Below are 114,100 nucleotides of genomic sequence, written 5' to 3' on the forward strand. Positions count from 1 at the left end.
ATTCGGCGGCAAGTTCTCCATCAACGCGACCGCGGTATTCGACTACCCGACCATCGGAGAGCTCGCCGAGTACCTGGCCGGTCAGCTGCCCGATTCGGAATCGGCCGTCGCCCCGGAGCCGAGTTGATGCGCCCGCCTACACCCCGAGTGCGCCGGCTGCGACCAGTACCGCTCCGACCACCGCCAGCAGCGCAGCGACTTCGTGGCGCCGGCGGGCGCGAATCCAGTTGTTCAGCAACGCCATTCCCTCGCGGGTACGTTGCGGCGCAATCAGGTAGGCGAGCAGCGGCACTTCCACCAAGGAGAACGCCACCACGTTGAATGTCACCAGGGCGCCCATCCGGACGTCGGCCTCGACGCGTGCGGCGGCGATCACGGCCAGCGCGGCCAGGTAGTCGACCGACGGCAGCGCGATGCCGAGGCCCGCGACGCCCGCAACCCACAGCGACCGGCCGGTGAGTAGCCGGGTCAGCCAGTCCGGTACCTGGCGGTCACGCCGCTTCGTGACGGCCAGGAGCGCCGCCGCCACCAACGCCAGCACCCCGATGACGACCTGCACCGTCGGCAGGTTGAAATGCGCCGACGCCCAAGGGGGAAGCCTGGATTCGAGGACGAACAGCACCACCGCACCGACGGACAGGCCCATCAGGAAACCGCCGCACAGGAACGCGGCCAACTGCAGCTGCGGGCGCGGCCGGTTCAGCATGACGACGGACATGCCGATGCGGAACGGCTCCAGGCTGACCGCGACCGCCATCACCAGCAGGGTGATCCACATGCGGCGCGGTTACGCGTCCAACCGGACGAACTGCCCTTGCCGGTACTGCTCGGCACAGGCCGACCGGCGCATCTTGCCGCTCGTGGTGGTTGGGATGGACCCCGCTTCCACCAGGACGACGTCGGCAACCTGCAATCCGTGAGCGCGCGAAATCGCAGCGACCACATCGTTTTTCATCCTATCGAGCTCGTCGGCGGCGGCCCGTGCCTTGAGCTCGATGATGGTCACCAGTTGGTCGGTGTGTTCGTCGGTGACGGCGATGGCTGCCACCCGGCCGCGGCTGATCTTCTGCACCGTCGCTTCGATGTCATCGGAGTAGTGGTTGCGGCCGCGCACGATCAGCATGTCCTTGATGCGGCCGACGATGAACAGGTCGCCTTCGGAGATGAAGCCCTGATCCCCGGTGCGCAGCCAGCCCGTCTCGGGTGTGCCCTCGGGGGCGTCCACCAGCGTTGCGCCGAATGCGGAGCCGGTCTGCTCGGGTTTGCGCCAGTACCCCGCGGAAACGTTGTCGCCGCGGATCCAGATTTCGCCGACGATGCCATCCGGGCAGGGTTGGCAGGTATCGCCGTCGACGATTTCCAGTAGCGGCGACGGCGCCCGCCCGTACCGCATGAGCGGCGTCCCACCGGCTTTACGCAATGCGATGCCCTGGGTCAGCTCGTCGGCGGCGAACTCGACGACCTCCGGCGGTCGGCCGTGCGCGCCGCTCGCGACGTAGAGCGTCGCCTCGGCCAGGCCGTAGGACGGCACCATCATCTCGGGCCGGAAGCCGACGGCCGCGAAGCGCTCGTCGAACTTGACCAAGGTGGGTGGGTGAATGCGTTCGGCGCCGTTGTTGATGCCGATGATGCCGCTGAGATCGAGCTCGGCCATCTCCTCGTCGGTGACGCGGCGGGTGGCGAGGTCGAACGCGAAGTTGGGTGCGGCCGACCATGCGTGCTTGTGTCGGGACAGCGCCTGCAGCCACCGGACCGGACGAGTGAGGAACGCGATAGGGCTCATCAGGTCCCCGGTATGTCCGGACAAGATCGGCACCGCGATCCCGAGCACCAGGCCCATGTCGTGGTAGAAGGGCAGCCACGAGACCAGCGTCGACCCGGGCGGCAACTGGCCGCCATGCTGCGACAGCAGATCGGCGAGCAACTGCTCGATGTTCACCCGCAGGTTCCGGTGCGAGATCATCACGCCGGCCGGCAGCCGCGTCGAGCCGGAGGTGTACTGCAGGTACGCGATGTCCGGACCCGGGGGCACCTCTTCGTCGAAGTCCCGGTCGGCGTCCAGATCGAGGGTATCGACGGCGATCACGGCGACCATCGAGGCACCGTCGTCCACGTTCTGCGCGGCGATGTCGAAGGCCGCGGCGGTGGTCAGGACGACGGTCGGCGACGTATCGGTGATGACGGCACTGACGCGCTCGTCGTGCGAACCGGGCAGTGGCACCGACAGCGGGACGGCGATGAATCCGGCTTGCATGGCGCCCAGGAAACCGACGATGTAGGCCAGGCCCTGCGGCGCGATGATCAGCGCCCGGTCGCCGGGAGCACCGTGCATGCGGAGCTCGTGCGCCACGTTGAGGGTGCGCCGGTACAGCTGGGCCCAGGTCAGGCTCTCGGTGACGCCGTCCCAGTCGTGGTCGTAGTCGGTGAATGTGTACGCCACGTCGTCGGGAGTCAGGGCCGCGCGCTCGCGCAGCACGGACAGGATCGACGCATCGGACATGGCGCCAGGTTACTCAACTCCCATAAGCGCGGTGGTGGCTGGTTTGCCGGTGAGGTGCGGTATGGGATCGGCGGTGCTGGGGCGAATGTGCAGGTTTGGTTGGCAAGAGCGCGAAATCTGCACCGGAACATGCACATTCGCCCAAGCACCTCGGCAATGTGAGTTGTGGAGACAGGCCGGCGAGAAGGTCAGTAGCGCCTCGGCTGTGGATAACCGCCGGCAGAGGTCCTCGATCTGTCGGTAGCCGCAGCGATGGTCGACGTATGGACCAACCGTTCCTCGGAAGCGCAGCGATCGAGGCAGGACTGCTTACCAAGCAAGAACTCCGTGCTGGCTACCGAGCCGTCTACCGGGGTGTCTACCTCGCCAACGAGGTGGCATTGACACCGATGTTGCGCGCGCAGGCCGCGTCGTTGTTCGCCGGGCCCGACGCGGTGTTGTGCGGCCTGTCGGCGGCGGCCGTGCACGGCGTGACGTGGCTCGATGCGGGGGCGCCGGCCGAGGTCGTGCGGACCAACCGGCACGCGCCGGCCGAACTCCAGGTGCGCTCGTATGCCCTCGCTCCAGAAGAGGTGTGCGAGGTCGGCGGTATGCGGGTGACCTCTGTGACGCGGACGGCGTTCGACTTGGGCCGGCTATTGCCCGAAACCGAGGCGGTGCCGGTCCTGGACGCGTTGCTGAACGCGACCGGTCTCGACCCTGCGCACGTGTGGGCGCTGGCAGCGGTGAATCGCGGAATTCGAGGTGTCGATCGGTTGCGTATTTCGCTGGCGCAGACTGACGGTGGGTCGGAATCTCCTCTGCAGACCCAGACTCGCCGACTGCTGCGCCGCACCGGGGTCCCGGGGCTCGAAACGCAAATTCCCTTCTACGACGAGTGGGGACTGGTTTGCACTCGGGCGGCAATGGGCTGGCCGCGATGGAAGGTGGCCATCGAGTGCGACGAGGAAGCGGATGCTCCGGATTATCGCGAGTGGGTGCACAGCCACACGGCTGAGCTCGAATCCCGCGGGTGGAGCGTCATGTGGGTGACGAACGCGACGGCGAAAGGCCAGGGAAGCCCCGGGATTGTGGTTCTGCGGGCGTGGGAGAAGCTGTCGGCCGCTCAGCGGAGGCGACGAAGCTGAGACAGGCGTTTGTCCGCCGATCGGGGGACGCCGATTTCATCCGGTGGAGGGCCCGATCAGCGGACTGACCAGGGGCGTCGACTCCGCGAAGGTTGTTTCACACCGCAGCACAGCCCAAACCTTCAGGAGACGAAATGACCGACGCGACCGCGACCACCCGCTCCCGCTCCACTCGCCGTATCGCGGCCGCCGCCGCCCTGGCGGTAGCGCCGGCGCTGGCCTTCGGTCTGTCGCCCGCCGCCCACGCCGAGACGGGCACGCAGCACTTCCAGGGCTGCAGCAACGGCAAAGACGATCCCATCTGGGACGGCGTCAAGCCGCCCGCGCACGGTGTGGGGGAGCACTCGCCCAAGCGCCCGGGACGGAACTTCGACATCCAGTGGCCGGGCCACGATTCGACACGCGGTTGGGCAGTGCACCCAGGCGTCGACATGAAGACCACTCAGGACCTCCTGGTGGTGCCGACCGTCCGCGAGACCGGGATCGAATGCGACAACCTGCTGCAGAACGACACCCCGAACTACTTCAAGCACGCCTACGACTCGATCCACGTCATGACGGGTGGCCCGGACTGGGCGCTCGGAATCAACTCGTCGGACGCCCGTCGGCTCAACCAGCTCCACATCCACCTGACCCGGCTGTACGCCCCCGCCCGCGACGACATCGCCCAGGCGGTCAAGACCGGCAAGGTCGGCACTGACGAGCACAAGTGGGTCGACCAGGTCGTCGAGGTCACCGGCCACAACGACAAATGGCAGGACAGCAAGCACCAGTACCGGGCCTGGCTCACGGACAGCGTCGACGCCAACTTCTTCAAGAAGCTGAACGACGACATCGTCACGCCGCTGCACAAGCAGGGCAAGTCCGCGGCGATGGCGCACGAAACCTTGCTGGTCACCCGCAACCCCGCGGGTAAGGGGTTCGTGGTCCTGGAGAGCAACACCACGTCCGGCATCCACGGTGTCGCCAACATCGAGGGAATCCTCGACAAGCGTTAGACCAGTCGGTGATGCGCGGCCATCCGAGATCGTCTCGGGTGGCCGCTCTTTCGCGTTCCGGCCGTTACGATCCGACCATGTCGCTACCCGATGGATCGGTATTCGCCGGCTTCACCGTGGTCAGATCGCTGGGTGCCGGCGGCATGGGTGAGGTCTACCTGGCTGCGCACCCGCGGCTGCCGCGCACTGACGCGCTGAAGGTACTGCCGGCGTCGCTGTCCGCCGACGCCGAATATCGGCGGCGCTTCGAGCGCGAGGCCGACGCCGCGGCGACGCTGTGGCATCCGCACATCGTGGGCGTGCACGACCGCGGCGAATGCGACGGGCGACTGTGGATCTCGATGGACTACGTCGAAGGTTCCGATGCCGGAAATGTGCTGCGGACGCAGTGCCCCGGTGGCATGCCGCGGGACCAGGTATTCGCGATCGTCACCGCGATTGCCGACGCACTGGACTATGCGCACAGCCGCGGCCTACTCCATCGCGACGTCAAGCCCGCCAACATCCTGTTGGGCGCACAGGGCCCTGGCCGCGGCCGGGTGATGCTGGCCGACTTCGGGATCGCCCGGCGCGTGGACGATTTCGACGGACTGACGTCGACGAACATGACCCTCGGCACACCCGGCTACGCGGCGCCGGAACAACTGCTCGGTGAGGCGCTGGATGGGCGGGCAGACCAGTATGCCTTGGCCGCCACGGCTTTTCAGCTGCTCACCGGCCAACCTCCGGGTGGTGATTCGACGCCCGTGGTGCTCATCAGTCAACGGGTGAATGGTGTGGTGCCGAAGCTGGCCGAGGTCCGCCGTGATCTCGCGGATCTGGACCCCGTGATGGCGATCGCGATGGCCCGCCGGCCTGCCGACCGCTTCCCGTCCTGCGCGGATTTCGCCGCGGCGCTGGCGCGTGGCGCGGCGCCGACGCTGTCGCCGGCCGCCGCGGTACCCGGGGCGCCGACAGGTCGACCCGATCCGCCCGCCGCACCCGCCGGTCTTGTGCGTCAACCCGATCCGCCGGCCGCAGCGCGATCCGGACTGAGTCCGACGGCCTGGGCGCTCGGCGGAATCGGAGCCCTGCTGGTGCTGGCCCTGGTGTTCGTCGGCCTGGTCCTGATGCGTGGGCGTGACGAGCGCAGTGGCACAACGACTTCGGCGGAGGCCACCACCGCGGTGGGCACATCGGACGTCACGGTGACCTCGGCCGAATCCACCGCGCCGGAGCCGTCCGCCACCCTGGCGCCCACGACAGCGCGAATGGTGCTGCCCGACGCCGATTCCCGTGGCTTCACCACGTACAACGGCGCTGCGCGGTGCGCCGGTGCCGACGAGGCCGCGATGATCCTGCGCACCGCCCAGTCGGCGGTGGTCATCTGCCGCAGCAGCGTCGGCGTGCTGTACTACTTGGGCTATCGGCTGTCCGACGGCGCGAAGATCCGATTGGGGACCGTGCATGAGTCCGGTGACGGCTACATCGCGATCAACGATCCCGACTCGGCCGAGTATCACGTCTCGTCGTCAGGCCTGGAGATCGTGCAGAACGGCAAAGTGCTGGCGTCTGAGCCTGCGGTCGAGTCTGCTCGCTGAGCACCTGGCGCGGTGTGCGTATGTCAGGATGGCCGGGTGAAAGGGATCATCCTGGCGGGAGGCGCGGGGACGCGGCTGCACCCCGTCACGGCCGGGGTGTCCAAGCAGCTGATCCCGGTCTACGACAAGCCGATGATCTATTACCCGTTGTCCACGTTGATGCTGGCAGGGATCACGGACATCCTGGTCATCACGACGCCGCTCGACGCGCCGAGTTTCGAGCGGCTGCTCGGTGACGGGTCGCGATACGGGGTGTCCATCAGCTATGCCCAGCAGCCGTCGCCTGACGGGCTGGCCCAGGCCTTCACCATCGGCGCGGATTTCCTCGGCGGTGACAGCGTTGCGCTGGTCCTGGGCGACAACCTGCTGTACGGCCCGGGCCTGGGCACGCAATTGCAGCGGTTCAACAACGTCGATGGCGGGGCGATCTTCGGCTATTGGGTCGCCGAGCCTTCGGCGTACGGCGTCATCGAATTCGATGATGCCGGCCGGGCGGTCTCCCTCGAGGAAAAGCCTGCGGCACCGAAGAGCAACTATGCCGTGCCGGGTCTGTACTTCTACAGCAATGACGTGGTGTCCATCGCGCGTGAGCTGAAACCCAGTGCCCGCGGCGAGTACGAGATCACCGACATCAACCGAACCTACTTGGCGCAGAACCGGTTACAGGTGCAGGTGCTGCCCCGCGGGACGGCGTGGCTGGACACCGGGACGTTCGACCAGATGACGGATGCCGCCGAATTCGTGCGGACCATCGAGCGTCGCACCGGATTGAAGATCGGGGTGCCCGAGGAAATCGCTTGGCGGCGTGGCTATCTCAGCGGCGACGAACTGCGGGAGCGTGCCGAGCCGTTGGTGAAGTCCGGCTATGGCACCTACTTGCTGGACCTGCTGAGCAGGGGGCACTGATGGCACGGTTGCTGGTCACCGGGGGTGCCGGGTTCATCGGTGCCAACTTCGTCCGATACCTCCTGGACCACACCGATCATCACGTGACGGTGCTGGACAAGCTGACCTACGCGGGCAATCGCGAATCCCTTGCGGGCCTGCCGGATCAACGGATGACGTTCGTCCTGGGTGATATTGCCGACGCGGCCCTGGTCGACGAATTGATGGCGACGACCGACGTCGTGGTCCATTTCGCCGCGGAATCCCACAACGACAACTCGCTGCGTGATCCCGAACCGTTCTTGCACACCAATCTGGTCGGGACATTCACGCTGCTGGAGGCCGTGCGCAAGCACGGCGCCCGGCTGCACCACATCTCGACCGACGAGGTGTACGGCGACCTCGAACTCGACGATCCCGCCAAGTTCACCGAACGCACGGCGTACAACCCGTCGTCGCCGTATTCGTCCACCAAGGCCGGCAGTGATCTGCTGGTGCGTGCCTGGGTGCGGTCCTTCGGCGTCCGAGCCACTATTTCCAACTGCTCCAACAACTATGGGTCCTACCAGCACGTCGAGAAGTTCATCCCGCGGCAGATCACCAACGTGCTGTGCGGAATCCGGCCGAAGCTCTATGGCGCGGGGCGCAATGTGCGGGACTGGATCCATGTGGATGATCACTCGTCCGCCGTGCTGGCGATCATCGAGCAGGGGCGCCTCGGCGAGACGTATCTGATCGGCGCCAACGGCGAGAAGGACAACAAGACCGTCATCGAGATGATCCTGACGCAGATGGGCCAACCGGCCGACGCCTACGACCACGTGACCGATCGGGCCGGGCACGACCTCCGTTACGCCATCGATTCGACCAAGCTCCGTACCGAGCTCGGTTGGCAGCCAAAGTATCTCGACTTCGCCGACGGGTTGAGCGCCACCATCGCCTGGTACCGCGACAACGAGGCGTGGTGGCGCCCGGTCAAGGACGCCACCGAAGCGCGCTACGCCGGCCAGGGCCAGTGAGCGGCGGGCAGCCAGTGACCGAGTATGGGAAACCGTTGTCCGCCAACGCCACACCGATCCCTGGGCTGACCATCTGGGAACTGCCGGTGCACGGCGACAACCGCGGCTGGTTCAAGGAGAACTGGCAGCGCGAGAAGATGACGGCGCTCGGGCTGCCGGATTTCGGTCCTGTGCAGAACAACATCTCGTTCAACGACACGGCCGGCACCACCCGAGGCATCCATGCCGAACCGTGGGACAAGTTCGTGTCGGTTGCCACGGGCCGCATCTTCGGTGTCTGGGTCGATCTACGGGACGGCCCGATGTTCGGGACGGTGTTCACCGCGGAGCTGGACCCGTCGCGCGCGGTGTTCGTCCCGCGCGGGGTCGGTAATGCGTTCCAGACCCTGGAATCCGGCACCGCCTACGTCTATCTGGTCAATGACCACTATTCGTTTGACGCCCAATATGTTTCGGTAAATCTGGCCGACGAGTCGCTGGCCATCGAATGGCCGATTCCGCTCGAGCGCGCCGAGCTGTCGGCCAAGGACCGGGCACATCCCCGGCTGGCCGACATCACACCCGTCGCGCCCCGAAAGACGTTGGTACTCGGCGCGAATGGCCAACTGGGCCGGGCCCTGCGCGCTGAATACGGCGACGACCCGATCGTCGAGTTCGTCACGCGGGACAACGTGGACCTGACCGGCGACCTCGAGACGGCCCTCCGCTGGCAGGACTACGACACCGTCATCAACGCTGCCGCGTACACCGCGGTGGACGACGCCGAGACCCCGGGCGGTCGGGTCGACGCCTGGGCCGTCAACGTCACCGGCGTTGCGGCACTGGCACGTATCGCGACCGCGCGCGGCCTCACGCTGGTGCACCTCTCCAGTGACTACGTCTTCGACGGCACATCCGAATCCCCGTACCGGGAGGACGACCAGATCGCCCCGCTCGGGGTCTACGGCCAGACCAAGGCGGCCGGCGACCAGCTCGTCGCGACGGTGCCTCGGCACTACATCCTGCGGACGTCCTGGGTGATCGGCGACGGTCGCAACTTCGTCCGCACCATGCTGTCGTTGGCAGAGCGCGGCGTCGACCCGTCGGTGGTCGACGACCAGTTCGGGCGGCTGACGTTCACCTCGGAGCTGGCCCGGGCGATCCGGCACCTCATCACCACGAGCGCCCCGTACGGGACGTACAACGTCACCGGCGGCGGACCGGCGATGTCGTGGGCGGACATCGCCCGGCGGGTGTTCGAGCTGTCGGGCCACGATCCGGAGCGGGTCACGGGTGTCAGCACCGAGGACTACTTCGCCTCGGCGACCAGAGCGGTGGCACCGCGGCCGCGGAACAGCGTGCTCGACAACCAGAAGCTGGAGTCAACGGGATTCAAACCCGAGGCAGTCGACGATTCGTTGTCGCGCTACCTGAGTCGGTAGCAGCGCATTCCCGCCAAGCGGACGCTTGCTCGGGTGCGTTGAGGAGCGCCGTGTGAAGATGGACGGACTATGAGCTCTACAGATCTCAGCCCGGTGTCCCTGCGTGCGGCGTTCGGTCAGTTCCCGACCGGCGTCGTCGCCATCGCAGCCCACGTCAACGGCGAAAAGGTGGGCCTGGCCGCGAGCACGTTCGTGCCGGTGTCGCTGGAACCGCCGCTGGTCTCGTTCTGTGTGCAGAACACCTCAACCACCTGGCCGAAGCTCAAGGATCTGCCGGCGCTGGGGATCAGCGTGCTCGGACAGCAGCACGACGCGGCAGCGCGCACCCTGGCGGCCAAAACCGGTGACCGCTTCGCGGGGATGGAAACCGAGTTACGCGACAATGGCGCGCTGTTCATCCACGGCACCAGCGTGTGGCTGGAGACGTCGATCGATCAGCTGGTTCCCGCCGGCGACCACACCATCGTGGTCTTGGCGATCACCGACATCGTCATCAATCCCGACGTGGAGCCGATGGTGTTCCACCGCAGCGCATTCCGTCGCCTGGAAGCCTGAGCCGACACGCCGTCGGCTCTGCGAACTGCGCCACGTCGCCTAGGGCCGGGAGCCGAGTTCCTGCCGGTATTCTGCGACTCGCTTTTCGAGCTCGGCGGCGTCGTCCGGCCGCCCTTCCTTACGGGCCAATTCGGCGCGCAAGGAGAGTTCGCGGATCGCGGTCCGAATGTCGTTGACGCTGTGCGTTTCTGTACGACCCATCTGGCTGCCTTTCGTATACGGATTGGCTGCCCTTCCGAGCCTACGCCCGCGATCCAGGCCCTACCGGCTCATCGCCGGAACAGTTTGTTGCCCAGCCAGACGATCGGGTCGTACTTACGGTCGGCGACGCGCTCCTTCATGGGGATCAGCGCGTTGTCGGTGATCTTGATGTGCTCGGGGCAGACCTCGGTGCAGCACTTGGTGATGTTGCAGTAGCCCAGGCCGAACTCGTCCTGCGCCATGTCCTTGCGGTCCAGGGTGTCGAGCGGGTGCATGTCCAGCTCCGCCACGCGCATCAGGAAGCGCGGCCCGGCGAACGCCTGCTTGTTCTCCTCGTGGTCGCGCACCACGTGGCAGGTGTTCTGGCACAGGAAGCACTCGATGCACTTGCGGAACTCCTGCGAGCGCTCGACATCTTCCTGCTGCATCCGGTACTCGCCGGGCTTGAGGTCCTTGGGCGGCGCGAAAGACGGGATCTGGCGCGCCTTTTCATAGTTGAACGACACGTCGGTCACCAGGTCGCGCATGATCGGGAACGCCCGCAGCGGGGTGACCGTCACGGTCTCGGCCGGGTCGAACGTCGACATCCGGGTCATGCACATCAGCCGGGGCCGGCCGTTGACCTCCGCCGAGCACGATCCGCACTTGCCGGCCTTGCAGTTCCACCGGACGGCCAGATCCGGGGCCTGCGTGGCCTGGATGCGGTGGATGATGTCGAGCACCACCTCACCTTCGTTGACCTCGACCTTGAAGTCGTCGAGGCCGCCGCCGGTGTCGTCACCGCGCCAGACCCGCAGATTGGCTTGGTAGCTCTCGCTCATGGCTAGCTCCGTTCCGGGTGGGCGGCCAGTTCGGCGTCGGTGTAGTACTTCTCCAGCTCAGACAGCTCGAAGCAGCCGAGCAACTCGGCGGGCATCGGCACCTGCTGTTCCGGGGTGACGGTCACGTCGGGGACGATCGGATCGCCACCACCGGCGCTGCACACCAGCAGGATGTTGCGCCAGTCGGCGCTCATCTCCGGGTAGTCGTCGCGGGTGTGGCCGCCGCGGCTCTCGGTGCGCGCCAGCGCAGCCTTGGCCACACATTCGCTGACCAGCAGCATGTTCCGCATGTCGACGGCCAGATGCCAACCGGGGTTGAACTGGCGGTGGCCCTCGACGGTGATGTTGTGCATCCGGCGCTTGAGGTCGTCGAGCTTGCCCAGCGCCGCTTCGATCTCGTCCTTCGTGCGGATGATGCCGACCAGGTCGTTCATCGACTGCTGCAACTCGGTGTGCAGGGTGTACGGGTTCTCCGCGCCGACGTGCTCGTCGAACGGTGCCAGGGCTTCCCGGGCCGCCGTGGCCAGAGAAGCATCGGACACCACGGGACGCGCGGGCAGCGCTTTCACGTACTGCGCCGCCCCGAGACCGGCCCGGCGTCCGAACACCAGCAGGTCGCTCAATGAGTTACCGCCGAGGCGGTTCGAGCCGTGCATACCGCCCGAGCACTCGCCGGCGGCGAACAGACCCGGCGTCCGGGCCGCGCCGGTGTCCGGATCGACCTCGATGCCGCCCATGACGTAGTGGCAGGTCGGGCCGACCTCCATCTCGTCCTTGGTGATATCGACCTCGGCCAGCTCCATGAACTGGTGGTACATCGACGGCAGGCGCTTCTTGATCTCCTCGGTCGGGATACGCGAGGCGATGTCGAGGTAGACGCCGCCGTGCGGCGTGCCGCGGCCCGCCTTGACCTCGGAGTTGATGGCGCGCGCCACCTCGTCGCGGGGCAACAGGTCAGGGGTCCGCCGTGCGGAGTCGTTGTCCTTGAGCCACTGGTCGGCTTCTTCTTCGGTCTCGGCGTACTGCCCCTTGAACACCGAGGGGATGTAGTCGAACATGAACCGCTTGCCCTCGGAGTTCTTGAGCACTCCGCCGTCGCCGCGCACGCCCTCGGTGACCAGGATGCCCTTCACCGAGGGTGGCCAGACCATGCCCGTCGGGTGGAACTGGATGAACTCCATGTTGATCAGCGTCGCGCCGGCCCGCAGCGCCAGCGCGTGCCCGTCGCCGGTGTACTCCCAGGAGTTCGACGACACCTTGAACGACTTGCCGATACCGCCGGTGGCCAGCACCACCGCGGGTGCCTCGAACAGGACGAAGCGGCCCGACTCTCGCCAGTAGCCGAACGCGCCGGCGATGCGATCACCGTCTTTGACCAGCTCGGTGATGGTGCACTCGTGAAATACCTTGATCCGGGCCTCGTAGTCGCCGGTCTCGGCGAAATCCTCCTGCTGCAGCGAGACGATCTTCTGCTGCATGGTGCGGATGATCTCGAGGCCGGTGCGGTCACCGACGTGCGCCAGGCGCGGGTAGGTGTGGCCACCGAAGTTGCGCTGGCTGATCCGGCCGTCCTTGGTGCGGTCGAACAGGGCGCCGTAGGTCTCCAGCTCCCAGACGCGGTCGGGTGCTTCGCGGGCGTGCAGCTCGGCCATGCGCCAGTTGTTCAGGAACTTGCCGCCGCGCATGGTGTCACCGAAGTGCACCTGCCAGCTGTCCTTGGAGTTCGCGTTCCGCATGGACGCGGCGCAGCCGCCCTCGGCCATGACGGTGTGGGCCTTGCCGAACAACGACTTGCACACCACCGCGACGCGCAGGCCCTGCTCCCGGGCCTCGATGACCGCACGCAACCCCGCCCCGCCGGCTCCGATTACGACGACGTCGTACTCGTGCCGTTCGAGTTCAGCCATGAAATAACTCCAAATTGTTGTGAATAATGGTGAAAATCAGAAGATTTCGTCGACGCCGAAACTCATCCGACAAACCTGAGGTCGTTGAACCACCCGGCAGACACGGCCATCACATAGAAGTCCGTGAACATCAAGGTGCCCAGCGTGATCCACGCGAACAGCTTGTGCCGGGTGTTGAGCTTGCTCACCTGGGTCCAGATCCAATACCGCACAGGGTGTTTGGAGAAGTGCTTGAGCCGGCCGCCGGTGACGTGCCGGCACGAGTGGCAGGACACCGTGTAGACCCACAGCATGATGACGTTGCCCAGCAGGATGAGGTTGCCCAGACCGAACCCGAAACCGCTCGGCGAGTGGAACGCCACGATCGCGTCGTAGGTATTGATGAGCGAGATGATCACGGCCGCATAGAAGAAGTACCGGTGCGTGTTCTGGATGATCAGCGGGAGCCGCGTCTCACCGGTGTACTTGGCGTGCGGTTCGGCGACGGCGCACGCGGTCGGGGACTGCCACACGGTGCGGTAGTAGGCGCCGCGGTAGTAGTAGCAGGTCAGCCGGAACAGCAGCAGGAACGGCAGGGACAGCGCCGCGAAGGGGATCAGCGAGAAGGGTCCGTCAGCAGGCAGAATCTGCGGCCAGAAGTCGCTGGCCGCACCGCAGTTGACGCTCAGACAGGGCGAGTAGAACGGCGTCAGGTAGTGGTAGTCGGCGACGTAGAAGTGGTCCCGCTGGAAAGCCCGCGCGGTCGCATAGATGATGAACGCGGCGAAACCCAGATCGATGAGAATCGGGGATTTGAGCCAGTTATCGGTCCGCAGGGTGCGCTGCGGTATCTGCGCACGCGTGGGGGAGAAGACGCCGGTCCCGGGACGGTTGGCGGCGGGTGCGCTCACGAAGAAAGCCTCGATTCCGGTTGGGGACAGGGTCTGTCTATGAAGTTGGGACGGAGACGGATAGTGGGCGCACCATTCCTTGCCGGGAAGCCGCGCCCACCTCGAAATCAGCCGCCGACGCCGCCGTCGTCGTTCACATCACGCCAGAAGTCACTGGAGTAGTCGTGATCGGGGATCACGATCTTCTCCTTGGTGTGCTGGTGCTTGATACCGCGGCTGAATTCCAGCTCTTCGACGTCGATATCGAGCCGTTCGATGTCGTTGATCATGCGTTCGGCATCGTTCGCGATACGGCGGGTGGCGGGGGAGTCCCCGTACTTGGCGGCCAACGAGGAGACGCAGCGACGGAGGCCGCCGATCAACTCGTGTAGTTCGGCGAGCTCAGTGGTAGTGGACATCGGGCGACCTCCTTGGGCTGAAGGGTGTCATGGATCACATTACGACACCGGATGGTAGTCAGATCCGGAGATGAAAGTGAGACAGGTCACGTTTGTGGCCGCGGTGTCGGCGTGCCCGACGGATGCCTGTCGGTACGGTATGAGCATGTCCGACGCGGTTCTGGCGCAGCGCGCCGAAGCACTATTGGCCCTGCACCAGCCCGGAAATCCGGTCGTCCTCCCGACCGTGTGGGACGCCTGGTCGGCGACGCTCGCGGTGTCCGCCGGATTCTCGGCGCTGACTGTCGGCAGCCATCCGGTAGCCGACTCGGTGGGCAAGCCCGACGGAGAGGGCATGTCGTTCGACGACCTCACCACGCGCGTCGCCCAGATCACCTCGGCAGTCGAGGTGCCGGTGTCCGTCGACATCGAATCCGGCTACGGCGAAACCCCCGGTCGCCTCATCTCAGGCCTGCTGGCCGCGGGTGCGGTGGGCCTGAACATCGAAGACACCGTGCACAAGGACGGTGGGCGCATCCGGGACGCGCAGGAACACGCCGACCTCGTCGGTGAATTGCGCAGGGCGGCAGACGCTTCTGGTGTCCACGTCGTGATCAATGCCCGGACCGACCTGTTCCTGCGCCAGATCGGCGATGAGGCGGACCGGTACGAACGCGCCGTGCAGCGGCTCAAGCTGTGTGCCGCGGCCGGGGCCGACTCCCTGTACCCGGTGGGCCGCCACGACGACGACACCCTGCGCCGGCTGGCCGCCGATCTGCCATTGCCGATCAATGCCATTGCGATCCCGGAGTCCGACGATCCCGCCTCCTTCGGACCGCTGGGTGTCGGGCGCATCAGCTTCGGACCGTTCCTCCAGCGGGCACTGGCTGTGCAGGCCGCCGATATTCTGGCGCGATGGCAGTGAGCGACAGCGACCACGAGCGCGGCGCCGACGAAAATTACGGGTTGTGGTGGGCCGCCGGCATTGCCGCCGCGGTGTTGTTGATCGTCCTGATCTACCAGGTAATTCAGACCTCCGGGGAGTCCGAACAGCCGTCCGGGCCGGCAGGTGAACCGACGGTGTTGACGACGCATCCGACGACCACCAAGCGGACGACGACTCGCACCACCACGACGACCACGACAACCACGACAACGACGACGGAAACCACGTCGGACACGTCGACCACGGACGAGACCAGCACGACGTCGTCGACCAGCACCACCACCAGCGGGACCTACACGCCGTCGAGCACCGCCGGGTACGGGACCTACCCCACAACGACCACCACGATCTACAACCCGTACAGCACGGCAACCACGGTCCCGCCCGCCGGCGTGGGGTAGATCGCCGCAGGTCTGTGACCGGAGCCACTCACTTCACGGGCCATTTCCGGGCCATGTGAGAAGAGCGTGACGGTCGATTCACACGCGGCAACACAATCCGCAATATCGGCTCCCTACCTTGTGGAGCATGGACGCGAAGAACCTTGTGGTCGTAGGCCACGGAATGGTCGGCCACCGCCTCGTCGAGGCGCTGCGCTCGCGGGATGCCGCGGGCCAATGGCGCATCACAGTGCTGTCCGAAGAAGCAGACGCCGCTTATGACCGGGTGGGGCTCACGGGTTACACCGAGCACTGGGACCGGTCGAAGCTGGCGTTGCCCGGCAACGGATATGACGGCGACGGGTTGGTCGACCTGGTGCTGGCCGACAAGGTCGGCGGTATCGACCGCGCTACCAAGACTGTGGTGACCGAGGCGGGCCGCGGCATCGCGTACGACAAGCTGGTGTTGGCCACGGGCTCTTACGCTTTCGTGCCGCCGGTGCCCGGCCACCAGCTCCCCGGCTGCTTCGTCTACCGCACCCTGGACGACCTGGACGGCATCCGCGCCGCCATGACCCGTTCGGCGGAACGCGGCAACAACACCGGTGTGGTCATCGGTGGTGGTCTGCTCGGCCTGGAAGCGGCGAACGCGTTGCGCCAGTTCGGAATGCAAGCCCACATCGTCGAGCGGGCACCGCGTCCGATGAACCAGCAGCTCGACGAAGCCGGCGGTGCGCTGCTGGCCCGCATGATCGGCAAGCTGGGCATCTCGGTGCACCTGGATGTCGGCACCGACGCCATCGAGCCGCTCGATGAGGGCGTGCGTGTGCTGCTGAGCGACGGCACCCTGATCGACGCCGGCCTGGTCATCTTCGCCGCCGGCGTGCGTCCGCGGGACGAACTGGCCCGCGACGCCGGTTTGGAGCTGGCCGAACGCGGTGGCGTCCTGACCGACCTGTCCTGTGTGACAAGCGATCCCGACATCTACGCGATCGGTGAGGTAGCCGCCGTCGAGGGCCGGTGCTACGGCCTGGTCGGTCCCGGCTACACCACCGCCGAGGTGGTCGCCGACCGCCTGCTCGGTGGCGCTGCGGAATTCCCCGAGGCCGACATGTCGACCAAGCTGAAGCTGCTCGGCGTCGACGTCGCGAGTTTCGGTGACGCCCAAGGTGTTACGCCCGACTGCCTGCAGGTCGTGGTCAACGACCCGGTAAAGCAGACCTATGCCAAGCTGGTGCTGTCCGACGACGCCCAGACCCTCTTGGGTGGCATCCTGGTCGGTGACGCGTCATCGTACGGCGTGCTGCGCCCGATGGTCGGCGAGGCGCTGCCCGGCGATCCGCTGGCACTGATCGCTCCGGCCGGATCCGGAGAGGGGGCGAGCGCACTCGGCGTGGGCGCCCTGCCGGACACCGCGCAGATCTGCTCCTGCAACAACGTCACCAAGGGCGACCTGTGCGGCGCGATCGAAGGCGGTTGCTCGGACGTCGCCGGACTGAAGGCCTGCACCAAGGCCGGAACCTCGTGTGGCTCTTGCGTTCCGCTGCTCAAGCAGCTCCTGGAGGCCCAAGGCGTCGAGCAGTCCAAGGCGCTGTGCGAGCACTTCCCGCAGTCGCGGGCCGAGCTCTTCGAGATCATCTCGGCCACCGAGATCCGGAAGTTCTCCGGCCTGATCGAGAAGTTCGGCACCGGAAAGGGTTGTGACATCTGCAAACCCGCCGTCGCCTCGATCCTGGCATCGACCAGCAGCGGTCACATCCTCGACGGCGAGCAGGCCGCACTGCAGGACTCCAACGACCACTTCCTGGCCAACATCCAGAAGAACGGCAGTTACTCGGTGGTCCCGCGCGTTCCGGGCGGCGACATCAGCCCGGAGCAGCTGATCCTGATCGGTGAGATCGCCAGGGATTTCGGGCTTTACACCAAGATCACCGGTGGTCAGCGGATCGACATGTTCGGTGCGCGGGTGGACCAGCTGCCGGAAATCTGGCGGCGCCTGGTCGACGGCGGCATGGAATCCGGGCAGGCGTACGGCAAGTCGCTGCGCACCGTCAAGAGCTGCGTCGGCACCGACTGGTGCCGATACGGACAGCAGGATTCGGTGCAGATGGCCATCGATCTGGAGCTGCGCTACCGCGGCCTGCGCTCGCCGCACAAGATCAAGATGGGCGTCTCGGGCTGCGCCCGGGAGTGCGCGGAAGCCCGTGGCAAGGACGTCGGCGTCATCGCCACCGAGACCGGCTGGAACCTGTACGTCGGCGGCAACGGCGGGATGACGCCCGCCCACGCGCAGCTGCTGGCCGGCGACCTCGACGACGAGACCCTGGTCCGCTACATCGACCGGTTCCTGATGTTCTACATCCGCACCGCCGATCGGCTGCAGCGCACTGCCCCGTGGGTCGATCAGATGGGCCTCGACCACGTCCGCGACGTCGTGTGCAACGACTCACTGGGTCTGGCAAGCGAATTCGAAGCCGCCATGGAACGGCACGTCGACGGCTATTCGTGCGAGTGGAAGGGCGTGCTGGACGACAAGGCCAAGCTGACCCAGTTCGTCTCGTTCGTCAACGCGCCCGACGTCGCCGACCCGACCATCGCGTTCACTGAACGCAACGGCCGCAAGGTGCCGATCGGCATGCCCACCGTCCCGCCCGCCAAGAGCTGATCAGGAGACCCCGATGACTCTCAACGACCTTGCCGAAGTTACTCAGTACCAAGACCGTTCGGAGTGGACCGCCGTCTGCTCGTACCACCGGCTGGTGCCCGGACGTGGCGCCGGGGTGCTGCTGCCCGACGGCAGTCAGGCGGCGTTGTTCCGACTGCACGACGGGTCGCTGTATGCGGTGGGCAACATCGACCCGTTCTCCGGCGCGGCAGTGATGTCGCGGGGTCTCGTCGGCGACCGGGGCGGCCGCGTGTGCGTGCAGAGCCCCATCAAGAAACAGGCCTTCGCCCTGGATGACGGTGTCTGCCTTGATGATCCCTCGGTGAGCCTGCCGGTCTACCCGATCCGGGTGTGGGCCGGGCTGGTCGAGATCGGACCGCTGGGAGTCGACGTAGCTGCTTGAGTGACGGTGGTCCGTCAGCGCGTGCAGCTGTTGTCCTCGATGGTCTGCACCACCCAGTACGCCGTGAACTCGACGATCAGCGCAATCTCGGCGATCAACACGGCGTGGTTGAAGCCATCGAGGGTGAGGTGCAGCGCCACGGTGGTGAGCAGGGTGCCGGCCATCAGCAGTGAGATCGTCTGGTAGGCACCGCGGTATCGACTTCCGCATGACGGGGCGCTGCCGAAGGCCGAGCTGAACACCGTCAGCACGGTGGCGCCGAACATCCCGGCCGCGGCGACGCCATGGGCATTGACCTGGAACCAGTCCGGAGCGACGAGCAGAACCACGACACCCGTCCCGAGCACCGCGCGCTGCAGCCACCTCGCGGCGGAACCCAGCACGGTGTCGGGCTGGCCGGGCCGGAACAACAACCACGATGCGACGCGCGAACCGGCGAGCACCACCGTGACCGTCCAGGCGTTGAACAGCACGGCCGCCCCGGTCTTCACGGCCACGGGATCGGTTGTGCCGCACTGTAGTACGGGTCGCGTCGTGGGGACGACGGCGATCACGAAGGCCAGCACCCCGGCCAGGTTGAGCAAGGTGTTCTCGGTGTCGCTGGCACCCTGGTAGACGATGAGCATGGCGCCGATGGCGAACAGCACCCCGATGAAGACGGCATGCGCGGTGGTGAAGTAGTAGGCGCTGATCGAGGTCTGCCAGCACGTGGCGTGCGCGCGCTCGACGGCCAGCGCCGCACCCAGCAGGACGGCCATGACCACCATGCCGCCGCGAAGGAACCGGTAGGTGTCCAGCGCTACGTCGTTGCCCGTCCGCTTGGCCATGTCTCCAGTATGGGCCGCACCGGCTCGTCCGATGAGACCCGTCGGAGGGCTATTGCATGGTCGGTTTTTGCAGGGCGCGGGCGACGGCTTGGGCCCGGGTGCTCACGCCGAGTTTGGCCAGCACGGCCTGGATATGGTTGTCGGCGGTCTTGGTGCTGATGTGCAGGGTGGCGGCGATGTCGGCGGTGTTGTGCCCGGCGGTGAGTAGTTCGAGCACCTCTCGTTGGCGGCGGGTCAACCCGTCGGGGTCAGCCAGGGTCTGACCGTATGGGCCGCGGCGGGTACGCCCGCGCAGCGCGGCCAGGCGCTGTTGGGCGCGACGGGCAGCGGCCCGCGCCCCGAGTCGGCGGAAGGTGTCGTGCGCTGATTGCACCGCGACGATATCGCCACCGAGCTGCGCGATGGCCGCCTCGTACCGGCAGCCCCGACGGGTCCATTCCGCAGCCGCGGCCCGCCAGTCTCCGGTGATCTCCAGGTGAAAAGGGGTGATCGGGTTTTCGACGGCGACAGGCGTTGCGGCGCCGGATAATTGCGCCCAGCGATGCAGCGGGCCGATCAGCCACGGATCGGCCTTGTCCTGGAGGGTGGCCAGGGCGGTCTGCGCCTCGGTGCGGGCGTCGTCGTCGTCGCCGGCCAACCAGGCGATCTCGGCCCGGGCAGCCCACACCGGAAAGAGCCGGAGATGGTCGGACAGGGGTACGACGGCGGTGTCATCGAGTAGGGACACGACGGGTTGCTCGCCGCGGCGGGCGTCGATGAGGGCAACGGTCAACCGCGGCAACGCCCGATTCACCGCGGCCAACCCTGGTCTGGTCAGCACATCCTCCGCCGCCGAGCGCGCGCTGTCCCAGTTACCGCGATGCAAATCGAGCAGCGCTGCGACGCCAAGATTCAACGCCTCGAAGGTGAACAGATCACGTTCCCGGGAATGCCTGAAGGCCTCCGTGAGGTGATTCTCGGCCCGCTCCAGGTCATGGTGCATCGCGGCGAACCCGCACACACAGGTCCCGAGCACCCCCGCGTGTTCGCCACGAACGTCGGCGGCCATCACATCGCGCCACGCCGCTTCCAAGTGATCCCATCCGGTGTCGGTACGCAATACGCGGGCCAGGGCGGCGTAGCCGCCGGCTTGGGCGACGGTCACGTCGTCACCGAGCTGGGCGCCCACGCTCAGCGCTTGGGTGAGGTAGTCATCAGCGGCCGGGTCGAAACCCCACACACTCACCTGGGCCATGTTCACCAGAGCTGAGGCCAGCTGCGGGCTGGGGCCGGCATCGCGGGCGAGCTCCAGCGAAGCCAGTGCCGCCTGAGCGGCCTCACCCGTGCGGCCCATCCCCCACAGTTCGTGGGAGAGCCAGCGCAGATCCTCGGCCTCGGCGAGTCGGTGGCCGAGACGGTGCCGCAACGTCGCCGCTTCTCGCCAGGACGCCACCGCCGCCTCTGCGAGCCCGCAGGCATAGGTGGCAAACGCGTGGTGTTCGAGCCAGACGGCGCGCTCCTCGTCGGGGATGGTGCCGGCGAAGCGCAGCGCAAGCTCGTACAGCTCGGCGGCTTCACGGTTCGCCCCCAGCGCCAACGCCCGCTCGGCGGCCGGTGGCGCGTACCGGATGACTGCGTCGGCATCACCGGCCCGCTGAGCGTGAAATGCCAACGCCGCCAGGGTATCCGGATCGATCGGCGGTTCAGTCAGGACCGCCAGCGTCCGCTTGTGCAGAACTCGGCGCTCATAGTCAGGTATCTGGTCGGCGGTGGCACGGCGAGCCAGCTCGTGGCGGAACCCGATCGTGTCTCCGTCGGCCACCAGCACCCCCGCGTCGAGGCATTCAGCCAGTCCGGTGCCCGCCGCTGGGCAGATCTTCTCCAGCAAGGCGACGGCAGTGCGCGGGCCGCAGATCGCCACCGCATCAGCGGTCTCGCGGGCGGCCGGCGAAAGCCGGCCCTGCCGGCCGCGTACCGCCTCGGTGATGCTGCGCGGCAAGTCGTGCCGACTCAGCGCGACCGGGCCGGCGGCCAGCACCTCGGCGACGAAAAATGGGTTTCCGCCGGTGAGTTGGTGCAGCTGTTCGGCATTGACGCCGCGGCCGGTGGCAAGCTGGGCCACGGCCCGAGGACTCAGCGGTTTCAGCCGGATCCGGCTGACCGCCGCACACGTGGCGATATCGCCCAGGGCAACCGCCAGCGGGTGTTGGCGGTCCAGCTCATCGTCGCGGTAGGACACCGCCAACAGCAGCGGCAGCGATTCGATGCGTCGGGCCACAAACCGCAGAAGGTCCAGGGTGGCACCGTCGGCCCAGTGGGCGTCTTCGATCACCCATACCCACCGGTTCCCGTCGCGCAGCAACCCCAGCAACCGCCGGTAGAGCGTCCCGCTGTCACCGGATCGGATCGCCGCATCCAGCGCATTCGCCGCGTCCGGGCCCACCCCGGTCAAGGCGTCGATCAGCGGACCCAACGGCCGCGGTGTGGTCAGCGGGTCGCACCAACCCCGCAACACCCGCATCGAGGAATCAATCGCGGCCGAAAAGTGGCTCAGGACAGCGGTCTTGCCGATGCCGGCCTCGCCGCTCACCAGCACCAGCCGACCATCGCCGCCGCGCGAAACCTGTTGCGCGACCGCGTCCAGCTCGGTCAGCACCTCCCGACGCTCCAGTAACCGCTGCACCCCACCGGCTCCCGCGTTCAGCCGCTGTTGACGGCGTCGAAAAATAGGGGAAACGCCTCATGAACCGAGGCCGTCGGCCGACGCACACTAGCTAGCGGGCGCCCCGGAGGGCGCACGGCGATCAGCACCGCACATAGGGACATGATGCGACTTCACTGTAATCGCCGCGCCCCTTGGTCGCGCCCCGACCGGTGCACGGCACTGGGGCATGTGTGGTCAACGGACGGAGGTCGAGACAGATGAGTCGTCACCGAATCGCCAACCGCGCGAAGGCCTCAAGGCTGGCGCAACGCCGTACCACCACAGGTCATCGCGACGCGCGCGAGCTTCGGCACCACGGCGAAATCGCCGCCTGGCTGGGTGCCGGCGTGCTCACCCTCGGTGTCGGCACGGCCGTTGCCGCGCCGGCAGTCGCCTACGCCGACACCACCCACCACAGTGGCTCCACACCGACGGGCAGTGATCCGTCGGGCCCGAAGTCAGGGTCCACCACCGGCACGCGGCCCCTGACGATGGCGAGGGGCCTCGGACGGTTGCCCCGTGTTGCAGCGACCACCAAGAACGTGCCGGCCGCCGACACGTCGACAACGACGCAGCCCACCCCGGCGAGCGAGAAGCGGTTGACGCCGGCCGCTGCCGGCGGCCACCCCGGTACCAGCGGGCCGAGCAACGGACCGTCGACGAGGACCGCGACAACACCGCCCCCGACCGGCTCGACGCCCCGGCTCCATCCCACCGTGCTGTCCGCGGCCGTACCTACAACGTCGCCACTCGCTGCGGTCAGCACACCGCCGGTCACCGCCCCGGTCGCCTCGGTTTCGCCGTGGCAGCCGCTGATCAACCTCATCGCCAATACGCTGGTGACGTTCACCGGGATGAATCCCACCACCCCGACCCCGGCTGCGGGCAACATCCTGCAGCTGGTGGCGTACTCGGCGGCGCGCTGGCTGGAAGACACCTTCAATCCGGCCGGTATCCCCCAAGCGGGTACGCCCACCGTCGGTGCCCCCGACACGGTGACCGGCACGGTGACCGGGCATGTGGTGTTCACCGACGCCGCGGGCGCCCCGCTGACCTACCGCGCCAGCACCGACCCCTCGCAGGGCACGGTCACCATCAACTCCGACGGCGTTTACACCTACACCCCCACCGACGCGGCACGGCTCGGGGCACTGGGCGGCGGCGCCGGGGAAATCAGGATCATTGCCTACAACGATGTGCAGAGCAGCGCCATAGCCGTCGCCGTGCCGGTCTCCCCGCCGACCTTGGCCAACGTCACCATCCCGGTCAGCGGAGGACCGCAACTTCTGGCGCTGAATTCCAGCGGCGGCGAACTGGTGGTCAGCGACACCACCGGCAACACCGTGTCGGTCATCAACACCCATACCCGCGCAGTTGTCGCCACCATTCCCGTCAGCCAGCTTCCCGCCGGAGTCGCGGTCAGTCCCGACGGTACCGTCGCCTACGTCGCCAGCCATGACACCGTCTCGGTCGTGGCACTGGCGAACAACACCGTCGTCGCCACCATCCCCTTCAACTCCTTGAGCCCACAATTTGTGACGTTCACACCCGACGGCAAGACGGTTTGGGTCGACGTCCTGCCCAATTCGAATGCGTTCAATGTGGCTTCGATCAACACGTCCACCGACACCATCACCTCGTTCAACACCGTCGGTGACGGCACCGGAATGTTCGGCATGATCGCGCTCGACCCCAAGGGATGCGGAGGGCAAGGCTGCCTGTACGTCCCCGATGTGCTGCACGCTGCGGTCGACGTGATGAGCCTCGGCAACAAAACCACCATCGCCTCGATCGGCGTCGGCCAGCATCCCGGCGGCGCAGCCCTCAGCCCCGACGACGGCCGGCTCTATGTCACGAACATCTCCGACAACACGGTCTCGGTCATCAACACCGCCACCAACACCGTGATCGCCACAGTGCCGGTCGGCAAAAACCCGACAGGCGTGGCAGTGAGTCCCGACGGCAGTGTCGTCTATGTGGCTGACGCTCTGAGCAATACCGTCACGGCGATCAACACCGCAACCAACGCGGTCATCACCACCATCCCAGCCGGTAACGACCCGGTTGGTTTGACCATCAGCCCCGACGGCACCCAGCTTTACGTCGCAGACATGGCGGGCAACACCGTATCGGTGATCAGCGTCTAGACAGGCCGCAACTCAACACCCCTGAATCGTCATCCGACGTCGGCGAAGGGACGCGATGCAATGGCACACCACACTGTCAAGGGAATACTCGCCGCAGCTCTGCTGTCGGGCGCCGTCGCGGCCGCTGTCATTCCCGGCGCCGGCACCGCTCACGCCCGGGGCTGGCCCGGCTGCCCCGGTGACCCCAAGGGGCCATGCCGCTGGTGTCCCGGCGACCCTCCCGTACGGACCGGCAACATGGTCAACGACCCGGTCATCTGGGACACCAGCGTCTGCCACACCTACTTTTACGTGAATATGGGAGACGGCAACGTCGCCAAGGAAATCTGGGATGGCGACAATCCGCCGGCGCCGCCGCCTCCACCGCCCCCGATGCCGGGCAGCATCACCACCCGTGAGCAATGCGAGCAGATTCTAGGGATGTTCTGTCCGCACGCCTGACCCCAATCCGTCGGCCGACAGTATTGTCTAGGCGGCGAGCGACAACCGGGCGGTCCGGAACCGGTGGGCCACCAGCTTGGCGACGCCGGGGTGCCGGCCCAGCGGATCGGTCACCACGTCGGCCCCACACGTGTACAGCCGGTCCTGAAAAAGCCCGTCGGCCAACAGGTATGACGCCACGGCAACCCGATCGGCGCCGCGCTTGCGCAGCCGGGCCACCACGTCACCGACCCAGTACGTTCCATTGATCGCGAACGCGAGCTCGACGCGGCTGCCCAGCGTCGCCGACAGCATCGCGCAGGTGCGGCGCAGGTCACTGGCGGCGCGCGGATCAGAGGTTCCGGCTGCGGCCAGCACGACGGAATCCGTGGGGCGCCAACCTGATTCGATCAGCCGGTCGGCGAGTACCCGGACCATCGCGGTCGACGGGCCCAGCGCCGGCGTCACCGTGACATCGCGATGGCCGCTCTCGGCGATGCCCTCCGGGATGTCCTTGTGAACGTGGTACCCGGAGGACAAGAAGGCAGGGACGACGACGGCCGGGCCGTGCGGCAGCCCCGACAGCACCTCGGCCGGGTTGGGGCCGAGGACGTCGACGAACGCGGTGTGCACCCGGCGGTCGAGAAGGCCGCTGACCTGCTCGGCCAGCTCACCGATCATTGCCACACCCGAGCCCTTGCGGGTGCCGTGGGCCACCAGGACGGGGTTCACTGCGCACCTGCCGAGTAGTCGTCGACCGCCAGCCGGTAACCACGCTTGACGACGGTCGCGACGATTTCCTTGTCGCCCAAGGTGGTTCGCAGCCGCAGCACGGCGGTCTCGACGGCGTGGGTGTCCGTCCCGCTGCCCGGCAGCGCGGCCAGCAGTTCCTGCCGGGACACCACCGCACCGGGCCGCAGGGCCAGTGCACGGACGATGGCCATCCCGGCGGGGGACAGGTCCCGGACCACACCGTCGACGACGACGCACGTACCGCGGATCTCCAGGTCGTGCCCGGCGGCCCGCAGCTTGCGGGCCTGCAACACCGGCAGTTCGTCGGCGATGTGGCGGGCCAGCGCACCCAGGCGCATCCGCTCGGGTGCGAAGGTCGGGACGCCGAGCCGGGCCAGCGGCCGCGCCGTCACCGGTCCGACGCACATGGCGCGCACCTGGGTCCGAAACGCTTCCAGCACTTGCGCATTGATGCCGAGTTCGGTCGCGCGCATCAGGGTCGCCGCAACCGCAGGTGCCGAGGTGAAGCTCACGGCATCGAGCCGGCGTTCGGCGATGTCGGTGACCAGTGAGTCGAACGCACCGCCGGGCGGTACCGGCTGCCACCGGTAGACCCGGATCGGCACGACGTCGGCGCCGGCGCGGCGCAGTTCGTCGAGAAACTCGGGGAAGGGGTCCCACTCGTCGGTGGCGCCGTGCAGCTGAACGGCGATCCGCAGACCCGAGATGCCACCCTGCAACAGGTAGCCCAGCACTTCGCGGGACGACTCGGATTCGGGCGACCATTCCTCGGGCAGCCCGGCGGCGCGCAGCGCGCCCGTGGCTTTGGGGCCGCGGGAGACGATCCGGGCGCGGCTGAGGGCGTCGGTCAGCTCGCCGGACAGGCCCCAGTCGTCGGCGGCGGACATCCAGCCGCGGAAGCCGATGCCGGTGGTCGCGATCAATACGTCAGGCGGCACCTCGAGCAGTGCCTGCGTGTTGGTGCGCAGTTCCTCGTCATCGGGCAACGGCACCATGGCAATGGCAGGGGCCGCGATCACCGTCGCGCCGCGGCGGCGCAGCAGGGTGCACAGCTCATCGGCACGTCGTGCGGCGGTCACCGCCACCCGAAATCCGGTGAGCGGGGCCCGATCGGGATCACTCATGTGTCTAGTGAAGGGAACATGTGTTTCCGGCCGGTTACCCGGCCGTTGCCCAGCGGTGTCACCAGTGAGCAAGCGATGAAGTTTCCCTCACACTCGGTGCTGAGCTGGGCTTTTGCCGGTCAAAACCTCACAGCGCTACCAGACGTCGCCGTCGCGCCAGTCGCAGGTGATGTCCGCGGTGGTGTCGACCTCGACCGTTACCGGCAGCACGAACAACGAGCGATCGTCCTCGGGCGTGCGGTTGACCCCGGCCGGCGCCAACACCGACGTCGTGCCGCGCCACGGCAGCCAGCCGCGCGCGGTATAGATCGGGCGCGCGGTGTCCGAAGAACTCAGCGCGCCGATCTCGTAGGCGCCGCGGATCACCTGCTCGACGGCGTCGAGAACCGCGGTGGCCAGCCCCTGGCCACGCCAGTCCTCGCGGACGGCGACGGCTTCGACGTAGCCGCAGCGCAGTGCGGTGTTGTGGTAGATGAGCCGACGCTGGACGACGGCGCCGTGCGCGATGATCGCGCCGTGGTGGCAGATGAGGGCGTGCATGCCGCCGAGCGAGTGCTCCCAGTCGGCTTCTGAAAAGGAACTGCTGGAGTCTCCGCTTTCCCGATAGGCGTCGATGACCATCTGCCGAGCGCCTTCGCGGGTCTCGGCATCGAGGTCAGCGGTGTGGACCAGCCGCGCCGTGTGAACATTGTGTACGCGGGAGAGATCCGTCGGGTGCACCCCCTCGTTCTACCAGGATTGCGCAGCCTGCGCTGGTGCCTGCGCGGGTTCAGGCACCGAACGGCTGACGCGGCCTGGACCAGTGCATGCGCACGTGCTGGCCGGGGCGAATCTGGCCAACCTTGTCGATGTCATGGTCGGCAACCACGCCGATCACCGGGTACCCGCCGGTGACCGGGTGGTCGGGGCCGAGGATCACCGGTAAACCGTTGGGCGGTACCTGAATTGCCCCACGCGTCGTGCCTTCGCTGGACAGCTGCCGGTCCGGCCAGCGGTGCTGCAGAGGCCGGCCGTTCAGCCGCATCCCGACCCGGTCGCTGTGGTCGGTGACCACCCATTCCGTATGCACCAGGGCATCGGGGTCGACGAACCAGTCGTCGCGCGGGCCGGGGACCACCAGCAGTTCCAGCAGGTCCTCGGCGATGGCGGCCACGGGTGCCTGATCCACCTCCGGGAACTCGGCGGTGTGCTCGCCGACGGTCAGCATGTCGCCGACCTGCAATGGCCGCGGACCGATCGCCGACATCACGTCGTAGCTGCGGGAGCCGAGCACCGGGTCGACCACGAAGCCGCCGCGGACCGCCACATAGCTGCGCAGACCGGTGTGCGGTGCGCCCAGGGAGATCACCTCGCCGTCATGGGCATAGTGAATGCTGTTGGTGCCGAACGGGATTCCGTTCGCCGACGGATCGGCATCGGCGCCTGTGACGGCCACCGCGACGCCTTCCCTCCCGCCGCCGTGGACCCGGGCGGAGAAGCCGCCGAACGTCACCTCGATGGTGGCGCGGTCGTTCGGGTTGGCGACCAGCCGGTTGGCCAGCGTGTGCGAGCGGCGATCGGCGGCCCCCGAGCGACTCACGCCCATGTGGGCCAGGCCGGGACGGCCTAGATCCTCGACCAGCGCCAGCGGGCCGGTCTTGAGAATTTCGAGTGTTGCGGTCATCGGCTTGTCCTTTCGTCCCGACCGGCTAACCGATTGCCCGGAATTGCACGCACATACCCGGAACCAGCAATGCCGGCTGGTCCCGCTCGATGTCCCACAGGCTGGCGTCGGTACGGCCGATCAACTGCCAGCCACCGGGGGTCTCTCGCGGATAGACCCCGCCGAACTCTCCAGCGAGGGCCACCGAGCCGGCAGGCACGCGGGTGCGCGGCTCGCTGCGTCGCGGCACCTGCAGTCGCTCGTCGCCGCCTACCAGGTAGGCGAAGCCCGGCGTGAAGCCGCCGAACGCGACGCGCCACAGCGATCCGGTGTGGGCGGCGATCACCTCGCTCGGGGCCAGCCCGGTCAGCTCGGACACCTCGTCGAGGTCCATGCCGTCGTACACGACGTCGATGACCACATCAGGCTGCTGTGGAGCGCCGTTTTCGGCGGTAGGTGGTTCCGTGAGATGAAGCTTGGACAGCCGCTGTCCGGTGGGAATCCGATATCTCGGTGCGGCGAGCTTGATCAGAATGGTCCGCGAGGCCGGGACGATGTCGAGCACGCCGGGCAAACCCGCCGCGCGGAGCGTGTCGGTCCACGCCAAAACCTCGGTGGTGCTGTTGAATTCCAGCAGCAAGGCTTGGTCGCCGTAGTCACGGACGGTGCCGAGCGTCATGGTCGTTGGTGCGCTCACAGCTTCTTGTGTGACGGTCATCACTCGAAGCTACCCGCGGGTAGCCGTCATTTCTGCTTTCTTTAGCGCCTCGCCAGAAGAGCCTTAGCAATCACTCAGAGGGCCACGTCGTACGTCGGTTCGTTGCGCTTGATGTAACTGATCACCCGATACGTCACCGGCAGGAAAACCACCTCGACGGCGGTCTTGTACAGCCAGCCCTGGCCCGTGTAGACGGCGAAGTCGTGAAACGTGCTGATGCCGATGGCGTTGGCGGCGATGGCACAGAACACCAGGGTGTCGCCGAGCTGCCCGGCGAAGGTCGAGCCGACCAGCCGCGCCCACAGATGCTTCTCCTTGGTGCGTTCCTTGATCGCCACGACAACCCATGCGTTGATGGTCTGTCCGACGATGAAACCGGCCAGCCCCGCGATGATCAGCTGGGTGTAGGAGTGCACGACGTTCTCGAAGTGCGCCTGGTTCGGGTAGAAGTCGGCGGCCGGTAGGTAGATCGTCACCCAGAACGTCAGCGCGGCAAGGATGTTCATGGCGAAGCCCAGATAGATCGCCCGCCGGGCAGCCTTGAAGCCGTACACCTCCGACAGCACGTCGCCGATGATGTAGGTGAGCGGGAAGACGATGAACCCGCCATCGGTGATGATCGGACCGAATGCCACGCCCTTGGTGGCCGTCACGTTGGAGATGATCACGAGCGCCGTGAACACCGCGATCAGGATCGGATAGTAGGCCGATCCGACCTGCGCGAAGCGGGCGTGCTGTTCGGGGCGCTCGGCTACGGTCACGCCGATCATCTTGGCAGCCACGGCGACGGGTGCAACCGGGAGCCGGGTTGAGGCCCCGATCTGGTCAGGCCAGCGCCGCGGTCAGCAGCGGCGGCAGCTGGTCGGCCACCGCCGGATAGGACAGCACTGAGGCGAAGGTGATGGCCGCGGACAAATCCTTGTTGGGGAAGACGATCCGGTTGGCTTTTGCCTGACTCAGTTGCGCGACCGTCGGGTCGGCCAGCACCGCAGGCCGCTGCTCGTCGGCGTCGAGGGTCCAGATCAGCACGTCGGCGCCGCGGAACGCGGTGGCCATCTGGTCGCGAGGCACGAAGGCGTGTTGTCCCTTGGTGAAGGAGTCCAGCCCGTCCGGTATGGCGATGCCCATCTCGCCGAGGAACTCGGTGCGCCACCCGGCCGGCGTGATCTCTACCCCGTCGGCGGTGGGAAGACCGTTGACGATCAACATCTTTCGGCCGCCGAGCCGCGGGTTTGCCTTGCCGGCGCCGACGAACTTGGCGTCGACGCCGTCGATGAGTTTTTTCATGTCGTCGGCCTTGAACACGGCCTGCCCGATGACGGTGGCCTGGTCTTTCCATGGTTCGAAGAAGGCGTCCTGGCCGGACTGGGCGACGGTCGGCGCAATGGCCGACAACTTCTTGTAGGTGTCGGCATCCAACCCGGCGTTGGTGGCGATGATGAGGTCGGGCTTCAGCGCGGAGATCTTGTCCACCTGGATGCCGTCGTTGAGATTGAGGACGGCCGGCTGCGCCGACCCGAGCGCGGGCTGCGCCCACGGCCACACCGCGAAGGGCTGATTTCCGAACCACTCGGTCACGGCTATCGGCACGACGCCGACGGCCAGCAGTTCGTCCTGCCCGGTGAGGCCGGCGCACACCACGCTCTTGGGCGGTGCGGGAATCCGGGTGGAGCCGAATGCATGGTTGATCGTGACCGACCCGTCGCCGGCGACGGTGCCCGAGGCCGGTGGCTTGGTGCACGCGGCGACTACCGCGGCACCGGCGGCACCGGCGGCCAATGCCAGAAAGCTGCGGCGCGAGCGGATTTGGTGCACGTCGTGAGTCTTTCATCTGCCCTGCCGAATGGCGCCGCTAACACGCGAACAGGGTCGGTGCCGGTCGGGTGCACCGGGCTGCGGCACCGGCTCCGTCGGGCTCGCGGATGCGGTTTGCCGATTTCGCAAGAGTCGACGGCGGGGCGGTGTGGGTGTGGCGGGAAGTACCTTGGGTACGAACTTGATTTGAGTATTAGCTATACACCAGAAGTTTGGCGAGCGGCCGGCGTCTGCCGGCCAGGCGTTTGTGTGCGAAACGATACGGAAAATCGCAGGTGAGTCGCGATAATGCAACATACGTGTCTAGTGGGTCGCATGGTCCTCGCGTTGCTTGTGATTCGATTGAGGTTGTTAGCGAGAATGGTGAGATTTCAATCGTTTGAAGTATCGTCGGCCACCCTCCGTCCGTGCTCTAATGGGGGTCAACGTCAAACTTTGGCGGACGGCAAAAATTTGCTGGAGGTGGCCATGGAGACGGACTCGGCTGGACTGCGGGTCCCGCGGCGACGTAGTCGGACCGAGCCCTCCGTAAGTCAAGGGCTCGGCTCGATGCTGCAGGAGCGAGTCGCGGCGGGGCACCTGCCCGAACTGCTCATTGGTCTGCGGTGGTTCTTCGATACGGTCCAGCCGGACGGCGCGATGGTGAGTGCGGGCGGTCAGGTCATCCGGTCCGGCCGGCGGACTTTGCGGTTCCGTCCCGTTGACTGGCAGGGCCACGCCGTGATCGAAATCGTCGGCTCCGCCGGCGCCGGGGACCCGTCGCCGCGAGCCGAACTGGAGGCGTATGCCCAGGCCCTTGATGACATGGGCGAAGACGTGGTCGCCAGCTGGATCGGGCGCAGAGGCCAGGTACGCAGCATCGCGTTGGCCCGTCCCGTGCATCCGACGCTTCGCGCTGCGGTCGAACGTTATGTCGCCGGCTGCTCCGAGCACCCGGGCCATCAATGCGCGTGCGGTCGCCGGGCCCGCGACAGCAGTGTGTCACTGCGGGCGGTCAAGCGGGCTGTTGGCTGTCATCAAGCGGAGTTCGACGCGCTGGCGGGACCGTGGCCCGATGCGCTGGACCCGTCGGGAGAACTGGGTCTGATGGCTGCCTGGCTGGTACCTCAACTGACGGCGCAGCGGGTGGCCGGCAGCGCAGTCTGACTCTTCCGCCGCTATCACGGCGATAAGTCGGGAAAGGTTCATTTCCCGTTCGGTTATCGCTTTGCCCGAACAAACTTTATTATTCCGTTACGGACACCGCGGGGGCGGTGCCGGAATTAATTGACGGAAGCGTCTTATGTGGCGGGCGGGAGGTGTCGTGGCGATGACTGTGCGTGTGATTACCGGCCAGCTGCTGGCGGCTCTGGCGGTGGCTGGTCTCGGCGTTTCTGTCCCCGCACTGGCCGATGTCGGGACGGGCCAGATGGCGTCGTGCGCCGAACGGGGTAACCCGCTGGACTGTGTGCCGACCAAGTCCGCGGCCAACGCGGCAGAGGTCGCCTATCTCACCGAGCTTCATAGCAGGCTGAATGGCACCAGCGACGCCGACCTACTCAAGACGGGCCGCCTGACCTGCAACATGTTCGTGTATGCCGGCGAGCCGACCGGCGACGCCGTGAACGACATCTCCAATTCGTTGAAGGTGAACAAGGCCTCCGCGACTTTCGTGATGGATATGGCGATGGTGCATCTGTGCCCCGGTTTGAGCATCGGTGCCGATGGCGTGCCGCGCCCCCGTTTTTAGGCCCCGGCGGTATTCACGCCGAACCCGCGTGAAATCGGTGTAGGTAAGCGGACCAGTCCCAGGTATTCAGGAATTCCATCGCGGCGGAGTAGCCGTTGTCATAAAGCCGCTTCCGATCCGCCTGGGAAATGTCGAAATTCAGGTATCCGATACCGGCGGCATCGACCACTATCGTGCGCGCCGCGACGGATGGCTGCCGAAGATAAGTCTGGTCATGACCGAGCAATGCGGTATTGATGAGGTTCTCCAAGAGGCGTGGTGCACCGGGTAGATCGACCACCGGTGCCAGCCCCGGGCTCGGGTCGCCATCGCCCTGGGCGGGACGCTGGGCCGTCACGGTGATGCCGAAGCTGGGCCAGCGCGGGACCTTGCGGTCGGTGCGATCAAGCGAGTACATCGGGAAGTTCGACAGGAGTCCGCCGTCGGTCAGTGTGGATGTCGCCCCGGAGGCGCTGGTGATGGTCACCGGGCGGAAGAAGAACGGGATGGCCATCGATGCGCTGACCGCATTCGCGACCGACTGTTCGTCGGAGTCCAAGCCGTACATCCGGCGGTAGTCCCAGGGCAGCCGCACCAGCGTGCCTCGGGTGACGTCGGCGACCGTCACGACCAGTCGATAGCGCTGCTCGGGCGGCAGCTCACGGTCGTCGAGAGCCAGATCGCCGAAGGTCTGTACGCCCAGATTGCGCAACTCGCCGGCGACCCAGTCGTGGATGGCGTCGCCCCGGTACATCCCCTGCCCGTGGAAGGCGGTCCAGTACTTGCCCAGCACCGGAATTCGGCTGGTGCCAACGGAATCCAGGAACTTGCGGTAGGGCAGCGACATCGCCAGCTCGCGAAGTTCGTCGCCGCTGAGCAGGCAGTCGGCCGGCTGCCGCCGATTCGCGGCGGCGATGACCGCGCCCACCAGGGAGCCGGCTGACGTTCCGGAGACCCGGCCGACGCGGTAGCCGGCGTCGCCCAGCGCCACGACGGAGCCGACCAATCCGATCGCCTTGACGCCGCCGCCCGACAGCACCAGATCGGCGGTCTTGACCGGGGCCGCGGGGGAGTCGTCAGGTCTGTGAACCATCGGGCTCGATGCTAGGTGAACGACCGCGGTTTGCCTTGGACCGCAACGGATTGTGACGTCGGAAGTGGCTCTCGACGCGCTGTGGCGGGCGTTACGGAGGCACTCAGCCGATTCTTAGGCGCAGACTAAGCCGCCCTCAGTACCCGTCCCTAATGTTGCTGGCACGGCCAAGGTTTCACCGGAAGGGGGTGACGGATGGAGCATCGGTACTGTGACCGCATGTTGGCGGTACGCGCGTTTGTGATGGCAATGTCCACGGTCCTTCTCGTCCCCACTGCGGTGGCATCGGCAGACGACGATGCGCCACCTCCGGGGCCGCCGCCGGTCTCGTTCACCATGACCTCGGGAGCGCCGATTCGAGACGGCGCCACCTACGGCATCGGCACGGTCATCGTCGCGCACTTCGCTGGTCCGGTGGATGAGGCCGCCGCCGCGCGGGACTTGGTTGTGACGGCGAACCCGCCGGTCGCCGGGTCGTGGCACTGGGTCAACAACACCACCGCGCACTGGCGCCCGCCGCAGTACTGGGCACCGGGCACGGTGGTGTCGGTGGCCGGGGGTCCGACGTTCACCATCGGCGCCTCGCACGTGTCGATCGCCGACGACGCGACCAAGAAGGTCACCGTGTATGACGGTGGAGCGCTGGTGCGGACCATGCCGACGTCGATGGGGCGCGGCGGCACCGAAACCATCAACGGCAAGACGCTGAGCTTCTGGACCCAGCCCGGGGTGTACACCGTGCTCGACAAGAGCAATCCGGTGGTCATGGACTCGTCGACCTACGGGCTCCCGATCAACAGCCACCTCGGGTACAAGGAGAGCATCCCGTACGCGGTGCGGGTCAGCACCGACGGTGTGTACCTGCATGAGCTCGATGCGACGGTCTGGGCCCAGGGCAACACCAACACCAGTCACGGTTGTCTGAACTTGAATCACGACAACGCGCAGTGGTTCTACAACTTCTCCGTGCCGGGCGACGTGGTCGAGGTTCGGAACACCGGCGGCAAGCCCTTGCAGCTGTGGCAGAACGGCGACTGGAGTGTGCCGTGGGACCAGTGGTGATAACGGTGAGATCAAGTTTGCATGTCGATGCGAGTCGCTGTGACGTACGCCACAATACCTTTGGTATGCTGGGGAAAGTCACGGCAAAAGTCCTCGTCACGACCGGTACTTAGCCGATAAAATTAGATAACTGAATTAATCAGTTTTGAGGTCAGGAGTGGTCGTGGGAGCAGTTGCGCATTTGCCGAACCAGTTCGAGTCGGCGTCGCCGGCGGCGGACGCATCGTTGATGGATGTGTTGTCGACGTGTTCGGGCATCATCGAGTCGACGTTCGCCGACCGCATCCGTGAGCTCGGTGGTACGGAAGCCGAGATTCACAAGCTGTCGTCTTCGGCGGCCTACGCGGTGTTCGCGTGGTCCGCTGGCCGTGGCTTCGGCGCCTGATCGATAGCCCGGTCGCGCCGGTGCCGAGGTTCGGCGCTCGCTGCCGCCGGTAGCCGGCCGGACGCCCCGCCATTCCATCCGGACACCGCCGGTGCCCGCCTCTGTGTGACAACTCGCCGCACGGGGGCGGGCATTTTGTGTATGCGGGTCTGGCCTGCTCGGGGCGGGCTGCAAGAAGAGGCTGCCCGTGCCGTACGCCACGTCAGCAGTCGGCACAACCACAACGCCGCGCTGAGACGGCAGTCTCAGCGCGGCGCTTCGGGTATGACTGGTCAGACGCTCACGTCGACCTTCTGGGGGGCCGGCCAGGGCGACGGCACCGGACGTTGGCGGACGATCTGCGGCCACCAGAACCACTTGCCCATGAGGGCCGCGATCGACGGCATCATGAACGACCGGACGACCAGGGTGTCGAACAGCAGACCCAGGCCGATCGTGGTGCCCACCTGGCCGATGATGCGCAGCTCGCTGATGATCATCGACGACATGGTGAAGGCGAAGACCAGGCCGGCGTTGGTGACCACCGAGCCGGTGCTGCCCATGGCGCGGATGATGCCGGTGTTGAGTCCGGCGTGGATCTCTTCCTTGAACCGGGCGACCAGCAGCAGGTTGTAGTCCGCGCCCACGGCCAGCAGGATGATCACCGACATCGGGATCACCATCCAGTGCAGCGGCAGGCCGATCAGGTACTGCCAGATGAGGATCGACATACCCAGCGACGCTCCCAGGGAGATCGCGACCGTCGCCACGATCACCGAGGCGGCCACGACTGCACGCGTGATGATCAGCATGATCACGAAAATCAGTGCGAGAGCCGAGATTCCGGCGATCATCAGGTCGTAGTCAGAGCCCTCGGCCATGTCGCGGAAGGTTGCCGCGCTACCGGCCAGGTAAATCTTCGAGCCCTCCAGCGGGGTGCCCTTGATCGCTTCCTTGGCGGCCTGCTTGATGGCATCGATGTTCGAGATGCCTTCGGGGGTAAGCGGATTGCCCTCATGCTGCACGATGAACCGCACCGACTTGCCGTCCGGCGAGATGAAGTTCTTCATACCGCGCTTGAAATCGGCGCTCTCGAAGGCCTCCGGCGGCAGGTAGAACGAGTCGTCGTTCTTGGACTTGTCGAAGGCCTCACCCATGGCGCTGGAGTTCTTCTGGCCCTCGGCCTGCTGATCCAGCTGTCCCTTCTGGGTGGCGTACATCATCTGCATGTACTTCTTCATGTTCTTCATGGTCTCGATCTGCGGGGGCATGACCGTGACCATCTGCTTCGTCAGCGCGGACATCTTGTCCATGTCCGGCACCACCGTCTGGAAGTCGTCGGTCATGGTGTCGATGCCGTCGAGCGTGTCGAACACCGAGCGGATGGACCAGCAGACCGGGATGTCGTAGCAGTGCGGTTCCCAGTACAGGTAGTTGCGGATCGGCCGGAAGAAGTCGTCGAAATCGGAGATGTGGTTGCGCAGATCCTCGATGTCGCTCAACATGCCGTGCATCTTGCCGACCATGCTGTCCATGACAGTCGACATCTGAACCGTGATGGCCTGCATCTTGGTCATGGTGTCGATGCTCACCTGGATGTCGCCGATCTGCTTCTGCATATCGCTCATCATGTCCTGCTGGTACTTCTGGTTCATCACCTGCGTGGTGCTCTGCATACCCAGCTGGAACGGGATGGTCGAGTGCTGGATGGGCGTGCCCTCGGGCCGCGTGATGGCCTGTACCTGAGCGATACCGGGAACGGCCACAACGGCTTTCGCGATCTTGTTGATCACGAGGAAGTCGGACGGGTTGCGCAGGTCGTGGTCACTCTGGACGAGCAGCAGGTCGGGATTCATGCGCGCCGGGGAGAAGTGCCGGGTGGCGGCCGCGTAACCCTCGTTGGACGTGAGGTCGGCGGGCATGTACTGACGATCGTCGTAGCTCGTCTTGTAGCCCGGGATGGCGATCAGACCGACCAGTGCCACGGCGATCGTGGCGACCAGGATCGGGCCCGGCCAGCGGGTGATCGCGGCGCCGATCTTGCGCCAGCCACGCACCCGCATCTCGCGCTTGGGTTCCAGCGTCTTGCCGAACTTGGTGACCACGGTGATGAGGGCCGGGCCGAGCGACAGGGCGGCGAACACGACGGTGACCATGCCGATGGCCAGCGGGATGCCCAGCGTCTGGAAGTACGGCAGTCGGGTGAAGTGCAGGCAGTACGTCGCACCGGCGATCGTCAGACCCGAGCCCAGGATGACGTGCGCGGTGCCGTGATACATGTCGTAGTAGGCGTCCTCTTTGGACATCCCGGCAGTGCGCGCCTCCTGGTACCGACCGATCAGGAAGATGGCGTAGTCGGTGGCCGCCGCGATGGCCAGCATGGGCAAGAGGTTCGTGGCGAAGGTCGACAGCCCGATGACGTTGTAGAAGCCCAGCACGGCCACCAGGCCGCGAGCGGCGCCCACCAGCACCATGACGATCAACAGCTCGATCAGCACCGTGATGATCGAGCGGTAGACCAGCAGCAGCATCACGATGATGACCGCGAACGAAACGGCCTCCATGACCTTCAGGCTGCGATCGCCGGCCACGTTCATATCCGAGGCCTGGGCGGCCGCGCCGGTGACATAGCTCTTCACGCCCGGCGGCGCGGGCACGCTCTTGAGGATCTTGTCGACGGTGTCGACGGATTCGTTGGCCAGCGACTCGCCCTGGTTACCGCGCAGGTAGACCTGGACGTAGGCCGACTTGCCATCCGCACTCTGCGAGCCGGACGCCGTCAGCGGGTCGCTCCAGAAATCCTGGACGTGCTCGACGTGCGCGGTGTCGGCCCGCAGCTTGGCGACGATCTGGTCGTAGTACGCGTGGGCGGCGGCGTCCAGCGGCTGCTGCCCCTCCAGTACCACCATGGCCGAGCTGTCGGAGTCGAATTCCTTGAAGTCCGAGCCGACCTGCTTCATCGCGATCATCGACGGCGCGTCGTGCGGCGACATCGAGACCGAACGCATCTTGCCGACCTCATCGAGGGACGGGACGATCGTGCTGACCAGGACGACGATGCCGATCCAGGCGAGGATCACCGGGATCGCGAGGGTGCGGATGAGCCGGGGAATCAGGGGCCGATGAGGTGTCTCGGCCTTCGGAAACGAGTCGGTCGGGGTATCGAGGCTGTGGTTGCTCATGCAGATTTCACCAGGCAGAAGGTCTGGGCGTGCACGCCCGTGGAGGTGCGGGTGTCTTTGAGTTCGTCGTCGACGTGGACGGTGCAGGTGATGGAGTCACCGTCGCCCTGGGCGACGATGTTGGGCGATGCTGCCGGTGCGGTCGTGGACAGGACGAGTTTCCAGGGGAGCATGGCGTGGTCGACGCGCTGCGGCTTGGCGTCCAGGTCGAGGTAGTTGATGTCGGCGTAGGCGCCGGGTTCGCCGGTGATTTCGTAGGTGACGACCTTGGGCTTGAACGGTTTGGCGTCGTCGGCGAAGTTGCGTGGGGTGACGATGACGGGGTTCTGGCCGAAGTAGCCGCGCACGCGATGCACAGTGAAGCCGGCGACGAGGGCGACGACGACGATGAGCAGCGGGATCCACGCCTTCTTGAGCGCATTGCCGATCATCCGGCGATCTCCTTGGTCATGCTGACCTCCCCGTTCCTCGATTGCTCGACATTCCTCGGCGGATTCCGTGACCTGGTGCGTGGGGCAGCGCTTGTATGGCGCCGGCACCTGTGTCACATTTCAATCTGCCGATCGGCAGACTCAGCGTATCCACCAAGGTAAACTTAGACAAGTTAAGCGATTCGATTGATGCAGGTCGGTGCGCACATCGGGGCATCCGTGTGACGCACGTGACGTCGCCGCGAGAGCGGTGACCGGGATAACCCGGCGACCGACCCGGGTCGGCGGTGAACAGGGAGCGGGGATTGGCCAAATCGGTGGGGCCGCGCGGATCAGCGCGTGCTCGGGTGATCGAAGCCGCCCTCGCGTTGTTCGCGGAGCACGGCGTGAACGGCACATCGCTGCAGATGATCGCCGATCACCTCGGGGTCAGCAAGGCCTCCGTGTACTACCAGTTCCACTCGAAAGATGACATCGTCCTGGCGGTCATCCGGCCGGTGTTCGCCGACCTCGACCAGTTGGCTACGGAGATCGAGGCCAAAGAGGAAGGGCCGGCCCGTAAGGCGGCCGCGATTGCCGGGTTCGTCGAACTCGCGGTGCGGCATCGGCGGGTGACGGCTGTCTTCTATCGCGACCCGGCCATCGACACCTTGGTCAACTCCAACGAGGAATGCAGCGCCATCAACCGGCGACTGCGAACAGTGCTGGGCATGGACGGCGCAGACACCGAGACCCGGGTGACCATGTCACTGGTCACCTCGGGCATCTACGGCAGCGCGATGGACCCCGAACTGCAGGACATCCCTGACGACGAGCTCCACCGCATCTTGTTGCAGGCTGCGCGCCGGCTGCTGCCCGTGGAAGAGCAGGCTGCTATTCGGCGATGAAGACCGGGATCAGTCGGTCGGTCTTGGTCTGATATTCGGCATAAGGCGGGTAGGCCTCGACGGCCCGGTCCCACCACTCCTGCCGTTCGTCGCCCTCGAGCTCACGCGTGGTCAGCTCCACGACCTTGTCGCCGTCCTGCGCCGTGATCTGGGGGTTGACCTTGACGTTGTGGTACCACGAAGGGTGTTCGGGAGCGCCACCTTTGGACGCCACCAACGCGTAGCGGCCGTCGTGCTCGACCCGCATCAATGGCACCAGACGCTTTTTACCGGATTTGGCTCCCGTGGTGGTGAACAAGACCACCGGCCGGTCGAGGATCGTAACGCCATCGGTGGTGCCCTGCGCCAGAATCTGTTCGGTCTGCTGGCGGACCCAGTCGGTCGGGCTCAGTTCATGTTCGGTCACGTCGCTCCCAACGAGATCGGCGGTCGGCTTATTCCGGGTCAGTGCACGAAGCGGGCAGCGCGGGCGGGCGCCGATGAGGTGGCGCGGGCCTGTCGGTATCCGACCAACCCGCCGGCGGCGGTCAGGGTGATGATGCCGGCGAAACCGGGGACCGCGACCGCGGCGACCTCTCTGAGGCCGGCGGCCCGCAGGTAATCCGGATAGCCCGGCCGAAAATCCGTCGCGGCGACAACATGGTTCTCGGCCGCGAAGGTGTCCCGGGGCTGGATCGGCGGGATGGGCTTGACGGGATTGCCCGGAGCGCCCGGCGATACGTCACGCGGCACCGAATCCGTAGCTGCCGCAAAGGTTTTCGGGACCAGAGGCGCGACGCGGGGGATGCCCCGGTTGTCGAGTGGCACCTGAGTGATGGGCATGCCCGGGGTGTACTGCAGGAACGGCAGAGCCGAGGCGGCCGACGCCAATCCGCGGACGGTGCTCTCGATCGGGTTGATCAGGGCATCGGCGAACGCCGGCAGCGCCGCGAGGCCTGGAATCGGCACCGCGTCGACGACGGTGGGGATGGTGGTCTTGACCAGGTCGAGCGCCGTCAGCGGAATCTGGGCGGCGGCCAGCGGGAGTTGCGCCAGCGGGGCCTGGGGAGTGGCCGCGACGTTGCTGTTCGTGGTGGTGCTCTGCGAGCTCGGGGACTGGCCGGCCGGGGGCTGTGCCGACACGCTCACCTGGGCTGGAGTCGAAGAACCCGTGGTCGACGAGGTGCCGGGCCCGATCGCCGGTGCGTTCTTGGGAGCACTGGGCTTGGTGCCGGGCGCGACGCCGCCGACCACCGGCAAGTTGTTCAGCACGTCAGTTGGGTGCTGGATGATTCGCGTGAACTGGCCGACCATGCCGCCCAACAGGTTTGGTGCGCTCCACGACGAGGCGCCGCCCGTGGGGGAGCCTGTGGTCGACGTCGGGCCGGTGGGCGTTGAACCAGTGGTCGACGACCCCGTGGATGTGCTGCCGCCGGTGTTGGGGGTTCCGGTGCCAGTCGTGGTGCTGCCGCCGGATGCGCCCGTGCTGCCTGTTGTCGAGCTGCCTGAGGCACCACCCGTGGAGCCGCCACTGTCGGGGTCGGCCAATGCCACGACGGCTTCGGGACCCAACGCCAGCAAGCCGGCTGTGAGGAGGCTGGAGGCGGCGAGCAGCCGAGCGTGGGGCATCACGCGGAGATCACCTCCCCTTTTCTGACCACAGTGCAGTATGTCACACCGGTCTGACCATTAGCTATGGACAAATAACGCGCTACGCGAACGTCAATTGACGCACGGTACCCCGTCGCCGCTCAGCGGCTTTCCCTGGTCGGGCGCGGCTTCGTCGGACGATTTGGTCACCGCCGCATTCGTGGCCGAGACGTCGGAAATCGCACTCGGCGGGTCGTAGTCGTTGCCCAGAATGACCCTGATTCGGCCGGGGGCCTCCTGGTCGCTCGATCGCGGCGCCGCGGTGATGGCCAACTGGCTGGCCAGTTGTTTGGCGTCGGCCTCTGCACCCGGTCCGTAGTCGATCTGGGTGGCGGTGGGTTCTCCGGCCTGCGCGCTGCGGACGTCGCCGGTGGAGAAGCCGTGCGCGGACAGTGCCGCCGCAACCATGGCCGCCAGGCCCGTCATGTCGCCGCCGTTGATCACGTCGACGGTGCTGGTCGGCGCCGCGGGCGTGGTCGAGGCGGCCTTGTCGTCCGAGAAGGCGGCAGACACGGTGGACCGGATCGCGGCGGAATCGACGATGTTCACGGACTGGCCGTTGACGTTGTCGTAGCGCAGCACCGGCAGGGTCTGGAACTCGATGTTGGAACCAGAGATCGAGCCGAGGCGCCGGAACACGTCGTTGGTCCAGCCGCTGGACAGCACGATGTCCTTGCGGGCCACCGACATCAGGTTCGAGAACTTGCCGATGTCGCCGAACACGCCACCGCTCTGCAGCTTGTGCATGACCGACGCGAGGAAGGCCTGCTGGCGGTGGGTCCGGTCGAGGTCGCCGTTGTCGAGGTTGTGCCGCTGGCGGACGAACGCCAGCGCCTGGGACGGATTCAGGGTCTGCTTGCCGGCGGGAAAGTCGGCGCCCGAGTACTCGTCGTCCTGGACGGCGTTGTTCAGGCAGACGTCGACGCCGCCCAGTGCCGAGGTCAGGTCGTAGAAGCCGGAGAGGCTGACCTCCGCGAAATAGTTGACTTTCACGCCGGTGAGGTCGCGCACGGCGGCAATAGTGGCGCTGCGACCGGCCTCGCGGCCTTGGGATTCGAGCTCGTGCTGGTCGGTGATGCCCTCGTCGTTCAGTTTCTGGGCGAACTCGGCCTTCTTCAGGCCGTACGCCTCTTTGATCTTGATGTGGCTGTAGCCGGAGATGTCGTCGACGGGCACGTAATCGTCGCGGGGGATCGAGAAGGCGACCACGTGGTTGTCGGGGGTGACGTGCACGAGGATCAGGGTGTTGGTGTTGTAACCGCCGCTGTCGGAGTCGCCGGCGTGCAGCTGGTCCAGCAGCTCCTGCGGCAGCTCGTTGCCGTCTTGATCGCGGCGGGAATCCAGTCCGATCAGCAGGATGTTCATGGAGCCGTTGACGTTTCCGGTCCCTGGCAGGTCGATGCCGAGAGCGTGCGAGATGGTGAAGCCGCTGATGACGCCGTGCGCGATCCACCAGCCGACGCCGGTCAGGGCCAGCGCGAACGTCGATACCAGAGCGACTAGAAACCGCATGCGGGGCGCGGTCCTCCCGTGGCGGCACGCCTGTCGTGCATCGGGTCTCCCTGGGTGGTGCTGCGCCGGATCAGCCGATTGCGCAGGCGAAATGGTGGCGTAAGCGTACAAGTCGAAACTGGCGTGAGGCTGTAGGCGAACCGGCGATCCGGCAACCTCTACGCGGACGGTATTGACGCCTATTTCAATTTGTGCCCAAAGGTGCTAATGGGGCAATTGTGACTAATGGTGTTATTGAGTTGAAGCCCCAGTAAGAAAAGGAGACAGAATTTCAGTCCGGTCTCAGAGATCAACGTAGCGAAACGCATAGGGTTCGAACGGTTATCGGTCCGTGTTGTATTTGTGACATTTGTAGCTCACCGTTACCGAAGTGAAATCAGTGCCCAGTGTGGCGCCGAGCACTCAATAACAGGAGCGTGCTGATGACCGCAACGACTGAAGTGACGTACCGCAGACGACCGGTGGCTGCCCGGCAGGGCCGGCCGAAGACCGGAAGGACACAGGTCGGCTCCGTGGATGTCATCGCGACATCCGCCGCGGTGCTGCGACCCGTCGTGGTGGCGGGGGCAATCGTCGCCGCCGCCCTCATGTGGGGACCGCGCGCCCATGCGGACGTCGTCCACGACGCGCTCAACGATGTCGGCATCGGCAACAACGGGCCTGTCAGCAACGCTATCGCCCAGGTGGGTACCTCGATCTGCCCGCTACTGGTGCAGCCGGGCAGCCAGATGGCCAGCACGGCAACCCAGATGAGCGGCAACGGCGGCATCGCGCCGCCGCTCGCGGGGTTCGCCACGCAGGTCGCGATCCAGACTCAGTGCCCCGCTTTCATGACGGCGCTCGCCAATGGAAACATCCCGGCGTTGATGAATGGCGGTCTGCCGGTGACACCGCCGGGGCTGCCGTCCGTCGGGCTGCCGAACCTTTCGGGCGTCACCGGCGCGGTGCCGGGCACGCTGGGCGCGGCTACCACTCCCGTTTCGAGCGTGGTGGGCGCAGCGACAGCGCCGCTGCCCGGAGCCTTGGGCGCGGCCACGGCTCCGCTACCTGGGACGCTGGGGGCCGTGACGGCACCCCTGCCCGGCACGCTGGGCGCCGCGACGGCGCCGGTTCCCGGGGCACTCGGTGCGGCGACCGCACCGGGTCTGCTCGCCCCAGCGGCGCAGGCGCCGTTGCAGCTGGCTTCGTCTCCGGTCGTGCCGGCAATTCCTGGTTACTGAGGTCTGGCTCCGCCCACTGAACGTGGGCGGGAATGCATTGAGGGCTGTGGCTTTCCGAAGCCACAGCCCTCAATGTTGTTGCGCTACTTATCAGCCCTCGTGGCTGCCGCCGCTGCCGCTGCTGCTGCTCGATGCGTGCGAGCTGCTGCCGCCCTCGGGGGCGCGGTGCTTGCCGCCGGTCGAGGAGGCGGAAACGCTGGGCGCGGTGCCCTCGGGGGCGCTGTGCTTGCCGCCCTGCGAATCGGTCTTCGTGGACTTGACCGAGTCGGTCTTCGTGCTGCTGTCGGTGCCCGACTTGGTGTCGGACTTGGTGCCGGACTTGTCCGTGCCGGTGGTCTTGCTGTCGGTGCCGGTGGACTTGTCGGTGGACTTGGTGTCGGTGCCGGTGGTCTTGTCGGTGGACTTGGTGTCGGTGCCGGTGCTCGTGCCGTCGGTGCCGGTGGACTTGTCGGTGGACTTGCCGGTGGACTTGGTGTCGGTGCCGGTGGTCTTGTCCGGCGTGCTCGATGCCGGCGACGTCGTATCCGTCGTCGTACCTGCGCCACTCGGGGTGCCCGGGGTGCTCGTCTCGGCAGCGGCAACCGGCTTCGCCGTCAGCGACTGGGTCTGGACGGAAGGCGTAGCCGGCGTGGTGGGCGCCGTCGCCGACAGGGCCTTCGGAGCTGCTGTCACGGCGGCCAACGGGGTCACGGCGGCCAACGGGGTGGCGGCGGCCGGGACTGCGGCGAGCGAGCCCAAGGCCTTGACGATCGTCGTGACGATGGCCGCCGGTGCCGCGATCAGCTGCTGGATTGCAGTCGTGACAATGGTGACGATCGCCTGCGGTACGGCGGTGAGGGACGTGGCGCCCGTCCAGATGCCCTTGATGATCGTGTTGAGGCCGTTGATGAGCGTCGCGGGTCCGGCGGCGGCGGCGCTCCACAGGGCCGCGACGGGGGCGAGCGCCCCGGTTATCGCGGTGTTGGCCGCAGTGATCAAGGCAGCGGGCAGCGCAGCGGCCTGGGTCCACAAGGCGGCGATCGGTGCGAGCGCCCCGGTGATGGCGGCGTTGGCGGGTGCGATCACGCTGTTGACAAGCGCGGCGGCCTGTGTGTACAGGGCGTAGAACTCTTGGAACGGCAGCGTCAGCAGGTCGAGCGGGCTGGCCGTCAGGTAGTACTTCTCGGCGTACTTCGAGATGGCGGTTGCCGTGTGGGCCGCAGCCGGGTGGGCTGTCGGTGCCACGTAAGGAGTGACGGCGCCGGACGCCGTTGCGACGACCACCGCAGACATTCCGGCTACGAGCGACGACTGAAGAACTGGCAAAACTCTTGGGCGAGCGACAGTTTGCATGATGGTCCCCGGTGTTCGTGGTACAGATCGGACTTTGGCGGTCTGAAGGTAGCCGATACCGGTACTCCCCTCTAGCTGGGCAAAATTCCGGTCCGGCAGTCTGACCTGCTCATATGTGCATAATTTGCTTGGTGAGGTAAATAAATCAAGCTGAAGTTTTCCAAGAATTCACCATCCAGTCGGCGGCCGAGGGCACTTGCCCGGCTGCCGGCGCTCACTGAGGTCGGGTGTTGAAGTACCTACAATTTGCCAAAAATGCGGTGTGTGCGCTCGCCGAACCGGTCGTGGTGTGATCTGGTAGTGACGATGCCCGTCTTCACCATCCGTGCTGCGGGGCTGGCGGCTGCCACCCTGGCGGGTGCGGCGCTGGCGCTGACGGGGCTTCCGGCGGCGTCGGCCGATCCCGCCACCGACAGCCAGGGCTTCGTCGACTCGACAGCGCGGTGTCCGACCGGCGACACGGCAGTGGCGTTCGGCAGTACCGCCTCCTCGCGGGTCGCCATCTGCAAGAGCGCCGGCGGTCAGCTGCAGTACCGCGGGGTCCGTATCAGTGACGGCGCGAAGCTGATCGTCGCCGCCACGGCCGACGGCCAAGGTGGCTACAGCGCAACGAGCGACGGCATCACCTACGTCGTGAACGCCAAATCGCTCGATATCAGTGCGGGCTCGCAGCCCGTCAGATCCGAGCCCATGACCTTCTTTCGCGGCGGCGGCCCGTTGACCGGAACAGCGGCTGCCACACCTGCGCCGGCTGCCGCACCGGCCGGCACGCCACCCACGCCCGTGACCGGTGCCGCCACGCCCGCGCCGACGACACCGCTACCGCCGCCGTTGCCCGCGGAGGTCGGTGGCTCCCGCTCGAGCGGGCACTGAACCCGCCCGCTCCGGCTTATTCGCCGCGGGGTCCTTCGAGGATCTCGTAACGGGGGTCGGCCATATAGATGGGCCGATTTCCGCTCTGTTTCGGCTTGCCGGCGACGCGGATCAACTGGCCCGGCGTGATGTCGCGGCCGTGCCCCGCGCCGAACACCACTTTCAGCGTTCCGCTGTCGTCGCCGACCAGGACCGCGAGACTGGGCGTCCCGTTGTCGTTGACCTCGTCGACCTCGCAGACCCGGCCTTCGACGACGGAGCGGTGACCGGCGATGAGGCCGTCGACGGGAACCGTTGCCTGCGTTGGTGACGGATGCTCGTACTCCTCGATCCGCTCTTCGTCGCCCTTGGTGATGCGGCTGCGCATCCGCTCGGCGCTGCGCGTGATGCGCTCTTCGAACATGTCGGGGAAAGCACCCCGAATCCGTGACTGGACGTCGTACGGGACGATGGTCGCTGCGGCGTCGGGTATCCGGCTGACGGCCCGGGAGATCTTGTCGGCGGTGCGGTCATGAAGCAGCCGTCCCAGCAGCGGTGCGTAACTGCGGCGGGGCAGCAACACGGTGACGTTGGTGTTCGAGTATTCGGCCAGCGTGGTGGTGACGAGTTCCTGTGCGGCACGGTCGAATCGGCGGTCCGGGCAGTCCACGACCCGCAGCGGGGTATCCATCTCGTAGTACTCCCATTTCTTCTGGAGCTGTTTGGCGACCTGCGGGTCGACCATGAAATGCACGGCTGTGAGGGTGTCGGCGCGCAACCCGCGGCCGTACCGCAGCGCCTCCAGGACGGCGAGGTCGACGCCGTTGACCATGACCAGGACCCGGTGCCGCGCGAACCGTACCGTGTCCGGCCGGTTGGTCCGGAAATGCTCGAGAATTGCTGCCTCGGCGCGGTATTCGCGGTTGAGCCGCATCAGCAGACCGACCAGGAGCGGGAACACGATGACAACGAGCCAGGCGCCCTCGGTGAACTTGGCCACGGCGAAGATGCCGACGACGACGGTCGAGAGAACGGCGGCCGAGAGGTTGACCGCAACCCGGCCGCGCCACCCCGGCTCCCGGTGTGTGAGTTGGTGTTTCGACATGCCGTAGCCGGCCATCGCGAACCCGGTGAACACGCCGATGGCGTAGAAGGGCACGAGGGCGTTGACCGATCCGCCGGTGAACACCAGCAAGGCGACCGAGAGAACCGTCAGCACGATGATGCCGTTCGAGAACACCAGTCGGTGCCCCCGCTTGGTCAGCTGCCGGGGCAGGAAGCGGTCTTCCGCAACGAAACTCGCGAGTGTCGGGAAGCCGTTGAAGCTGGTGTTCGCGCCCGTGTAGAGGATGAGCGCGGTGGAAATCTGTACCAGGTTGTACAGCACGTGCCCGATCCACCCGCTGCCGAACACCGCGCGGGCGATCTCGGACAGCACGGACGGATAGCCGGCTTCGTATGGCGCAGCGTGGGTTTCGTAGGCCAGGTACGACACCCCGGCGACCAGGAAACCGAGGATGCTGGCCATGACAGTCAGGACCAGCCGGGCGTTGGGACCCTGCGGCTTTCTGAACACGCTGACGGTGTTGGAGATGGCCTCGACGCCGGTGAGTGATGATCCACCGTTGGCGAAGGCCCGCAAGATCACGAGGATGCTGGCGCCCATGACGAGGCCGTCGGCGTGTTCGATCGGCACCAGGCCGGACATGTGGGAAACGTCGTAAACGGGTAGATCGCCGACGAGTTCGCGGACGACGCCGACCACGATCATGAGGCTGAGCATGACGACGAAGAAGTAGGTCGGTACGGCGAACGGTCGACCGGCTTCGCGGAGGCCGCGCAGGTTGGCGTAGGCGATCAACAGCACGATGCCGACGGTGATCTCCAGGCTGAACGGCCCCAGTACGGGGATTGCGGAGGCCACCGCGACGGTGCCGGCCGCGGCCTGGACTGCGACGGTGACCACGTAGTCGATCAGCAGTGCGGCGGCGGCGATCTGGGCGATGCGTGGTCCGAAGTTCTCGCGTGCCACCACGTATGAGCCGCCGGCGCGGGTGTACGCCATCACGACCTGCCGGTACGAGGCGGCGACCAGGATCAGGATGAGCAGGATGACGCCGGTGACCGGTAGCAGCAGCGTGAACGCGGCCAGACCGGCGTACGGCAGCAGGCCGATCAGGATTTCCTCGGTGCCGTACGCGCTCGACGAGATGGCGTCCGGCGAGAGCACACCGAGTGCTACCGGGTTGGACAGCTTTTCCTCGTGGAGTTGCTCGTTGACGAGCGGCTTTCCCAGGAAGAGTCGCTTGAAGGTGTAGCCCACCGACTCGGGTACGGGTGGTGGTTTGGGCGGCGTCGTCACTACGGAAGCGTAGGGCTCAGCGGGTCTCGACTCATGGACTCACAGCGAACTGTCAGCCGATGCGCAGGGTTTCGATGATCTGGCCCCGGTGCGCGGTTAGCTGAGATCAGGCGGGCCGGGTGTGTCCCACGGCTTGACGGGGTGAATGCCGCAGTTGCAGGCGTCGATCGACGGACAGGTGCACTTGACGCCCCACTCGACGATCGCGCGGGCCAGGTGCAGTTCGGCGATCTTGGCGTCGATCTCGGCGAGTTTGGTCTCGGCCAGCGCGCGACTTGCGGGGCGGCCGGGAGCCTCGTCGGCGAACAGCAACTGAATCTCATCCAGGGAGAACCCGGCGGTCTTGCACAGCCGGATGACGTGGAGCCGGTCGATGACGGCATCGTCGTAGCGGCGCTGGCCGCCGACCCGTGCCGGTGCCGGGATGAGGCCGATCTGTTCGTAGTAGCGCAGCGTCGTCGCGGCGACCTCGGTGCGCACGGATACTTCGCCGATGGTGAACGTGGCCATGACTCTCCCGGGTCGTCTTGACTTGGAGCCAACTCTAAGTCGTTGACTGTGCGCATGGCTACCAACACACAGCGAGCAGGAATCAGTGAATTGGGCAGGACCCGCTACGCCCTGCTCCGGAGCTACCGGCGGGACGGCGAGCCGGTCGATACCCCCATCTGGTTCGCGGCCCAGCCGAACTCAATCGTGTTCCGCACCAAACGCGGGCCGAAAACCGCTCGACTCCGGGCGCATCCACGAGTCGAACTGACCGCGTGTGATTACCGCGGCCGAAAATTGAGCGGGGCCAGCGTATTCACGGGCACGGCGACGGTGCTCGACGATGCGGCCGCAGCTGATGCGAACCGGGTACTGCACCGGCGCTACGGCTGGCAGTGGAATGTGGTGCCGCTGATCAGGATTCCGGGCGTGACGCAGGTGCACGCCGGTCTGCCGCTGCGGGAGAAGTGGCGTCGGGCGCGCAACCGCAATGTCTGGGACGACAGCGTGATCGTGCGCATCGACTTCGGCTGAGCGGCGGCGAGACCGTCAGACAAAAGCACGGTGCCGACACCAGATTGGTGTCGGCACCGTGTTGGAGGTCGAAAGGTGTCAGAAAGCGGGCGTAGCGAGGTGCGTCTTGCGACGGTGGTGAAGCAGGGCGCTCAGCCAGCGGAGATCGATCAACATATTCAGTTCCTGTCTTACGCGGACTTCTTGGTGAGGAACGGCAGCAACCGACGACGCTCGTACATGCTGTCCGAAAAGTGGTGCAGCGCTTCGGAGACGGAGGTTGCGGTCGGGAAGGCGGACTCTGCGCCGCAGACCAGCAGGGCGGTCGAAACCGGCTGGGATGCGATAAGGGACCACTCATTACCTGCAGCGATGCAGCTGTCGTTGACCTTGTCGAGCAGTTCGACGCAGGACACCGCGAACGAGGTGACCCCGCTCAGGTCCAGGATGAACGGCTTTTCCGGGAGGACGCAGCGCCGTGCCTGCGCTGCAACCAGGTCCACATCGGTTTCGTCGATGACTCCGGTGACGGTGAGTACCGTCGCCAGTTGGCGGCACTGGGCGCGCACCTCGGCGTCGCCGCAGGCGACGGCCGGATTGCCATAGCGGAAAGCGGCTGTCGATGCCGAGTCGCTGTTGACCATAGCCATGTGATGCCTCCCTTCGATGTTGCCGAACGCCCGACAGCTGTGTCGTTTCTTCGGCTCAAGATCGAAGCTATGTGGCCAAGTTAAGGTACCGGGGAGTAAGTCCTAAATCATCGCTAAGAACTGTGATAGCTGCAGCTGGCAAACATGGTCTCAGCGGGGTAACGCTCACGGACGGCGCCACTGGTTGCCCTGATAACCCACCCACGGCGAGTAATCCGCGATCAGCGGCTCCTGCGGTGGCCGCAAATCCTCCGGGACGTGCTGGAGATTGATCCTGATGCGGTACCAGATGGAGCTGGGTCCACGCATGCCGTCGACCAGAACATCGATGGCTTCCAGGGCAGATGCCGCTTCCGGGTACTTCGACCGCCATTCGTCGAGCGCCGCCATCGCCTCATCGCGCGTCTTGGTGCGGGCAACCTCGATGAGCGGCATCTGTGACGCCCGCCGCCCGTCGGCCGAGGCGCCGGCCCCGGGTTTCTCCGCCTTGGGCATCGGACCGAGTTCTTCGGCCAGCGCCAGCAATCCCTCCAGGCCGCCGGCGGCGTCGTCCATCCCGCCCCACGGGTCGCCGAATTGCGCGTACCTGGCGGGCACCGTCGCGACGGTGAATTCCTCGGGACGGCAGCTGGGGACCTCATCCCAGAAAAGGGGAGTCGACACCCGGGCGTCGGGCCGGGACCGCACCGAGTACGCCGACGCGACCGTGCGGTCCTTGGCGTTCTGGTTGAAGTCGACGAACACGCCCTGGCGTTCCTCTTTCCACCACCGGCTGGTCGCCAGCTCGGGCGCCCGTCGCTCCACCTCGCGGGCCACGGTCTGGGCGGCCAACCGCACCTGCTTGTACGGCCAGTTCCGCTCGATCCGGGCGTAGATGTGGAAACCCCGCGAGCCCGACGTCTTGGGCCATGCCGTGAGCCCGTAGTCGGTGAGCACGTCGCGCACCACGATGGCGACGTCGAGAATCTGCGGCCACTCGACGCCCGGCATGGGGTCCAGGTCGACACGCAGTTCGTCCGGGTGCTCCAAGTCGTCGGCCCGGACCGGATGCGGGTTGAAGTCGATGCAGCCCAGGCTCACCGCCCACACCAGCCCGGCGGCCTCGTCGATGACGGCTTCTTTGGCGGAGGTGCCGGAGGCGTACTTCAGCTCCGCGACGTCGATCCAGTCCGGCCGCTTCTCCGGTGCCCGCTTCTGAAAGACCGCTTCCTGCGCAATGCCTTTCACGAACCGCTTGAGGATCATGGGCCGCCGTGCCACGCCGCGCAGCGCGCCGTCGGCGACCGACAGGTAGTAGTTGACCAGGTCGAGCTTGGTCACGCCGGGTTCAGGGAAGATCACCTTGTCGGGGTTGCTCACGACAACCTCGCGCCCGCCCACGTCGAGGGACCGCGAGTCACCCATGGGTATAGCGTAATTGGCTCGATAATTGGAGCGGGAGTTGCAGCCGCGTTACGCGCGGGTCACATATTGTTGGCTCATGGCGAAGCTGACCGACCTCCCGTCGCAGATAGCAAGCAAGGTCCAGGAGTCTTTCGAGAAATTGGGCGGTAAGTCGGTCACCCAATTGGCCGACCGCGGCGCCGCCGAACTGCACTACGCCAGGAAGATGTTCGAAGCGGGCGCACTCAAACTCGAGTCGCCGCAGCACATGGCGGCGATGCTCGCCGACATCGTGCGCTGGGGTGAGATCGGCATGGTCCCGGCGCTCAATGCGCGCCGTACCCCGCACCGCGTCGCCGTCATCGACGACGACGGCGATATCACCTTCCAGGAGTTCGACGACGCCGTGAACGCGACCGCCAACGCGTTGCGTGCCAAGGGTGTTCAGGCCGGCGAAGGCGTGGCCATCCTGGCCCGCAACCACCGGTGGTTCCTGATTTCGGTGTACGGCGCGGCCCGCGTCGGTGCGCGAATCATCCTGCTCAACACCGAGTTCTCGGGGCCGCAGATCAAAGAGGTGTCCGAGCGTGAGGGCGCCCAGCTGATCATCTACGACGACGAATACGCCGACGCCGTCGCCCTCGCCGAGCCGCCGCTGGGCAAGCTGCGGGCCCTGGGGCACAACCCCGACAAACCGGAACCGTCGGGCAGCACCGACGAATCCTTGGCCGAGGTCATTGCCCGGACCAGTAGCCTCGCGCCGCCGAAGGTCGCCAAGGCGGCCTCGATCATCATCTTGACCAGCGGCACCACGGGAACTCCCAAGGGCGCCAACCGAAGTGCCCCGCCGTCGCTGGCTCCGGTGGGTGGCGTGCTGTCGTCGGTACCGTTCAAGTCCGGCGAGGTCACCAGCCTGCCCGCGCCCATGTTCCACGCGCTGGGGTACCTGCATTCGACCATCGCCATGCTGCTCGGCAGCACGCTCGTGCTGCGCCGCCGGTTCAAGCCGGCCACGGTGCTCGCCGACATCGAACGGCACCGGGTGACCGCCATGGTGGTGGTGCCGGTGATGCTGTCGCGCATTCTCGATGAACTGGACAAGACGTCGCCGAAGCCGAACCTGTCGAGTCTGCGCATCGTCTTCGTGTCGGGTTCGCAGCTGGGGTCCGAGCTGGCAACGCGGGCGCTCAAGGATCTGGGCCCGGTGATCTACAACCTGTACGGCTCGACCGAGATCTCGTTTGCCACCATCGCGCGGCCGCAGGACCTGTCGATCAATCCCGCGACGGTGGGCCCGGTGGTCAAGGGCGTACGCGTGAAGATCTTCGACGACAACGGCAAGGAGCTGCCACAGGGCAGCGTCGGCCGCATCTTCGTCGGCACCACCTTCCCGTTCGAGGGGTACACCGGTGGTGGTGGCAAGGAGATCATCGACGGGATGCTCTCATCGGGCGACGTCGGCTACTTCGACGAGCGCGGACTGCTGTACGTCAGCGGCCGCGACGACGAGATGATCGTCTCCGGCGGCGAGAACGTATTTCCCGCCGAGGTCGAGGATTTGATCAACGGGCACCCCGACGTGGTGGAGGCGACTGCCATCGGCGTCGACGACAAGGACTTCGGCGCGCGGCTGCGGGCGTTCGTCGTCAAGACCGAGGGTGCGACGGTCAGTGAGGACGACATCAAGACCTACGTCCGAGATCATTTGGCGCGCTACAAGGTTCCGCGTGAGGTCGTCTTCCTCGACGAGTTGCCGCGTAACCCGACGGGCAAGATCCTCAAGCGCGCGCTGCGTGACATGGACATCTAGGCTCACCGTTCGAGGCTGAGGACCGGCGGGCCGAACGACGGCACCAGCGCAGGATCGTTGAATGCGGTGATGCGGGAGATGCGGCCCGCGCGCAGCGTCAGCACCTGCACGCCGTAGCCGTGCAGGGTGCCGTCGTCGTGCCGCGCATAGAAAACCAGAGCCGGCTGTCCGTTCGCGCGCGTGGGTACCGCGTGCCATTGCCCGGGGCGGCGCAGCACGCGGTTGCCCAAGAAGCCGATCACGGCAGCTGAACCGCTGAACCAGGTTGAGATGGGCGGCATTTCGAATTCGACGTCGGAGCGAACCAGATCGACCAGAGCGTGGGGGTCGGCCCGGGTGAACGCGTCGAGGTAATGCTGGAGTAGGTCCCGGGTGTGGTCGTCCTCCGGTTCGGTGACCTCGTCCGCTGCGACGCCCGCGGTATCGAGGGTGCGACGGGCCCGGCGGAGCAGCGCGTCGACCGCATCCACTGTGGTGTCGAGGATTTCGGCCACCTCGGTTGCCGGGAAAGCCAGGATGTCTCGCAGCGTCAGCGCGGCCCGCTGCCGGGCAGACAAGTGTTGTAGCGCGGCGATCAGGGCAAGTCGCAGACCGGCCCGTCTGGCGACGATGGCCGACGGGTCTTGTTGGTCGACAAGGGAGTCCGGAATGGGCTGCAGCCACCTCACTTCAGGGGTCCGGTCGCCCACGGGAATTCGGTGGTCTTCGGCCGGCGGCCCGATTCCGGACGGGAGTGGCCGGCGGCCACGGTTCTCTATGGCGCTCAGGCAGGTTCGCGTGGCGATGGTGTACAGCCAGCGCCGCACCGACGAGCGCCCTTCGAAGCCGCCGAATCCGCGCCAGGCCCGTAGATAGGTTTCCTGAACCTGATCCTCCGCATCGTGGATCGAGCCGAGAATCCGATAGCAGTGAGCCAGCAACTCGGGCCTGAATTGTGCTGTCAGCGCGGTGAATTCGGCGGTCGTCGTCATCAGACCGGACTCGCGCCAGCGCCGGTGAGCACGTAGCCGGCAGCGGGGGACGAATCGGCGGCCAACTCGACGACCGTCTTGGCGACGATGTCCGCGGTCAGCACCGGTTGCAACCGGGCGATGAAAGTCTCGGGATCGATGCCCTGCGCAGCGGCGTAGGCCGTCACGCCGACCGCGCCGACCCCGGTGGGGCTGAGCATGGGGTACAGCGTCACGAAGCGGATGCCCAGGTTCGCTTGCCCCGCTTCCTCGGTCGCGTAGTCCGAGATGAACCGGACCGTGGCGTTGGCGCCGGCGAAACCGCCGCTCAACGGAGACCCACGGAGGGCCGCACCACTGGACATTGCGATGACCGTGCTTCCTGACTGCAGCGGCGCGTTGAGCGCTGCCTTGGTCCAGCCGAACACATGACGGGTGTCGGTGTGCCAGTTTTCGCTGAAGGTTTCCCAGGTCTGGCGAGATAGCGGTGCGGTGGGCGGGGTGGCTCCGGCATTGAGCACCAGCAGCTGGGGCCGGTGGTGAGCGATCAGCAGGGCACCCAGTTCCTCGTCGGTGGCATCGCCGGGGCAGGGAGTGAAGCGATCCCCGACCTCGGCCTGCAAAGACTCAAGGTCGGACTCGGTGCGCGCGACGCCGACGACGTGCCAACCGGCGCTGACGAGCGCGACGGAGATGGCTCGGCCGAAGCCGCGGCCGGCGCCGCTGACGATGGCGGTGTTGCCGCCGTTGATTACCGCTGTGGTGGTCATGGGGACTCCCTGCTGGTGCTGGTTCGGTCTTGATCTAGACCGCCGCCGGCAGGGAAATCCGTCGCGGTGCCGGGATTCAGTTCCCGTTCACGTACCAGGACAGACAAACCGGCCTGCCATGGCACGCGATGATGGCGCCGGCATCGGGAGCTGCGCCGCGGACTTTGGGAATGTTCCGGGCCGGCAGGTTGCAGTTCACGACGTAGGGATTCCATGGCACGACGCCGTTGACGCACGGGTCACCGCCCGCTTGCACAGATGTGGCCGGGCTGCGCAGGGCCGTCGGGACGATCGTGAACGCGATCGCGATGGCACCGATGAACACTGAAAGCAGGAGCCGCGACGCCCGTGCGGTCAGCTCACTCGTGGTCATGATCATCACCACCAAATATGTTTCCGACTACGTCGACGGTAGCACCGAAGCAAGCCGTTGAGCAGTGACGAAAGCCCCCATTTCTGCACCGAAATGGGGGTTTCTCACCCTTTGCGCCCGGGCGGTTTACGGGTCGCGGGGCAGGCCCAGCAGCCGCTCGGCGATGATGTTCAGCTGCACCTCGGAGGTGCCGCCGTAGATGGTCGTCGCGCGGCCGGCCAACAGGTACTCGTCCCAGCGGCCCGAGGGCTGTTGCGGATCGCCGACGACAGCGTCGGCGCCGAATGACGCGACACCGAACTCGGCGTAACCCTGACCGGTCTTCATCGACAGCAACTTCGAGATCGCGGCGGCAGGCATCGGATCGCCACCGGCCAGCGTCAGCAGCGTCGACCGCATGTTGAGCAGCTTGGCCGCGTGGCCTTCGGCGATCAGCTTGCCGGCCTCGTGGCGCTGCAGCTCGTCGAACTCGCCGTCACGCAGGAATTCGACGAACTGATCGAGGCTGGCCAGGAACGGCGCCTCGCTGCTGCCGATGGACACCCGCTCGTTGGTCAGGGTGTTGCGGCTGACCTCCCAGCCGCGGTTCACCTCGCCGAGCACCATGTCGTCGGGCACGAACACGTCGTCGATGAAGACGGTGTTGAACATGGCATTGCCGGTGAGCTCGCGCAGCGGCTTGACCTCGACGCCCGGGCTCAACATGTCGAGCAGGAAGTACGTGATGCCCTGGTGTTTCGGGGCATTGGGCTGGGTACGGGCCAGGAGCGCGCCCCACGCGGAGAACTGGGCACCCGTGGTCCAGATTTTCTGTCCGGTGATGCGCCAGCCGCCGTCGACCTTGACGGCCTTGGTGGTCAGGCTGGCCAGGTCGCTGCCGGCGCCCGGCTCGGAGAACAGCTGGCACCAGATCATGTCGCCGCGGAAGGTCGGCGGCAGGAAATCCTGCCGCTGCTTGTCGGTGCCGAACGCCACGATCGACGGGATGATCCAGGCCGCGATGCCCATCTGCGGCCGCCGGACCTTACCGGTGCTGAACTCCTGGGCGATGATGATCTGCTCGATCGGCTGCGCGGCCCGGCCCCAGGGCGTCGGCAGGTGCGGTTGCACCCAACCGCCTTCGGCGATCGCGGTATTGCGCTCGGCGCCGCTCGGAAGCGCTTTGAGCGCAGCCACTTCCGCGCGGATCTCGGCGCGCAGCTTCTCGGTGTCCGGGTCCAGGTCGATGTCGATCGATCGCATGCCGGACGTCGTCGCCAGGTCCACGACCTGCCGCGGGTGGTCGGCAGCGCGGCCGAAACCGGCCACCAGCGCGATGGCGTGCCGGTAGTAGACGTTGGTGTCGTGCTCCCAGGTGAAGCCGATACCGCCGTGCACCTGGATGCAGTCCTGCGTGCAGTGTTGCGCGGCGACGGGCGCCAGGGTGGCGGCCACGGCGGCGGCGAACTCGTAGTCGGAATCGGCGTCGCCGGCAGCGTGCTCGTCGAGGGCGCGGGCGGCGTCCCAGACCGCGCCGGTGGCGCGTTCGGTTTCGGCAATCATGTTGGCACACTTGTGTTTGATGGCCTGGAACTGGCCGATGGGCCGGCCGAACTGCTCACGAATCTTGGCGTATTCGGCGGCGGTGTCGGTGGCCCAGCGTGCGACGCCGACGCATTCGGCGGCCAGCAGCGTGGTGATGAGGGCGCGGGCATGGGCCTGGGTCAGGCCGGACAGCACCCGCTCGGCACCGACTGCGACGGCGTCGGCGCGCACGTGCGCCACCGGATGTAGGGGGTCGACGCTCTGCACCGGGTTGATCTGCAGCGCCGCGGTATCGAGCACCACCCAGTGGCTGCCGACGGGCACGACCAAAAGAGCGGCTTGGGCGGCGGCGGGCACCGCACGAATCTCACCGCTGACGACGAGTCCGTCGCCCTGGGTTTCGGCGGTCAGACCCGAGGTCAGGGCGTATGCGGCGATGGTCTCACCGGAGGCCAGGCCCGGCAGCAGGCCGGACTTGGGGTCGTGCGCGGCGATCAGGGCGCTGGCGATGGCAGACGGGACGAACGGCCCGGGGACCGCACCGTATCCGAACTCGGCCAGGGTGATCGCGAGCTCCAGGATGCCGAAGCCTTGTCCGCCAACGGCTTCCGACAGATGCAGGCCCGGCAGGCCCTGGTCGGCCGCCGCGCCCCAGTGGGGCGGTGGGTTACTGATCGGGGTCTCGAGCGCTTCGTGCAGCACCTCGGACGGCGCGACCCGCGCCACCAGGGATCGGACCGAATCGGCCAGATCGTTGTGCTCGGACATGATCGCGATGGGCATCGTTGCCTCCTGTGACCTGCTGTGGGCGTTGTATGGCGCACCTAACCAAATAACTGGTCGGTTGGTTCCGAGAGTAACCCACTTGACGGGTGTCTAGAAGTGCACCTCGTTGACTACGTTGGCCAACTGCTGTCCAGCGGCGAGCCGCTCGCAGTTCGCGACAGCTTCGGCCAGGTAGCGATGCATGGTGTCAGCCGTGTACCAGGTGACATGCGGGCTGACGACGACGTTGTTCAGCGCCAGCAGCGGATTGCCGGGATCGACGGGCTCGGTGGCGAAGACGTCGAGGCCGGCCGCCTGCAGGGGACCGTCGCGTAACGCCGAAACCAGCGCGGGCTCGTCGATGACGGCGCCGCGCGACGTGTTGACAAGCACCGCACCGGGCTTCATCTGTCCCAGCGCCTCGGCGTCGAGCAGGCCGTTGGTGTGTTCGGTCAGCGGCAGGTGCAGCGAGACGACGTCGCTGGCGCCAAGCAGCTCGGGCAGCGTCCGCCAGCCGGGGTGGCCTTGTGCGCCAAGGGTATTGGTATGCACGACGGTCGCGCCCATGGCGGTGACGATGGTCTCCACCCGTTTGGCGATGTTGCCGTAACCGATCAGGCCGACGGTGCAGCTGCCGAGGTCCCGCACGGTCTCGCCGAGGGTCGGGTCGGTCGGCCAGCCGTTGCCGCTGCGAGTGACGCGGTCGAGTTCCGGCAGCCGCCGCAGTGCGGCCAGCATCAGCATGACCGCACCTTCGGCGACCGAGGGGGCGTTGGCGCCGGGCATGTTGGCCACCGCGATGCCAAGCCGGGTCGCCGCGTCGACGTCGATGGTGTTGACGCCCGCGCCCATCTTGTGAACCAGCTTGAGTCGTCGGCCCTGCGTCAAGTCGTCGGCACCGAGCGGCCGCAGTACATGCCACAGCACGTCGGCGTCTGGCAGTTCCCGGTAGAACGCCGCGTCGTCGTCCGCGGCGCAGAACCGTACGTCGATCAGATCATGCAGCGGGACAAGGAATTCGGTGACTCGTGGACCCGGGGTGAAGTGGGCCAGCACCCGCAGTGTCGAATTTGGCGCGGGCCCGCGCGGGGGCGGATTCACCGCCACCGCTTGGCGATCCATTTGGCGATGACGTCGGCCTGCTCGCTGCGGGCGCCCGGAGTGGTGAAGTAGTGATCGGAGTCGATGGGATGCAGCGTCTTGTCCTCCGTGGCCAGCGCGTCGAAGATGCGTTGCGCGTCTGAGGGGTACACACCCGAATCCTGCTCGGCGTTGATCACCAGCGCCGGGTTGCCGATGAGGGCCAGGTGCGGCTCGGCCCGGGTCTGGGCGTGCCGCAGACTCCACATGGTCAGCCAGCTCCGCAGCGTGCACGCGGCGGCGATGCCGTTCGCCGAGCGGTTGGCGTGAACCGGGACACCCGCATAGCACTGATTGGCCGGGCGTTTGGTGGGTTCGAGGGTCGGGTCGATCATGCGCAGGTCGGCCCAGGTGCGCATGACGGCGAACGGGCGGTCCCGGAAGCCGGCGGCACGAACGCGCGCGTACTCGGTTTCCACCCAGTCGGTGATCGCGTGGTTGCGGGCGACCTGGGCATCGCGGTACCGCTGGACGAATTCGGGAGAGAAGGGTGGGCCGTTGTGCTCGGCGAACGGGTCGAGTTCGGGATCGGTTGCCAGCGCATCGGTTTCGTCGGTCACCGAGCCGTCCATCCAGTTGGAGAGGACGTCCGGCCGGCCGGGATGGGCCGCGCTCGAGATGTAGCCGTCGGCGGGCGGCAGGTCGTGGACGCCCGCGGCCGGTCGCATGCCCTCCAATGGGGCGATGTGCGGGCTGAGCGCCTGGGCCTGGTAGGCGGCCATCAGGGATCCGCCACCGGAATTGCCCAGCAGAATAACGGTTTCGGCGCCCGCCACCTCGCGCAGCCAGCGCACCCCGACACCGATGTCCACCAGCGCGTGGTCAAGCAGGAAGCTGGACTCATAGCCGCGGAATCTGGTGTTCCAGCCGAGGAATCCGATGCCCCGGGTGGCCATGTAGTCAGCGAGGTAGTGCTCGGAGAAGTCGATCTGGTAGTGGGCGGCGATCATGGCCACCTTGGGCTTACGGCCCATGCCCCGGTGGTAGATGCCCTGGCAGGGGTGTCCGCCGGACCCGGCGCGCAGCGCGGTCGGCGAGTCCATCCCGATGAACTCCCGGGTGACTCCCGCAGCAGACGAACTTCCGGGTCTGTTCATGTACGCGGATTCCCCTCGTGGTAAATGGTCCGGTAGAAGATGTTGGCCAACGTGGTGACGCAGGCATCGTCGTCGGCGGTCTCGGCGCCGTCGCCTGACAATTGGGTATAGCAGAACTGGTTCAGCATCGATACCAGAGCCACCGCGACAAGCCGGGGATTGTCGTCCAGGCAGAAGCCTTGTTGCTGAGCATGTTTGACCATGGACATGATCAGCGAGATGGGCAGTTCGCAGATTTCGGCCCAATACTGCGCGAAATCGTCGTTGATCGTGGCCAACTGGGAGATGGCGATGACCTCGGCCAACCGGTGCCGGTAGGTCTTCCAGTGCGCGGCGGCGGCCTGGTGGGAGCGTTCCCAGTTGGACAGCTCCGGGCCGGTCGCGGACAACGCGCGGTCGCGGGCTTCGTCGCGGAAGCGTTGTGCCCATTCATGGACCATCGCTTCCTTCGAGTCGTAGTAGTTGTAGAACGACGCCGTGGACCGGCCGGCCTCGGCTGCGATATCCGAAATGGTAGTCGCCAGAATGCCTTTGCGGGCAATGACGGCGCGGGCGGCGTTATCGATCGCCGCCTGCGTCTGGCGGCCCCGCACGGTGGGGAGCTGTTCGCGGGGCGCGACGGTCACCTGACGTCCTTTCGGAGAGGCATTGATCAAACCTGAACCTGATGTTAGATTCAGTTTCGGTGATTGACCAGACCCTGTCGTCAGGAGTGGCACGATGATCAAGCCCGACAATCCGAACACTGAGTTCGAGCTGGGCGGCATCAACCATGTCGCCCTGGTGTGTGCGGACATGGCACGGACCGTCGACTTCTACTCGGGCGTGCTGGGCATGCCGCTGGTGAAATCGGTCGATCTGCCGGGCGACATGGGGCAGCACTTCTTCTTCGACGCGGGCAATGGTGACTGCGTGGCGTTCTTCTGGTTCGCCCAGGCGCCGGACGGCGAGCCCGGCATCTCGCAGCCGGCCGCGCTGCCCGGGATCGGCGAGTTCATGAGTGCCGTTGGTTCGTTGAACCACTTGGCATTTCACGTACCCGCCGAGAAGTTTGACGAATACCGCAAGCGGCTGAAGGAAAAGGGCGTCCGGGTCGGCCCGGTGCTCAACCACGACGAGAGCCCCATGCAGGCGTCGGTGACGGTGCACCCGGGGGTCTATGTGCGGTCGTTCTACTTCCAGGATCCTGACGGCATCACGTTGGAGTTCGCTTGCTGGACCAAGGAATTCACCGAGGCCGATGCGGTGACGGAGCCGCGGACGGCGGCTGACCGGCGGCCCGCGGTGGCGCCCGTCTGATCCGGATACCGATGCGAAGCCGGCCCCTTCGTCGAGAGTGGGCGTTATCGGTGGTCTGCCCGGCGTGTCGTCTCAAGTTCGCGCACGCTCGGTGAGAGGTGATGGGGCATGACTGGACGTCCGCTGTCGGTCGCCGAATGCGACCGGCTCTGGCAGGCCTGGACGCCCGCCGAGGTGGCCGAACGTCTGTCGGATGTCTCAGCATGCTGGTATGTCGCAGCCGGATGGGCGCTGGATCTGTTCGTCGGCGGGCTGGGACGTGCGCACGACGATCTCGAAATCGGGTTTCCGCGTGAACGATTCGCGGAGATCGCCGACGCGTTCCCAGACTTCGAGTGGGACGTCGTCGGAAACGGCCACGCCTGGCCGTTTCCCGAAGAAGCGGACAATATGCATCAGACGTGGTTGCGCGAGCCGGCGACCGGGCGCTATCGCCTGGACGTTTTCCGTGAACCGCACCAAGGCGACCAGTGGGTGTGCCGCCGTGACGCCTCGATCACCATGCCCTACACCGAGCTGATTCTGCGGACCGACGACGGCATCCCATATGTGATCCCTGAGGTCGTGCTCCTGTTCAAGGCGAAAGCGCCGCGGCCCAAGGACCAATCAGACTTCCTGCACGCACTGCCCGCGATGGATCGGTCACGGCGATCTCGACTGTCAGGATGGTTGTCGACGGTGCATCCTGGCCATCCCTGGCTGGGAGCACTCGCGAACCACAGGTAGCGGCAACTGTCCCAGGCTATTTCGTCGCCTCGACGAAGTAGCCGCGCGGCACGTCGGGCACCTCCATGGGCACCGCGGGGGCGAACCACCGGCCCCATTCATTGCCCGGTACGGCCACGTCGGTGACGACGGCCGACCAGCCGTGGCACTCCGCGAGTTCTCCAGGTTGGTCGGTCCCGAACAACCACGGCGCGCCGTTCCGTGCCATCGACTGGCGTACCGCGGCGAGCAACTGTGCGTCCAGCAGCGTCTTGCCGACGACGTCGTACAGCAGCACCGAACCGGCTGCGGACAGCGCGTCCGCCCGTTCGAAGACCGTGCGTACGGCGGCTTCGTCGAGGTATTGCAGCAGTCCTTCGATCAACCACACCGTCGGCTGCTGTTCGTCAAACCGGTTGGACCGCAGCACATGCGCCCAGTCTCCGGTGAGATCGACGCCGAGGGCCACTCGCGTGCACAACGGCTGCTCGCCGTCCAGGGCGGCGGCTTTCGCGGCGATCACCTCAGGCTGGTCCAACTCGTAGACCGTGGTGCCGGCGGGCCACGGCAGGCGGAACGCGCGGGCGTCCATGCCCGCGGCGAGGATGACGACCTGGCGGACGGATTGCGTGGCGCGGAGCAGGGCCTCGTCCCAGAACCGGGTGCGGACCACGATCTGGCGGGTCGGCCGGTCTCCGGCTTCAGCGACGGCCTCGGCGAGCAGCCGCCGGCCGCTCTCACCGGCCAGGCGTTCGGCGAACGGATCGGTGAAAAGCCGGTCGGGACGGCGGGATTCGTCGGCGCGGATGGCGGCGACCAGAAGACCGGTGTTGGCCACGGCCTGGGCTCCTTCGTGCATGCCTCCATGGTGCCGGGCTGGCGCGCGCGACGCTTGGATATTTTTGCCGCTGCTCGACTCGCCGGTCTTACCCCGTCAGCCCGACATGGCTGGGTAAGGCGCTGCGCCGCTGTGCGTATTGGGTCGGTGTGATCGAGGTGAACCCGCGGAACTCGCGCACGAAGTGGGGTTGGTCGAAGTACCCGAGGGTGGCCGCGACGTCGGCCCCGTCACCGGCGCCCGCATCGAGCAGGCGCAGCGCGGCCTGGAGCCGCCGCACGCGCAGATAGGCCTTCGGAGTCAGCCCGATCTCGTTGCGGAACGTCGCGATCAATCGCTTGGCGGAGAACCCCGTCAATTCGGCGGCCTCGGAAACCCGAAGCGACGGTCGCCGTTCGGCGGCGTGGAGCACCGGCATGAGGCTGTGGGGAATCGGCCGCAGCCGGGTGAGCAGAAAATCCTCCACGATCTCGATGCGCCGCGGCCAGCTCGGTGTCGCGATCAGTCGCTCCCGCAGCAGCACGGCCCCGGCGCCCCACAGATCGGCCAGGTTGACGCTGGCGTTCTCCAGGTCCGCCAACGGAATTCCGAAGAAGGGCAGCGCGCCGCCAGGACGGAAGTGGATGGTCAGCACGGCCTCGCCCGGGTCGATGCGGGTGACATACGACAGGGTGCCCGGTCCGGTGAGAAATGCGGGTTCCACCGGCACCCGGGTGGTGCCGTCGGACGAGAAGAAGTCGACCCGATCCCGCCCGCCGACATCGAGCACGACGGTGGCCGCGCCGCGGGGAAGGGCCCGGCTGCGGTCGGAGACCTGGCCGCCGTGCGACCAGTAGCCGAAGAAGTCGATGTGCTGGTTCAGCGGCGGCCGGGGCCGGCGCAGCTGTGGCCCGGTCACCGCCGGACGGCCCGCTTGGCGAGCGAATCCAGCAGCAGGGCCAGATGATCGATCAATTCGTCTGGGGTGAAGGTGATTTCACCCGCCAGCCAGGCGCTCAGGGTCTGCCCGACGCCACCGACCGCGAAATGGGTACTGGCCCGGCGGCGGTCGCCGGCGGGCAATTGCAGGGCGTCGCCCGCGTGCTGGCCCAGCAACATGGCGAAGAAGACCGTCGACTCATTGCGCTTCCGGGCCACCACCTCGTTGGACAGCTGAGCGCTGAAGAGCAGGCGGCCCACCCTGGCGTCGTCGGCGATGGCGTGCACGATGTTGGCCATACCCGCGCGACTCTGCTCGTCGGGTGGCGCGGCGGCCACCGCTGCCTGGGTTGTGGTGGCCAGGTCGGCGATGACATGCTCGAAGACGGCTTCGACGAAAACGTCCTTGTCGGAGAAGCTTTCGTAGAAGTAGCGCATCGCGACCCCGGCTCCGCCGCAGATGGCGCGGACAGTGAGTTCGGGCATCGGCGGCGCGGCGCCCAGCAGATCGAGTCCGGCGTCGATCAGCCGGGCCCGTCGTTGGGCCAGGCGTTCTGCCGCGTCGATTCCGCGGTACGGCCGTACCTGAGGCACCCCGCCATCTTGACACCCGCACCGCGTCGCGTGCAATATCTGGAATCAATCGTTCTCACTTTTGCGAGGAGTGACCAATGACGGTCGATTTGGTCGAGCTGCCGGTCAATGCGTGCGCGCCGGGCCGCCGGGTGCGTCGCGGTGTCCAGTACTCAGACAGTTTGGTCGGTGCCTCGCTGTTGGCGGGACCGGCCAACGTGATCATGCAGCTGGCCCGGCCCGGCGTCGGCTATGGCGTGGTCGAGAGCCGCGTGGAAAGCGGTCGCACGGACCTGCACCCGATCAAGCGGGCGCGGACCACGTTCACCTACCTGGCTGTCGCGATCCTGGGTTCCGACGAGCAGAAGACGGCATTCCGGAGCGCGGTGAACACGGCTCACCGGCAGGTGTACTCCACCGCGGACAGTCCGGTGAAGTACAGCGCCATGGACAAGAACCTGCAGCTCTGGGTGGCGGCCTGTCTGTTCAAGGGCGCGCTCGATGTGTATCGCCTGGTCGTCGGAGAGTTGGATGACGAGACCGCCGAGGAGTTCTACCGCCAGGGCATGACCATGGGCACCACGCTGCAGGTGACGCCGGAGATGTGGCCGGCCGACCGTGCCGCCTTCGACAAGTACTGGCAAGAGTCGCTGGACCAGGTGCACATCGATGACACGGTGCGCGAGTACCTGTATCCCATTGCCGCGGTGCGGATGAAGGGGCTGCAATTCCCGGGGCCGCTGCAACGCTGGTTCGAGTCGTTCTCCCTGCTGCTCACCACCGGCTTTCTACCGCAACGCTTCCGCGACGAGATGCGGTTGCCGTGGGATGCCAAGCGGCAGAAGCGCTTCAACTCACTGATGAAGCTGGTGAAGGTGGTCAACCGCGTGCTACCCGGGCCGCTGCGGCGCTTCCCCTTCAACTGGATGCTGATGGATCTGAACTGGCGCATCCGCACCGGACGTCCGTTGGTCTGAGCCGGCGTCACGTTGTCGGCGTACCCTCGCGCGGGTGCGGAGCGACAATGACAGCTGGGACATCAACACAAGTGTTGGATCGACTGCGGTGATGGTTGCCGCGGCGCGCGCATTGGAGGCGGCGAAGCCCAATCCGCTTGCGGTGGACCAATATGCCGAGGTGTTCACGCGCGCGGTGGGCGGTGTGTGGGCTGACGTGTTGGACGGCGAAGCCCCGGAACATCCTTTGGCGACGTCCGAGTTCGGCGAACCGTTCGTCAACTTCCAGGGCTCACGGACCAAGTACTTCGACACATATTTCCAGCGTGCCGCGGCCGCGGGTGTGCGTCAGATCGTGCTGCTCGCCGCGGGTTTGGACTCGCGCGCCTACCGACTGGACTGGCCGGAGGGCACCGTCATCTATGAGCTGGACCAGCCCCGGGTGCTGGAGTTCAAGCGCGAGGTCTTGGCCGGCAACGGGGCCGCCCCGAAGGCCGAGCGGAGGGAAATCGCGGTAGACCTGCGGGACGACTGGCAGACGGCGCTCACGGACACCGGCTTCGATCCCACGCGGCCTTCGGCATGGATCGCCGAAGGCTTGCTCATCTATCTGCCGGCCACCGCGCAGGAGCAGTTGTTCGCCGGCATCGATGCGCTGGCAGCGCCCGGCAGTTGGGTGGCCATCGAAGAGGGCAAACCGATGCCGGCCGAGGTGTTCGCGGCCAAGCGTGCTGCGTCGGACGAGATGGCAGACGGCTTTTTCAAGCTGATCTACAACGAGCAGATCGCGCCGGCGGCGGACTGGTTCGGCTCGCGGGGGTGGCGCGCGGAAGCCACCGGGCTCGCCGACTACTTCCGGGCGGTCGGTCGTCCGGTGCCGACCAATCCGGAAGCTGCCACCATGATCGCCTCGAACAGCCTGGTCACCGCCGTCAAGGAGTGAGCGTCGTCACCCGCCGTCGCGGTGGGGTGCGTCTCGACAACTTAAGTTATGCAATGCTAACTTCGCTGAGTTAGCTTAGGCATACTTAAGGAGATATGCGGGGTCGCTAATACCCCGCGAACACCACGATGGGCACTGACACATTTGCGGTATCTGCCGCGGCGCATTTCGAGCTCGGCGCGCCGTCGCGGCGGCACAGTGCCCGTCTCTCGGCCCGCCGGGAACCAATCCGTCCCGGGTGCCGACTCCTTCTTAGAGCGGCTGCACGACCACGTGTCGGGCGCTCGTGCCGCCCGGAGGCGATCGCCATATGAGTGGTGGATCGACCTCCGGCGTGTCGATGACGGAAAGGACCCACGTGCGACCGAGCAGCGCGGGCAGTAACACAGTGGTCGCCGATGTTGATGCGGCGCAGCGGGCAGCACGCGTCGACCGCGACGTACTGACCCGGTTCTCCACCAGCTGTCTGGCGCTCGGCTTGAGTGTCGACGGTCGCCGTCGTCCGGCTGATCTCGATGCCGCCCTGGGCGGTTTCCTGACGCTGACGCGCATCGCCGGCGAGCACTGCGACGCCTGGACCGGTCTGGCTGCCGCGGGTGCGGCTACGCCCGACGTGGTCGAGGCGATCTGGCGGACGGTGTCCACGGCAGGTGTGCTGCAGCGCGCCCTCGACCTCGCCGATGGGGATCTGGGCTTCAGCTACGACAGTGGGCTGTATCTGCAGTTCCGGGCGGCCGACCGGGACGGATTCCAACTTGCCTATGCCGCAACGCTATCCGCCGCGGGTGCATACGAAGACGCCGATCAACTGGTCGGTGAACTGCTCGACCGCAAGCCGGGCTGGTTGCCGGCGCGTTGGGTGCGGGTGGCGATGTATCACCGCACCCGCCGCTGGTCCGATGTGGTGCGGCAGTTGACCCCGATCGTGAGCGATCCGAACCTGGACGCGTCCTACGCGCATGCCGCGCGAGTGGCGCTGGGAATCGCGCTGGCGCACCTGGGCATGTTCGCTCCGGCGCTGTCGCACCTGGAGGACCCCGAGGGACCCGTCGCCGTCGCCGCGGTCGACGGCACCTTCGTCAAGGCGCTGTCGCTGCGTGCCCAGGGCGAGGACGAGGAGGCCACCGATGTGCTGGCCGAGCTGTACGCCGCCCATCCGGACAACGCCGCTGCCGAACATGCGTTGACCGACACCAGCTTTGGCATCGACCCGACCACCGCGGCCCGCATCGAGGCCCGGCACAACCCATGGGATCCCGAGACCGAGCCCACCGAGGCCGAGTTCGTCGATCCGGATGCCAAGTCGCGCAAGGCGCATCTGCTGGTCGAGGCGGAGGCCGAGCTGGCCGAGTTCATCGGCCTGGAAGAGGTCAAGTATCAGGTGGCCCGGCTGAAAAGCTCTGTGGCCATGTCTATTCGGCGCCAAGAGCGGGGCCTGGCCGTGGCCCAGCGCACCAACCACCTGGTGTTCGCCGGCCCTCCCGGAACCGGTAAGACGACCATCGCCCGCGTGGTCGCCAAGATCTACTGCGGTCTGGGCCTGCTGCGCAAAGAGACGGTGCGCGAGGTGCATCGCGCCGACCTGATCGGCCAGCACATCGGTGAAACCGAGGCCAAGACCAACGCCATCATCGACAGTGCGCTCGACGGCGTCCTATTCCTCGACGAGGCGTACGCGTTGGTGTCCACCGGCGCCAAGAACGACTTCGGTCTGGTCGCCATCGACACCCTGCTGGCGCGCATGGAGAACGACCGCAACCGCCTGGTCGTGATCATCGCGGGCTACCGCAAGGACCTTGACATGTTCCTGGACACCAACGAAGGTCTGCGGTCACGCTTCACGCGGAGCATCGACTTCCCGTCGTACTCGGCGACCGAACTCACCGAGATCGCCATGCGGATGGCCGAAAAGCGGGACAGCGTCTTCGAATCCGCGGCGCAGGCCGAGATGCAGCAGCTGTTCGGCCACCTCGCGACGGCGACGACGCCCGACGCGGCCGGTGTCGCGCGCCGCAGCCTCGACATCGCGGGCAACGGCCGCTTCGTGCGAAATCTGGTGGAGCGCTCGGAGGAAGAACGTGAGTACCGGTTGGATCACCTTGCCGCGCACGACTTCACCGACGACGAACTCATGACGATCACCGCGGATGACGTCAGCAACTCGGCCGCGCCGTTGCTGCGTGGTCTCGGACTGGTGGTGCCCACATAGTGAGTAGTGACGATCGAAAGACCTTCAGTTCCCGTACGCCGGTGAACGAGAACCCGGAGCAGGTCCGGTACCGCCGTGGCTTTGTCACCCGTCACCAGGTGTCGGGTTGGCGATTCCTCATGCGGCGCATCGCATCTGGCGTGGCCCTGCACGACACCCGGATGCTGGTCGACCCGCTGCGGACCCAGAGTCGCTCGGTGCTGGTGGGTGGGCTGGTCCTCGTCACCGGACTCGCAGGCTGCTTCGTCTTCTCGCTGATCCGGCCCGCCGGCGTCGCGGGTAATGATGTGATCCTGGCCGACCGGGAGACCTCCGCGCTGTATGTGCGGGTGGGCGACCAACTGCACCCGGTCGTGAATCTGACCTCGGCCCGGCTCATCGCCGGACGGCCGGACAACCCGACCATGGTCCCGAGCGCCGAATTGGACAAGTTCCCGCGCGGCAGCCTCATCGGCATCCCGGGTGCCCCGGAACGAATGGTGCCCAACACTTCTCGCGACGCCGACTGGACCGTGTGCGATGCGGTCACCGGCGCCGAGGTGGGCGTCACCCTGATCACGGGCGCACTCACCGAAGGCGGCTCCCGCGCCGGCGCGCTCGGCGCGCACGACGCGGTGCTGGTCCGCAACGACGGCGTCGGCTCCGCAGGCGTGAACGGCGGCAGCTGGCTGTTGTGGAACGGCAAGCGGAGTGCGGTCGACCTGAACAACCGCGCGGTGACGGCGGCACTCGGTCTGGGCGCCAACGGAACCGCCCTGCCCGCGCCCCGGGCCATCGCCGATGGCCTGTTCAACGCAATCCCGGAGTCGGCCCCGCTGGCCGCGCCGGTGATCGCGGGCGCGGGCCAGCCGACCCCGTACCCGATGCCGGTCGCAGCACCGGTCGGTGCGGTGGTCACCGCGATCAGCACGGACGATGCGGCGGACAACGGGCACCACTCGCTCCAGTACTATGCGGTCCTCGACGATGGCCTGCAACCGATTTCGCAAGTCGTCGCGGCGATCATGCGGAACACCGACTCGTACGGACTCGAGCAGCCGCCGCGGCTGTCTGCCGACCAGGTGGCCCGCGTCCCGGTCTCCACCGCGATCAGCGCCGCGGCGTACCCGGAGCACCCGCTCACCGTCGTCGACGCCGCCAAGGCGCCGTTGACCTGCGCCCGTTGGACCAAACACGATGGCGCCACGACCAATTCGCTCACCCTGCTGTCCGGAGCGACACTGCCGCTGCCGGCGGGCGAGCACACCGTGGCGTTGGCCGGCGCCGCCGGCACCGCGCAGCGGGTGGCGGTGGCGCCGGGCACCGGATACTTCGTCCAGGCCACCGGCCAGGCCGGCACCCCGGCACTGTCCGGCTACTGGATCAGCGACACCGGTGTTCGCTACGGCATCTCCACCGAAGGCGAAGCCACCAATGCCGATCGCAAAACCCCTGCCGCGCTGGGTCTTACCGCGCCACCGCTGCCGGTGCCGTGGTCGATCCTCAGCCAGTTCGCGCCCGGCCCGACGTTGTCGCGGAGTGACGCGCTGCAAATCCCGGCGCTCGTCCCCACCAGAACCAGCCCGGCCAATGATGTCGCTGTGAGGGAGAACCCGTGAGCCGTCTGATCTTCGAAGCGCGGCGCCGCCTGCCCGTCCCGGCGACCCGCGCGAGCGTCATCACCATCGAGCCGCCGCCGGAGCTGCCGCGGCTGGTGCCGCCGTCGCTGTTGCGCCGGGTGTTGCCCTACCTGATCGTGATCCTGATCGTCGGCATGGTGGTGGCGCTGGTGGCCACCGGTATGCGCGTCATCTCGCCGCAGACGTTGTTCTTCCCGTTCGTTCTCCTGTTGGCCGCCACCGCTTTCTACCGCGGTTCGGACAACAAGACCCGGACCGAGGAGGTCGACGCCGAGCGCGCCGATTACCTCCGCTACCTGTCGGTGGTGCGCGACAACGTGCGCGCGCAGGCCGCTGAGCAGCGGGCCGCCCGCGAGTGGTCCCACCCCGCACCCGATCAGTTGGCCGCCGTCGCAGGTACCCGACGCCAGTGGGAGCGCGACCCGCACGACGCCGACTTCCTGGTGGTGCGCGCCGGGCTGCACGACGCGCGGCTGGAGACGGTGCTGCAGGTCAAGGACACCGCCGCCGAGATCGATCTGGAGCCGGTGTCGCACAGCGCATTGCGCGGACTCCTCGATGTCCAACGGACGGTCCCCGCGATTCCCGGCGGTATCGATCTGACCAAGGTCTCGCGGATCACCGTGCTCGGCGACGCCGACGAGGTGCGGGGCGCGCTGCGCGCCTGGATCGCACAAGCGGTGACCTGGCATGACCCGGCCCTACTCGGGGTCGGCCTGGCGGCGGCGGATGCCGAGGCCCTGGAATCGGAAACCTGGTCGTGGCTGAAGTGGCTGCCGCACAGCGACATTCCCGGCCAGATCGACGGCGTTGGACCGGCCCGCTACCTGGCCGCGGGCGTTCCCGAACTCGCCGGCCTGCTCTCGGGTGAACTCGCGGACCGGGAGCCGTTCGGCGCCGCCGAGACCGCACCGCTGCGGCACCTGCTGATCGTCGTGGACGACCCGCACGCCGACCTGGGCGAGCTCCTGCCGCGGGCCGGGCTGGCCGGCGTCACCGTGGTGCAGCGCGGCACCGAACAGCCGGAGTACCCGGACCCGGAGCGCCTCGTGCTGCGCGTGGCCGGCGGTCGCATCGAGCGGTGGGCAGCGGCCGGGTGGCAGTCGTACTTCGATGTCGCCGACGACTTTTCGCCGCAGGAGGCCGCGCACCTGGCGCGCGGCCTCGCACGCTGGGACTCCAACCCGAACCGGGCGCGCAGCACCGGCGGCGGGCTGGCCACGTTCGGCACCCTGCTGGGCATCCCCGATGCCGCCGCGCTCGACGTCGCCGGTCTGTGGGCGCCGCGCACCCGGGCCGACGAACTCCGGGTGCCCATCGGCGTGACCGCCACCGGTGAACCGCTGATGTTCGACCTGAAGGACGAAGCCGAAGGCGGCATGGGGCCGCACGGCCTGATGATCGGCATGACGGGCTCCGGCAAGTCGCAGACCCTGATGTCGATCCTGTTGTCGCTGTTGACGACCCACTCGGCCGAGCGTCTCATCGTCATCTACGCCGACTTCAAGGGCGAGGCCGGCGCGGACATCTTCCGGGACTTCCCGCAGGTCGTCGCCGTCATCTCGAACATGGCCGAGAAGCGCTCGCTGGCCGACCGGTTCGCGGACACCCTGCGCGGTGAGGTGGCGCGGCGGGAACAGCTGCTGATGGAGGCCGGCCGGCGGGTGCAGGGCAGCGCCTTCAACTCGGTGCTGGAGTACGAAGCTGCCAGGGAGCAGGCGGGGGAGGGCGGCATCGAATTGCCCCCGATCCCGACGCTGCTGGTGGTCGCCGACGAGTTCTCGCTGATGCTCGCCGACCATCCCGAATACGCCGAACTGTTCGACTACGTTGCCCGCAAGGGCCGCTCGTTCCGCATCCACATCCTGTTCGCATCGCAAACCCTGGACGTGGGCCGGATCAAGGACATCGACAAGAACACCTCGTACCGCATCGGTCTGAAGGTCGCGAGCCCGTCGGTCAGCCGGCAGATCATCGGAGTGGAGGACGCGTACCACATCGAGGCCGGTCCGGAACACAAGGGCGAAGGCTTCCTGGTCCCGACCCCGGGCGCGGTGCCGGTCAAGTTCCGCAGCACGTACGTGGACGGCATCTACGACCCGCCGCGTGCCGAGAAAGCCGTTGTGGTGCATGCAGTTCCGCAGCCTCAGCTGTTCCCGGCAGGCCACGTCACCCCGGCCCCCGACACCGTGATCGTCACCGACGAAACGCCGGGCCTACGTCCGCCGCGCAAGCTGGTCGCGACCATCGGGGAGCAGCTGGCGCAGTACGGCCCGCGGGCGCCGCGGCTGTGGCTGGCTCCGCTGGACGAGCCGATCGCGCTGCCGGAGCTGTTGGCGGGCACCGAGATTCCCGCCGGCCACGGCCGCTGGCCGCTGGGCGAGATCGACCGACCGTTCCAGATGCGTCGCGATCCGCTGGTTTTCGATGCCACCTCGGCGGCGGCCAACCTCGTCATCCACGGTGGGCCGAAGTCCGGGAAATCGACCGCACTGCAGACGTTCATCCTGTCGGCCGCCGCGACGCACTCGCCGCGTGCTGTCACTTTCTACTGCCTCGACTACGGCGGCGGCGGCCTGCGCTCGCTCAAGCCACTGGCTCATGTCGGCAGCGTGGCGTCGCCGCTGGAGCCGGAGCGTATCCGTCGCACCTTCGGTGAACTGGAGCAGTTGCTCGCGTCCCGCCAGGCGCGTGCCGCGGCCGGTGACGGTGGCGTGCGCGACGATGGCTACGGCGACGTCTTCCTGGTGATCGACAACCTGTACGCGTTCAGCCGGGACAACACCGACACGTTCAACACCCGTAACCCCTTGCTGGCCAAGGTGACCGAACTGGTCAACTCCGGGATGGCCTACGGCATCCACGTGGTGATCACGACGCCGAACTGGCTCGAGGTGCCGCTCGCGATGCGCGATGGCCTGGGTCTGCGGCTCGAGCTCAAGCTGGCCGACTCGCGCGACAGCAATGTGCGATCAGCAGGTACGCCCGGCGTGGCGGCCCTGTCCCGCCCCGCCGACGGCGTCCCCGCCGACCAGCCGGGCCGCGGCCTGACCATGGCGGCCGAGCACTTCTTGTTCGCCGAACCGGATCTCGCTGCGATCCCGGCCATCAACGCTCGGTATGCGGGGCAGACGGCGCCGCCCGTGCGCCTGCTGCCGACTGATCTGGCCCCGGAAACCCTTGCGCCGCTGTACCGGAACCCCGAGACGGTAGTGATCGGTCAGCGCGAACAGGACCTGGCGCCGGTCGCGGTCGACTTCTCGGCCAACCCGCTGCTGATGGTGTTCGGCGACGCCAAGTCCGGCAAGACCACGCTGCTGCGGCATCTGATCCGCACCATCCGGGACAACTCCACGCCGCAGTCGGTGGCGTTCACCGTGATCGACCGCAGGCTGCACCTGGTGGACGAACCGTTGTTCGCGGACAACGAGTACACCCCGAACGTCGACCGCGTCACCCCGGCCATGCTCGGGCTGGCGGCACTGCTCGAGAAGCGCAGGCCCCCAGCGGGTCTGTCGGCCGCGGAACTGAGTGGGTGGACCTACCGGAACGGACAGGGCAACCACATCCACTACCTGATCATCGACGACGTCGACCAAATCCCGGATGCGCCCGCCGTCAGTGGTCCGTTCGTCGGCCAGCGGCCGTGGACGGCACTGCTGGGGTTGCTCTCCCAGGCCGCCGAACTGGGGCTGCGGGTGATCGTCACCGCGCGCGCCGCCGGCTCCGCCCACGCGGTGATGACGGCCCCGCTGCTGCGCAGGCTGAGTGAGCTGCAGGCCACCACCGTCATGCTGTCCGGCAACCCGCAGGACAGCGGTCGCATCCGCGGCCACCGGTTCAACCGCTTGCCCGCCGGTCGCGCCATGGTGCTCGGCGACAGCGATGAAGCCACGTACGTCCAGTTGATCAATCCGCTGGTGGCCGAACCGGTTCCGGGCCGGGCCACCGCACCACAACGAGGGGAGTTCCACTGATGACCTTGCGCGTCGTTCCCGAAGGACTGACCGCAGCCGGTGCCGCCGTCGAGGCGCTCACCGCTCGGCTCGCCGCCGCCCATGCCGCGGCCGCTCCCGCGGTCACGGCGGTGATCCCGCCCGCCGCGGATCCCGTATCGCTGCAAACAGCGATCAGCCTGAGCGCACACGGTGCCGAACACGAGGCCGTCGCGGCTCAGGGCGTGACCGAACTCGGCCGTGCCGGAGGCGGTGTCACCGAAGCCGGCATCAGCTACGCGACGGGCGATGCCGGAGCCGCCGCCACCTACGTGACAGTCCTCGGCTGAGATGACCGCCCCCGTGGGGACAGGCCTGCCGACCGGCCCAATCTGGGCGGCGCTGCCGCCCGAAGTCCATTCGACGCTGCTGTCCAGTGGACCCGGTCCGGGCCCGCTGCTGGCCGCGGCGGCTGCCTGGCAGTCGCTGAGCGCCGAATATGCCTCGGCCGCAGCTGAACTCACCGGGCTGTTGGGTGAGGTCCAGGCCGGGGCCTGGGAGGGCCCGAGCGCCGAGCAGTACCTCGCGTCGCACGCGCCGTATCTCACCTGGCTGGCCCAGGCCAGCGCCGACAGCGCCGCCAACGCCGCGCTGCACGAGACCGCCGCCGCGGCCTACAGCACGGCCCTGGCCGCGATGCCGACGTTGCCCGAATTGGCGCTCAACCACGTGGTGAACGCGGCCCTGGTCGCGACGAACTTCTTCGGTATCAACACCATTCCGATCGCACTGAACGAGGCCGACTACGCGCGCATGTGGTTGCAGGCCGCGACCATCATGGGTACGTACCAGGCGGTGTCGGGCGCGGCGGTGGCGGCGACTCCGGCGACCACGCCGGCGCCGATGATGCTGGCGGTCGGCGTCGGCGAGGCCGGTACTGCCACGGCCGGTGCCACGCAGGCGGGTGCCCAGTTGCAGGCGGCGGACGCCGGCACGTCGCTCGACTCGTCGAACGCGATCACCGACTACCTGTACAACTACATCAAGACGCTGCCCGGCGGCGACCTGATCTGGAAGTTTCTGCAGGACCCGCTGGGTCAGATCCGGCAGATGTTCTTCGACTTCCTGACCAATCCCTCGGAAGCGTTGACCACCTGGGGCCCGCTGCTTTTCGCGCTGGGCTATCAGGCGTTCTTCCAGCCCGTCGGCTGGACCACGTGGGGAGTGGGGCTGACCGCGCCGCTGTGGGGTCCGGCCCTGATCGCCGTCGGTCTGTCCAGCCTGGGTCTCCTGGCATTGCTGGAGCCGGACTTCGTACCGGAACCCGAACTCGCCGAGGCGTTCCCACCGCCCCCGCAGTTGCAGGCCGCCGATCACCCGTTGCCGGTGGTCAGCGTCGCCCCGACGGTGCCGGCCACCCCGGCGAGCCCGGCGAGCGCGCCTGCGCCAGCGCCGACTTCGGTCGCAGCTCCCGCGCCGGCGCCCCCCGCGCCGATGATGGCGTACGCGGTGGCCGTCGACGACCCGGGCGGCGGTTTCACGCCGACGCTGCGGGACGGCGCCACGGCGCCGGCGCCCGCATCCGGCATCGCGGCCGCAGCCGCCGCGGCGGCCGCAGCCGCCGCCACCGAGCGGCGTCGCGCACGTCGTCGTCGCGCGGCCAAGGAGCGCGGCGTCCGCGACGAGTACATGGACATGAACTCCGAGGTGGATCCCGATTTCGGGGACGACTTCGAGGCGGACCGGGCCCCGCGCACCGACGTTCTGGCCTCGGCCCGCGGTGCCGGGCCGATCGGTTTCACCGGCACGGTGACCCGTCAGGACCAGCCGGCCACCGGCCTGAACCGGTTGACCGGCAACGGATTCGGGAGCGGCGCCACCGAACCCATGCTGCCCGGCAGCTGGGGATCGGAAGGCGGTGCCAACCGCTGAACCTGTCCATGTGAACCAAAACGCTTGACCACCAACAGAAATCCGGAAGAACCCCGAGAGGAATCACCATGAGCATGCTCGACGCACACATCCCCCAGCTGGTCGCTTCCGAGTCGGCCTTCTCGGCCAAGGCCGCACTGATGCGCAGCACCATTGCCCAGGCCGAACAGGCCGCGCAGTCCGCCCAGGGTTTCCACCAGGGTGACTCGGCCGTCGCGTTCCAGGCTGCCCACGTCCGCTTCATGGAGGTTGCCGCCAAGGTCAACGGCCTGCTCGACATCGCGCAGGTCAACCTGGGTGATGCCGCCGGCACCTACGTCGCGCAGGACACCGCCGCGGCCGGCACGTACACCTCCGTCTAGCCAGCGCCCCCACTTCGAAGCGAGGAAACCCCATGTCCCAGATCATGTACAACTACCCGGCGATGCTGGCTCACTCCGGCGAGATGACCGCGTATGCCGGTGCCCTGCATGCCGTCGGTCTCGACATCGCCAGCGAGCAGGCGGCCCTGGCCGGCGCCTGGCAGGGCGACACCGGAACCAGCTACCAGGCGTGGCAGGCCCAGTGGAACACCGCCATGGAAGAGCTCGTGCACGCCTACCGGGCGATGGCGAGCACCCACGAGACCAACACGCTGTCGATGAGCGCCCGCGACGGCGCCGAAGGCGCCAAGTGGGTTTAGGGCCAAAGGTTTCGGCGCGTTCCGTATCGCTCAGCGGTACGGAACACGCCGAGACCCCGGTCTCCGCGGTCGAACTGACCGCGGAGCAAGCCTGGTTCCTCGCGGACCGTCTCGGCGCCGGGGGCTTTCCGTGGGTGCTGGCGATCACCCAGCCCTACAGCGAGCCGTCGGCCAAGGCAGCGTTCGACGCGGACCAGGTCACCGCGCTGACGCGGATGGGGGTGCTGTCCGCTGACGGCGCCGTGCATCCCGCTGTCGCGCACTGGATTCGGGCTGTGTGCCGGCCCCGGCGCTGGCTCGAACTGCGATGGGTCTCCGGATCCGGCGCCATGCTGCGCGGGATTCTCGCCCGCCGCGGCGACGTGACGGTGGCGGTCCTGCGCAGCGAGCACCTGCTGACCTGTACCGAACTGACCGTTGCATCGCCGGATGCGCTGGTGCCGGTGCTCACGGCAGGGCTGTCCGGCCGGCCGCCGGCGCGGTTCGGCGAGTTCGCCTTGCCCGCCCACATCGGGGCCAAAGCTGACGAACGACTGCGCCGCGGGGAGTCGCTGGACGACGTGATGGACCACCTCGGCATCCCGCCGAGTGCGCACGCCGTCGTGCGCGCCGCGTTCGCGCCCGGCCGCAGCTACGTGGAGATCGTCGCGGGCGATCACCGTGACGGCCACCGGATCACCACCGATGTCGGCGTCAGCATCGTGGACACCACCGCCGGACGCGTTGTCGTGGCACCGGTGAAAGCCGCTGACGGCACCTGGATTTCAACTTTCGCCCCGGGCACCGACCTCGCCGTCACCGCTGCAGTGCAGCGACTGACCGCGACCCTGCCCGACGGTCCCTGGTTCCCCACGGCGAACCTGACCCGAGACTTCGAGATTTCGACTGGAGAACGGAAAGAACATGTCCCCCAACACGTCTGGTAGTACCGCGATGCCGATTGTGCGGGTCGCGGTGCTCGCCGCAGGCGACGAGCAGGGTGGTCGCGGGCGACTCACCGACGTCGCCCTGCCGACCGGCCTGCCGCTGCGCGAGATCGTGCCCGCGGTGCGGCGCATCATCGGAGTCAACGGGGCACCCGATGCCGCCACCGGCGCTGAGCTGTCTCTGGCTCCGCTCGGCGGCGCCACCTACAGCCTCGAAGCGACGTTGGACACCGTCGGCGTCGTCGATGGTGACCTGCTGGCGTTGCAACCGGTGCCTGCGGGTCCGCCGGCGCCTCGCATTGTCGAAGACATCGCCGATGCCGCCGCGATCTTCTCCGCAGCGCGCGAAAACCCATGGGGCAATCCGCATATCCGTCGCTTCGCGGCGGGGGGCATCGTCGCCCTCGCGGTGCTCGCCACTGCGCTGGCGACGCTGGTGCGAGTACACACAGGCCAGCCGGCCGGCCTGTTCACTGTTGTGGGCGTGGCGGTACTGACCGTCGCGGCCGCCTTGTTGACCCGGCCCGCCATGCCGCGGCTGGCGACGGCGCTGAGCCTGACGGCGTTGCTTCCCGTCGGCGCGGCCTTCGTCTTGGCCGTCCCCGGTCCGTCCGGTCCGGCCGGATTGCTGCTCGGCGCGGCGGCGATCGCGGCCTGGTCGATCGTCAGCATCACCGTCGGTGGACAAGCCATCGCGGCCTTCACCGCGACGACAGTCCTCGGCATCGCCGGCATGATCGTCGGTGGCGCCGCGTCGGTCTGGCAGCTCAGCAGCTCCGTGATCGGCGCTGTGCTGATCGTTTTCGCGCTGCTCGTCATGGTCCAGGCCGCACAGCTGTCGACGCTGTGGGCCCGGTTCCCGGTGCCGAACATCCCGGCGCCGGGTGATCCGACACCGTCGGCGTTGCCGCTGTCCGTGCTGGCTGATCTGCCGCGCCGGGTCCGCGTGTGCGACGCGCACCAGACCGGGTTCCTCGCAGGTGCCGTGCTGACCATCACGGCAGGGTCGGTGGTTCTCGTGGCGGGGACGCACCCGTCGCCGTGGGCCTGGTATGTGGTGGTGGCCGCCGCCCTCGCGACCGCGCTGCGGGCCCGGATCTGGGACTCGGTGCCGTGCAAGGTGTGGCTGCTGAGCCAGCCGTACCTGGTTGCGGCCGTGCTGCTTACGGTGTTCACCGCCGGCGGCCAGTACTCCGACGCGTGGTGGTCGCTGGGCGTACTCGCGGTGCTCGTGGCAGTCGGCGTGGTGGCCGCACTGAACCCTCAGATGGCCGACCCGCAGACCTATTCGCTGCCGATGCGTCGACTGGTCGGCTTCGCGGCCACCGCGTTGGACGCGTCACTGATCCCGGTGCTGGCCTACCTGGTGGGTCTGTTCGCCTGGGTCATCAACCGGTGATGATGGCCATCCGGCGCGGAACCACCGTCCTGGCAGTCGCTTTCGTTGCCACCGCCGCAATGGGGCCGTCGGCGCTGGCGCCGACCGCCGGTGCCGTGGTGCCGCCGCACGTCGACGAGCACGCGACGCCGCCGTCGGGCAGCGTCGGCCCCGTCGCAGCGATGGGCCAGCGCGGAGAGTGCGTCACGGCCGGCGTCCTGCCCGGCACCGATCCGGGCGCACCCGGCCCGGGCCATGCCCTGCTGAACGTGCCGGGCGCCTGGGCTTTCAGCCGCGGTGAGGGACAGACGGTGGCGGTCATCGACACCGGCGTGCACCCCGGTCCGCGGCTACCCAATGTCCAGGCCGGCGGTGATTTCGTGGAAAACACTGATGGGCTTACCGATTGCGACGGCCACGGCACCCTGGTCGCAGGATTGATCGCCGGGCAACCCGGCGCGGACGGCTTCTCCGGCGTCGCACCGGGTGCGCGGATTCTCGCGATCCGCCAGACCTCCGAGCGGTATGCGCCGCGCGGCAACGGGGGAGACCCGGCCGCGGCGCACGCCACCATCGAGGTCGCGACGCTTGCCCGGGCCGTGGTGCACGCTGCGGATCTGGGCGCCAAGGTCATCGCCGTCACGGCGGCCACCTGCCTGCCCGCTGATCGACCCGTCGATCAGACCGAACTGGGTGCGGCGCTGAAATACGCTGTGCAGGAGAAGGATGCGGTGATCGTCGCCGCGGCCGGCAATGATCGGGCCGGTCTGGCGGGTGGCCCTTCGTGCGAGGCGAACCCTCTGGACAACGCCGGGAATGCGGCCGACCCGCGCAACTGGGCCGGCGTCAAGTCTGTGTCGATCCCGTCCTGGTGGCAGCCGTACGTACTGTCGGTAGCGTCGCTGGACACGGCTGGACAGCCGTCGGACTTCACCACACCCGGCCCGTGGGTCGGCATCGCGGCACCGGGGGAGAACATCGCGTCGACCGGAGTCAGTGGTCTGGCCAACGCGTTGCCCAACGAGCGCGGCGATCTGTTCCCCTTGCGCAGCAGCAGCTACGCCGCGGCGTATGTCGCCGGCGTTGCGGCGTTGGTGCGCAGTCGTTTTCCCGCGCTCAACGCCGCTGACGTGACGCGCCGGCTCACCGCCACCGCGCACGGTGCCGCGCGCATGCCGTCGAACCTGGTGGGCGCCGGCGTCGTCGACCCGGTGGCCGCACTGACCTGGGATCTGCCGGCGACGGATGCGGCACCGAAAGCCGTGTCTGTTGCGATGCCGCCCGAGCCGGCCCCGAAAGACACCACGCCCCGGACCATCGCGTTCGCCGGTGCGGCAGTGCTGGCGATCGCCGCACTGATCGCCCTGGTCGCGTACCGCAGAAAGGACGGCGCCCGATGACGGCCCGAATCACGTTGGCATTGCTGGCGATCATCCCGGCAACCATGACGTACCCGTGGCACACGACGCCACAGAAGTGGATCCTGGGCGTCGCGGTTGCGGTCGTGCTGCTGGTGTTCGCCTGGTGGCGGGGGATGTTCCTGACCACCATGGTGGCTCGCCGGGTCGCGGTGTGGCGCCGGAACCGGCGTGGCACGCCGCCGGCTGCGGCTGATCAGGTCACCGTGGTGCTGGAAGCCGATGAATTCCCTTACCACGCATTGCCTCTCGTCGCGTCGTACGTGGACCGCTATGGCGTCCGGTGTGATTCGGTGCGGGTCACCGAACGTCGCCTCGACGACATGCGCCGCGCGTGGGTCAGCGTGACGGTGGCGGCGGCGTCGAACATTGCCGCGCTGCAGGCACGGTCGTCGGACCTGCCGCTCGCGGACACGGCGGAGAAGGTGGCCCGACGACTGGGTGATCAGTTGCGTGAGGCCGGTGTGTCCGTCGGCGTCACCGAGGCGGCACCCGCACTCGTCGCACCTGATGCCCGCGAGAGCTGGCGGGCGGTCCGTGACGGGGACGGTTACCTGACGGCCTATGGACTGCCCGCCGATCAGCGCCTGCCGGAATGCCTGGCTGCTCTGTCATCGACGACGGAACTGTGCACAGTGCTCGAATTCTCGCCGGGGGCAACCATTTCCGCGGCCTGCGCGGTCCGCACCGCGAACGCACCCGCCGCGGCCGCCGTCGCGGGCTTGGCGCGCGAGTCCGGTCGGCAGGGGCAGTTGCTGGCGGCGATGGCCCCGTCGTCGGCCGGTCGTCTCGGGACGCGCACCGGCGCACTGACCGCCGAACTGCTCGCGGAACTGGCTGTGCACGACACGGGTACTACGGCCGCGGTTCAGTCTGCGGTTGGGGCGTAGAGGTTCGAATAGGCGCCTCGACCGCGGGATCAACGCGAGGTCGATGCCCGGTCAGCCGGATACTCACTGCCGTCGAACATGAACGGGCTCATGAACTTGGTCATCCGGCGCAGGTAGTCGGGCTGGCTGACGTGCAGGATGTGGTTGCCCGGGAACCAGTGGAACGCGCAGCGATCCCAGTGTTCCCAGAGTATTTCGGCCTGCTGTGGCGGCGCCAGGCGGTCGCCCAGGCCGGCGATGATCAGCCGCCGGTCCTCGGGTACCAACGGCGCGTAGTTCAGCGGCGAGTGATAGCGGCCGGCCGCCGAGACCAGTTCCTCGTCGGTACCCGCCAACCTGTTGCCCAGCCGGACGAGCAGGTTGGCCGGGAACCATTCGTCGACCGTCCGGTCCGGCGTCACCACCGGCACGTTCGGGATCACGGCCTGGATCCGGTCGTCCACGGACGCGATGAGTGCTGAGGTATAGCCGCCCAACGACATCCCGGTCAACGCGATGCGATCGACGCCCGTGTGCTCCAGATGGTCGAGGACGGAACGGAAGTCGTGCACGGCTTGCGCCATGGCCTCGGCGAAGCCGGGGATGCCGTCCATGAAGAAGCCGTAGCCGCTGTACGGAGAGTTCTTCTCGGCCCGGGGTCCGTGGAACGGCAGGGTGTAGAGCAACACGTCGTAGCCGGACCGGAAGAACCACGGCAGCGAGAAGAACAGGCCGTTGAACAGGTACGGCGAGCCCATGAACCCGTGGATCACACACAGCGTGGGGTGCGGACCGTCGTCGTGCTGCCAGTGTTGGGCGTGCACCACGTTGTTGCGCGCGTAGCTGCGGCGCCGGTCGCGGATGCCCGGATAGACGGCCTCGAAGCTGCTCTGGAAGGAGATGTTCCGCACCCGGCCACGGGCGACCCGCTCCGCCACGACACTTGCGGAACGGCTCACCACGCGCGGCAATTCCGCCGGAGCCGGGAAGCACTGCCCGGGGTCCTTCGTCGCGGCGAGTTCGGCGTAGAACCGCAGGGCGTCAGGGTCGTCGCCGGCACGGTCTCGTATCGCGGCGGCAGCCATGCGCGGAATCATGCCGGCGCCGATCACGGAGGCCAGGGCCGTGCGGAGTCCCAGGTCGGCCACCGCGGAGGAGTCGACGATCAATTTCTGCTGCCAGGTGAGGTCGGCGCGGCGCGGCAACCCTCGGGCGGTACTGTCAGCGCCCGGGACGTCGGGCACCGGCAATGGCAGGGCGAATGCATCGCCGGGTGGCGTACTGGTCACGGCCGATGCTAACCCGCGCAGGCGGATCCCGTCCTCGGATCAGAGATCGAACAAACTGGCGGCGTTGCGGTAGAGCACTTTTCGCAACCATTCGTCGTCGGGGGCGACCTTGGTGAGCACGTTCAGGGATTCGGCGTACCGGTACGGGATGTTCGGGAAATCGCTGCCGAACAGGATTCGGTCACCGAGTTCGCCGAGGCGCGGCAATTCGGCCGGTGGAAAGGGCATGGTCTCCTCGATGAACGGCGTGAACGCCATGGTCGTGTCCAGGTGCACCCCGTCGAATTGTTCGCACAGGTCGAGGAATTCGCTGTACTCGGGCATGCCCAGATGCGCGATGATCAGCCTCAGGTTCGGGTAGCGGTCCAGCACGGTACGAACCTGGCTCGGGCCGGTGTGTGCACCGGGAGTCGGGCCGGAACCGCAGTGGATGATCACCGGGACGCCGGCGTCGGCGATGGTGGCCCAGACATCGTCGAGCAGCGGGTCGGCCGGGTGGTAGCCGCCGACCTGAACATGTGCCTTGAAGACGCGGGTGCCGCCGGCGATGGCGTCGGCCACGTAGGAGCCCGCACCGGGCTCGGGGTAGAACGTCGCGGTGGACAGGCAATCGGGGGTCTCGGCGGCGAACTGAGCGGCCCACTGGTTCAACCAGGCCGCCATATCGGGTTTGTGCGGATAAACCAGCGAGGTGAACGCCAGCACCCCGAAACCGCGCAGCGTCTCCAGCCGGTGTTGCTCCTCGGTGCGGTACGTGATCGGCCAGGTGCGGCCGGTGAGCGGCCCGGCGCTGTCGAAGTACTTCCACACCTTGTCCATGACGCTCTTGGGCATGAAATGGGTGTGCACGTCGATGAGGCCCGGAAGGCGCAGCGACTGCCAGAGTTCGCATACTGACTCGTCCATCACCCAACAGAATGTCAGGCGCGCACCGGGACTTGTCGGCAGGATGGGGATGTGTGGAACCCGGATACCTATCTTGCCTTCGCTGACCACCGCGGCCGCCCCTTTTACGACCTGCTGGCACGCGTCGGTGCCGAGACTCCCCGGCGGGTCGCAGACGTGGGCTGCGGTCCGGGGAACCTGACCGCCACGCTGGCGCAGCGATGGCCCGGCGCGCTGATCGAAGCGGTCGACAACTCGCCGGAGATGGTCGAGGCCGCGCGGGCTCGCGGTGTCGACGCCCGGGTGGTCGCTGCCGCGGACTGGTCGCCCGCGCCGGACACCGACGTTGTGGTGAGCAACGCGGTACTGCAGTGGGTTCCGGAACATCGAGAGTTGCTGCGGCGGTGGGTGACGCAGCTGCCGAAAGGCGCATGGCTGGCCTTTCAGGTGCCCGGGAACTTCGATTCACCGTCGCATCAGGCCGTGCGCGAGGTGGCGCGGCGTCCGGAGTTCGCCGAGGCGCTGGCCGATATCCGGTTCCGGGAGACGAATGTGGTCGACGATCCGGCCGGTTACGCGGCGCTACTGACCGCCGCGGGCTGCACCGTCGACGCTTGGGAGACCACGTATCTGCACCAATTGACCGGCGAAACCCCGGTGCTGGACTGGATCACGGGTACCGCGCTGACCGACGTCCGCTCCCGGCTCAGCGACGGCGCCTGGGAGCAGTACCGACAGGACATCATCCCGCTGCTGGCTCAGGCCTATCCACCCCAGCCCGACGGGACGACGTTCTTCCCGTTCCGCCGGATTTTCGTGGTCGCCCAGACGTGATTTGTGCACGATTTTCCGCGCCGACCGCGGAAAATCGTGCACAAATCGCAGGCGAGCTAGGCGTGGGCCGAGGTGGCCAGTCCGATCGCGATCAGTCCGGGTGCGACGGTCAGGCCGATGACGATGATGAAGTAGCTGACCCAGCGGGTGACGATGCTCATCTGAATGCTCCTGCTGCTGTTGGCTTTTGATGACTCATAGCCTTTCGCGGCAGGTCCGCGGCGTCTGTCCACCGGCTGGCCCCCGAACAGGATGAATTCGTTGTCCCCCAATTGGCGGACACGGCGATTTGTGCACGTTTTTCCGCGCCGACCGCGGAAAAACGTGCACAAATCACGGGTCAGCGCAGCGCGTTGAGTGCTCCCAGCACCTCGGCCACCAGCTTGTCGATGTCGGCGCCCGTGGTGTCGACCACGAGGTCAGGGTTCTCTGGCGGCTCGTATGGGGCGTCCACGCCGGTCAGGCCGCGCAGCTCGCCGGCCTTGGCCCGGGCGTACAGCCCCTTGGGGTCACGCCGCTCGCATTCGGTGCGTGGGGTGGACACGTAGACCTCGATGAACGGCAGCTTGGCGACGGAGCTCAGCTCACGGGCGGTGTCGCGGTCTGACTTCAGCGGCGACACCAGGGACGCCAGTGCGACGACGCCCGAGTCGGCCAACAGGCGGGCCAGATGACCCACCCGGCGGATGTTCTCGGCCCGGTCACCCGCGGAGAATCCGAGGTCGTCGGACAGCCCGTGCCGGATGTTGTCACCGTCGAGTAGGTAGGCCACCTGCCCGGTCTCGACCAGTGCCCGCTCGACCGCGACGGCCAGCGTCGACTTACCCGATGCCGGCAGTCCGGTGAACCAGATGGTGGCGCCCCGCTGCCCGGTGCGTGCCCACCGGTAGGAGCGATCCAATGATGAGTGGTGCCAACGGATGTCACTGCGCGAGTGGGTGCCGAGCTTCACCTCGCGCGGCTCGGTGATGGTGCCCGCGCCGACGGTGTCGTTGGACGTCTCGTCGATGAGGATGAAGGCGCCGCTTTCCCGGTTGTCGCGGTACGGGTCGGCGATCACCGTGGAACTGGTCCGGAGGGTGACGGCGCCGATGTCGTTGAGTACCAACTCGACTGGCTGATCGATGTCGTCCAGCGTCTCGGGATCGAGCCGCGTGTGCAACGCCTGCACCGTGGCCCGGACGGTGCGGGTGCCTTGCTTGAGCGCCAGCCGGTCACCGGCCCGCAGCGGGGTCTCCGCGAACCAGCACACCGTCGCGTCGAGCTCACGGGCGAGCACCGGGATCGACGCGTTCTCGGCGCCGCTGACCAGCACGTCCCCGCGGCCGACGTCGATGTCGTCGGCCAATTCGATCGAAACCGACAGTGGGGCAACGGCGGTGGTGCGGTCGTCATCGAGGGTGTCCACCGCGGTGACGGTCGAGCTGGTGCCCGCGGGGAGGCTGAGCACGGTGTCGCCGACCTGCAAGGTGCCGGCGGTCAGCCGCCCGGTGTAGCGGCGCCGCTGCTCGGCCACCGTCTTATCGCTCCTCGCGTGCGCGGTGGGCCGGGACACCCACTGGATGGGAAACCGCAGCTTGGCCGGCTCGGGCTGTGGCGCACTGAGTTCGATGCCCTCCAGGTACTCCAGCAGTGTGGGCCCCTCGTACCACGGCGTGTTCTCCGAACGGTGCACGACGTTGTCGCCGAGCTTGGCCGCCAGCGGTATCACCGTCAGGTCCACCGCACCCAGCCGGGCCGCGACCTGGCCGAGCTCGTCGTGCACCGCGTCGAACCGGGCCTGGTCGAAGTCGACCAGATCGATCTTGTTGACCGCGGCCGCGAAGTGCTTGATACCCAACAGCTTTGCGATCCGGGCGTGGCGCAGGGTCTGTCGCAGCACTCCGGCACGGGCGTCGATCAGCAGGATGGCCACATGTGCGTTGGAGGCGCCGGTGAACATGTTCCGGGTGTAGCGCTCGTGGCCGGGGGTGTCGGCGAGGATGTAGCTGCGCGCCGCTGTGGAGAAGAACCGGTAGGCCACATCGATGGTGATGCCCTGTTCCCGCTCGGCGCGCAGACCGTCGGACAGGGCTGCCAGGTCGGCCACGCCGTCGTCGTCGGTGACGGCGTCCAAGTGGTCCAGGGGCAGACTGTCGGTGTCGTGCAGCAACCGGCCGATCAGGGTGCTCTTGCCGTCGTCGACCGAACCGGCCGTCGCGATCCGAAGCAGCTGTCTAGTGCTCATCAGAAGTAGCCCTCTCGCTTACGGTCTTCCATCGCCGCCACCGAGGTCCGGTCGTCCGCGCGGGTCTCGCCGCGTTCCGACACTGTGGCAGCGGAGATTTCGTCGATGACACTCGCGACGTCGATGGCCTTCGACCTGACCGCGCCCGTGATGGTCAGGTCGCCGACGGTGCGGTAGCGCACCCATTCGACGGCGGCGGTCTCGTCGCCCGTCGGCTGGGTGTACTCGGAAACCGCGAGCAGGATGCCGTCACGCTCGAACACCTCGCGTTCGTGTGCGAAGTAGATCGACGGCAGCTCAAGGTTTTCCAGCTCGATGTAGCGCCAGATGTCCAGCTCGGTCCAGTTGGAGAGTGGGAACACGCGGACCTGCTCGCCCTTGCGGATTCGGCCGTTGTACAGCGACCATGGCTCGGGCCGCTGGGCGCGCGGGTCCCACTGGCCGAACTCGTCGCGGAAGCTCAAGATGCGTTCCTTGGCGCGGGCGCGCTCTTCGTCGCGGCGGGCGCCGCCGAACGCGGCGTCGAAACCGCCGGCCTCGAGCGCATCGAGCAAGGTGCGGGTCTGCTGTCGGTTGCGGGACGCCCCCGGGCCGGGATCGGCGACGCGGCCGGTGTCGATGCTCTGCTGCACCGACGCGACGATCAGCTTGTGTCCGACACCCGTGGTGCGGCGATCCCGGAAGTCGATAACCTCGTCAAAGTTATGGCCCGTGTCGACGTGCAGAATAGGAAAAGGTAGAGGGCCGGGACTGAATCCGATGTCGCCGGCCTTCCGGCTCCGGAAGGCCTTCTCGGCCAACCGAAGTAGCACGATCGAGTCCTTGCCCGCAGAGAACAGCAACACCGGGCGCTCCAGCTCGGCCACCACCTCGCGGATGATGTGCACGGCTTCGGCTTCGAGCAGGCGCAGCTCGTCGACGTGTATCGGGGCGAGCGACGCGACGGGGAATGCATTGCTTGCGGTGCTCATACCGGCAGCCCTTCCTTGTCGGCTTCGGCGCGGTAGCGCTCCACCCATTCGTCCGAACGCTGATCGGCCTGACGTTCCAGCACTGGCCGCGGTGCCAGCCTGCGGTCCTGGCCGAGCGCTTCGAGCACGTCGCCGACGACCTCGGTCAGGTTGCGCCACAACACCGGATACGGCACTTCGATCCGGTTGACATTCTCGTCGAGGAACCATTTCTGCCAGCCCTCCTCCTGGTCCCGCAGCATCCGGACGACGTGCGCGATGGCACCGGCGTGGTACTCGGCACGGGCGTCGCGCACCGGGTCCGGGCGTCCCCGCCAGACCCGGGTCTGTACCGCCCGCCAGAACGAAACCGCCTGGGACACCACGTCGGGACGGTGGATGTGGATCAGCACCGGATCGGAGCCGACGACGTCGCGGATGGCGGCCAGCAGTCCCTCACCGGAGCGGTCCGGCAGATCCTGGGCCCGTCGCTGCAATTGTGCGGTCTGGTTCCACATGAGCTTGCCGCCCCAGATTCCGTTGGGCGTGCGGCCCGCGGTCTGGATGTAGTCGCGCCAGATGGTCGCCGGTGCGAGTTCGGGCCTGCCATCGATCAGTGGGTCGAGCAACCGCAGGATCGACTCGTCCTCGGTGTCGGCGAACCACTCCCGCGGCTGTGGCGACATGCTGCTGTGCGGCAGGTACTGAAAGAACTCCTGCGGCTCCCCGGCCACACCGGTGGCGCGCAGCGACTCGACCAGAAGCGTGCTGCCGCTGCGCTGTGATGCGAGGACCAGATAGGCCGTCGATGCTGTCATGGCGCATGAGCCTAGCTTGCGCTGAAATCCCTTGCAGAAGGGGATTTTTCGCATTATGAGTATTAATCTTGCGAGGTCGATTCCGGGTTGATGCCGCGGTCGGAAGCCGCCGCGGATCGGCTCGTGGCGGGGCGTCCGTGGATGCTCAGGTATGTCCCCGTGAAGCGGTTCGAGATCTGGGTGCCGGTGAAATCCGAGGGTATGACGTCGCCCGTCTGTTGCCGCCAGGTGTTGAGCTTGAGCGCCAATTGCGCTGCCACAGCATGGTATTCGGGCTGTATGTGCAGGAGGAGGTTGTGCCGCTCGGTGGGGTCGGCGCGTAGGTCGTAGAGCTCGCGGGCCGGTCGCGGGTCTGTGATGGCGGGCTGCACGGCCCGGCCGGGTGGGCTGTCGGCGATGTCCCACGGTAAATCCAGCAGCGGACGCGAAGCATAGTTCTCGATGTAACTGAAGTCTTTTGTTCGCACTGCGCGAATAGGGTCGAACGAGTCGTGATAGGTCTTGGCGGTGTAGAGCTCGCTGCGCACCTCGGCATGAACCCCGGCAGAGGTGAGTCCTGACGCGTGCGAAAGCCCTTCCACCTCAGCCGGAACCGGCACGCCGAGCCACTCCAGCAGGGTCGGCAGCAGATCCACCCCACTGAACAGTTCGTCGTAGACGTGCGACGCGATCCCGGCATCCCGCGGCGGCCGCACGATCATGGCGATACCGGTTCCGGCGTCGTAGAGCGTCGACTTGGCCCGCGGCAGCGCGGGACCATGATCGGTGAGGAAAACCACCCACGTATTCCGGTCGAGCCCGCCCGCCGCCAGCGCGTCCAGCAGCCGGCCCACTGCCGCGTCGGCCACGGCGATGGACCCGTAGAACTCCGCCAGGTCGTCGCGGATGGCGTCGCTGTCGGGCAGGTAGTCGGGGACGGTGACGGTGTCGCTGGCCGCGGGTTCGTAGCGTTCCCGCGGGTACGGCCGGTGGGTCTCGAAGAATCCGGCGGTGAGCAGGAACGGTTTCCGTGGTGGGTCGGACAGCCACCGCACGGCCTGCTCGACGACGTACTCGCAGTAGGAATTCGACACGTCGAACTCGTCGAACCCCAGCCGGGACGGGAACGACGTCTCGTGCTGCATTCCGAATAGTGCTGTGTGCCAGCCGGATTCGGAGAGCAGCTGAGGTAGCGTCCGGACGCCTGCGTGGTACTCCCAACCGTGGTGTGCCAGCCCGACCAGCCCGTTGCTCTGCGGGTAGCGCCCCGTGAACAGCGAACCGCGCGACGGCGAGCACAACGGCGCGGTGGCGTGGGCCCGGGTGAAAAGGATGCCTTCGGCGGCCAGTTGGTCCAGCCGGGGGCTGCTGACGTCGGGGTGGCCGTACGCCCCGAGGTAGCGCCCGAGGTCGTGCCAGTGCACGAACAGCACGTTCTGGCCCGGCGTGTCGGACATCGTGTCGGTTACCTCCTACGAATCAGCTGACGGAACCAATCATCTGACCGTGTGTTGGCTTGCTGGACAAGGGTTTTACGCCCCGCGATTTGTGCACGAAAAGGGCCGCTCAGCGGACCGAATCGTCTACGAATCACTGATGTCAGCGCCAGGCGAAGACAGGCTGTTCGAGCTCGTCCACCGGGTCGGGCCGGCCTTCCAGGGCGAGCCAGCGCATCTGCAGCAGCACCGCCCCCGTGGGCGCGTGGATGAGGTCATTCCCCAGCGGGATTTGCACCACCGGACGGGCGCTCTCGGGAATTGAGATGAACCGCGGTGAGTCCGGCCGCTGCAACTGGTGCAGCCCGACGCGGTAGACGGCCACCACCTCGTCGGGGGAGGGCTGCGGGTCCAGCCGGCCGCCGCCCCACAGCACCACCGGCGTGATGACGTATCCGGAGCGCGTCGCGTAGTCGTCGAGCAGCCCCAGCACCGATTCGTCGGACAACTTGATGCCGACCTCTTCATGCAGTTCCCGCAGCGCCGCATCCACCACGGTTTCGCCGGGATCGAGGCGTCCGCCGGGCAGCGCCCATTGCGCGGAATGCGAGTTCAGCCGGGAGGTTCGGCGACACAGCAGAAACGCCGCGCCGCCGGCGACGTCGACCATGCGCCCGTCCAGGTTCTGGTCGGGCAACGGGCGGCCGCCGATCCATTCCTCGACCGGAGCCGGGTCGATGCGGTCTTCGCCCCGTTCCGAGTCCACCAGCACGATGGCCACCGCGGCGTGGCGCTTGCTCGGGTCGTCGACCACCCGGCGCCGGTGTCCGGCCAGGTGCGTGCCAACCCGTTCACGGAGTGCTTCGTCGTACCGGATCGTCATCGGCCCGACGCTACGCCGTGGCTGGTTCAGGTGGTGGGGGGCATCCCACAGGCCAGGTACACGTATTTGTTGGGGACGTCGAAGGTGAACGCCCGGGCCGGCAGCGCGGTCAGCACGTCGGCGGGTAGCGGTGTCTTGTAGCGCAGCGACATCGAGCCCTCGAAAGTCGGATCGATCGCGGAGAGATCGGGGGCGTCCAGCAGCAGACCGGACTCGTCCAGCTCGGCGCGCACCATGGTGCCGTCGGGCTCATCCCACAGGTGGTTGACGGTCTTCGTGCCCTTCTTCGGGACCGACGACAGCGTGCCGAGCAGCCGCTTCTCGGTGACCACCAGGGCTCCCACCAGACTGCGGAGAGTGCTCTTGGCGACCTTGCCGGGCACATGGCCGGAGAACCGGAACGTCACCGGGACGAACTCGGCCACGTGCAGCAGCCCTTCGGCCTGGAGCTGCTCGCGGATGTCATCGGGCAAGTTGCCGATGCCGAGCAGCTTGCGCAGCAGAACAGGCATGCCCTCAGCGTAGGCCCTGAGTGTGAATACACCGCGAGAAACGGCGCCGAGCGTGACAGTGGTGTCACACTCGGCGCCAGAGCGTCACTGCGCGGGCAAGACGTGCTCTCCGGTCTTGTCGGTCGCCAGGCACAGCGAGCAGATGTAGCCGCCGGCCGCCGAGGCCAGCATGTCCGGGCGCTCGTACTCGTGGTGGCAGTTCTGGCACCGCAGGTGCGCGTCGGACGGGTTGCCGTGCTCGTCGTACATCGGCAGGTCGATGCCGTCATCGGTGCGGCGCAGGTAGTACTTGCCCTTGGTCGCGATGGCGAGGATGGGTGGCAGCACCAGGCCCAGCACGATCGCCACCAGCGGCGAGTACGGCCGCAGGGCCTCACCCAGCCCGCCGAAGAATGCGATCACCGACAAGCCCGCCGCGATCAGCATGGATCCGAAGCCGACCGGGTTGAAGGCGTAGAGCATGCCGCGACGGAATTCCGGCTTCATCGGCGAGAGCTTCAACAGGAACTTGTTGATCGCGATGTCGCTGGCCACGACCACGATCCAGGCCATGCCGCAGTTGGCGTAGAAGCCGAGGATGGTGTTCAGGAAGCTGAACATGTTCGCTTCCATCAGCACCAGCGCGATCAGCAGGTTGACGCCGAGGAAGACGATGCGGCCCGGGTAGTGGTTGGTGATGCGCGTGTAGGAGTTGGTCCAGGCCAGCGAACCCGAGTACGCGTTGGTGACGTTGATCTTGATCTGGCTGATCACCACGAGGATGACGGCCAGGGTCAGGGCCAGCCACTTGGGCAGGAAGTTGTCGTAGATCTCCAGGAACTGGTGCACCGGCTGGTTGGCCACGCCGGCGCTGTCGGCGACGTGCCCGATCAGGTAGACCGCCAGGAACAGGCCGATGATCTGTTTGATGGCGCCGAAGAACACCCAGCCCGGTCCGGCCAGGAGCATCCAGGTCCACCACGACCGCTTGTTCTCCGGGGTCTTCGGCGGCATGAACCGCAGGTAGTCGTTCTGCTCGGCGATCTGGGCGATCAGCGACAGACACACACCGGCGGCCAGCAGTGTCGAACCCATGTCGAAACCGTGGACACCGCCCGAGCCCTGGTAGGCGAAGAAGTCGTGGATCGATTCCGGGTGCGAGATCAGCAGATAGCCGAACGGCAGGACCATCAGGACCAGCCACAGCGGGGTGGTCCAGACCTGCAGCGTCGAGAGCACCTTCATGCCGTAGATGACCAGCGGGAAGATGATCAGTGTCGACGCCGCGTAGCCGAGCCAGAGCGGCAGGCCCAGGCCCAATTTGAGGCCCTGGGCCATGATCGAGCCTTCGAGCGCGAAGAAGATGAAGGTGAACGTCGCGAAGATGACGTTCGTGACCACCGAGCCGTAGTAACCGAAGCCGCTGCCTCGGGTCACCAGATCCAGGTCGATGTTGTACCGGGCCGAGTAGTAGGCCACCGGAAACCCGGTCAGCAGGATGACGACCGCGAAGATCGCGATTCCGGCCAGCGCATTGGTGGTGCCGTACGAGATGCCGATGTTGGCGCCGATCGCGAAGTCGGCCAGGTAGGCGATGCCACCGAGCGCCGAGATACCCACCACCCGCGTCGACCATTTCCGGTAGCTGCGCGGCGCGAAACGAAGGGTGTAGTCCTCCAAGGTTTCTCGCGTCGCGGTCAACCGGTCCTGGTCGACTTCTGGTGCAGCGGCGGGCGGCAGCTGCTCCCGGCTGAGGTCTTGGGTCATGGTTAGCGAAGCTATGGTCAGTTTGTTTCATGGCCGTGACGAATATGTTCCGGGCCGTAGCGAATGTGTGGCGCTCGCGCGCACCCAGAAAGGAGACCGGTGACGAACCGCAACCGCTGGTTGATCGGCGCCGCGGCCGCGATCGGCTACGCCCTGCTGTGGGTGGGCTGGGTCGCCCAGTGGTCGTGGGTGACGACGCTCGACGAGTCATTGCTCGAACCCGCGCACCGCTACGGCCTGGCGCATCCCGGCTGGGTGCTGGCCTGGAAATGGTTGTCGTTGGTGTTCGGTCCGTGGACCTTCCAGATAACTGCCGCGGTGGTCGCGTTCGTCGCGTTGGCCCGGCGGCAGTGGCGCACCGCGATCTTCCTGCTGTTCGGTGCCGCGCTGTCCGGAATGGTCACGGACGTTGCCAAGGACATCGCGCACCGTGCCCGGCCGTTGACGGCGCTGGCGCACGAACCGTCCTGGTCGTTCCCGTCGGGGCATGCGCTGGGCACCATGGCCGGCGCGCTGGGGCTGTGTGCGGTGTTCCGGATGGCCCAGGTGGCCCGCGTCCGGCTGATCGAGGTGCTTTGCGCGGTGATCGTTGTGTTCGTCGGGGTCAGTCGCGTGGTGCTGAACGTGCACAACCCCACCGACGTGCTGGCCGGCTGGCTGCTGGGGAGTCTGTGGTTCCTGGCGTGGCTGCCGCTGCTGAGTCCCGGACGCCGCAGCGCTGCAGCTGATTCGCCGGTACCCGGCCGAAGCCCTATCGTGCCCAAACCTTGACCCGCCCTGGCTTGACCTTCTCGAGGGCGGTTCTCGACCATGGACGGGTGCGCCGACTGTTCGCTTTGCTGTGTGCTGCCGCGGTGTCGGTGGCACTGGCTCCTGTCGGCAATGCGGTGGTCACGCCCTGGTTTGCCAGTTCGGTGGGTTCGGCCATGCAGGTAATTTCGGTTGTGGGCGTGGGCGGTTCGTCGGCCAAGATGGATGTCTACCAGCGCGGCCCCGCGGGATGGGACGCCGTTGCTGTGGGTATCCCGGCCCATGTCGGCTCCCGGGGCATGGTGCCGCAGAGCCACGACGGCAACCTTCAGACCCCGATGGGCGTCTTCACGTTGCCGTTCGCGTTCGGCACCGCGCCCAACCCGGGGACGGGTCTGCAATACGTCCAGACCACACCGGACCACTGGTGGGACGGCGATGTGAAGAGCCCTACCTACAACACCATGCAGGTGTGCAAGAAGGCGCAGTGCCCCTTTGACACCGACCCGGACAGCGGTACCGAGAACCTGGACATCGCGCCCTACAAGTACGCCGTCGTCATGGGCGTCAACCCGCAGCGAGTGCCCGGGAACGGTGGCGCGTTCTTCCTGCACATCGGGGACGGTCCGACCGCCGGGTGCGTGGCGATCGACGACGGCACGTTGGTGAAGGTCATGCGATGGCTGCAACCGGGAGCGCTGATCGCCGTTGCCAAGTAATCAGATATGAAGGGCAGCGCCGGATTTCAGCTTGAAATTCACGTTTTCGAGCGGCATCGTCGCGTCAGGGGTGCGGTCGACAGTCTGCCGGTTTTGTCCACAGGCAGGACACAGCGGACGAAAAGTAATCTGCGAGAACGCCGTTCGCACGTGTCCCGAGCTGCACCAGCGCGGTCGCACGTTAGGGTGGTGGGGTTATGAGCCACCAGCTGGGGTTGTCCATCGGGACAACCAACCTGGTCGCAGCGCGCGTCGGTGAACCGCCCATGGTGCGGCGCGCGGTGTTGAGCCTGTTCCGCGACCGCGCGCCCCAGGTCGGGCTGTCCCCAGGAGATCGTGGTGCCGCGGACAGCGCCGTGACGCTCACCGGTTTTGTCGAACGGGTCGGTGATCCGGTGCCGATGGTGGCGCCCGACGGCACGTCGTATCACGCCGACCAACTGGTGGCCGAGGCGCTCGATGCCATGATCGAGGCGGCGGGCGGCGAACCGCCGACGGGGCAGCTGGCGATTTCCGTTCCAGCACACTGGGATACCGCGACGCTCCGGGTAATGCGGGCCGCGATGCGGTCGAATCCCAGTTTGGCGCCCAACGGCGTCCCGGCACGGCTGGTGTCCGATGCCGTGGCCTCGCTGACCGCACTGCACGCCAATCCGGGACTGCCGGCCACCGGTACCGCCGCGCTGCTCGATTTCGGAGGCGGCGGCACCAGCATCACCCTGGCGGCGGCGGACTCGTCGTTCGAGCCCATCGAATCCGTGCGGTACACCGATTTCTCCGGCGAGGGTGTGGATCAGGCGCTGCTGTCGCATGTGCTCACCCGGGTCAGCGGCTCCGATGGAGTGGATACGTCGGGCACCGCAGCTGTGAGCTCACTGGAGAAACTCCGTGAATCCTGCTGCGCGGCAAAAGAACACCTGTCAGGGGCCGAGACGGCCACCGTGCCGGTGGATATCCCGGGCCACCAGGGCGACGTCGAGGTCACCCGCGCCGAGTTGTCCGGGCTGTTGGCCGAACCGTTGGCCGGGGTGCTGGCGGAGCTCGACGACATGTTGCAGCGCAACAAGATTCCGTGGCGCGCCGTCAGCTCGGTGGTCGCGGTCGGCGGCGGCGCCCGGATACCGATGATCAGCGCGCGGCTGGCCGAACACCTTGCGGCACACGGCGCCGTGGGCGCTCTGGTCACGACCCCGCAGCCCGCGTTGGATGCCGCGGTGGGTGCAGCCCTGTTCGCGGTATACGGCGCCGACGCCGACGCCCAGACCGGGATGGCGCCGGCCGCACTGCCCAGCGGGACTGCGCCGACCGCTGCTGTCGACGGCGGCCCGGCCACCGCGCCCGCTGCCCTCGTCACCGACCTTGACCTGCCCCTCGACACCGCGGCCGACCGCGTGGTGAAGGCCACCGGGCCGTCGCTGGCCTGGTCCGAAGACTCCGACGGTGGCGGTGACCTGCTGCCCTACACCGGTGACGACGCCTTCGGAGACACCACGGCCACTCGTGCCATAGCGCAATATGTGGCGCCGGCCGGGCCGGTGGTCGCCGAGCCGTCCAAGGCCTGGCAGCGGCTTCCGCTGATCGTGTTCGGCGTCGCGACCCTGGCCGCGATCGCCGCGGTGGGTGGCGTGACAATCGCCTTGACCGGTGACCGCAAGCCGGTCGCACCGCCGACAACTCCGCCGCCGTCGGTCAACGAATCGCCGACGCCGCCGCCGCGGCCGGTCGAGCCGCCGCCGCCCAGCACGGTCACCGTGACCAACGAGGTCCCCGCACCGCCACCGCCGCAGCCCAGCCCGACGTACCAACCCCCGGTCACGCACGCGCCGGCGCCGACGCACACCACCGCGACGCACGCCCCGACGACGACTCCGCAGCCGGCGACGACCGCCACCACACCCACCACGACCGAGGCCCCGCCACCGCCACCGCCACCGTCGACGACGGAGACGACCACCTCGACCACGCCGACCATGACGACCAGCTATATCCGGCTGCCGTTCGTCCCCGTGCCGATCCCGATTCAGGTGCCCAAGGGGCCGGACCAACCGGCGGAGTCTCAGCCGCCGGCCAACCCGTACTACCCGGGGCAGCCGCAATACCCGCAGCAATATCCCTATGGGCAGTACCCGCAGCAGTATCCACAGCAATATCAGTACTGAGCGAAAGCGCTCAGTTATTGACGCAGATGTCAGAACGGTCCCGTGGGCAGGAATATGACTTGCTCAGCTTTCGCTCATGCGCGAAAGTTGTGATATGCAGGTGACGAAAATTCGTGTAGTGGGGCTGATCGGCGCCGCTGCGATGGTCACTCTTGGGGCGGTTGGTACGGTCGCTGCCGGGGTGACTGATGACGGGGCGGTGGCCGGTTCCGACCACGCCCCGACCAACACCGTTTTCAATAGCCCTCAGGTTCCCGATTTCAATAATGGAGCAACCGCGACGTGGGCTCCGCCGGCGACAACTGCGTCAACGGCGAGCGCGGCGCCGACAGTTAAGGCAGGATAGGCCCCTATGAAAATCGCATGGAGTGTTGCTGCGGCGACGTCGCTGGGTGCTGTGGCGTTGATGTGCAGTGGCGTGGCTTCGGCTGGCTCCCCGCCGAACGTGGTCGGTCAGAAGTTCAGTGACGCGCGGTCGGCACTGTCGAGTGCGGGATTCAAGCCTCTGGTGTCGTCCACTGTCGGCGACCAGCTCCAGTGGCCGAACTGTGTGGTGACCAATCAGGTGGCCCGCACGAAGGCCGCGCCGGCCAATAGCGGTGGTTCGAGCAGCAGCCAGGTTTTGCTGTCCCTGAACTGTGAGGCCGCATTCGCGACCCCGGGCAGCCCTGGCAACTCGCTGGGCAGCCCACAGGGCTCGCAGGCATATGCCTCCGCCTCGGCTTCGGCGGCCGCGGCCGCCGCGTCAGCTTCGGCGGCGTCGGCCGCCGCCGAAGCTGGTCAGGAAGGCCAGGTTTGGGAAGGTCAGCAGTCAGGACGCTGATTCTGGCCGGAGCGTTTCCGGAGGGTTTCGTTTTGCGGTAGTGCCGAATACTCGTTTGGCTATAGAAGCCGGATATTGGGTATTGCTTGTTCGGGCATTTCGGAGTGGATGTGCTGGTTGGCGCGGAGATTTCACCGCGCCGACTTTTGCTATCAACGTGCCCGGACCTGGATGAAGGCGATGAGAGCGTTGCTCTGACAGGGGATTTCACGCGTGTCGCAAGTTGCGCCAAGTCTGTCCGAACCGCTTGTATGTTCCACTGTGCCGGAAATGGATCGTCGAAACATGATGCGCGCGTCGGGCCTCGGCCTGCTGGCCGCCGCCGCGATGCCGTCCCCCGCCGCTCTGGCGGATCCCCAACCGGGCAGCCCGCCCAATCCGCCGCTGGCCCCGCCGCCGGCCGCGCAAACGTCCACCTACATCTTCCACGACGAGTTCGACGGCCCCGCAGGTTCGCGGCCGGACCCGGCCAAGTGGAACATCTCCCAGCGGCGCGAGACCATCAAGAACCCGGTGTTCTGGGACCGCCCGGAGAACATGGGCCAGTACCGCGACGACCGGGAGCACGTCTTCCTGGACGGCAAGGGCAACCTGGTCATCCGCGCCACGCGGGACGCCAACGGGAGATACACCAGCGGCAAGGTCTTCGGGACCTTCTGGGGCGGCATCAACACCACCTGGGAAGCCAGGATCAAGTTCAACTGCCTGACCAACGGTTGCTGGCCGGCCTGGTGGCTGTCCAACGACCACCCCGTCGTCGGTGGCGAGATCGACCTGGCCGAGTGGTACGGCAACGGCGAATGGCCGTCGGGTACCACAGTGCACGCGCGGTCGGACGGCACGTCCTTCGACACGCACCCGCACCCGATCGACGGTGGCTGGCACACCTGGCGCGTCACCTGGAACGACGCCGGTATGTCGTTCTGGCAGGACTACGCCGACGGCATGCAGCCGTACTTCTACGTGCCGGCCAACTCGCTGGATGACTGGCCGTTCAACCTGCCCGACTACCGGGTCTTCCCGGTGCTGAATCTGGCGGTGTCCGGTTCCGGTGGTGGCGACCCCAAGGGGGGCAGCTACCCCGCCGAGATGCTCGTCGACTACGTGCGGGTCTGGTAGACCGCCAACAGCTGAAAATGGGCCCCGCTTCGGCGGGGCCCATTTTGTTGGTTCAGCGATCAGGTCAGCTACTGGGGCCCGCGTCCGCGGAACGTGGTGCCGGCCCGCTCCAGCAGTCCGCGCACGCGGGTGATGCCGTAGCCGGTCTCCTCGGCGAGCTGGCGGATGCTCTCGCCGTTCTCGTAGCGGATGCGCAGTTCCTTGCCGATGCGCTCGGACGTCGTCGGGTCCAGGCGGACGTGCTTGGTCACCGGCGGAACCTCGATCGCGCCGCCGGCGTAGCCCTTGTGCACCTGGCCGCGTGGGGCGACGTCTTCGGCGGATTCGTCGCCCCAGGCCGTCCAGCCCGGCTGCGGGTGCCGGGCGAACAGCTCCAGGTACGGGCCGGGGGAGCAGGCCTCGATGAAGCCGTACTGCTCGTCGGGCTTGCGGGAGTGCTCGCGCTTGCGCGTCTCGATCATGTTGACCTGACTGCGGGCGTGCGGCAGCGTGCGCATGCTGCCGCGCACGCCGAACAGGACGATCTCGGTGACGTTGCGGAAGTAGAAGCCGACACCGCGGCCGTCGGGCCCGCCGTCCTTGCGCCGCTTGGCCCAGATGACGTTGGAGACGTAGCGGTAGCCCCAGGCTTCCATGACTCTCAGTCCCTCGGGCAGCAGCGCATTGGGCACCCACAGGTACAGGTGCGAGTCACGCGCCGCGACAGTGGACACCGGGATGTCGCAGATGGCCTCGAGGTCGAGCGTCGAGTAGCGGTCCAGGCGCCGGTGCTCCGGCGCGACCTTGCCGGTCCGGTTGGTGAAACGCCAAGGGGGATCGGCCAATACGGTCTTCCAGCCGCCGTCTGCGGTGGGCAGCGGCGGCGGCGCGGCGACATCGCGCAGGGGCACGGCCTTTGTCTGGGCGCCGGCCTGGTCGCTGCGTTTCGCCACGGTGTCACTCCTACCTTCGAATTAGATCTTTTCGAACGGAGAAGATCTTCAAGAAATCGTAGGCGATGGCACCGACAGGTCAGGCCTCCCAGAGGCCAGCGAGTCCGGATTTGTCGTCTACGGGTTCCGGGCCGTGTTGGTCCGCGGCGTGTTCGGACCAGGTACGGGCGGAGATGGCGACGGCCAGCAGCGGGCAGCCGCCGCTGTCGCCGCGCTGCATCCGGGGCCGCAGCTTTTCGGTGTTGGTGGTGGTCGTGGTGGCCAGGATGCGGCGGGCGCGCTCGTCGTCCATGCCGGCTTCGATGCCGAGGCGGTAGCCCAGGGTGCGCAGGTCGGTCTGTGTGCGGGTGATGATGACGGCGACGTCGATCAGCGCCGCGTCGTACAGCGCGCGGTAGGCGCTGAGGTCTCGATCGAGGTTGCCGTCCTTGGCATTCCATTCCACGTCCAAGGCCAGCCGGTCGACGAAGTTGTCCACCTTGTAGCCCTCGTTGAACACCTCGGTGTCCTCGAGGGTGGGGTGGGCCTCGCCGGCCGGTTTGTGCGGCATCTTGCGCAGTTCCAGCCGGATTCGGGTATCGACGCGCGCTTCGCGCCAGCCCTTGTTGCGGAACGCGGTGTTGAGCCGCGCCGCGAGTTCGGTCTCTTGCCCGCCGGGCTGGACGAGATCGTCGGTGCGCAGCTGGAATTCGTGCAGGGCGCTGAGGAGTTCGTCGAACCGCTGCGGGTTGGTGGCGGCCAGGATCGCGGCGGCGTTGCGGGTTTCGATGAACTCGTACCGGTCGCGGATGTGCTGCGGCAGCACGCGGGTGTACGAGTCCGTCAGATCCACGGGGCGACGGTAGCAGTGGGGATCGGGCTTGCGCGACGACGTGTCGCGGCCGCACGGGCAATGTTCTGATCGGGCTCCTATGTCGAATGTGCAGCTTTCTGTGCCAGAGCTGCTGATCTGGCGCCGATTCCTACACATTCGGCGTAGGACTGCGCAGAGCGCATGACGGCCTGGATCGCGCGACACCGGCGGAACCTACGCCTGAACGTGATGCTCAGCGCCCGCGCAGTACCGCTGCCAACTGTTCTGCCGTCAGCGCCCAACCGTTGTGGAAGTTCTCCTGCTCGCGCGCCGGTAGCAGGGAGTGCTCGATCTCCATCAACGTCTCGCCCTCACCGTGAGGCTCGAAGGTGACGTTGACGACGCTGGCCATGGTCGGGTCGGGCCAATTCGAATTGCTCCACGTGAAACGCAACAGGCGCGGTCTGTCGATCTCCAGGAAGTGCCCGATGACCAGGACGAGGGTGCCGGAGTGGTCCACGTCGAACTGCAGCTTGCCGCCGACATGGGGTTCGACGGTGATGGCGACACACCGGTCGGGACGTGGGCACATCCAGTCCGCCAGTGACTCGACGTCCAGCCACTCGCCGAATACCACGTCCGGGACTGCCGGCATGACACGTTGCACACGGACGGTGACGGGCTCCGTCATTGACCATTTCCTTTGCGGCGCAGGCGGTCTGCGAGGGCATCTGCCCGCACCGACCAGAAGTTGGATTGTTCGTTGATCCACTGCTGAGCAATGGTCAACCCGTCGGGACGCAGGGACACCCAGCGTTCGCGGCCGCGGACATCGCGGCGCACCAATCCTGCCGATTCCAGCACGCCGATGTGCCGGGATACGCCGGCGAACGTCATCGGTAGCGGGGCGGCCAGGTCGGTGATGCGCGCGTCGCCTTGCCGCAGCGTCTCCAGTAGCCAGCGGCGCGTTGGATCGGCCAAGGCGGCGTAGGCCCGGTCAAGCACCTCATCTTCAACCATCTTGTTGACTATAGCGACGGATCATGCTCTGCTGGACTACAGACATTCAACAAACTTGTTTAATGATTCTGTAGAGGAGGAACACCATGCAGAAACCAGAAATCGTGTCAGCGGCGGAATGGGATGCCGCGTGGCAAAAGATGCTCGTCGCGGAGAAGGAGTGGACCCGGCAGCGGGACCAGCTGGCGGCGATGCGCCGCCGTATGCCGTGGACGCCGGTCACCAAGGAGTACACGTTCGCCGGCCCCGACGGCGAGCTGAGCCTGGCCGAATTGTTCGACGGGCGCAGGCAACTCGTCGTCTATCGGGCGTTCTTCGAGGAGGGGGTCAAGGGTTGGCCCCAACACGCCTGCCGTGGCTGCTCGATGATCGCCGACAACGTGGGCCATGTGGCACATGTGAACGCGCGCGACACCACGCTAGCCTTTGCGTCGCGCGCCCCGCAGCCCGACATCGCGCGGATGACAGCCCGGATGGGGTGGAAGATGCCCTGGTACACCATCACCGACGACTTCGACCTCGACTTCGGCGTGCACGAGTGGCACGGCACCAACGCCTTCATTCGCGACGGTGATGCGGTCTTCCGTACCTACTTCATCAACAGTCGCGGCGATGAGGCGCTGGGTACGTCGTGGAGCTACCTCGACATGACGGCACTGGGGCGGCAGGAGACCTGGGAGGACTCGCCACCGGGGTACCCGCAGGACGCGGCCTACGAGTGGTGGGACTGGCACGACACCTACGGCGAGCACCGGCCCTCCCGCTGGTTCGGCGACCCCGATCCCACCAAGCCCGACGACCCCCGTCCGCCGCGCGTAGAAGGGTGCGCCTCCTGTGAAGTCCGATGATCCGTGGGAACCTGCGTGCTCGACTGCCCATTCCTGTTCGGTCCGGCTACCGCGGATTTCGTTGAGTGACAGTTAGTTCCGGTCGGCCAGACCCAGCTCGACCAACCGGGTGGCTTTGTCGCTACGGCCGCGGCCGGGTCAGCAACGCCACCACAGCGTCGGTCAGCGCCGCGCGGGCGACGTCCAGATCCGAGGTGAAACCGATCTGCCGTTCGTTGCTGAGACCGCGGATTGCGGCAGGAAGCAGGCACCGCACGCGGTGCAACTGCTCCGGGTCGACGTCGATCCCTGCCATCAGATAATCGAAACCCTGAATCCAGTCGAGCTCACGCGCCGCGAAAGCCGCTGCGGTGCCCGGATATTCGGCGGCGATATCGGACCGTCGTGCCGGTAGCGAGGTCCGCAGTGCGGTGAGGGCCCGTCCCTCGGTGGTGTCCAGGTACTGCCAGACCGAGTTGATGGCTCCTTCCACCCGTTCCCGCAACGTGCCGTGCCGTGGCGTGTCAGGACCGGAAGCCCAACTACGGGAATGGATTTCGGTGATGACTGCCACCCAGAGGCCGTCGAGGTCGGCGAACTGATGCTGCACCGTGCCCCAGGTGACGCCGGCGTCTTTGGCGATGCGGTTGGCCGACACCGGCTCGCCACCGCTGTCGGCCAGGCGCCGGATGGCGACGTCGAGCAGGCGTGCCCGGGTTTCCAGGCCCCGTTTGTTCAGCTTGGTACCGGCGCCCGACTCGGTAACGATCGCCTGCCACTGCTGGTGGGCGAGGGTCGCCTGCGGCGAGTTGCGGGCCGCGGGCTCAGACAAATCGACCTGGGTTCGCGGCGACCGCGCGGTGCAGCGTCGGCCGGTTGGCGCGGTAGGCCTCGACCACGGGCGCCAGTTCGTGCGGGCTGGCTCCGTGCATGATCACCGAGTGCACGCCCAGATCATACTGGCGGGCAATAGTTTTCGCGCAGTCCTGCGGTGAGCCCTTGGCGACGGCGTCCAGCCATTCGGTCGGGATGAGCTCCGCGATCCGTTGCAGCGTCTCCAACGACGCACTGGCGTCGATGGGTCCTGCGGTGGCTGCATCGGTGAACAGTTCGGACTGCCGGATGCGGTCCCACGTGGCCCGATCCCAGCCGTTGGCCGAGACCAGCACGTCGGGGTAGGCCTGCAGGTAGGTCGCCAGCCGGCCGACCCCGCGCCGGATCTGGTCGTCCTCGGACAGCGCATCGGGGACGGTCGCCAGGCACGCCCAGATGCGGACGCTGTCCGGGTCCCTGCCCGCCTTCTCGGCGCCCCGGCGCACTGCGGCCACAGAATTCGTCGTCGCCTCGTCGGAGAAAAAGGTATGCAGCACAACGAAGTCCGCGATCTCGCCGGCCAACTGCATGGTCTTCGGGCCGACAGCCACCAAGCCGATCGGCGGTCCGTCCGCCAGGCCGCTGACGTGGCGCAGCATTGGCCATTTCCCGGCCGGGCCGTCGTGATCGAGGATCATCTCGCCGGCCCAGAGGCGACGCAGGATGCCGAAAAAGTCGCGCAGCCGTGCTTCGGTCACCACCGGCAGCCCGATCGCCTGCCAGTACGGCCCCATGCCGCGGCCGAACGCCATGGCGAACCGGCCTTCGGTCAGCGCGTGCATCGTCGACCCGATGGTCGCCGTGACGGTGGGGTGCCGGGTGTGGTGATTGGTCGACGGGGCGATACCCAGAGTCGTGCTGGCACCCGCCACCGCACCGCTGAGCACGCCGGCGTCCTTCACGGTGAAGCGCTCACCGATGTGGCACGAGCCCAACCCGAGCGCTTCGGCGTCCCGGGCCTCGGGCAGCACCACCCGCGCGTCGGCGGGATGCCGAGTGACGGCGTAGTAGCCGAGCTCGTTGAGCTGGTCCTGCGTGCTCATGGGCGCCTTTCGTCAGAGACGCTTAGCACTGTTAATCAAATCGGATGAATTGTCAATGAAGGTTCTCAATAACTTGGGTTCGGCGCATCTGCCGAAATGCCCGTCGCGTCGATGCTGGGGAACCGGGCATGCAAGCGCTCGATCAGGAACCTCGCCTCATCGAGGTCCTGGCGGAGCTCGCGGGCGCGCCGCCGCATTGACCGCGCCCGCTCCGACCAAGCCGTCGCGTCAGGCAGGGATTCCACCCGGGACAACTTGGACGCCAGGTCCCACGCATGTCTACGCAGCTCTGCGCGCAGCGCCCGAGCTTGTGCCACGTCGGCATTTTCAGTCACGCCGCACATATTTACACCACCGTAGATTGGTGGGGCGGTATTTGATTAGTTTGGCTTCGAAACGTGGCCTACAGCTCGCGGATCACCCGTGCCGGTGAGCCGACGGGGAGGACGCGCGGCGGGAGGTCGCGCGTGACGATGGAACCGGCGCCGACGACGGTGTGCGTGCGCCGATGGTCGTCGGGTATCCGTAGCTGCACTGGCCGTGAACCTTCTTGACACCCGCTGCGTGTAATTGGCATGAGCATCATCGACTTCCGCCGCCGGCGCTCCGCAACGCCGACCTTCGTGGTGGTCGACCGTCTGCACGGCCGGCGTGCCGAAGAGGTGCCGGGGGAACGGATTGCCGCGACGGTGTCGAACTGGCTCGCCGAACTGGGTGTGGAGACGCCGCTGATCGATGCGCTGGAATCGGCTGCACAGAACCAGGATTGGCCGACCGTCTACGCTCTTGGGGAGCGGTTGTCGGTCGACGTCATGGTTGCGTAGCCGAAACTGTAAGCGCTGCTTGTCAATCCAGCGCGAGCTTCGTCGGCGCACCGTCGATACTCGAGAGGTTCTTCTGCTGCCAGTACTCGGCGACGCCCTCTGGCCCTTTCTTCTCGCCCCAGGTGTCGAGGAGGACGCGCTCCGACTCGAGCGACATGAGGGGGACGCCGAAGCCGCACGAGGTCTGGACGAGGTCGACGGTCACGTCATAGATTTGACGTGCGCTGATGTGGGGTGGGAACTGGCTGTAGAGCTCCGCCCAATCCGCGTCACCAGGCGCGACCTCGCGGGCGGTGCCGTAGAGCCGCAGGATGAGGGGCTCGCGGTCGAACGAACAGAACATCAGCGTCATCCGCGGGTTGTCGAGCAGGTGTGCCGAGGTCTCGTTGCCGCTGCCGGTGAGGTTCAGCCAGGCCACGCGGTTCGGCCCGAGAACGCGCAGAGAGTCCAAGCCCTTCGGGGACAGGTTCACCCGGCCGTCGCGCGCTGCCGTGGCCACGAAGTACATGCTCTGCGCGGCAATGAAGGTGCGGAACCTGTCAGTGATCTCGGGGAACTGCTTGGCCATACGGGCATGCTTGCACGGTGGTGAGGGGAGGGTCGAGCAAGTTTTCAGATGCCGGGACGGCGGGGCGCCGGCGACAATGCGAAACGGCGGTCACGTGGTCGTCTGCGCGCTAGATTCGGTGCCAAATCCGGACCGAAGAAGGTGCCCATGCCGAACTCTCGCCGACTCTTGCTCAACCCGAACGAATTCGACCCCGAGCAATTCGATCCGGAGACCCGGCGCCAGTTGCGCGCGTTGATCGCCTGGTTCGAGGAGCGCGGCAAGGTCCGATTGCTGCAGGACGACCTGGACGCGACCTGGGTCACCGACTTTCTCGACTTCATCAAGCGCGAGCGCGTTTTCGCGACGTTCCTGACGCCGTCGGAGTTCGCCGACGGCGACCCGAACAAGCGCTGGGACACGTCGCGCAATGCCGTGCTGAGCGAGATCCTCGGCTTCTACGGGCTGGCGTACTGGTACGCCGAGCAGGTCACCATCCTCGGCCTCGGCCCGATCTGGCAGAGCGACAACATCAAGGCCAAAGAGCGGGCCGCCGCCCAGCTCGAAGCGGGCGGTGTCATGGCGTTCGCGCTGTCCGAACGCGAACATGGCGCCGACATCTACAACACCGACATGCTGCTGACGCCCACGTCCGACGAGGGCGTGGTGTTCCGGGCATCGGGGGAGAAGTACTACATCGGGAACGGCAACGTGGCGGGCATGGTGTCGGTGTTCTCGCGGCGCACCGACGTCGACGGGCCCGACGGCTACGTGTGGTTCGTCGCGGACAGCGGTCACCCGAACTACCAACTGATCGACAACGTGGTGCACGGCCAGATGTTCGTCAGCACGTTCCGGCTCAACGACTACCCGGTGCATCAGGAGGACATTCTGTGCACGGGACCCGAGGCGTTCTCGGCGGCGCTGAACACCGTCAACGTCGGCAAGTTCAATTTGTGCAGTGGCTCGATCGGGATGTGTGAGCACGCGTTCTACGAGGCGATCACCCACGCGAACAATCGAATTCTCTACGGCAACCCGGTCACCGACTTTCCGCATGTGCGCGCCTCGTTCGTCGACGTCTATGCCCGGTTGGTCGCGATGAAGCTGTTCAGCGATCGCGCCATCGACTACTTCCGCACTGCGAGCCTCGACGACCGCCGGTACTTGCTGTTCAACCCGGTGACCAAATCCAAGGTCACCTCCGAGGGTGAGCGAGTTGTTACCTTATTGTGGGATGTGCTGGCCGCCAAAGGTTTTGAGAAGAACACGTACTTCAGCGAGGTGAGCCGCCTGATCGGCGCGCTGCCCCGGCTGGAGGGCACGGTGCACGTGAACGTCGCGCAAATCCTGAAGTTCATGCCGAATTACATGTTCAACCCGGCGAGCTACCCGCAGATCGGCACCCGCGACGACGCGGCCGACGACGTGTTCTTCTGGGCGCAGGGGCCGGCGCGCGGTGCGTCCAAAGTGCAGTTCGCGGACTGGGCGCCGGTGTACGAGCGCAACCTCACGGTGCCGAACGTGGCCCGGTTCTACGAACAGGTGTTGGCGTTCAAGGACTTACTCGTGAAGGCGGCACCCGACGCCGACCAGCAACGCGACCTCGACTTCGTTCTGGTTATCGGGCACCTGTTCACCCTGGTCGTCTACGGTCAGTTGATCCTCGAACAGGCCGAACTGACCGGGCTCGACCGCGACTTGCTGGACCAGATCTTCGACGTCCAGATCCGCGACTTCTCGTCGTATGCGGTTGCGCTGCACGGCAAGCCGAGTTCGACGGTGGCGCAACAGGAGTGGGCCTTGTCGGCGATCCGAAAGCCCGTTGCCGATGCGGGCCGCTTCGATCGGGTCTGGGAACAGGTGGCGTCCTATGACGGGGTTTACGAGATGCGGCCGTAGTGGCGATCAAGGTAGGGGACGGAACACCGGCAGCGCCCGGTACCGCACGCTGAAACTGGCTTCGCACAGCGCCTCACCGACTTCACCGTCATGGGCCACGGTTGTTGGCCCGTCGACGGAGACAAAGCGGAACTCGGGTACCTGCAACTCGTGATAGAGCGGGCTGCGTTCGAGCCGGCCCAACGCGACGGCCGTCGCGATGCGCAGCCGGCTGAACCGCCGGCCCGTCTCCAGGATCTGCACGTCGATCAGCCCGTCGTCCAGACGGGGCCGCACCGACGGGGCGAACCCGGACGGGAGGTATGTCGAATTGCCCAGGAAGAAGAGCTCCGTCTGAAGTGTCTTGTCGTCGTAGCGGATTCGCACCGGAGCTTCCCGGCGCAGCATCAGATAGAGCGCGCACATACCGGCCAGGCGCTTGCCCATCCGGCGTTCCAGTTTCTCGCGCATCCGCACGTAGTTCGGGTAGGCGCCGATGCTGGCGGTGTTGATCACCATGCGTTCCTCGTTGAGGCACACCAGGTCGACGTAGGCCGCGGTACCTTCCGTGATCGCCTCGACGGTCCGAGCGACCGAATCGCAGCCGATGTCCTTGGCGAAGTGGTTGAACGTGCCGCCGGGGAAGACCGCGAGTGGGACGCCCTTCTCGACGGCGATGCCCGCCGCGCACGCCACCGTGCCGTCGCCGCCACCCACCGCGAGTACCTCGGTACGTGCCGCGGTTTCCCGCAGCACGGTCTGGATATCATCATCGTCGTAGAGCTCGATGATCTCCATGTGTGGCAACGCTTTTCGGGCTTCATCGACGATCCGCTTGCCTGTGCCATCGCCGGACGCCGGGTTGATCACGAGAGCCACACCGGCACCGTCCGGTCGGGGCTCGGTGTGGAACCGCAGCGGCTCGGACTTTGGCGGCCTGGCAGCGGGGACGGTGGGGACGACGCGGGCGCCCAGGACTGCGATGGCGGCACCGATGCCGAATCCGGCGAACACGTCACCGGGGTAGTGCGCCCCGGTGGCGACCCGCGACAAGCCCACCAGGCCGGCGAGCAGGGCCAGCGGCAGGCCGGCCGCTGGGGACTCCAGGCCGACGCCCACCGCGAACGCCGCGGCGCTGGCCGAGTGGCCCGACGGCAGGGAATTCGAGGTGGGGACGCGCTTCGTCTGCCGGATGAGCGGTATCAGACTGCGGTCCGGCCGTGGCCGCCGCCAGATCCGTTTGGCCAGCTGGTTGGTCACGAGGCTCGTCACCGCGAGACTGAGGACGCCGCGCGCCGCGCCCCGCCGCACCGACTGGCTGCCCAGCGCACCCATGGCGGCGGCGATGGCGAACCACAACTTGGAATGGTCCGCGGCCCTGGTCAGCCGGGGCATCGTGGTGTCCAACAGTGGACTCGGTGACTCGGCTATGGCTTCGAAGACCTCACGGTCCAACGTGCCCAGGCCTTTACCGATCGCGCGCAGGTCCATGGGGCCCAAAGTATCCACTGTGAGGGGTATTCAATCTTTGTGGAGCCGATGACGGGAATCGAACCCGCGTTTTCGGCTTGGGTCCTACGTGGATGCCGGGGCTTGTGATTGTTCGTTAATGTGTTGTGCCACCATAAAACTGGTATATCCGGCCGCGGCCGGGTGGGTCCACTACGCGTCACCGACGTTCTTACGGCGAGTATCGCGGCCTAGCCGAATGGTCCCCACTGTGCGACTCCGCCGTGATGTGAACAGGTGCCCGAGTGGTTCATGCTGTGTGAGTAAGACCCGTCCCGACAAATCGCGGTTACGCCCGGCGGGATCGCGCCGCCGGTTGTGGTCGGCGGCGTCGGGTCTTGTACGCATACACCGCTCACGTTCAGGTAGTCGCCGCCGGGGCATGCGTTTGCGATCGGCGCGGCAGCGAGCGGGATACCGGACAATGCGAGCGCCAAAACGTATGCGTACAGCGGCAAAGGACGCATGGCACGCATCGGGGATTAGAACGGTGACTTGGTGGGGCAGTAAGCCCGCATTCCGTCCGTCATCACGTAGCCAGCCTGGGCTGGCGACAATCCTCGGGCTTCAATTCCCAGCATCAATCCGACTACGCCCGGCGTCCCATAGGTGTCACACGCAGCGTGGGCGTCAGCGATCAATTGCCCGGCATCGGCGTCCGCAGGAATGCCACGGGCGGCCAGCGCCGCAAGATACTTCGCGTCCGGGCCGTCGTCAGCAGATGCCATCGGCGCCCACACGAATCCCACTATCGCCGCAGCGGTGATTATCCGAGTGAACATATCCGGAGGCTACAACCGGATTACGTCCCAAGCCGACGCTTTCAGCAATCGGATTGACGCACGCAGCAATATTTGCGCCGTTTTTGCCCCGGCTGATCGAACACGGCGATACCTTCGAACTACTTAGTTTTCCTCTACGGGTGAGGGGTTTGCTATGAGATGTGTGGCATTTCTGATGGCATCCGTGCTGGCGGCTGCGACTGTGGTCCCGGCCCGCGCGGACGACGGCACGCAGGACGAGGCTTTTCTACTCACCTTGCAGAACTACCGAATCCACATGAGTCGAGACGAAGCATTCGCGCTGGGAGCCTCGGTATGCGTCGTGATGGATGAAGGCGCAAATCTGGAGTCGGTCGGCGTGCAGTTGATGAAGATGCACCCCGACTGGACGTTGGACGATGCGGGGCACTTCGCTGGGGCGGCAATCCAGAGGTACTGCCCTAGTCACATGCCAGCGTGAGGCCACATATGCCCGAGTGCGGGGGACATACAGCTTGTTGCTGAGTGCAGGCAAATACACGGCGGGCTGGCTGCAGGCGCATATACGGTAAGTGCGGTATTGAGACCCAAATTGGCCGCCGCCGGTAGGCCGAAAAAATGCTCAGAAATGCAAGTTCGTGGAGCCGATGACGGGAATCGAACCCGCGTATTCAGCTTGGGAAGCTGATGTTCTGCCATTGAACTACATCGGCATGGTGCCGCTGCAGGATATCAAGCCGGACCGATAGGCTCCCCACGTGCTCCTCTCTGACCGCGATCTCCGGGCCGAAATCGGTGCTGGACGCCTCGGCATCGACCCGTTCGATGACGCCATGGTGCAGCCCTCCAGCGTCGACGTCCGCCTGGACAGCCTGTTCCGGGTGTTCAACAACACTCGCTACACGCACATCGACCCAGCGCAGCAGCAGGACGAGCTGACCACGCTGGTCGAGCCCGACGAAGGCGAGCCCTTCGTCCTTCATCCCGGCGAATTCGTGCTGGGCTCGACACTCGAAACCTGCACGCTCCCAGATGATTTGGCGGGTCGACTCGAAGGCAAGAGTTCATTGGGCCGGCTGGGCCTGCTGACGCACTCGACCGCGGGCTTCATCGACCCCGGCTTCTCCGGGCACATCACGCTGGAGCTGTCGAACGTCGCCAACCTGCCGATCACCCTGTGGCCCGGCATGAAGATCGGCCAGCTGTGCCTGCTCCGCCTGACCAGCCCGGCCGAGCACCCCTACGGCAGCGACAAGGTCGGCTCCAAGTACCAGGGCCAGCGCGGACCGACGCCCTCGCGCTCCTACCTCAACTTCGCCAAGCCCTGACCCGGCTCGTTGCGCCAGGTGTTCAGGGTCAACGCTCCTGGGCGTCTTGCTGCCGTTGACGCTGTAACGAGGGCGCCCGCTACCCGCACTTTTGTGCCCCCGGTACAGGGTCAACGCTCCCGGGCGGCCCACTGCCGTTGACCCTGAACCTAGGGCACTCACTACTCGCACTTCTGCGCCCTGACTACAGGCTCAACGCAAACCCCACAGCATCAGCCACCCGGCATCGGGTTCATCGGCCCGACCGGGCTGGTGGACATCGTGGTCGTGGTCGTCGGCACCGTGGTTGAAGTAGTGGTCGTGGTGCTGCTCGATGGAGTAGTAGAAGTCGACGTTGACGTCGAAGTCGTCGTAGTCACCGGCGGCGCCACCGGCACGGCCGTCGTCTGAGTGACCGTCGCGGTCGACGTCGACGTCGAGGCAGACGAAGAAGAACCAGCAGGCGCCAACACCGCACACGCCACCCGACCGCCCGCGTCACCGGTCGCCAACGTCTCGGCATCGGGACCCGGCGCGCCGTCGTGCGTGTACCGCGGCGGGATGTTGGCGAAGTTGTCCGGGCTCTGATGGATGATCAGTGCGCTGCCCTCGGGCCCCTTCAAAGCCGCTTCGGTGAGCGCATCGGTGGTCGCCACGACCTTGCCGCTGCCGTCCGCGCGGACGTTCAACGGCGTCAGATCGCCGCTCGCGGGATGCCCGGTGTGCCCGGCGACCTGCAGATGGCCGCCGGCGGACGTGAAGTCGCCCTCGCATTTGCCCACGGAATGGATGTGCATGCCGTGGCTGCCGGGGGCGAGGATGCCGCCGCCGGTGGTTTCGACGGTGACTGTCGCGTAGCCGTCAGAGAAGTCGATCGAGGCGTTCGCGACGGGCCGCCCGTCGGACGTCTTCAGCACGACGTTGAGTGCTGACGGATTGGGCTGCGACCAGGTTGTTGGCGGCGTCGAGCTCGACGGCGCGTTCCGATTGGAATTGCACGCAGCCAGCACAAAAACGGGTGCGGTGAGCAGGGCAGCAGCTGCAGTTGTGCGCTTCAACATCCCAGCCGCATACCCGGAACCACCACTGCTTAATCGCCGGTTGTTTCACGCGAAACCAAACTCATGTGCCACAACCGCCACCTCCGCGCCACGGGAAGTCCCTTGTGAGGCTGGTGTAACACGTCGGAAACGCAGTCGCCGCGAGCTGGAAACTCCGCCGATACATCCTCGTCAAGATTGTCGAAGGAGTCCCACGTGCAAGGCATCGATCCCGCCGCCACCGCCTGGCTGCTCGCCAGCACCGCCCTGGTCCTGCTGATGACCCCGGGCCTGGCCATTTTCTACGGCGGCATGGTCCGCACGACCGGCGTGCTCAACATGATCATGATGAGCTTCATCTCGATTCCGCTGGTCACGGTCGCGTGGCTGCTGGTCGGGTACACCCTCGCGTTCTCGAACGGCGACGGCTTCCTCGGCAACCTCGAACACTTCGGCATGCTCGGCATCGGCCCCAGCACCACCCACGGCGCCGTGCCGGAGCTGCTGTTCGCCACCTTCCAGCTGACCTTCGCGATCATCACCGCCGCCCTCATCAGCGGCGCCATCGCCGACCGCGCCAAGTTCTCGGCGTGGATGGTCTTCGTCCCGATCTGGGCGATCGCCGTCTACAGCGTCATCGCGCACTGGGTCTGGGGTCCGGACGGCTGGCTCGCCAAGATGGGTGCCCTCGACTACGCGGGCGGCCTCGTCGTCGAAATCGCGTCGGGCGCCTCGGCGCTGGCGCTGGCCATCGTGCTGGGCCCGCGCATCGGCTTCAAGCAGGACGCCATGCGTCCGCACAACCTGCCGTTCGTGCTGCTCGGCGTCGGCCTGCTGTGGTTCGGCTGGTTCGGCTTCAACGCCGGCTCGGCGCTGGCCGCCAACGGCACCGCCGCCGCGATCTTCCTGAACACCCTGGTCGCCGGCTGTCTGGGCATGCTCGGCTGGCTCACGGTCGAGCAGGTGCGTGACGGCAAGCCGACGACGTTCGGTGCGGCGTCCGGCGTCGTCGCCGGTCTGGTCGCGATCACGCCGTCCTGCGGCACCGTCAACACCCTGGGCGCGCTCATCGTCGGGCTGCTGGCCGGCGTGATCTGCTCGTTCGCGGTCGGCCTGAAGTTCAAGCTCAACTACGACGACTCACTGGACGTCGTCGGCGTGCACTTCGTCGGCGGTGTGGTCGGCGTGGTGCTGATCGGCCTGCTGGCCACCGACGTGATGACCGGCGGCGCCCGCGGCCTCTTCTACGGCGGCGGATTCACCCAGCTCGGCAAGCAGCTGCTGGCGATGGCCGTGGTCGCGGCCTATGCCTTCGCCGCCACGTTTGTGCTGGGCAAGATCATCGACAAGGTGATGGGTTTCCGGGTCAGCGCCGAAGACGAAACTGCCGGCGTCGACTTCACCCAGCACGCGGAAACCGCCTACGCCGAGGGTGTCCACGGCCACCTGGGCCACCGTCGGCCCGCTAACGCCAGCTCATTGACCGATCTGCTGAGGCAGCCGCGGCCGGGGGTCGAAGAGGCCTGAAAACTGCTTAGGTCACCTACGCCAAAGCCGGGTAGGGTTGAACTACCGGCATTGGCGGGACTCTGTCTGCCAGCGCCGCGGCCAGAACTGCATCGCGCCTATTGAGCTGCGGGAAATCGGTAACGACTCCGCGGCTGGACACGATGAAGTTTCTAGTTGTGGCCTGTACGGCGGGGGATTCTCGGTGTCGGCCTAGATAGCGTAGCGAACACATTGGAGGGTCCGTGGACATCGTTCTGGGTGTGTCTATGACGCCAACCACGGTACGTATGGCGCTGGTTGAGGGTGAAAAGGCCGACGGCGAGATCGTCGACCACGATATTTTCCATACGCAGACGGCAGATGATTCAGCAACGCCGGTTGAGCAGGTTGTCAGCGCCATCCTGGGCACTCGGGAGAGCGCCGAGGAGGGCGCCCACCACCTGAAGTCGGTGGGTGTCGCCTGGAGCGACCACGACGCTGCCGCGCGGTTGCGCGACGCGTTGGACGCCGCCGGCGTCAAGGACGTCATGATGGTCTCCGAGCTGCACGCCGCAGGGTCGCTGGCCCAGGCCGCCGGCCAGGCTGTCGGCTACTCGAGCACCGGTCTGCTGTTCGTGGATCGTGACACCGCGACCATGTCGGTTGTCGAACCTGATGGCGCCATCTCCAAGGTGCTCAGCCGCAGTCTGCACAGCACCGACGCCATGGCCGTGCTCGGCGAGATGGCGGCAGCTGTCGCCGACGCGGACACGTCGCCGCAAGGCATGTTCGTCGTCGGAGCCGGCGTCGACGTCACCGCGGTGCGGGCGCACCTGGCCGAGCTGCTCGACATCCCGGTGAACGCCCCGGGCGATGCCGATCTGGCACTCGCTCGTGGTGCGGCCCTCGCCTCGGCCAACGCGCCGATGTTCGACGCCGCCACCGCCGGCCTCGCCTATTCGGCCGCGCCGGGTGGTGCGGCTGCCGCGGCTCCGCTCGCGGCCCCATTGCTGACGGCCGACGA

Annotated in this window: 108 protein-coding genes, 1 tRNA gene and 2 pseudogenes (2 of these 111 running past the window's edge); 51 read left to right on the top strand and 60 right to left on the bottom strand. The window is 66.9% G+C overall.

The features are described 5' to 3' along the window. Nucleotides 1-127, top strand: partial view of an SDR family NAD(P)-dependent oxidoreductase gene (locus G6N59_RS31895; protein WP_407665716.1) — the 3' portion only. The gene continues 17,081 nt to the left of window position 1, outside the view; 127 of the gene's 17,208 nt are visible here — the last part of the coding sequence; its start codon lies beyond the left edge, outside the window; it ends in the stop codon at nt 125-127. 9 nt (nt 128-136) lie between these two features. On the opposite strand, the gene G6N59_RS18290 is transcribed toward G6N59_RS31895, so the two are convergent. Together G6N59_RS18290 and G6N59_RS18295 are read right to left on the bottom strand one after the other, a co-directional pair. Next, a complete protein-coding gene (locus G6N59_RS18290) occupies nt 137-778 on the bottom strand; it encodes a GAP family protein (RefSeq protein ID WP_138228231.1) in 642 nt (213 codons plus the stop codon). Between the two features lie 9 nt (nt 779-787). Continuing rightward, nucleotides 788-2,500, bottom strand: a complete 1,713-nt coding sequence (locus G6N59_RS18295) for an AMP-binding protein (protein WP_138228232.1) — start codon at nt 2,498-2,500, stop codon at nt 788-790. A gap of 263 nt (nt 2,501-2,763) precedes the next feature. On the opposite strand from G6N59_RS18295, the gene G6N59_RS18300 reads away from it, so the two are divergent. The 7 genes from G6N59_RS18300 (at nt 2,764) to G6N59_RS18330 (ending at nt 10,085) form a co-directional block, all read left to right on the top strand. Continuing rightward, nucleotides 2,764-3,627, top strand: coding sequence for a hypothetical protein (locus G6N59_RS18300; protein ID WP_138228233.1), 864 nt, complete (start codon nt 2,764-2,766; stop codon nt 3,625-3,627). A gap of 134 nt (nt 3,628-3,761) precedes the next feature. Continuing rightward, nucleotides 3,762-4,625 carry a CDP-diacylglycerol diphosphatase gene (locus tag G6N59_RS18305; protein ID WP_138228234.1) on the top strand — a complete coding sequence of 288 codons (864 nt, stop codon included), beginning with the start codon at nt 3,762-3,764 and terminating at the stop codon, nt 4,623-4,625. 77 nt (nt 4,626-4,702) lie between these two features. Next, the gene (locus G6N59_RS18310) at nt 4,703-6,205 is read left to right on the top strand and encodes a serine/threonine-protein kinase (RefSeq protein WP_138228235.1); all 1,503 of its coding nucleotides are present in this window, start codon (nt 4,703-4,705) and stop codon (nt 6,203-6,205) included. Between the two features lie 36 nt (nt 6,206-6,241). Next, nucleotides 6,242-7,111, top strand: a complete 870-nt coding sequence (gene rfbA, locus G6N59_RS18315) for a glucose-1-phosphate thymidylyltransferase RfbA (protein WP_138228236.1) — start codon at nt 6,242-6,244, stop codon at nt 7,109-7,111. After that, nucleotides 7,111-8,109, top strand: coding sequence for a dTDP-glucose 4,6-dehydratase (gene rfbB / locus G6N59_RS18320; protein WP_138228237.1), 999 nt, complete (start codon nt 7,111-7,113; stop codon nt 8,107-8,109). Before rfbA ends, rfbB begins: the two co-directional genes overlap by 1 nt. A gap of 14 nt (nt 8,110-8,123) precedes the next feature. After that, nucleotides 8,124-9,530, top strand: coding sequence for a dTDP-4-dehydrorhamnose reductase (gene rfbD, locus G6N59_RS18325; RefSeq protein WP_138228238.1), 1,407 nt, complete (start codon nt 8,124-8,126; stop codon nt 9,528-9,530). 69 nt (nt 9,531-9,599) lie between these two features. Next, nucleotides 9,600-10,085: a flavin reductase family protein gene (locus tag G6N59_RS18330; RefSeq protein WP_138228239.1), complete on the top strand. Its 486-nt coding sequence runs from the start codon at nt 9,600-9,602 to the stop codon at nt 10,083-10,085. 39 nt (nt 10,086-10,124) lie between these two features. On the opposite strand, the gene G6N59_RS30595 is transcribed toward G6N59_RS18330, so the two are convergent. From G6N59_RS30595 to G6N59_RS18350, 5 genes are all read right to left on the bottom strand, one after another. Further along, nucleotides 10,125-10,286 (bottom strand): hypothetical protein, encoded by a 162-nt coding sequence (locus tag G6N59_RS30595; protein WP_170212335.1) that lies wholly within the window; start codon nt 10,284-10,286, stop codon nt 10,125-10,127. 68 nt (nt 10,287-10,354) lie between these two features. Beyond that, nucleotides 10,355-11,107 (bottom strand): succinate dehydrogenase/fumarate reductase iron-sulfur subunit, encoded by a 753-nt coding sequence (locus G6N59_RS18335; RefSeq protein WP_138228240.1) that lies wholly within the window; start codon nt 11,105-11,107, stop codon nt 10,355-10,357. A 2-nt stretch (nt 11,108-11,109) separates the two neighbouring features. After that, on the bottom strand, nt 11,110-13,014 hold the full coding sequence (locus G6N59_RS18340) for a fumarate reductase/succinate dehydrogenase flavoprotein subunit (RefSeq protein WP_138228241.1): 1,905 nt from the start codon (nt 13,012-13,014) through the stop codon (nt 11,110-11,112). Between the two features lie 62 nt (nt 13,015-13,076). Then, nucleotides 13,077-13,904, bottom strand: a complete 828-nt coding sequence (locus tag G6N59_RS18345; RefSeq protein ID WP_138228242.1) for a succinate dehydrogenase subunit SdhC — start codon at nt 13,902-13,904, stop codon at nt 13,077-13,079. 107 nt (nt 13,905-14,011) lie between these two features. Then, nucleotides 14,012-14,302, bottom strand: coding sequence for an Rv0250c family protein (locus tag G6N59_RS18350; protein ID WP_138228243.1), 291 nt, complete (start codon nt 14,300-14,302; stop codon nt 14,012-14,014). 145 nt (nt 14,303-14,447) lie between these two features. Here G6N59_RS18350 and G6N59_RS18355 point away from each other — a divergent pair, with 145 nt between their 5' ends. The 4 genes from G6N59_RS18355 (at nt 14,448) to nirD (ending at nt 18,675) form a co-directional block, all read left to right on the top strand. Continuing rightward, nucleotides 14,448-15,206 carry an isocitrate lyase/PEP mutase family protein gene (locus tag G6N59_RS18355; RefSeq protein WP_407665718.1) on the top strand — a complete coding sequence of 253 codons (759 nt, stop codon included), beginning with the start codon at nt 14,448-14,450 and terminating at the stop codon, nt 15,204-15,206. Next, nucleotides 15,197-15,628, top strand: coding sequence for a hypothetical protein (locus G6N59_RS18360; protein WP_138228245.1), 432 nt, complete (start codon nt 15,197-15,199; stop codon nt 15,626-15,628). Before G6N59_RS18355 ends, G6N59_RS18360 begins: the two co-directional genes overlap by 10 nt. Nucleotides 15,629-15,755: 127 nt before the next feature. Next, nucleotides 15,756-18,272 (top strand): nitrite reductase large subunit NirB, encoded by a 2,517-nt coding sequence (gene nirB, locus G6N59_RS18365; protein ID WP_138228246.1) that lies wholly within the window; start codon nt 15,756-15,758, stop codon nt 18,270-18,272. A gap of 13 nt (nt 18,273-18,285) precedes the next feature. Further along, nucleotides 18,286-18,675 carry a nitrite reductase small subunit NirD gene (nirD, locus tag G6N59_RS18370; protein WP_138228247.1) on the top strand — a complete coding sequence of 130 codons (390 nt, stop codon included), beginning with the start codon at nt 18,286-18,288 and terminating at the stop codon, nt 18,673-18,675. A gap of 14 nt (nt 18,676-18,689) precedes the next feature. Here nirD and G6N59_RS18375 read toward each other — a convergent pair whose 3' ends face one another. Together G6N59_RS18375 and G6N59_RS18380 are read right to left on the bottom strand one after the other, a co-directional pair. Beyond that, a complete protein-coding gene (locus G6N59_RS18375; RefSeq protein ID WP_138228248.1) occupies nt 18,690-19,502 on the bottom strand; it encodes a hypothetical protein in 813 nt (270 codons plus the stop codon). Between the two features lie 49 nt (nt 19,503-19,551). Continuing rightward, nucleotides 19,552-22,164: an ATP-binding protein gene (locus G6N59_RS18380; protein WP_138228249.1), complete on the bottom strand. Its 2,613-nt coding sequence runs from the start codon at nt 22,162-22,164 to the stop codon at nt 19,552-19,554. 239 nt (nt 22,165-22,403) lie between these two features. Here G6N59_RS18380 and G6N59_RS18385 point away from each other — a divergent pair, with 239 nt between their 5' ends. After that, entirely contained in the window at nt 22,404-24,332 is a 1,929-nt protein-coding gene (locus tag G6N59_RS18385; RefSeq protein ID WP_138228250.1) for a YncE family protein, read from the top strand. A gap of 60 nt (nt 24,333-24,392) precedes the next feature. Next, nucleotides 24,393-24,773 carry a hypothetical protein gene (locus G6N59_RS18390; RefSeq protein ID WP_234884031.1) on the top strand — a complete coding sequence of 127 codons (381 nt, stop codon included), beginning with the start codon at nt 24,393-24,395 and terminating at the stop codon, nt 24,771-24,773. Nucleotides 24,774-24,800: 27 nt separating this feature from the next. Here G6N59_RS18390 and G6N59_RS18395 read toward each other — a convergent pair whose 3' ends face one another. The 7 genes from G6N59_RS18395 to G6N59_RS18425 all read right to left on the bottom strand — a co-directional run bounded on the left by G6N59_RS18395 (nt 24,801) and on the right by G6N59_RS18425 (nt 30,804). Further along, a complete protein-coding gene (locus G6N59_RS18395) occupies nt 24,801-25,484 on the bottom strand; it encodes a sirohydrochlorin chelatase (RefSeq protein WP_138228251.1) in 684 nt (227 codons plus the stop codon). Further along, nucleotides 25,481-26,629, bottom strand: coding sequence for a uroporphyrinogen-III synthase (locus tag G6N59_RS18400; RefSeq protein WP_138228252.1), 1,149 nt, complete (start codon nt 26,627-26,629; stop codon nt 25,481-25,483). The genes G6N59_RS18395 and G6N59_RS18400 overlap by 4 nt, the downstream gene beginning before the upstream one ends. A 135-nt stretch (nt 26,630-26,764) precedes the next feature. Continuing rightward, nucleotides 26,765-27,349 (bottom strand): GNAT family N-acetyltransferase, encoded by a 585-nt coding sequence (locus G6N59_RS18405; protein ID WP_138228253.1) that lies wholly within the window; start codon nt 27,347-27,349, stop codon nt 26,765-26,767. 49 nt (nt 27,350-27,398) lie between these two features. Then, on the bottom strand, nt 27,399-28,292 hold the full coding sequence (locus G6N59_RS18410; RefSeq protein ID WP_138228254.1) for a 5-oxoprolinase/urea amidolyase family protein: 894 nt from the start codon (nt 28,290-28,292) through the stop codon (nt 27,399-27,401). A gap of 25 nt (nt 28,293-28,317) precedes the next feature. Then, nucleotides 28,318-28,989, bottom strand: coding sequence for a 5-oxoprolinase subunit B family protein (locus tag G6N59_RS18415; protein WP_138228255.1), 672 nt, complete (start codon nt 28,987-28,989; stop codon nt 28,318-28,320). A gap of 74 nt (nt 28,990-29,063) precedes the next feature. Beyond that, nucleotides 29,064-29,759, bottom strand: coding sequence for a queuosine precursor transporter (locus tag G6N59_RS18420; RefSeq protein ID WP_138228292.1), 696 nt, complete (start codon nt 29,757-29,759; stop codon nt 29,064-29,066). A gap of 55 nt (nt 29,760-29,814) precedes the next feature. Then, nucleotides 29,815-30,804 carry an ABC transporter substrate-binding protein gene (locus tag G6N59_RS18425; RefSeq protein WP_138228256.1) on the bottom strand — a complete coding sequence of 330 codons (990 nt, stop codon included), beginning with the start codon at nt 30,802-30,804 and terminating at the stop codon, nt 29,815-29,817. Nucleotides 30,805-31,353: 549 nt separating this feature from the next. On the opposite strand from G6N59_RS18425, the gene G6N59_RS18430 reads away from it, so the two are divergent. Together G6N59_RS18430 and G6N59_RS18435 are read left to right on the top strand one after the other, a co-directional pair. Continuing rightward, nucleotides 31,354-31,950, top strand: a complete 597-nt coding sequence (locus tag G6N59_RS18430) for a hypothetical protein (RefSeq protein ID WP_138228257.1) — start codon at nt 31,354-31,356, stop codon at nt 31,948-31,950. Between the two features lie 163 nt (nt 31,951-32,113). Further along, on the top strand, nt 32,114-32,533 hold the full coding sequence (locus tag G6N59_RS18435; RefSeq protein ID WP_234884035.1) for a DUF732 domain-containing protein: 420 nt from the start codon (nt 32,114-32,116) through the stop codon (nt 32,531-32,533). Between the two features lie 13 nt (nt 32,534-32,546). Here G6N59_RS18435 and G6N59_RS18440 read toward each other — a convergent pair whose 3' ends face one another. Next, on the bottom strand, nt 32,547-33,605 hold the full coding sequence (locus tag G6N59_RS18440; protein WP_138228259.1) for a patatin-like phospholipase family protein: 1,059 nt from the start codon (nt 33,603-33,605) through the stop codon (nt 32,547-32,549). A 276-nt stretch (nt 33,606-33,881) separates the two neighbouring features. On the opposite strand from G6N59_RS18440, the pseudogene G6N59_RS18445 reads away from it, so the two are divergent. Both G6N59_RS18445 and G6N59_RS18450 read left to right on the top strand, forming a co-directional pair. Continuing rightward, nucleotides 33,882-34,667: pseudogene (locus G6N59_RS18445) on the top strand (L,D-transpeptidase); the annotation flags it as partial. Nucleotides 34,668-34,830: 163 nt separating this feature from the next. Then, nucleotides 34,831-35,052 carry a hypothetical protein gene (locus G6N59_RS18450; protein WP_138228260.1) on the top strand — a complete coding sequence of 74 codons (222 nt, stop codon included), beginning with the start codon at nt 34,831-34,833 and terminating at the stop codon, nt 35,050-35,052. Nucleotides 35,053-35,324: 272 nt separating this feature from the next. Here G6N59_RS18450 and G6N59_RS18455 read toward each other — a convergent pair whose 3' ends face one another. Continuing rightward, nucleotides 35,325-38,213, bottom strand: a complete 2,889-nt coding sequence (locus G6N59_RS18455) for an MMPL/RND family transporter (RefSeq protein WP_138228261.1) — start codon at nt 38,211-38,213, stop codon at nt 35,325-35,327. After that, on the bottom strand, nt 38,210-38,644 hold the full coding sequence (locus tag G6N59_RS18460) for an MmpS family transport accessory protein (protein WP_163911448.1): 435 nt from the start codon (nt 38,642-38,644) through the stop codon (nt 38,210-38,212). The genes G6N59_RS18455 and G6N59_RS18460 overlap by 4 nt, the downstream gene beginning before the upstream one ends. A gap of 305 nt (nt 38,645-38,949) precedes the next feature. Between G6N59_RS18460 and G6N59_RS18465 the strand changes: the two genes are divergently transcribed. Further along, the gene (locus G6N59_RS18465; RefSeq protein ID WP_163911451.1) at nt 38,950-39,531 is read left to right on the top strand and encodes a TetR/AcrR family transcriptional regulator; all 582 of its coding nucleotides are present in this window, start codon (nt 38,950-38,952) and stop codon (nt 39,529-39,531) included. Here G6N59_RS18465 and G6N59_RS18470 read toward each other — a convergent pair. From G6N59_RS18470 to G6N59_RS18480, 3 genes are all read right to left on the bottom strand, one after another. Continuing rightward, nucleotides 39,518-39,937 carry a nitroreductase family deazaflavin-dependent oxidoreductase gene (locus tag G6N59_RS18470; protein ID WP_138228262.1) on the bottom strand — a complete coding sequence of 140 codons (420 nt, stop codon included), beginning with the start codon at nt 39,935-39,937 and terminating at the stop codon, nt 39,518-39,520. The genes G6N59_RS18465 and G6N59_RS18470 overlap by 14 nt on opposite strands. Before the next feature lie 38 nt (nt 39,938-39,975). Next, the gene (locus G6N59_RS18475; protein WP_138228263.1) at nt 39,976-41,142 is read right to left on the bottom strand and encodes a hypothetical protein; all 1,167 of its coding nucleotides are present in this window, start codon (nt 41,140-41,142) and stop codon (nt 39,976-39,978) included. 90 nt (nt 41,143-41,232) lie between these two features. Beyond that, nucleotides 41,233-42,672, bottom strand: coding sequence for an LCP family protein (locus tag G6N59_RS18480; RefSeq protein WP_138228264.1), 1,440 nt, complete (start codon nt 42,670-42,672; stop codon nt 41,233-41,235). A gap of 422 nt (nt 42,673-43,094) precedes the next feature. Between G6N59_RS18480 and G6N59_RS18485 the strand changes: the two genes are divergently transcribed. Continuing rightward, nucleotides 43,095-43,892 (top strand): DUF732 domain-containing protein, encoded by a 798-nt coding sequence (locus G6N59_RS18485; protein WP_138228265.1) that lies wholly within the window; start codon nt 43,095-43,097, stop codon nt 43,890-43,892. Nucleotides 43,893-43,982: 90 nt separating this feature from the next. Here the strand turns inward: G6N59_RS18485 and G6N59_RS18490 are convergent, their stop codons facing one another. Beyond that, on the bottom strand, nt 43,983-45,116 hold the full coding sequence (locus G6N59_RS18490; protein WP_138228266.1) for a hypothetical protein: 1,134 nt from the start codon (nt 45,114-45,116) through the stop codon (nt 43,983-43,985). A 414-nt stretch (nt 45,117-45,530) separates the two neighbouring features. On the opposite strand from G6N59_RS18490, the gene G6N59_RS18495 reads away from it, so the two are divergent. Continuing rightward, a complete protein-coding gene (locus tag G6N59_RS18495; protein WP_163912074.1) occupies nt 45,531-46,097 on the top strand; it encodes a hypothetical protein in 567 nt (188 codons plus the stop codon). A gap of 16 nt (nt 46,098-46,113) precedes the next feature. Here G6N59_RS18495 and G6N59_RS18500 read toward each other — a convergent pair whose 3' ends face one another. Together G6N59_RS18500 and G6N59_RS18505 are read right to left on the bottom strand one after the other, a co-directional pair. Continuing rightward, nucleotides 46,114-48,438, bottom strand: coding sequence for an amino acid permease (locus tag G6N59_RS18500; RefSeq protein ID WP_138228267.1), 2,325 nt, complete (start codon nt 48,436-48,438; stop codon nt 46,114-46,116). Between the two features lie 96 nt (nt 48,439-48,534). Next, entirely contained in the window at nt 48,535-48,948 is a 414-nt protein-coding gene (locus G6N59_RS18505; RefSeq protein WP_138228268.1) for a MerR family transcriptional regulator, read from the bottom strand. 54 nt (nt 48,949-49,002) lie between these two features. Here G6N59_RS18505 and G6N59_RS18510 point away from each other — a divergent pair, with 54 nt between their 5' ends. Further along, nucleotides 49,003-49,461, top strand: a complete 459-nt coding sequence (locus tag G6N59_RS18510) for a PPOX class F420-dependent oxidoreductase (protein ID WP_138228269.1) — start codon at nt 49,003-49,005, stop codon at nt 49,459-49,461. A 170-nt stretch (nt 49,462-49,631) separates the two neighbouring features. Here G6N59_RS18510 and G6N59_RS18515 read toward each other — a convergent pair whose 3' ends face one another. Both G6N59_RS18515 and ligD read right to left on the bottom strand, forming a co-directional pair. Further along, entirely contained in the window at nt 49,632-50,090 is a 459-nt protein-coding gene (locus tag G6N59_RS18515; protein ID WP_138228270.1) for an STAS domain-containing protein, read from the bottom strand. Nucleotides 50,091-50,255: 165 nt separating this feature from the next. Beyond that, nucleotides 50,256-51,494 carry a non-homologous end-joining DNA ligase gene (gene ligD / locus G6N59_RS18520; protein ID WP_138228271.1) on the bottom strand — a complete coding sequence of 413 codons (1,239 nt, stop codon included), beginning with the start codon at nt 51,492-51,494 and terminating at the stop codon, nt 50,256-50,258. A 76-nt stretch (nt 51,495-51,570) separates the two neighbouring features. Here ligD and fadD2 point away from each other — a divergent pair, with 76 nt between their 5' ends. Beyond that, on the top strand, nt 51,571-53,283 hold the full coding sequence (gene fadD2 / locus G6N59_RS18525) for a long-chain-fatty-acid--CoA ligase FadD2 (RefSeq protein WP_138228272.1): 1,713 nt from the start codon (nt 51,571-51,573) through the stop codon (nt 53,281-53,283). A 2-nt stretch (nt 53,284-53,285) separates the two neighbouring features. Here fadD2 and G6N59_RS18530 read toward each other — a convergent pair whose 3' ends face one another. From G6N59_RS18530 to G6N59_RS18560, 7 genes are all read right to left on the bottom strand, one after another. Next, complete coding sequence (locus G6N59_RS18530) at nt 53,286-54,254, bottom strand: sigma-70 family RNA polymerase sigma factor (RefSeq protein WP_138228273.1); 969 nt, start codon at nt 54,252-54,254, stop codon at nt 53,286-53,288. Next, complete coding sequence (locus G6N59_RS18535; protein ID WP_138228274.1) at nt 54,254-55,003, bottom strand: SDR family oxidoreductase; 750 nt, start codon at nt 55,001-55,003, stop codon at nt 54,254-54,256. Before G6N59_RS18535 ends, G6N59_RS18530 begins: the two co-directional genes overlap by 1 nt. A 76-nt stretch (nt 55,004-55,079) precedes the next feature. Next, nucleotides 55,080-55,376: a hypothetical protein gene (locus G6N59_RS18540; RefSeq protein ID WP_306789593.1), complete on the bottom strand. Its 297-nt coding sequence runs from the start codon at nt 55,374-55,376 to the stop codon at nt 55,080-55,082. Nucleotides 55,377-55,502: 126 nt separating this feature from the next. Further along, on the bottom strand, nt 55,503-57,683 hold the full coding sequence (locus G6N59_RS18545; RefSeq protein ID WP_138228275.1) for an acyl-CoA dehydrogenase family protein: 2,181 nt from the start codon (nt 57,681-57,683) through the stop codon (nt 55,503-55,505). A 93-nt stretch (nt 57,684-57,776) separates the two neighbouring features. Beyond that, a complete protein-coding gene (locus tag G6N59_RS18550; protein WP_179970217.1) occupies nt 57,777-58,787 on the bottom strand; it encodes a 2-hydroxyacid dehydrogenase in 1,011 nt (336 codons plus the stop codon). Continuing rightward, a complete protein-coding gene (locus tag G6N59_RS18555) occupies nt 58,763-59,902 on the bottom strand; it encodes an alpha/beta hydrolase (RefSeq protein ID WP_138228276.1) in 1,140 nt (379 codons plus the stop codon). The genes G6N59_RS18550 and G6N59_RS18555 overlap by 25 nt, the downstream gene beginning before the upstream one ends. Next, the gene (locus G6N59_RS18560) at nt 59,899-60,528 is read right to left on the bottom strand and encodes a TetR/AcrR family transcriptional regulator (RefSeq protein WP_138228277.1); all 630 of its coding nucleotides are present in this window, start codon (nt 60,526-60,528) and stop codon (nt 59,899-59,901) included. The genes G6N59_RS18555 and G6N59_RS18560 overlap by 4 nt, the downstream gene beginning before the upstream one ends. Before the next feature lie 94 nt (nt 60,529-60,622). On the opposite strand from G6N59_RS18560, the gene G6N59_RS18565 reads away from it, so the two are divergent. Continuing rightward, nucleotides 60,623-61,201 (top strand): VOC family protein, encoded by a 579-nt coding sequence (locus tag G6N59_RS18565; protein WP_138228278.1) that lies wholly within the window; start codon nt 60,623-60,625, stop codon nt 61,199-61,201. Between the two features lie 108 nt (nt 61,202-61,309). Then, entirely contained in the window at nt 61,310-61,927 is a 618-nt protein-coding gene (locus G6N59_RS18570) for a nucleotidyltransferase domain-containing protein (RefSeq protein ID WP_138228279.1), read from the top strand. Between the two features lie 16 nt (nt 61,928-61,943). Here the strand turns inward: G6N59_RS18570 and G6N59_RS18575 are convergent, their stop codons facing one another. The 3 genes from G6N59_RS18575 to G6N59_RS18585 form a co-directional block, all read right to left on the bottom strand. Next, nucleotides 61,944-62,765: an SAM-dependent methyltransferase gene (locus G6N59_RS18575; RefSeq protein ID WP_138228280.1), complete on the bottom strand. Its 822-nt coding sequence runs from the start codon at nt 62,763-62,765 to the stop codon at nt 61,944-61,946. Between the two features lie 67 nt (nt 62,766-62,832). Further along, complete coding sequence (locus G6N59_RS18580; protein WP_138228281.1) at nt 62,833-63,642, bottom strand: helix-turn-helix domain-containing protein; 810 nt, start codon at nt 63,640-63,642, stop codon at nt 62,833-62,835. Beyond that, nucleotides 63,639-64,256 (bottom strand): TetR/AcrR family transcriptional regulator, encoded by a 618-nt coding sequence (locus tag G6N59_RS18585; protein ID WP_138228282.1) that lies wholly within the window; start codon nt 64,254-64,256, stop codon nt 63,639-63,641. Before G6N59_RS18585 ends, G6N59_RS18580 begins: the two co-directional genes overlap by 4 nt. Nucleotides 64,257-64,333: 77 nt before the next feature. On the opposite strand from G6N59_RS18585, the gene G6N59_RS18590 reads away from it, so the two are divergent. From G6N59_RS18590 to eccE, 13 genes are all read left to right on the top strand, one after another. Continuing rightward, the gene (locus G6N59_RS18590; RefSeq protein WP_138228283.1) at nt 64,334-65,212 is read left to right on the top strand and encodes an oxygenase MpaB family protein; all 879 of its coding nucleotides are present in this window, start codon (nt 64,334-64,336) and stop codon (nt 65,210-65,212) included. Nucleotides 65,213-65,246: 34 nt separating this feature from the next. Next, nucleotides 65,247-66,134, top strand: a complete 888-nt coding sequence (locus G6N59_RS18595) for a class I SAM-dependent methyltransferase (RefSeq protein ID WP_138228284.1) — start codon at nt 65,247-65,249, stop codon at nt 66,132-66,134. Between the two features lie 358 nt (nt 66,135-66,492). Continuing rightward, the gene (gene eccA / locus G6N59_RS18600; RefSeq protein WP_407665719.1) at nt 66,493-68,343 is read left to right on the top strand and encodes a type VII secretion AAA-ATPase EccA; all 1,851 of its coding nucleotides are present in this window, start codon (nt 66,493-66,495) and stop codon (nt 68,341-68,343) included. Then, a complete protein-coding gene (eccB, locus tag G6N59_RS18605; RefSeq protein ID WP_138228285.1) occupies nt 68,340-69,941 on the top strand; it encodes a type VII secretion protein EccB in 1,602 nt (533 codons plus the stop codon). Before eccA ends, eccB begins: the two co-directional genes overlap by 4 nt. Continuing rightward, nucleotides 69,938-73,939, top strand: a complete 4,002-nt coding sequence (gene eccCa / locus G6N59_RS18610) for a type VII secretion protein EccCa (protein ID WP_138228286.1) — start codon at nt 69,938-69,940, stop codon at nt 73,937-73,939. Before eccB ends, eccCa begins: the two co-directional genes overlap by 4 nt. After that, nucleotides 73,939-74,247 carry a PE family protein gene (locus G6N59_RS18615; RefSeq protein ID WP_138228287.1) on the top strand — a complete coding sequence of 103 codons (309 nt, stop codon included), beginning with the start codon at nt 73,939-73,941 and terminating at the stop codon, nt 74,245-74,247. Before eccCa ends, G6N59_RS18615 begins: the two co-directional genes overlap by 1 nt. A 1-nt stretch (nt 74,248) precedes the next feature. Further along, a complete protein-coding gene (locus tag G6N59_RS18620; protein WP_163911458.1) occupies nt 74,249-75,829 on the top strand; it encodes a PPE family protein in 1,581 nt (526 codons plus the stop codon). Nucleotides 75,830-75,897: 68 nt separating this feature from the next. Beyond that, a complete protein-coding gene (locus G6N59_RS18625; RefSeq protein WP_138228299.1) occupies nt 75,898-76,191 on the top strand; it encodes a WXG100 family type VII secretion target in 294 nt (97 codons plus the stop codon). Nucleotides 76,192-76,223: 32 nt separating this feature from the next. Next, a complete protein-coding gene (locus tag G6N59_RS18630) occupies nt 76,224-76,511 on the top strand; it encodes a WXG100 family type VII secretion target (protein ID WP_138228300.1) in 288 nt (95 codons plus the stop codon). Nucleotides 76,512-76,585: 74 nt separating this feature from the next. After that, the gene (locus G6N59_RS18635) at nt 76,586-77,437 is read left to right on the top strand and encodes an ESX secretion-associated protein EspG (RefSeq protein WP_138228345.1); all 852 of its coding nucleotides are present in this window, start codon (nt 76,586-76,588) and stop codon (nt 77,435-77,437) included. After that, nucleotides 77,415-78,836, top strand: coding sequence for a type VII secretion integral membrane protein EccD (gene eccD / locus G6N59_RS18640; RefSeq protein WP_275938269.1), 1,422 nt, complete (start codon nt 77,415-77,417; stop codon nt 78,834-78,836). The genes G6N59_RS18635 and eccD overlap by 23 nt, the downstream gene beginning before the upstream one ends. Then, nucleotides 78,836-80,215 (top strand): type VII secretion-associated serine protease mycosin, encoded by a 1,380-nt coding sequence (mycP, locus tag G6N59_RS18645; protein ID WP_163911461.1) that lies wholly within the window; start codon nt 78,836-78,838, stop codon nt 80,213-80,215. Before eccD ends, mycP begins: the two co-directional genes overlap by 1 nt. Continuing rightward, nucleotides 80,212-81,123, top strand: a complete 912-nt coding sequence (gene eccE / locus G6N59_RS18650; RefSeq protein ID WP_138228301.1) for a type VII secretion protein EccE — start codon at nt 80,212-80,214, stop codon at nt 81,121-81,123. The genes mycP and eccE overlap by 4 nt, the downstream gene beginning before the upstream one ends. A 29-nt stretch (nt 81,124-81,152) precedes the next feature. Here eccE and G6N59_RS18655 read toward each other — a convergent pair whose 3' ends face one another. Together G6N59_RS18655 and G6N59_RS18660 are read right to left on the bottom strand one after the other, a co-directional pair. Then, a complete protein-coding gene (locus G6N59_RS18655) occupies nt 81,153-82,391 on the bottom strand; it encodes an alpha/beta hydrolase family protein (RefSeq protein ID WP_138228302.1) in 1,239 nt (412 codons plus the stop codon). Nucleotides 82,392-82,430: 39 nt separating this feature from the next. Continuing rightward, nucleotides 82,431-83,297 (bottom strand): amidohydrolase family protein, encoded by an 867-nt coding sequence (locus G6N59_RS18660; RefSeq protein ID WP_138228303.1) that lies wholly within the window; start codon nt 83,295-83,297, stop codon nt 82,431-82,433. A gap of 51 nt (nt 83,298-83,348) precedes the next feature. Between G6N59_RS18660 and G6N59_RS18665 the strand changes: the two genes are divergently transcribed. Next, nucleotides 83,349-84,110 carry a trans-aconitate 2-methyltransferase gene (locus G6N59_RS18665; protein WP_138228304.1) on the top strand — a complete coding sequence of 254 codons (762 nt, stop codon included), beginning with the start codon at nt 83,349-83,351 and terminating at the stop codon, nt 84,108-84,110. A gap of 340 nt (nt 84,111-84,450) precedes the next feature. Here G6N59_RS18665 and cysC read toward each other — a convergent pair whose 3' ends face one another. From cysC to G6N59_RS18700, 7 genes are all read right to left on the bottom strand, one after another. Beyond that, a complete protein-coding gene (gene cysC, locus G6N59_RS18670; RefSeq protein ID WP_138228305.1) occupies nt 84,451-86,337 on the bottom strand; it encodes a sulfate adenylyltransferase subunit CysN in 1,887 nt (628 codons plus the stop codon). Further along, nucleotides 86,337-87,308 (bottom strand): sulfate adenylyltransferase subunit CysD, encoded by a 972-nt coding sequence (gene cysD, locus G6N59_RS18675; RefSeq protein ID WP_138228306.1) that lies wholly within the window; start codon nt 87,306-87,308, stop codon nt 86,337-86,339. The genes cysC and cysD overlap by 1 nt, the downstream gene beginning before the upstream one ends. After that, a complete protein-coding gene (gene stf0 / locus G6N59_RS18680; RefSeq protein ID WP_138228307.1) occupies nt 87,305-88,105 on the bottom strand; it encodes a trehalose 2-sulfotransferase in 801 nt (266 codons plus the stop codon). Before stf0 ends, cysD begins: the two co-directional genes overlap by 4 nt. Nucleotides 88,106-88,167: 62 nt before the next feature. Further along, nucleotides 88,168-89,541 carry a sulfatase family protein gene (locus tag G6N59_RS18685; RefSeq protein WP_138228308.1) on the bottom strand — a complete coding sequence of 458 codons (1,374 nt, stop codon included), beginning with the start codon at nt 89,539-89,541 and terminating at the stop codon, nt 88,168-88,170. Between the two features lie 142 nt (nt 89,542-89,683). Continuing rightward, nucleotides 89,684-90,403 (bottom strand): NUDIX hydrolase, encoded by a 720-nt coding sequence (locus G6N59_RS18690; RefSeq protein WP_138228309.1) that lies wholly within the window; start codon nt 90,401-90,403, stop codon nt 89,684-89,686. 26 nt (nt 90,404-90,429) lie between these two features. Next, nucleotides 90,430-90,915, bottom strand: a complete 486-nt coding sequence (locus tag G6N59_RS18695; protein WP_138228310.1) for a hypothetical protein — start codon at nt 90,913-90,915, stop codon at nt 90,430-90,432. 84 nt (nt 90,916-90,999) lie between these two features. Then, complete coding sequence (locus G6N59_RS18700) at nt 91,000-92,661, bottom strand: purine-cytosine permease family protein (RefSeq protein ID WP_138228311.1); 1,662 nt, start codon at nt 92,659-92,661, stop codon at nt 91,000-91,002. Between the two features lie 99 nt (nt 92,662-92,760). On the opposite strand from G6N59_RS18700, the gene G6N59_RS18705 reads away from it, so the two are divergent. The 5 genes from G6N59_RS18705 (at nt 92,761) to G6N59_RS18730 (ending at nt 98,231) form a co-directional block, all read left to right on the top strand. Beyond that, on the top strand, nt 92,761-93,432 hold the full coding sequence (locus G6N59_RS18705; protein WP_138228312.1) for a phosphatase PAP2 family protein: 672 nt from the start codon (nt 92,761-92,763) through the stop codon (nt 93,430-93,432). Between the two features lie 47 nt (nt 93,433-93,479). Next, nucleotides 93,480-94,130: a L,D-transpeptidase family protein gene (locus tag G6N59_RS18710; protein WP_138228313.1), complete on the top strand. Its 651-nt coding sequence runs from the start codon at nt 93,480-93,482 to the stop codon at nt 94,128-94,130. 197 nt (nt 94,131-94,327) lie between these two features. Then, entirely contained in the window at nt 94,328-96,289 is a 1,962-nt protein-coding gene (locus tag G6N59_RS18720) for an Hsp70 family protein (protein ID WP_138228314.1), read from the top strand. A 352-nt stretch (nt 96,290-96,641) separates the two neighbouring features. Beyond that, nucleotides 96,642-97,112 carry a PASTA domain-containing protein gene (locus G6N59_RS18725; RefSeq protein ID WP_234884037.1) on the top strand — a complete coding sequence of 157 codons (471 nt, stop codon included), beginning with the start codon at nt 96,642-96,644 and terminating at the stop codon, nt 97,110-97,112. A 270-nt stretch (nt 97,113-97,382) separates the two neighbouring features. Then, entirely contained in the window at nt 97,383-98,231 is an 849-nt protein-coding gene (locus tag G6N59_RS18730) for a glycoside hydrolase family 16 protein (protein ID WP_179970218.1), read from the top strand. A 68-nt stretch (nt 98,232-98,299) separates the two neighbouring features. Here the strand turns inward: G6N59_RS18730 and G6N59_RS18735 are convergent, their stop codons facing one another. The 4 genes from G6N59_RS18735 to G6N59_RS18750 form a co-directional block, all read right to left on the bottom strand. Further along, on the bottom strand, nt 98,300-99,163 hold the full coding sequence (locus G6N59_RS18735; RefSeq protein ID WP_138228315.1) for an MT-A70 family methyltransferase: 864 nt from the start codon (nt 99,161-99,163) through the stop codon (nt 98,300-98,302). A gap of 79 nt (nt 99,164-99,242) precedes the next feature. After that, nucleotides 99,243-99,995, bottom strand: a complete 753-nt coding sequence (locus G6N59_RS18740) for a BglII/BstYI family type II restriction endonuclease (RefSeq protein ID WP_138228316.1) — start codon at nt 99,993-99,995, stop codon at nt 99,243-99,245. Between the two features lie 214 nt (nt 99,996-100,209). Then, the gene (locus G6N59_RS18745) at nt 100,210-100,647 is read right to left on the bottom strand and encodes an SRPBCC family protein (protein WP_138228317.1); all 438 of its coding nucleotides are present in this window, start codon (nt 100,645-100,647) and stop codon (nt 100,210-100,212) included. Then, nucleotides 100,644-100,976 (bottom strand): ArsR/SmtB family transcription factor, encoded by a 333-nt coding sequence (locus G6N59_RS18750; protein ID WP_138228318.1) that lies wholly within the window; start codon nt 100,974-100,976, stop codon nt 100,644-100,646. The genes G6N59_RS18745 and G6N59_RS18750 overlap by 4 nt, the downstream gene beginning before the upstream one ends. Nucleotides 100,977-101,062: 86 nt before the next feature. Here G6N59_RS18750 and G6N59_RS18755 point away from each other — a divergent pair, with 86 nt between their 5' ends. Beyond that, nucleotides 101,063-101,824, top strand: a complete 762-nt coding sequence (locus G6N59_RS18755; RefSeq protein WP_138228319.1) for a DUF899 domain-containing protein — start codon at nt 101,063-101,065, stop codon at nt 101,822-101,824. A gap of 121 nt (nt 101,825-101,945) precedes the next feature. Here G6N59_RS18755 and G6N59_RS18760 read toward each other — a convergent pair whose 3' ends face one another. The 4 genes and pseudogenes from G6N59_RS18760 to G6N59_RS18775 form a co-directional block, all read right to left on the bottom strand. After that, nucleotides 101,946-102,635: a TetR/AcrR family transcriptional regulator gene (locus G6N59_RS18760; RefSeq protein WP_138228320.1), complete on the bottom strand. Its 690-nt coding sequence runs from the start codon at nt 102,633-102,635 to the stop codon at nt 101,946-101,948. Next, on the bottom strand, nt 102,628-103,719 hold the full coding sequence (locus tag G6N59_RS18765) for a TIGR03857 family LLM class F420-dependent oxidoreductase (protein WP_138228321.1): 1,092 nt from the start codon (nt 103,717-103,719) through the stop codon (nt 102,628-102,630). Before G6N59_RS18765 ends, G6N59_RS18760 begins: the two co-directional genes overlap by 8 nt. A 65-nt stretch (nt 103,720-103,784) precedes the next feature. After that, a complete protein-coding gene (locus G6N59_RS18770; RefSeq protein WP_138228322.1) occupies nt 103,785-104,054 on the bottom strand; it encodes a hypothetical protein in 270 nt (89 codons plus the stop codon). Between the two features lie 68 nt (nt 104,055-104,122). Continuing rightward, nucleotides 104,123-104,215 (bottom strand): annotated as a pseudogene (locus G6N59_RS18775) (sugar O-acetyltransferase); the annotation flags it as partial. Nucleotides 104,216-104,294: 79 nt separating this feature from the next. Between G6N59_RS18775 and G6N59_RS18780 the strand changes: the two are divergent. After that, nucleotides 104,295-104,543 carry an Rv2628 protein family gene (locus G6N59_RS18780; protein WP_138228323.1) on the top strand — a complete coding sequence of 83 codons (249 nt, stop codon included), beginning with the start codon at nt 104,295-104,297 and terminating at the stop codon, nt 104,541-104,543. Nucleotides 104,544-104,565: 22 nt separating this feature from the next. On the opposite strand, the gene G6N59_RS18785 is transcribed toward G6N59_RS18780, so the two are convergent. After that, entirely contained in the window at nt 104,566-105,111 is a 546-nt protein-coding gene (locus tag G6N59_RS18785) for a pyridoxamine 5'-phosphate oxidase family protein (RefSeq protein ID WP_138228324.1), read from the bottom strand. Between the two features lie 147 nt (nt 105,112-105,258). Here G6N59_RS18785 and G6N59_RS18790 point away from each other — a divergent pair, with 147 nt between their 5' ends. Then, nucleotides 105,259-106,992, top strand: a complete 1,734-nt coding sequence (locus G6N59_RS18790) for an acyl-CoA dehydrogenase family protein (protein WP_138228325.1) — start codon at nt 105,259-105,261, stop codon at nt 106,990-106,992. A gap of 6 nt (nt 106,993-106,998) precedes the next feature. Here the strand turns inward: G6N59_RS18790 and G6N59_RS18795 are convergent, their stop codons facing one another. The 3 genes from G6N59_RS18795 to G6N59_RS18805 all read right to left on the bottom strand — a co-directional run bounded on the left by G6N59_RS18795 (nt 106,999) and on the right by G6N59_RS18805 (nt 109,262). Continuing rightward, complete coding sequence (locus G6N59_RS18795; RefSeq protein WP_138228326.1) at nt 106,999-108,462, bottom strand: bifunctional phosphatase PAP2/diacylglycerol kinase family protein; 1,464 nt, start codon at nt 108,460-108,462, stop codon at nt 106,999-107,001. 209 nt (nt 108,463-108,671) lie between these two features. Beyond that, nucleotides 108,672-108,956, bottom strand: coding sequence for a DUF3761 domain-containing protein (locus G6N59_RS18800; protein WP_170212336.1), 285 nt, complete (start codon nt 108,954-108,956; stop codon nt 108,672-108,674). 6 nt (nt 108,957-108,962) lie between these two features. Beyond that, the gene (locus G6N59_RS18805) at nt 108,963-109,262 is read right to left on the bottom strand and encodes a DUF732 domain-containing protein (RefSeq protein WP_138228328.1); all 300 of its coding nucleotides are present in this window, start codon (nt 109,260-109,262) and stop codon (nt 108,963-108,965) included. Between the two features lie 163 nt (nt 109,263-109,425). On the opposite strand from G6N59_RS18805, the gene G6N59_RS18810 reads away from it, so the two are divergent. Next, on the top strand, nt 109,426-109,722 hold the full coding sequence (locus tag G6N59_RS18810) for a DUF732 domain-containing protein (protein ID WP_163911464.1): 297 nt from the start codon (nt 109,426-109,428) through the stop codon (nt 109,720-109,722). Between the two features lie 158 nt (nt 109,723-109,880). Here the strand turns inward: G6N59_RS18810 and G6N59_RS18815 are convergent. Further along, nucleotides 109,881-109,954, bottom strand: a tRNA-Gly gene (locus tag G6N59_RS18815). A gap of 45 nt (nt 109,955-109,999) precedes the next feature. Here G6N59_RS18815 and dcd point away from each other — a divergent pair. Continuing rightward, nucleotides 110,000-110,569: a dCTP deaminase gene (dcd, locus tag G6N59_RS18820; RefSeq protein WP_138228330.1), complete on the top strand. Its 570-nt coding sequence runs from the start codon at nt 110,000-110,002 to the stop codon at nt 110,567-110,569. Between the two features lie 212 nt (nt 110,570-110,781). Here the strand turns inward: dcd and G6N59_RS18825 are convergent, their stop codons facing one another. Then, nucleotides 110,782-111,609 carry a superoxide dismutase family protein gene (locus tag G6N59_RS18825; RefSeq protein ID WP_138228331.1) on the bottom strand — a complete coding sequence of 276 codons (828 nt, stop codon included), beginning with the start codon at nt 111,607-111,609 and terminating at the stop codon, nt 110,782-110,784. Between the two features lie 195 nt (nt 111,610-111,804). Here G6N59_RS18825 and G6N59_RS18830 point away from each other — a divergent pair, with 195 nt between their 5' ends. Together G6N59_RS18830 and G6N59_RS18835 are read left to right on the top strand one after the other, a co-directional pair. Further along, nucleotides 111,805-113,115, top strand: coding sequence for an ammonium transporter (locus G6N59_RS18830; RefSeq protein WP_138228332.1), 1,311 nt, complete (start codon nt 111,805-111,807; stop codon nt 113,113-113,115). A gap of 224 nt (nt 113,116-113,339) precedes the next feature. Next, on the top strand, nt 113,340-114,100 hold the beginning of the coding sequence (locus G6N59_RS18835; RefSeq protein WP_138228333.1) for a DUF7159 family protein. The gene runs 790 nt beyond the window's last position; 761 of the gene's 1,551 nt are visible here — the first part of the coding sequence; it begins with the start codon at nt 113,340-113,342; its stop codon lies beyond the right edge, outside the window.

The sequence above is a fragment of the Mycolicibacterium aubagnense genome, assembly GCF_010730955.1.
Lineage (GTDB): Bacteria > Actinomycetota > Actinomycetes > Mycobacteriales > Mycobacteriaceae > Mycobacterium > Mycobacterium aubagnense.

Excerpts from the sequence above, each read along its gene's own strand:
- G6N59_RS18540 (WP_306789593.1), bottom strand. The coding sequence starts at position 55,376 with ATGACCACGAGTGAGCTGACCGCACGGGCGTCGCGGCTCCTGCTTTCA.
- rfbB (WP_138228237.1), top strand. The coding sequence starts at position 7,111 with ATGGCACGGTTGCTGGTCACCGGGGGTGCCGGGTTCATCGGTGCCAAC.
- G6N59_RS18495 (WP_163912074.1), top strand. The coding sequence starts at position 45,531 with ATGCCCGTCTTCACCATCCGTGCTGCGGGGCTGGCGGCTGCCACCCTG.
- stf0 (WP_138228307.1), bottom strand. The coding sequence starts at position 88,105 with ATGACAGCATCGACGGCCTATCTGGTCCTCGCATCACAGCGCAGCGGC.
- G6N59_RS18805 (WP_138228328.1), bottom strand. The coding sequence starts at position 109,262 with ATGTTCACTCGGATAATCACCGCTGCGGCGATAGTGGGATTCGTGTGG.
- G6N59_RS18565 (WP_138228278.1), top strand. The coding sequence starts at position 60,623 with ATGATCAAGCCCGACAATCCGAACACTGAGTTCGAGCTGGGCGGCATC.
- G6N59_RS18515 (WP_138228270.1), bottom strand. The coding sequence starts at position 50,090 with ATGGCTATGGTCAACAGCGACTCGGCATCGACAGCCGCTTTCCGCTAT.
- G6N59_RS18400 (WP_138228252.1), bottom strand. The coding sequence starts at position 26,629 with ATGAGTGATCCCGATCGGGCCCCGCTCACCGGATTTCGGGTGGCGGTG.
- G6N59_RS18375 (WP_138228248.1), bottom strand. The coding sequence starts at position 19,502 with ATGGCCAAGCGGACGGGCAACGACGTAGCGCTGGACACCTACCGGTTC.
- G6N59_RS18755 (WP_138228319.1), top strand. The coding sequence starts at position 101,063 with ATGCAGAAACCAGAAATCGTGTCAGCGGCGGAATGGGATGCCGCGTGG.
- nirB (WP_138228246.1), top strand. The coding sequence starts at position 15,756 with ATGGACGCGAAGAACCTTGTGGTCGTAGGCCACGGAATGGTCGGCCAC.
- G6N59_RS18295 (WP_138228232.1), bottom strand. The coding sequence starts at position 2,500 with ATGTCCGATGCGTCGATCCTGTCCGTGCTGCGCGAGCGCGCGGCCCTG.
- G6N59_RS18460 (WP_163911448.1), bottom strand. The coding sequence starts at position 38,644 with ATGATCGGCAATGCGCTCAAGAAGGCGTGGATCCCGCTGCTCATCGTC.
- G6N59_RS18750 (WP_138228318.1), bottom strand. The coding sequence starts at position 100,976 with ATGGTTGAAGATGAGGTGCTTGACCGGGCCTACGCCGCCTTGGCCGAT.
- G6N59_RS18430 (WP_138228257.1), top strand. The coding sequence starts at position 31,354 with ATGCTGCAGGAGCGAGTCGCGGCGGGGCACCTGCCCGAACTGCTCATT.
- cysC (WP_138228305.1), bottom strand. The coding sequence starts at position 86,337 with ATGAGCACTAGACAGCTGCTTCGGATCGCGACGGCCGGTTCGGTCGAC.
- G6N59_RS18630 (WP_138228300.1), top strand. The coding sequence starts at position 76,224 with ATGTCCCAGATCATGTACAACTACCCGGCGATGCTGGCTCACTCCGGC.
- ligD (WP_138228271.1), bottom strand. The coding sequence starts at position 51,494 with ATGGGTGACTCGCGGTCCCTCGACGTGGGCGGGCGCGAGGTTGTCGTG.
- G6N59_RS18695 (WP_138228310.1), bottom strand. The coding sequence starts at position 90,915 with ATGCCTGTTCTGCTGCGCAAGCTGCTCGGCATCGGCAACTTGCCCGAT.
- G6N59_RS18690 (WP_138228309.1), bottom strand. The coding sequence starts at position 90,403 with ATGACGATCCGGTACGACGAAGCACTCCGTGAACGGGTTGGCACGCAC.
- G6N59_RS18765 (WP_138228321.1), bottom strand. The coding sequence starts at position 103,719 with ATGAGCACGCAGGACCAGCTCAACGAGCTCGGCTACTACGCCGTCACT.
- G6N59_RS18535 (WP_138228274.1), bottom strand. The coding sequence starts at position 55,003 with ATGACCACCACAGCGGTAATCAACGGCGGCAACACCGCCATCGTCAGC.
- G6N59_RS18530 (WP_138228273.1), bottom strand. The coding sequence starts at position 54,254 with ATGACGACGACCGCCGAATTCACCGCGCTGACAGCACAATTCAGGCCC.
- G6N59_RS18575 (WP_138228280.1), bottom strand. The coding sequence starts at position 62,765 with ATGCACGAAGGAGCCCAGGCCGTGGCCAACACCGGTCTTCTGGTCGCC.
- G6N59_RS18310 (WP_138228235.1), top strand. The coding sequence starts at position 4,703 with ATGTCGCTACCCGATGGATCGGTATTCGCCGGCTTCACCGTGGTCAGA.
- G6N59_RS18620 (WP_163911458.1), top strand. The coding sequence starts at position 74,249 with ATGACCGCCCCCGTGGGGACAGGCCTGCCGACCGGCCCAATCTGGGCG.
- mycP (WP_163911461.1), top strand. The coding sequence starts at position 78,836 with ATGATGGCCATCCGGCGCGGAACCACCGTCCTGGCAGTCGCTTTCGTT.
- G6N59_RS18825 (WP_138228331.1), bottom strand. The coding sequence starts at position 111,609 with ATGTTGAAGCGCACAACTGCAGCTGCTGCCCTGCTCACCGCACCCGTT.
- G6N59_RS18720 (WP_138228314.1), top strand. The coding sequence starts at position 94,328 with ATGAGCCACCAGCTGGGGTTGTCCATCGGGACAACCAACCTGGTCGCA.
- G6N59_RS18420 (WP_138228292.1), bottom strand. The coding sequence starts at position 29,759 with ATGATCGGCGTGACCGTAGCCGAGCGCCCCGAACAGCACGCCCGCTTC.
- G6N59_RS18795 (WP_138228326.1), bottom strand. The coding sequence starts at position 108,462 with ATGGACCTGCGCGCGATCGGTAAAGGCCTGGGCACGTTGGACCGTGAG.
- G6N59_RS18505 (WP_138228268.1), bottom strand. The coding sequence starts at position 48,948 with ATGGCCACGTTCACCATCGGCGAAGTATCCGTGCGCACCGAGGTCGCC.
- G6N59_RS18660 (WP_138228303.1), bottom strand. The coding sequence starts at position 83,297 with ATGGACGAGTCAGTATGCGAACTCTGGCAGTCGCTGCGCCTTCCGGGC.
- G6N59_RS18340 (WP_138228241.1), bottom strand. The coding sequence starts at position 13,014 with ATGGCTGAACTCGAACGGCACGAGTACGACGTCGTCGTAATCGGAGCC.
- G6N59_RS18440 (WP_138228259.1), bottom strand. The coding sequence starts at position 33,605 with ATGGTTCACAGACCTGACGACTCCCCCGCGGCCCCGGTCAAGACCGCC.
- G6N59_RS18485 (WP_138228265.1), top strand. The coding sequence starts at position 43,095 with ATGACCGCAACGACTGAAGTGACGTACCGCAGACGACCGGTGGCTGCC.
- G6N59_RS18335 (WP_138228240.1), bottom strand. The coding sequence starts at position 11,107 with ATGAGCGAGAGCTACCAAGCCAATCTGCGGGTCTGGCGCGGTGACGAC.
- G6N59_RS18685 (WP_138228308.1), bottom strand. The coding sequence starts at position 89,541 with ATGTCCGACACGCCGGGCCAGAACGTGCTGTTCGTGCACTGGCACGAC.
- fadD2 (WP_138228272.1), top strand. The coding sequence starts at position 51,571 with ATGGCGAAGCTGACCGACCTCCCGTCGCAGATAGCAAGCAAGGTCCAG.
- G6N59_RS18790 (WP_138228325.1), top strand. The coding sequence starts at position 105,259 with ATGCCGAACTCTCGCCGACTCTTGCTCAACCCGAACGAATTCGACCCC.
- G6N59_RS18555 (WP_138228276.1), bottom strand. The coding sequence starts at position 59,902 with ATGAACAGACCCGGAAGTTCGTCTGCTGCGGGAGTCACCCGGGAGTTC.
- G6N59_RS30595 (WP_170212335.1), bottom strand. The coding sequence starts at position 10,286 with ATGGGTCGTACAGAAACGCACAGCGTCAACGACATTCGGACCGCGATC.
- G6N59_RS18385 (WP_138228250.1), top strand. The coding sequence starts at position 22,404 with ATGAGTCGTCACCGAATCGCCAACCGCGCGAAGGCCTCAAGGCTGGCG.
- G6N59_RS18455 (WP_138228261.1), bottom strand. The coding sequence starts at position 38,213 with ATGAGCAACCACAGCCTCGATACCCCGACCGACTCGTTTCCGAAGGCC.
- G6N59_RS18290 (WP_138228231.1), bottom strand. The coding sequence starts at position 778 with ATGTGGATCACCCTGCTGGTGATGGCGGTCGCGGTCAGCCTGGAGCCG.
- G6N59_RS18780 (WP_138228323.1), top strand. The coding sequence starts at position 104,295 with ATGAGCATCATCGACTTCCGCCGCCGGCGCTCCGCAACGCCGACCTTC.
- G6N59_RS18730 (WP_179970218.1), top strand. The coding sequence starts at position 97,383 with ATGGATCGTCGAAACATGATGCGCGCGTCGGGCCTCGGCCTGCTGGCC.
- eccE (WP_138228301.1), top strand. The coding sequence starts at position 80,212 with ATGACGGCCCGAATCACGTTGGCATTGCTGGCGATCATCCCGGCAACC.
- G6N59_RS18545 (WP_138228275.1), bottom strand. The coding sequence starts at position 57,683 with ATGCCCATCGCGATCATGTCCGAGCACAACGATCTGGCCGATTCGGTC.
- G6N59_RS18330 (WP_138228239.1), top strand. The coding sequence starts at position 9,600 with ATGAGCTCTACAGATCTCAGCCCGGTGTCCCTGCGTGCGGCGTTCGGT.
- G6N59_RS18410 (WP_138228254.1), bottom strand. The coding sequence starts at position 28,292 with ATGACCGCAACACTCGAAATTCTCAAGACCGGCCCGCTGGCGCTGGTC.
- G6N59_RS18725 (WP_234884037.1), top strand. The coding sequence starts at position 96,642 with ATGAAAATCGCATGGAGTGTTGCTGCGGCGACGTCGCTGGGTGCTGTG.
- G6N59_RS18480 (WP_138228264.1), bottom strand. The coding sequence starts at position 42,672 with ATGCGGTTTCTAGTCGCTCTGGTATCGACGTTCGCGCTGGCCCTGACC.
- G6N59_RS18625 (WP_138228299.1), top strand. The coding sequence starts at position 75,898 with ATGAGCATGCTCGACGCACACATCCCCCAGCTGGTCGCTTCCGAGTCG.
- G6N59_RS18510 (WP_138228269.1), top strand. The coding sequence starts at position 49,003 with ATGGCTACCAACACACAGCGAGCAGGAATCAGTGAATTGGGCAGGACC.
- G6N59_RS18350 (WP_138228243.1), bottom strand. The coding sequence starts at position 14,302 with ATGTCCACTACCACTGAGCTCGCCGAACTACACGAGTTGATCGGCGGC.
- G6N59_RS18615 (WP_138228287.1), top strand. The coding sequence starts at position 73,939 with ATGACCTTGCGCGTCGTTCCCGAAGGACTGACCGCAGCCGGTGCCGCC.
- G6N59_RS18550 (WP_179970217.1), bottom strand. The coding sequence starts at position 58,787 with ATGGATCGCCAAGCGGTGGCGGTGAATCCGCCCCCGCGCGGGCCCGCG.
- G6N59_RS18700 (WP_138228311.1), bottom strand. The coding sequence starts at position 92,661 with ATGACCCAAGACCTCAGCCGGGAGCAGCTGCCGCCCGCCGCTGCACCA.
- G6N59_RS18355 (WP_407665718.1), top strand. The coding sequence starts at position 14,448 with ATGTCCGACGCGGTTCTGGCGCAGCGCGCCGAAGCACTATTGGCCCTG.
- G6N59_RS18305 (WP_138228234.1), top strand. The coding sequence starts at position 3,762 with ATGACCGACGCGACCGCGACCACCCGCTCCCGCTCCACTCGCCGTATC.
- G6N59_RS18570 (WP_138228279.1), top strand. The coding sequence starts at position 61,310 with ATGACTGGACGTCCGCTGTCGGTCGCCGAATGCGACCGGCTCTGGCAG.
- cysD (WP_138228306.1), bottom strand. The coding sequence starts at position 87,308 with ATGAGCACCGCAAGCAATGCATTCCCCGTCGCGTCGCTCGCCCCGATA.
- G6N59_RS18360 (WP_138228245.1), top strand. The coding sequence starts at position 15,197 with ATGGCAGTGAGCGACAGCGACCACGAGCGCGGCGCCGACGAAAATTAC.
- G6N59_RS18435 (WP_234884035.1), top strand. The coding sequence starts at position 32,114 with ATGACTGTGCGTGTGATTACCGGCCAGCTGCTGGCGGCTCTGGCGGTG.
- G6N59_RS18390 (WP_234884031.1), top strand. The coding sequence starts at position 24,393 with ATGGCACACCACACTGTCAAGGGAATACTCGCCGCAGCTCTGCTGTCG.
- G6N59_RS18590 (WP_138228283.1), top strand. The coding sequence starts at position 64,334 with ATGACGGTCGATTTGGTCGAGCTGCCGGTCAATGCGTGCGCGCCGGGC.
- eccD (WP_275938269.1), top strand. The coding sequence starts at position 77,415 with ATGTCCCCCAACACGTCTGGTAGTACCGCGATGCCGATTGTGCGGGTC.
- G6N59_RS18800 (WP_170212336.1), bottom strand. The coding sequence starts at position 108,956 with ATGCGTGCCATGCGTCCTTTGCCGCTGTACGCATACGTTTTGGCGCTC.
- G6N59_RS18745 (WP_138228317.1), bottom strand. The coding sequence starts at position 100,647 with ATGACGGAGCCCGTCACCGTCCGTGTGCAACGTGTCATGCCGGCAGTC.
- G6N59_RS18785 (WP_138228324.1), bottom strand. The coding sequence starts at position 105,111 with ATGGCCAAGCAGTTCCCCGAGATCACTGACAGGTTCCGCACCTTCATT.
- nirD (WP_138228247.1), top strand. The coding sequence starts at position 18,286 with ATGACTCTCAACGACCTTGCCGAAGTTACTCAGTACCAAGACCGTTCG.
- G6N59_RS18415 (WP_138228255.1), bottom strand. The coding sequence starts at position 28,989 with ATGACCGTCACACAAGAAGCTGTGAGCGCACCAACGACCATGACGCTC.
- G6N59_RS18300 (WP_138228233.1), top strand. The coding sequence starts at position 2,764 with ATGGACCAACCGTTCCTCGGAAGCGCAGCGATCGAGGCAGGACTGCTT.